The organism is Actinoplanes derwentensis, assembly GCF_900104725.1.
GTDB classification, from domain to species: domain Bacteria; phylum Actinomycetota; class Actinomycetes; order Mycobacteriales; family Micromonosporaceae; genus Actinoplanes; species Actinoplanes derwentensis.
Window position 1 is genome coordinate 2,168,293 of record NZ_LT629758.1, and the last position, 110,454, is coordinate 2,278,746.

122 protein-coding genes, 3 pseudogenes and 1 riboswitch (2 of these 126 cut by a window edge) are annotated in these 110,454 nt (G+C 69.8%); of the genes and pseudogenes, 56 read left to right on the top strand and 69 right to left on the bottom strand.

From position 1 onward, the window contains the following. Both BLU81_RS09935 and BLU81_RS09940 read left to right on the top strand, forming a co-directional pair. Positions 1 to 727 carry the 3' portion of a nucleotide disphospho-sugar-binding domain-containing protein gene (locus BLU81_RS09935; RefSeq protein ID WP_172890517.1) on the top strand. The gene continues 467 nt to the left of window position 1, outside the view, so only the last 727 of its 1,194 coding nucleotides appear in the window; its start codon lies beyond the left edge, outside the window; its stop codon occupies positions 725 to 727. Further along, complete coding sequence (locus tag BLU81_RS09940) at positions 724 to 1,908, top strand: cytochrome P450 (RefSeq protein WP_231954364.1); 1,185 nt, start codon at positions 724 to 726, stop codon at positions 1,906 to 1,908. The genes BLU81_RS09935 and BLU81_RS09940 overlap by 4 nt, the downstream gene beginning before the upstream one ends. Before the next feature lie 35 nt (positions 1,909 to 1,943). Here BLU81_RS09940 and BLU81_RS49515 read toward each other — a convergent pair whose 3' ends face one another. The 6 genes from BLU81_RS49515 to BLU81_RS09970 all read right to left on the bottom strand — a co-directional run bounded on the left by BLU81_RS49515 (position 1,944) and on the right by BLU81_RS09970 (position 7,955). Continuing rightward, positions 1,944 to 2,084 (bottom strand): hypothetical protein, encoded by a 141-nt coding sequence (locus BLU81_RS49515; RefSeq protein WP_197686166.1) that lies wholly within the window; start codon positions 2,082 to 2,084, stop codon positions 1,944 to 1,946. Between the two features lie 263 nt (positions 2,085 to 2,347). Next, positions 2,348 to 2,665, bottom strand: a complete 318-nt coding sequence (locus BLU81_RS09950; protein WP_092543667.1) for a hypothetical protein — start codon at positions 2,663 to 2,665, stop codon at positions 2,348 to 2,350. Between the two features lie 407 nt (positions 2,666 to 3,072). Next, a complete protein-coding gene (locus BLU81_RS09955) occupies positions 3,073 to 3,708 on the bottom strand; it encodes a hypothetical protein (RefSeq protein ID WP_092543669.1) in 636 nt (211 codons plus the stop codon). A gap of 86 nt (positions 3,709 to 3,794) precedes the next feature. Then, complete coding sequence (locus tag BLU81_RS09960; protein WP_092543671.1) at positions 3,795 to 4,919, bottom strand: alanine racemase; 1,125 nt, start codon at positions 4,917 to 4,919, stop codon at positions 3,795 to 3,797. Beyond that, positions 4,912 to 6,486 carry an IucA/IucC family protein gene (locus tag BLU81_RS09965; protein ID WP_092543673.1) on the bottom strand — a complete coding sequence of 525 codons (1,575 nt, stop codon included), beginning with the start codon at positions 6,484 to 6,486 and terminating at the stop codon, positions 4,912 to 4,914. The genes BLU81_RS09960 and BLU81_RS09965 overlap by 8 nt, the downstream gene beginning before the upstream one ends. Further along, complete coding sequence (locus BLU81_RS09970) at positions 6,483 to 7,955, bottom strand: IucA/IucC family protein (protein WP_092543675.1); 1,473 nt, start codon at positions 7,953 to 7,955, stop codon at positions 6,483 to 6,485. Before BLU81_RS09970 ends, BLU81_RS09965 begins: the two co-directional genes overlap by 4 nt. Positions 7,956 to 8,069: 114 nt before the next feature. Between BLU81_RS09970 and BLU81_RS09975 the strand changes: the two genes are divergently transcribed. After that, complete coding sequence (locus BLU81_RS09975) at positions 8,070 to 9,740, top strand: FAD-binding dehydrogenase (protein ID WP_092543677.1); 1,671 nt, start codon at positions 8,070 to 8,072, stop codon at positions 9,738 to 9,740. Further along, positions 9,737 to 10,300, top strand: coding sequence for a hypothetical protein (locus BLU81_RS09980; protein WP_197686167.1), 564 nt, complete (start codon positions 9,737 to 9,739; stop codon positions 10,298 to 10,300). Before BLU81_RS09975 ends, BLU81_RS09980 begins: the two co-directional genes overlap by 4 nt. On the opposite strand, the gene BLU81_RS09985 is transcribed toward BLU81_RS09980, so the two are convergent. From BLU81_RS09985 to BLU81_RS09995, 3 genes are read right to left on the bottom strand one after another with little or no spacing between them, the layout of a single operon-like run. Next, positions 10,232 to 11,248 carry an NAD-dependent epimerase/dehydratase family protein gene (locus BLU81_RS09985; protein WP_092543679.1) on the bottom strand — a complete coding sequence of 339 codons (1,017 nt, stop codon included), beginning with the start codon at positions 11,246 to 11,248 and terminating at the stop codon, positions 10,232 to 10,234. The two genes, BLU81_RS09980 and BLU81_RS09985, sit on opposite strands and share 69 nt — an antisense overlap. A gap of 40 nt (positions 11,249 to 11,288) precedes the next feature. Further along, positions 11,289 to 11,771, bottom strand: coding sequence for a heme-degrading domain-containing protein (locus BLU81_RS09990; RefSeq protein ID WP_092543681.1), 483 nt, complete (start codon positions 11,769 to 11,771; stop codon positions 11,289 to 11,291). An 8-nt stretch (positions 11,772 to 11,779) separates the two neighbouring features. After that, entirely contained in the window at positions 11,780 to 12,526 is a 747-nt protein-coding gene (locus tag BLU81_RS09995; protein WP_092556855.1) for a sulfite exporter TauE/SafE family protein, read from the bottom strand. 161 nt (positions 12,527 to 12,687) lie between these two features. Between BLU81_RS09995 and BLU81_RS10000 the strand changes: the two genes are divergently transcribed. From BLU81_RS10000 to BLU81_RS10025, 6 genes are all read left to right on the top strand, one after another. Continuing rightward, positions 12,688 to 13,461, top strand: coding sequence for an endonuclease/exonuclease/phosphatase family protein (locus BLU81_RS10000; RefSeq protein WP_092543683.1), 774 nt, complete (start codon positions 12,688 to 12,690; stop codon positions 13,459 to 13,461). Between the two features lie 29 nt (positions 13,462 to 13,490). Then, positions 13,491 to 14,375 (top strand): dihydrodipicolinate synthase family protein, encoded by an 885-nt coding sequence (locus BLU81_RS10005; protein WP_092543685.1) that lies wholly within the window; start codon positions 13,491 to 13,493, stop codon positions 14,373 to 14,375. Between the two features lie 303 nt (positions 14,376 to 14,678). Beyond that, positions 14,679 to 16,280 (top strand): ABC-F family ATP-binding cassette domain-containing protein, encoded by a 1,602-nt coding sequence (locus BLU81_RS10010; RefSeq protein WP_092543687.1) that lies wholly within the window; start codon positions 14,679 to 14,681, stop codon positions 16,278 to 16,280. Positions 16,281 to 16,293: 13 nt separating this feature from the next. Next, the gene (locus tag BLU81_RS10015) at positions 16,294 to 17,220 is read left to right on the top strand and encodes a tyrosine-type recombinase/integrase (protein WP_092543689.1); all 927 of its coding nucleotides are present in this window, start codon (positions 16,294 to 16,296) and stop codon (positions 17,218 to 17,220) included. A gap of 68 nt (positions 17,221 to 17,288) precedes the next feature. Then, the gene (locus tag BLU81_RS10020; protein WP_092543691.1) at positions 17,289 to 18,125 is read left to right on the top strand and encodes an undecaprenyl-diphosphate phosphatase; all 837 of its coding nucleotides are present in this window, start codon (positions 17,289 to 17,291) and stop codon (positions 18,123 to 18,125) included. Further along, on the top strand, positions 18,122 to 19,003 hold the full coding sequence (locus tag BLU81_RS10025; RefSeq protein WP_092543693.1) for a DUF3626 domain-containing protein: 882 nt from the start codon (positions 18,122 to 18,124) through the stop codon (positions 19,001 to 19,003). The genes BLU81_RS10020 and BLU81_RS10025 overlap by 4 nt, the downstream gene beginning before the upstream one ends. Here BLU81_RS10025 and BLU81_RS10030 read toward each other — a convergent pair. Beyond that, the gene (locus tag BLU81_RS10030) at positions 18,981 to 19,478 is read right to left on the bottom strand and encodes an RBBP9/YdeN family alpha/beta hydrolase (protein WP_157751446.1); all 498 of its coding nucleotides are present in this window, start codon (positions 19,476 to 19,478) and stop codon (positions 18,981 to 18,983) included. The two genes, BLU81_RS10025 and BLU81_RS10030, sit on opposite strands and share 23 nt — an antisense overlap. Positions 19,479 to 19,533: 55 nt before the next feature. Here BLU81_RS10030 and BLU81_RS10035 point away from each other — a divergent pair, with 55 nt between their 5' ends. Then, positions 19,534 to 20,250, top strand: coding sequence for a class I SAM-dependent methyltransferase (locus tag BLU81_RS10035; protein ID WP_092543697.1), 717 nt, complete (start codon positions 19,534 to 19,536; stop codon positions 20,248 to 20,250). 291 nt (positions 20,251 to 20,541) lie between these two features. Here the strand turns inward: BLU81_RS10035 and BLU81_RS10040 are convergent, their stop codons facing one another. Then, on the bottom strand, positions 20,542 to 21,708 hold the full coding sequence (locus tag BLU81_RS10040; RefSeq protein ID WP_157751447.1) for a right-handed parallel beta-helix repeat-containing protein: 1,167 nt from the start codon (positions 21,706 to 21,708) through the stop codon (positions 20,542 to 20,544). Between the two features lie 212 nt (positions 21,709 to 21,920). Here BLU81_RS10040 and BLU81_RS10045 point away from each other — a divergent pair, with 212 nt between their 5' ends. Genes BLU81_RS10045 through BLU81_RS10055 form a run of 3 tightly spaced genes read left to right on the top strand, consistent with a single transcriptional unit; the run spans position 21,921 to position 24,732 of the window. Then, positions 21,921 to 23,522 (top strand): hypothetical protein, encoded by a 1,602-nt coding sequence (locus BLU81_RS10045; RefSeq protein WP_092543701.1) that lies wholly within the window; start codon positions 21,921 to 21,923, stop codon positions 23,520 to 23,522. A 35-nt stretch (positions 23,523 to 23,557) separates the two neighbouring features. Beyond that, the gene (locus BLU81_RS10050) at positions 23,558 to 24,100 is read left to right on the top strand and encodes an RNA polymerase sigma factor (RefSeq protein ID WP_231954366.1); all 543 of its coding nucleotides are present in this window, start codon (positions 23,558 to 23,560) and stop codon (positions 24,098 to 24,100) included. Next, on the top strand, positions 24,097 to 24,732 hold the full coding sequence (locus BLU81_RS10055; protein WP_092543705.1) for a hypothetical protein: 636 nt from the start codon (positions 24,097 to 24,099) through the stop codon (positions 24,730 to 24,732). The genes BLU81_RS10050 and BLU81_RS10055 overlap by 4 nt, the downstream gene beginning before the upstream one ends. A gap of 36 nt (positions 24,733 to 24,768) precedes the next feature. Here BLU81_RS10055 and BLU81_RS10060 read toward each other — a convergent pair whose 3' ends face one another. From BLU81_RS10060 to BLU81_RS10080, 5 genes are all read right to left on the bottom strand, one after another. Continuing rightward, positions 24,769 to 25,593 (bottom strand): NAD(P)H-binding protein, encoded by an 825-nt coding sequence (locus tag BLU81_RS10060; RefSeq protein WP_092543707.1) that lies wholly within the window; start codon positions 25,591 to 25,593, stop codon positions 24,769 to 24,771. Positions 25,594 to 25,653: 60 nt separating this feature from the next. Beyond that, on the bottom strand, positions 25,654 to 26,169 hold the full coding sequence (locus BLU81_RS10065; protein ID WP_231954368.1) for a MarR family winged helix-turn-helix transcriptional regulator: 516 nt from the start codon (positions 26,167 to 26,169) through the stop codon (positions 25,654 to 25,656). Beyond that, a complete protein-coding gene (locus tag BLU81_RS10070) occupies positions 26,166 to 26,633 on the bottom strand; it encodes a nuclear transport factor 2 family protein (protein WP_092543709.1) in 468 nt (155 codons plus the stop codon). Before BLU81_RS10070 ends, BLU81_RS10065 begins: the two co-directional genes overlap by 4 nt. A gap of 36 nt (positions 26,634 to 26,669) precedes the next feature. Further along, entirely contained in the window at positions 26,670 to 28,547 is a 1,878-nt protein-coding gene (locus BLU81_RS10075; protein ID WP_092543710.1) for an ABC transporter ATP-binding protein, read from the bottom strand. A gap of 142 nt (positions 28,548 to 28,689) precedes the next feature. After that, on the bottom strand, positions 28,690 to 29,799 hold the full coding sequence (locus BLU81_RS10080) for an FAD-dependent monooxygenase (RefSeq protein ID WP_092543712.1): 1,110 nt from the start codon (positions 29,797 to 29,799) through the stop codon (positions 28,690 to 28,692). A 105-nt stretch (positions 29,800 to 29,904) separates the two neighbouring features. Between BLU81_RS10080 and BLU81_RS10085 the strand changes: the two genes are divergently transcribed. The 3 genes from BLU81_RS10085 (at position 29,905) to BLU81_RS10095 (ending at position 31,695) form a co-directional block, all read left to right on the top strand. Next, positions 29,905 to 30,495, top strand: a complete 591-nt coding sequence (locus tag BLU81_RS10085) for a TetR/AcrR family transcriptional regulator (RefSeq protein WP_092543714.1) — start codon at positions 29,905 to 29,907, stop codon at positions 30,493 to 30,495. 166 nt (positions 30,496 to 30,661) lie between these two features. Further along, positions 30,662 to 31,291 (top strand): TetR/AcrR family transcriptional regulator, encoded by a 630-nt coding sequence (locus BLU81_RS10090; protein WP_231954370.1) that lies wholly within the window; start codon positions 30,662 to 30,664, stop codon positions 31,289 to 31,291. Beyond that, a complete protein-coding gene (locus BLU81_RS10095) occupies positions 31,288 to 31,695 on the top strand; it encodes a TIGR03618 family F420-dependent PPOX class oxidoreductase (protein ID WP_231954372.1) in 408 nt (135 codons plus the stop codon). Before BLU81_RS10090 ends, BLU81_RS10095 begins: the two co-directional genes overlap by 4 nt. A gap of 156 nt (positions 31,696 to 31,851) precedes the next feature. Here BLU81_RS10095 and BLU81_RS10100 read toward each other — a convergent pair whose 3' ends face one another. The 9 genes from BLU81_RS10100 to BLU81_RS10140 all read right to left on the bottom strand — a co-directional run bounded on the left by BLU81_RS10100 (position 31,852) and on the right by BLU81_RS10140 (position 42,080). Further along, complete coding sequence (locus tag BLU81_RS10100; protein WP_092543718.1) at positions 31,852 to 32,415, bottom strand: TetR/AcrR family transcriptional regulator; 564 nt, start codon at positions 32,413 to 32,415, stop codon at positions 31,852 to 31,854. 17 nt (positions 32,416 to 32,432) lie between these two features. Next, positions 32,433 to 33,074, bottom strand: coding sequence for a hypothetical protein (locus BLU81_RS10105; protein ID WP_092543720.1), 642 nt, complete (start codon positions 33,072 to 33,074; stop codon positions 32,433 to 32,435). A 30-nt stretch (positions 33,075 to 33,104) separates the two neighbouring features. Then, positions 33,105 to 35,510, bottom strand: a complete 2,406-nt coding sequence (locus BLU81_RS10110) for a PEP/pyruvate-binding domain-containing protein (RefSeq protein WP_092543722.1) — start codon at positions 35,508 to 35,510, stop codon at positions 33,105 to 33,107. Between the two features lie 109 nt (positions 35,511 to 35,619). Further along, entirely contained in the window at positions 35,620 to 36,480 is an 861-nt protein-coding gene (locus BLU81_RS10115) for a hypothetical protein (protein WP_092543724.1), read from the bottom strand. A 137-nt stretch (positions 36,481 to 36,617) separates the two neighbouring features. Next, on the bottom strand, positions 36,618 to 36,977 hold the full coding sequence (locus tag BLU81_RS10120) for a GntR family transcriptional regulator (protein ID WP_092543726.1): 360 nt from the start codon (positions 36,975 to 36,977) through the stop codon (positions 36,618 to 36,620). Further along, positions 36,977 to 38,344: an MFS transporter gene (locus tag BLU81_RS10125; protein ID WP_092543728.1), complete on the bottom strand. Its 1,368-nt coding sequence runs from the start codon at positions 38,342 to 38,344 to the stop codon at positions 36,977 to 36,979. Before BLU81_RS10125 ends, BLU81_RS10120 begins: the two co-directional genes overlap by 1 nt. A 72-nt stretch (positions 38,345 to 38,416) precedes the next feature. Beyond that, the gene (locus BLU81_RS10130; RefSeq protein WP_092543730.1) at positions 38,417 to 38,848 is read right to left on the bottom strand and encodes a hypothetical protein; all 432 of its coding nucleotides are present in this window, start codon (positions 38,846 to 38,848) and stop codon (positions 38,417 to 38,419) included. Next, positions 38,845 to 40,620, bottom strand: coding sequence for a dynamin family protein (locus BLU81_RS10135; protein ID WP_092543732.1), 1,776 nt, complete (start codon positions 40,618 to 40,620; stop codon positions 38,845 to 38,847). Before BLU81_RS10135 ends, BLU81_RS10130 begins: the two co-directional genes overlap by 4 nt. Then, positions 40,608 to 42,080, bottom strand: coding sequence for a dynamin family protein (locus BLU81_RS10140; RefSeq protein WP_092543734.1), 1,473 nt, complete (start codon positions 42,078 to 42,080; stop codon positions 40,608 to 40,610). Before BLU81_RS10140 ends, BLU81_RS10135 begins: the two co-directional genes overlap by 13 nt. Before the next feature lie 170 nt (positions 42,081 to 42,250). On the opposite strand from BLU81_RS10140, the gene BLU81_RS10145 reads away from it, so the two are divergent. Beyond that, positions 42,251 to 44,734: a LuxR C-terminal-related transcriptional regulator gene (locus BLU81_RS10145; RefSeq protein WP_092543736.1), complete on the top strand. Its 2,484-nt coding sequence runs from the start codon at positions 42,251 to 42,253 to the stop codon at positions 44,732 to 44,734. After that, positions 44,731 to 45,267, top strand: coding sequence for a LuxR family transcriptional regulator (locus BLU81_RS10150; RefSeq protein ID WP_231954377.1), 537 nt, complete (start codon positions 44,731 to 44,733; stop codon positions 45,265 to 45,267). The genes BLU81_RS10145 and BLU81_RS10150 overlap by 4 nt, the downstream gene beginning before the upstream one ends. 4 nt (positions 45,268 to 45,271) lie before the next feature. Here BLU81_RS10150 and BLU81_RS10155 read toward each other — a convergent pair whose 3' ends face one another. Further along, a complete protein-coding gene (locus BLU81_RS10155; protein WP_231954378.1) occupies positions 45,272 to 46,543 on the bottom strand; it encodes an MFS transporter in 1,272 nt (423 codons plus the stop codon). Continuing rightward, the gene (locus tag BLU81_RS10160; protein ID WP_092543738.1) at positions 46,540 to 47,106 is read right to left on the bottom strand and encodes an ArsR/SmtB family transcription factor; all 567 of its coding nucleotides are present in this window, start codon (positions 47,104 to 47,106) and stop codon (positions 46,540 to 46,542) included. Before BLU81_RS10160 ends, BLU81_RS10155 begins: the two co-directional genes overlap by 4 nt. Before the next feature lie 27 nt (positions 47,107 to 47,133). Here BLU81_RS10160 and BLU81_RS10165 point away from each other — a divergent pair, with 27 nt between their 5' ends. Further along, positions 47,134 to 47,373, top strand: coding sequence for an MOSC domain-containing protein (locus BLU81_RS10165; RefSeq protein ID WP_373873341.1), 240 nt, complete (start codon positions 47,134 to 47,136; stop codon positions 47,371 to 47,373). A 12-nt stretch (positions 47,374 to 47,385) separates the two neighbouring features. Here BLU81_RS10165 and BLU81_RS10170 read toward each other — a convergent pair whose 3' ends face one another. Both BLU81_RS10170 and BLU81_RS10175 read right to left on the bottom strand, forming a co-directional pair. Continuing rightward, positions 47,386 to 48,063: a hypothetical protein gene (locus BLU81_RS10170; protein ID WP_092543742.1), complete on the bottom strand. Its 678-nt coding sequence runs from the start codon at positions 48,061 to 48,063 to the stop codon at positions 47,386 to 47,388. A gap of 140 nt (positions 48,064 to 48,203) precedes the next feature. After that, positions 48,204 to 48,746: a hypothetical protein gene (locus BLU81_RS10175; protein WP_092543744.1), complete on the bottom strand. Its 543-nt coding sequence runs from the start codon at positions 48,744 to 48,746 to the stop codon at positions 48,204 to 48,206. A gap of 115 nt (positions 48,747 to 48,861) precedes the next feature. Between BLU81_RS10175 and BLU81_RS10180 the strand changes: the two genes are divergently transcribed. Continuing rightward, positions 48,862 to 49,809, top strand: coding sequence for a bifunctional helix-turn-helix transcriptional regulator/GNAT family N-acetyltransferase (locus BLU81_RS10180; protein ID WP_197686169.1), 948 nt, complete (start codon positions 48,862 to 48,864; stop codon positions 49,807 to 49,809). On the opposite strand, the gene BLU81_RS10185 is transcribed toward BLU81_RS10180, so the two are convergent. Continuing rightward, a complete protein-coding gene (locus tag BLU81_RS10185) occupies positions 49,703 to 50,452 on the bottom strand; it encodes a lysophospholipid acyltransferase family protein (protein WP_092543746.1) in 750 nt (249 codons plus the stop codon). The genes BLU81_RS10180 and BLU81_RS10185 overlap by 107 nt on opposite strands. Before the next feature lie 148 nt (positions 50,453 to 50,600). Here BLU81_RS10185 and BLU81_RS10190 point away from each other — a divergent pair, with 148 nt between their 5' ends. Beyond that, positions 50,601 to 51,104, top strand: coding sequence for a hypothetical protein (locus tag BLU81_RS10190; protein ID WP_092543748.1), 504 nt, complete (start codon positions 50,601 to 50,603; stop codon positions 51,102 to 51,104). A 34-nt stretch (positions 51,105 to 51,138) separates the two neighbouring features. After that, positions 51,139 to 51,207, top strand: a riboswitch (guanidine-III (ykkC-III) riboswitch). 15 nt (positions 51,208 to 51,222) lie between these two features. After that, the gene (locus tag BLU81_RS10195) at positions 51,223 to 51,537 is read left to right on the top strand and encodes a DMT family transporter (protein WP_092543750.1); all 315 of its coding nucleotides are present in this window, start codon (positions 51,223 to 51,225) and stop codon (positions 51,535 to 51,537) included. A gap of 56 nt (positions 51,538 to 51,593) precedes the next feature. Here the strand turns inward: BLU81_RS10195 and BLU81_RS10200 are convergent, their stop codons facing one another. From BLU81_RS10200 to BLU81_RS10215, 4 genes are all read right to left on the bottom strand, one after another. Further along, a complete protein-coding gene (locus tag BLU81_RS10200) occupies positions 51,594 to 52,310 on the bottom strand; it encodes a hypothetical protein (RefSeq protein ID WP_092556867.1) in 717 nt (238 codons plus the stop codon). Between the two features lie 87 nt (positions 52,311 to 52,397). Beyond that, positions 52,398 to 53,096 carry a VOC family protein gene (locus BLU81_RS10205; RefSeq protein ID WP_092556871.1) on the bottom strand — a complete coding sequence of 233 codons (699 nt, stop codon included), beginning with the start codon at positions 53,094 to 53,096 and terminating at the stop codon, positions 52,398 to 52,400. Next, positions 53,096 to 53,842 (bottom strand): metallophosphoesterase family protein, encoded by a 747-nt coding sequence (locus BLU81_RS10210; protein ID WP_092556869.1) that lies wholly within the window; start codon positions 53,840 to 53,842, stop codon positions 53,096 to 53,098. The genes BLU81_RS10205 and BLU81_RS10210 overlap by 1 nt, the downstream gene beginning before the upstream one ends. Positions 53,843 to 53,966: 124 nt before the next feature. After that, positions 53,967 to 54,329, bottom strand: coding sequence for a DUF998 domain-containing protein (locus BLU81_RS10215; RefSeq protein WP_157751448.1), 363 nt, complete (start codon positions 54,327 to 54,329; stop codon positions 53,967 to 53,969). Between the two features lie 200 nt (positions 54,330 to 54,529). On the opposite strand from BLU81_RS10215, the gene BLU81_RS10220 reads away from it, so the two are divergent. After that, a complete protein-coding gene (locus BLU81_RS10220) occupies positions 54,530 to 55,339 on the top strand; it encodes an alpha/beta fold hydrolase (protein WP_231954381.1) in 810 nt (269 codons plus the stop codon). Positions 55,340 to 55,435: 96 nt separating this feature from the next. On the opposite strand, the gene BLU81_RS10225 is transcribed toward BLU81_RS10220, so the two are convergent. Continuing rightward, positions 55,436 to 55,801 carry a DUF6086 family protein gene (locus BLU81_RS10225; RefSeq protein ID WP_092543754.1) on the bottom strand — a complete coding sequence of 122 codons (366 nt, stop codon included), beginning with the start codon at positions 55,799 to 55,801 and terminating at the stop codon, positions 55,436 to 55,438. A gap of 157 nt (positions 55,802 to 55,958) precedes the next feature. Between BLU81_RS10225 and BLU81_RS10230 the strand changes: the two genes are divergently transcribed. Next, positions 55,959 to 56,507: a GNAT family N-acetyltransferase gene (locus BLU81_RS10230; RefSeq protein WP_092543756.1), complete on the top strand. Its 549-nt coding sequence runs from the start codon at positions 55,959 to 55,961 to the stop codon at positions 56,505 to 56,507. Between the two features lie 45 nt (positions 56,508 to 56,552). Beyond that, positions 56,553 to 57,014, top strand: coding sequence for a pantetheine-phosphate adenylyltransferase (gene coaD, locus BLU81_RS10235; protein WP_092556873.1), 462 nt, complete (start codon positions 56,553 to 56,555; stop codon positions 57,012 to 57,014). Positions 57,015 to 57,030: 16 nt separating this feature from the next. Here coaD and BLU81_RS10240 read toward each other — a convergent pair whose 3' ends face one another. Further along, on the bottom strand, positions 57,031 to 57,672 hold the full coding sequence (locus BLU81_RS10240) for a DinB family protein (RefSeq protein ID WP_092543758.1): 642 nt from the start codon (positions 57,670 to 57,672) through the stop codon (positions 57,031 to 57,033). A gap of 328 nt (positions 57,673 to 58,000) precedes the next feature. Between BLU81_RS10240 and BLU81_RS10245 the strand changes: the two genes are divergently transcribed. The 3 genes from BLU81_RS10245 (at position 58,001) to BLU81_RS10250 (ending at position 60,257) form a co-directional block, all read left to right on the top strand. Next, positions 58,001 to 58,948: a tyrosine-type recombinase/integrase gene (locus tag BLU81_RS10245; RefSeq protein WP_172890518.1), complete on the top strand. Its 948-nt coding sequence runs from the start codon at positions 58,001 to 58,003 to the stop codon at positions 58,946 to 58,948. A 25-nt stretch (positions 58,949 to 58,973) separates the two neighbouring features. Then, positions 58,974 to 59,120 (top strand): hypothetical protein, encoded by a 147-nt coding sequence (locus tag BLU81_RS47810; RefSeq protein ID WP_157751450.1) that lies wholly within the window; start codon positions 58,974 to 58,976, stop codon positions 59,118 to 59,120. A 159-nt stretch (positions 59,121 to 59,279) separates the two neighbouring features. Further along, positions 59,280 to 60,257, top strand: coding sequence for a hypothetical protein (locus BLU81_RS10250; RefSeq protein WP_092543762.1), 978 nt, complete (start codon positions 59,280 to 59,282; stop codon positions 60,255 to 60,257). A gap of 253 nt (positions 60,258 to 60,510) precedes the next feature. On the opposite strand, the gene BLU81_RS47820 is transcribed toward BLU81_RS10250, so the two are convergent. Further along, positions 60,511 to 60,654: a hypothetical protein gene (locus tag BLU81_RS47820; protein ID WP_157751451.1), complete on the bottom strand. Its 144-nt coding sequence runs from the start codon at positions 60,652 to 60,654 to the stop codon at positions 60,511 to 60,513. 218 nt (positions 60,655 to 60,872) lie between these two features. After that, positions 60,873 to 61,778, bottom strand: a complete 906-nt coding sequence (locus tag BLU81_RS10260; RefSeq protein WP_092543767.1) for a phosphotransferase — start codon at positions 61,776 to 61,778, stop codon at positions 60,873 to 60,875. 219 nt (positions 61,779 to 61,997) lie between these two features. Between BLU81_RS10260 and BLU81_RS10265 the strand changes: the two genes are divergently transcribed. After that, positions 61,998 to 62,480 carry a hypothetical protein gene (locus BLU81_RS10265; protein WP_092543769.1) on the top strand — a complete coding sequence of 161 codons (483 nt, stop codon included), beginning with the start codon at positions 61,998 to 62,000 and terminating at the stop codon, positions 62,478 to 62,480. Between the two features lie 636 nt (positions 62,481 to 63,116). Here BLU81_RS10265 and BLU81_RS50415 read toward each other — a convergent pair. From BLU81_RS50415 to BLU81_RS52000, 3 genes and pseudogenes are all read right to left on the bottom strand, one after another. Then, positions 63,117 to 63,407, bottom strand: a complete 291-nt coding sequence (locus tag BLU81_RS50415; RefSeq protein WP_231954920.1) for a hypothetical protein — start codon at positions 63,405 to 63,407, stop codon at positions 63,117 to 63,119. 18 nt (positions 63,408 to 63,425) lie between these two features. Next, positions 63,426 to 63,545: pseudogene (locus BLU81_RS51995) on the bottom strand (patatin-like phospholipase family protein); the annotation flags it as partial. A gap of 181 nt (positions 63,546 to 63,726) precedes the next feature. Beyond that, a pseudogene (locus BLU81_RS52000) lies at positions 63,727 to 63,957 on the bottom strand (patatin-like phospholipase family protein); the annotation flags it as partial. Between the two features lie 88 nt (positions 63,958 to 64,045). Here BLU81_RS52000 and BLU81_RS10275 point away from each other — a divergent pair. Further along, positions 64,046 to 64,909: a HEAT repeat domain-containing protein gene (locus BLU81_RS10275; protein ID WP_157751452.1), complete on the top strand. Its 864-nt coding sequence runs from the start codon at positions 64,046 to 64,048 to the stop codon at positions 64,907 to 64,909. A 101-nt stretch (positions 64,910 to 65,010) separates the two neighbouring features. On the opposite strand, the gene BLU81_RS10280 is transcribed toward BLU81_RS10275, so the two are convergent. From BLU81_RS10280 to BLU81_RS10290, 3 genes are all read right to left on the bottom strand, one after another. Beyond that, the gene (locus BLU81_RS10280; protein ID WP_092543773.1) at positions 65,011 to 65,517 is read right to left on the bottom strand and encodes a nucleoside deaminase; all 507 of its coding nucleotides are present in this window, start codon (positions 65,515 to 65,517) and stop codon (positions 65,011 to 65,013) included. A 64-nt stretch (positions 65,518 to 65,581) separates the two neighbouring features. Then, the gene (locus BLU81_RS10285; RefSeq protein ID WP_092543775.1) at positions 65,582 to 66,004 is read right to left on the bottom strand and encodes an organic hydroperoxide resistance protein; all 423 of its coding nucleotides are present in this window, start codon (positions 66,002 to 66,004) and stop codon (positions 65,582 to 65,584) included. Next, positions 66,001 to 66,450 carry a MarR family winged helix-turn-helix transcriptional regulator gene (locus BLU81_RS10290; RefSeq protein ID WP_092543777.1) on the bottom strand — a complete coding sequence of 150 codons (450 nt, stop codon included), beginning with the start codon at positions 66,448 to 66,450 and terminating at the stop codon, positions 66,001 to 66,003. Before BLU81_RS10290 ends, BLU81_RS10285 begins: the two co-directional genes overlap by 4 nt. A gap of 79 nt (positions 66,451 to 66,529) precedes the next feature. Between BLU81_RS10290 and BLU81_RS10295 the strand changes: the two genes are divergently transcribed. Then, positions 66,530 to 67,057, top strand: a complete 528-nt coding sequence (locus tag BLU81_RS10295; RefSeq protein ID WP_092543779.1) for a GNAT family N-acetyltransferase — start codon at positions 66,530 to 66,532, stop codon at positions 67,055 to 67,057. Here BLU81_RS10295 and BLU81_RS10300 read toward each other — a convergent pair. The 4 genes from BLU81_RS10300 to BLU81_RS10315 form a co-directional block, all read right to left on the bottom strand. Beyond that, positions 67,054 to 67,905, bottom strand: coding sequence for a sigma-70 family RNA polymerase sigma factor (locus BLU81_RS10300; RefSeq protein WP_092543781.1), 852 nt, complete (start codon positions 67,903 to 67,905; stop codon positions 67,054 to 67,056). The two genes, BLU81_RS10295 and BLU81_RS10300, sit on opposite strands and share 4 nt — an antisense overlap. Positions 67,906 to 68,027: 122 nt before the next feature. Further along, positions 68,028 to 68,702: a Clp protease N-terminal domain-containing protein gene (locus BLU81_RS10305; RefSeq protein WP_092543783.1), complete on the bottom strand. Its 675-nt coding sequence runs from the start codon at positions 68,700 to 68,702 to the stop codon at positions 68,028 to 68,030. A gap of 41 nt (positions 68,703 to 68,743) precedes the next feature. Beyond that, a complete protein-coding gene (locus BLU81_RS10310) occupies positions 68,744 to 69,097 on the bottom strand; it encodes a DUF6204 family protein (protein ID WP_092543785.1) in 354 nt (117 codons plus the stop codon). A gap of 16 nt (positions 69,098 to 69,113) precedes the next feature. After that, positions 69,114 to 69,941 carry a sugar nucleotide-binding protein gene (locus BLU81_RS10315; protein ID WP_092543787.1) on the bottom strand — a complete coding sequence of 276 codons (828 nt, stop codon included), beginning with the start codon at positions 69,939 to 69,941 and terminating at the stop codon, positions 69,114 to 69,116. Positions 69,942 to 70,367: 426 nt separating this feature from the next. Here BLU81_RS10315 and BLU81_RS10320 point away from each other — a divergent pair, with 426 nt between their 5' ends. Further along, on the top strand, positions 70,368 to 70,790 hold the full coding sequence (locus BLU81_RS10320) for a hypothetical protein (protein ID WP_157751453.1): 423 nt from the start codon (positions 70,368 to 70,370) through the stop codon (positions 70,788 to 70,790). Between the two features lie 171 nt (positions 70,791 to 70,961). On the opposite strand, the gene BLU81_RS10325 is transcribed toward BLU81_RS10320, so the two are convergent. Further along, positions 70,962 to 72,389, bottom strand: a complete 1,428-nt coding sequence (locus tag BLU81_RS10325; RefSeq protein ID WP_157751454.1) for a hypothetical protein — start codon at positions 72,387 to 72,389, stop codon at positions 70,962 to 70,964. A 268-nt stretch (positions 72,390 to 72,657) separates the two neighbouring features. On the opposite strand from BLU81_RS10325, the gene BLU81_RS10330 reads away from it, so the two are divergent. Further along, positions 72,658 to 73,569 (top strand): ornithine cyclodeaminase family protein, encoded by a 912-nt coding sequence (locus BLU81_RS10330; RefSeq protein ID WP_092556875.1) that lies wholly within the window; start codon positions 72,658 to 72,660, stop codon positions 73,567 to 73,569. A gap of 167 nt (positions 73,570 to 73,736) precedes the next feature. Here the strand turns inward: BLU81_RS10330 and BLU81_RS10335 are convergent, their stop codons facing one another. After that, complete coding sequence (locus BLU81_RS10335; protein ID WP_092543794.1) at positions 73,737 to 74,618, bottom strand: TIGR03560 family F420-dependent LLM class oxidoreductase; 882 nt, start codon at positions 74,616 to 74,618, stop codon at positions 73,737 to 73,739. 42 nt (positions 74,619 to 74,660) lie between these two features. Here BLU81_RS10335 and BLU81_RS10340 point away from each other — a divergent pair, with 42 nt between their 5' ends. The 5 genes from BLU81_RS10340 to BLU81_RS10360 are packed head-to-tail and all read left to right on the top strand — an operon-like array spanning position 74,661 to position 79,615. Next, positions 74,661 to 75,512 (top strand): hypothetical protein, encoded by an 852-nt coding sequence (locus BLU81_RS10340; protein ID WP_092543796.1) that lies wholly within the window; start codon positions 74,661 to 74,663, stop codon positions 75,510 to 75,512. Next, a complete protein-coding gene (locus tag BLU81_RS10345) occupies positions 75,509 to 76,069 on the top strand; it encodes a DUF4129 domain-containing protein (protein WP_231954384.1) in 561 nt (186 codons plus the stop codon). The genes BLU81_RS10340 and BLU81_RS10345 overlap by 4 nt, the downstream gene beginning before the upstream one ends. Next, positions 76,066 to 77,340 carry a DUF4350 domain-containing protein gene (locus BLU81_RS10350; protein ID WP_092543798.1) on the top strand — a complete coding sequence of 425 codons (1,275 nt, stop codon included), beginning with the start codon at positions 76,066 to 76,068 and terminating at the stop codon, positions 77,338 to 77,340. The genes BLU81_RS10345 and BLU81_RS10350 overlap by 4 nt, the downstream gene beginning before the upstream one ends. Beyond that, a complete protein-coding gene (locus BLU81_RS10355) occupies positions 77,337 to 78,299 on the top strand; it encodes an AAA family ATPase (protein WP_092543800.1) in 963 nt (320 codons plus the stop codon). The genes BLU81_RS10350 and BLU81_RS10355 overlap by 4 nt, the downstream gene beginning before the upstream one ends. After that, positions 78,299 to 79,615, top strand: coding sequence for a DUF58 domain-containing protein (locus tag BLU81_RS10360; RefSeq protein WP_092543802.1), 1,317 nt, complete (start codon positions 78,299 to 78,301; stop codon positions 79,613 to 79,615). The genes BLU81_RS10355 and BLU81_RS10360 overlap by 1 nt, the downstream gene beginning before the upstream one ends. Here BLU81_RS10360 and BLU81_RS10365 read toward each other — a convergent pair. Further along, complete coding sequence (locus tag BLU81_RS10365) at positions 79,593 to 80,537, bottom strand: stage II sporulation protein M (protein ID WP_092543804.1); 945 nt, start codon at positions 80,535 to 80,537, stop codon at positions 79,593 to 79,595. The two genes, BLU81_RS10360 and BLU81_RS10365, sit on opposite strands and share 23 nt — an antisense overlap. A gap of 23 nt (positions 80,538 to 80,560) precedes the next feature. On the opposite strand from BLU81_RS10365, the gene BLU81_RS10370 reads away from it, so the two are divergent. The 6 genes from BLU81_RS10370 to BLU81_RS10395 all read left to right on the top strand — a co-directional run bounded on the left by BLU81_RS10370 (position 80,561) and on the right by BLU81_RS10395 (position 85,532). After that, complete coding sequence (locus BLU81_RS10370) at positions 80,561 to 81,409, top strand: RDD family protein (protein ID WP_231954385.1); 849 nt, start codon at positions 80,561 to 80,563, stop codon at positions 81,407 to 81,409. A 15-nt stretch (positions 81,410 to 81,424) separates the two neighbouring features. Beyond that, positions 81,425 to 83,302, top strand: coding sequence for an MFS transporter (locus BLU81_RS10375; RefSeq protein ID WP_269461098.1), 1,878 nt, complete (start codon positions 81,425 to 81,427; stop codon positions 83,300 to 83,302). Between the two features lie 74 nt (positions 83,303 to 83,376). Next, the gene (locus tag BLU81_RS10380; RefSeq protein ID WP_092543808.1) at positions 83,377 to 83,961 is read left to right on the top strand and encodes a TetR/AcrR family transcriptional regulator; all 585 of its coding nucleotides are present in this window, start codon (positions 83,377 to 83,379) and stop codon (positions 83,959 to 83,961) included. Between the two features lie 143 nt (positions 83,962 to 84,104). Continuing rightward, a complete protein-coding gene (locus BLU81_RS10385; RefSeq protein ID WP_092543810.1) occupies positions 84,105 to 84,779 on the top strand; it encodes a dienelactone hydrolase family protein in 675 nt (224 codons plus the stop codon). A 160-nt stretch (positions 84,780 to 84,939) separates the two neighbouring features. Beyond that, entirely contained in the window at positions 84,940 to 85,119 is a 180-nt protein-coding gene (locus BLU81_RS10390; protein ID WP_092543812.1) for a hypothetical protein, read from the top strand. Next, on the top strand, positions 85,116 to 85,532 hold the full coding sequence (locus tag BLU81_RS10395) for a hypothetical protein (protein WP_092543814.1): 417 nt from the start codon (positions 85,116 to 85,118) through the stop codon (positions 85,530 to 85,532). The genes BLU81_RS10390 and BLU81_RS10395 overlap by 4 nt, the downstream gene beginning before the upstream one ends. A gap of 56 nt (positions 85,533 to 85,588) precedes the next feature. Here the strand turns inward: BLU81_RS10395 and BLU81_RS10400 are convergent, their stop codons facing one another. Further along, positions 85,589 to 86,608 carry a DUF808 domain-containing protein gene (locus BLU81_RS10400; RefSeq protein ID WP_092543816.1) on the bottom strand — a complete coding sequence of 340 codons (1,020 nt, stop codon included), beginning with the start codon at positions 86,606 to 86,608 and terminating at the stop codon, positions 85,589 to 85,591. 104 nt (positions 86,609 to 86,712) lie between these two features. Between BLU81_RS10400 and BLU81_RS10405 the strand changes: the two genes are divergently transcribed. Next, positions 86,713 to 87,468: a sulfite exporter TauE/SafE family protein gene (locus BLU81_RS10405; RefSeq protein WP_092543818.1), complete on the top strand. Its 756-nt coding sequence runs from the start codon at positions 86,713 to 86,715 to the stop codon at positions 87,466 to 87,468. Here BLU81_RS10405 and BLU81_RS10410 read toward each other — a convergent pair. Next, entirely contained in the window at positions 87,461 to 88,276 is an 816-nt protein-coding gene (locus BLU81_RS10410; RefSeq protein ID WP_092543820.1) for an SDR family NAD(P)-dependent oxidoreductase, read from the bottom strand. The two genes, BLU81_RS10405 and BLU81_RS10410, sit on opposite strands and share 8 nt — an antisense overlap. A gap of 126 nt (positions 88,277 to 88,402) precedes the next feature. Here BLU81_RS10410 and BLU81_RS10415 point away from each other — a divergent pair, with 126 nt between their 5' ends. Next, positions 88,403 to 88,936, top strand: a complete 534-nt coding sequence (locus BLU81_RS10415) for a TetR/AcrR family transcriptional regulator (protein ID WP_092543822.1) — start codon at positions 88,403 to 88,405, stop codon at positions 88,934 to 88,936. On the opposite strand, the gene BLU81_RS10420 is transcribed toward BLU81_RS10415, so the two are convergent. Beyond that, on the bottom strand, positions 88,933 to 89,403 hold the full coding sequence (locus BLU81_RS10420; protein WP_231954386.1) for a tetratricopeptide repeat protein: 471 nt from the start codon (positions 89,401 to 89,403) through the stop codon (positions 88,933 to 88,935). The genes BLU81_RS10415 and BLU81_RS10420 overlap by 4 nt on opposite strands. A gap of 61 nt (positions 89,404 to 89,464) precedes the next feature. Between BLU81_RS10420 and BLU81_RS10425 the strand changes: the two genes are divergently transcribed. Together BLU81_RS10425 and BLU81_RS10430 are read left to right on the top strand one after the other, a co-directional pair. Next, positions 89,465 to 90,451 carry a helix-turn-helix domain-containing protein gene (locus BLU81_RS10425; RefSeq protein ID WP_092543824.1) on the top strand — a complete coding sequence of 329 codons (987 nt, stop codon included), beginning with the start codon at positions 89,465 to 89,467 and terminating at the stop codon, positions 90,449 to 90,451. A 14-nt stretch (positions 90,452 to 90,465) separates the two neighbouring features. Further along, positions 90,466 to 90,927: a cupin domain-containing protein gene (locus BLU81_RS10430; RefSeq protein ID WP_092543826.1), complete on the top strand. Its 462-nt coding sequence runs from the start codon at positions 90,466 to 90,468 to the stop codon at positions 90,925 to 90,927. Positions 90,928 to 90,955: 28 nt separating this feature from the next. On the opposite strand, the gene BLU81_RS10435 is transcribed toward BLU81_RS10430, so the two are convergent. Together BLU81_RS10435 and BLU81_RS10440 are read right to left on the bottom strand one after the other, a co-directional pair. Next, complete coding sequence (locus BLU81_RS10435; RefSeq protein ID WP_092543828.1) at positions 90,956 to 91,759, bottom strand: SDR family oxidoreductase; 804 nt, start codon at positions 91,757 to 91,759, stop codon at positions 90,956 to 90,958. Continuing rightward, entirely contained in the window at positions 91,756 to 92,115 is a 360-nt protein-coding gene (locus BLU81_RS10440) for a nuclear transport factor 2 family protein (protein WP_092543830.1), read from the bottom strand. Before BLU81_RS10440 ends, BLU81_RS10435 begins: the two co-directional genes overlap by 4 nt. Positions 92,116 to 92,193: 78 nt before the next feature. Here BLU81_RS10440 and BLU81_RS10445 point away from each other — a divergent pair, with 78 nt between their 5' ends. From BLU81_RS10445 to BLU81_RS10465, 5 genes are all read left to right on the top strand, one after another. Then, positions 92,194 to 92,988, top strand: a complete 795-nt coding sequence (locus BLU81_RS10445; RefSeq protein WP_092543832.1) for a MerR family transcriptional regulator — start codon at positions 92,194 to 92,196, stop codon at positions 92,986 to 92,988. 267 nt (positions 92,989 to 93,255) lie between these two features. Then, positions 93,256 to 93,696, top strand: coding sequence for a VOC family protein (locus BLU81_RS10450; RefSeq protein WP_092556883.1), 441 nt, complete (start codon positions 93,256 to 93,258; stop codon positions 93,694 to 93,696). Between the two features lie 133 nt (positions 93,697 to 93,829). Beyond that, positions 93,830 to 94,354 (top strand): HAD domain-containing protein, encoded by a 525-nt coding sequence (locus BLU81_RS10455; protein ID WP_092543834.1) that lies wholly within the window; start codon positions 93,830 to 93,832, stop codon positions 94,352 to 94,354. A 205-nt stretch (positions 94,355 to 94,559) separates the two neighbouring features. Further along, positions 94,560 to 95,135, top strand: a complete 576-nt coding sequence (locus BLU81_RS10460) for a helix-turn-helix domain-containing protein (protein WP_092543836.1) — start codon at positions 94,560 to 94,562, stop codon at positions 95,133 to 95,135. Between the two features lie 83 nt (positions 95,136 to 95,218). Continuing rightward, the gene (locus BLU81_RS10465; RefSeq protein WP_231954754.1) at positions 95,219 to 96,385 is read left to right on the top strand and encodes an MFS transporter; all 1,167 of its coding nucleotides are present in this window, start codon (positions 95,219 to 95,221) and stop codon (positions 96,383 to 96,385) included. A gap of 115 nt (positions 96,386 to 96,500) precedes the next feature. Here the strand turns inward: BLU81_RS10465 and BLU81_RS10470 are convergent, their stop codons facing one another. From BLU81_RS10470 to BLU81_RS10485, 3 genes are all read right to left on the bottom strand, one after another. After that, complete coding sequence (locus tag BLU81_RS10470; RefSeq protein WP_092543840.1) at positions 96,501 to 97,253, bottom strand: class I SAM-dependent methyltransferase; 753 nt, start codon at positions 97,251 to 97,253, stop codon at positions 96,501 to 96,503. A gap of 145 nt (positions 97,254 to 97,398) precedes the next feature. Beyond that, complete coding sequence (locus BLU81_RS52005; protein ID WP_197686171.1) at positions 97,399 to 97,719, bottom strand: endonuclease domain-containing protein; 321 nt, start codon at positions 97,717 to 97,719, stop codon at positions 97,399 to 97,401. Between the two features lie 194 nt (positions 97,720 to 97,913). Next, positions 97,914 to 98,804: an NAD-dependent epimerase/dehydratase family protein gene (locus BLU81_RS10485; RefSeq protein ID WP_092543844.1), complete on the bottom strand. Its 891-nt coding sequence runs from the start codon at positions 98,802 to 98,804 to the stop codon at positions 97,914 to 97,916. Positions 98,805 to 98,948: 144 nt separating this feature from the next. Between BLU81_RS10485 and BLU81_RS49110 the strand changes: the two genes are divergently transcribed. After that, the gene (locus BLU81_RS49110) at positions 98,949 to 99,419 is read left to right on the top strand and encodes a recombinase family protein (RefSeq protein ID WP_269461025.1); all 471 of its coding nucleotides are present in this window, start codon (positions 98,949 to 98,951) and stop codon (positions 99,417 to 99,419) included. Between the two features lie 180 nt (positions 99,420 to 99,599). Here the strand turns inward: BLU81_RS49110 and BLU81_RS49530 are convergent, their stop codons facing one another. Continuing rightward, entirely contained in the window at positions 99,600 to 100,379 is a 780-nt protein-coding gene (locus BLU81_RS49530) for a carboxymuconolactone decarboxylase family protein (RefSeq protein ID WP_197686172.1), read from the bottom strand. A gap of 1 nt (position 100,380) precedes the next feature. Here BLU81_RS49530 and BLU81_RS10500 point away from each other — a divergent pair, with 1 nt between their 5' ends. Further along, complete coding sequence (locus BLU81_RS10500; protein WP_092543850.1) at positions 100,381 to 101,268, top strand: sigma-70 family RNA polymerase sigma factor; 888 nt, start codon at positions 100,381 to 100,383, stop codon at positions 101,266 to 101,268. 17 nt (positions 101,269 to 101,285) lie between these two features. Here the strand turns inward: BLU81_RS10500 and BLU81_RS52010 are convergent, their stop codons facing one another. The 9 genes and pseudogenes from BLU81_RS52010 to BLU81_RS10540 all read right to left on the bottom strand — a co-directional run. Continuing rightward, positions 101,286 to 101,540 (bottom strand): GNAT family N-acetyltransferase, encoded by a 255-nt coding sequence (locus BLU81_RS52010; protein WP_197686173.1) that lies wholly within the window; start codon positions 101,538 to 101,540, stop codon positions 101,286 to 101,288. Further along, positions 101,541 to 101,819, bottom strand: coding sequence for a hypothetical protein (locus tag BLU81_RS49540; RefSeq protein WP_197686174.1), 279 nt, complete (start codon positions 101,817 to 101,819; stop codon positions 101,541 to 101,543). 229 nt (positions 101,820 to 102,048) lie between these two features. Beyond that, entirely contained in the window at positions 102,049 to 102,303 is a 255-nt protein-coding gene (locus tag BLU81_RS52015) for a Tn3 family transposase (RefSeq protein ID WP_092543852.1), read from the bottom strand. Positions 102,304 to 102,503: 200 nt separating this feature from the next. Further along, complete coding sequence (locus BLU81_RS10515; protein ID WP_092543854.1) at positions 102,504 to 103,283, bottom strand: hypothetical protein; 780 nt, start codon at positions 103,281 to 103,283, stop codon at positions 102,504 to 102,506. Between the two features lie 383 nt (positions 103,284 to 103,666). Then, a complete protein-coding gene (locus tag BLU81_RS10520; protein ID WP_092543856.1) occupies positions 103,667 to 104,242 on the bottom strand; it encodes a DUF6262 family protein in 576 nt (191 codons plus the stop codon). Beyond that, complete coding sequence (locus BLU81_RS10525; RefSeq protein ID WP_197686175.1) at positions 104,239 to 106,680, bottom strand: tyrosine-type recombinase/integrase; 2,442 nt, start codon at positions 106,678 to 106,680, stop codon at positions 104,239 to 104,241. The genes BLU81_RS10520 and BLU81_RS10525 overlap by 4 nt, the downstream gene beginning before the upstream one ends. 71 nt (positions 106,681 to 106,751) lie before the next feature. Beyond that, complete coding sequence (locus BLU81_RS10530; RefSeq protein ID WP_197686176.1) at positions 106,752 to 107,564, bottom strand: tyrosine-type recombinase/integrase; 813 nt, start codon at positions 107,562 to 107,564, stop codon at positions 106,752 to 106,754. 37 nt (positions 107,565 to 107,601) lie between these two features. After that, a pseudogene (locus BLU81_RS49545) lies at positions 107,602 to 108,909 on the bottom strand (Tn3 family transposase); the annotation flags it as partial. Between the two features lie 324 nt (positions 108,910 to 109,233). Beyond that, positions 109,234 to 110,454 carry the 3' portion of a DUF4158 domain-containing protein gene (locus tag BLU81_RS10540; RefSeq protein ID WP_157751455.1) on the bottom strand. The gene runs 42 nt beyond the window's last position, so the window shows 1,221 of its 1,263 coding nt (coding positions 43–1,263); its start codon lies beyond the right edge, outside the window; its stop codon occupies positions 109,234 to 109,236.

Below are 110,454 nucleotides of genomic sequence, written 5' to 3' on the forward strand. Positions count from 1 at the left end.
CAAACTGATCGGGCCCCGCGCCCGTCGCGCCGGGGCCAGCGGCGTGCGGATCACCGGCACCCTCACCCTCGACCCGTGCCCCGCCGCCCTGCAAGTACCGGTGACCGGACCCACCCACCCGATCCGGTTCGTGCCGTACAACGGCGCCGCGATCCTGCCGGACTGGCTGCGCCACCCGCCGGACCGGCCACGGATCTGCCTGACCTGGGGCACCATGATGGCCGAACTCGGCCTCACCGACCGGATCAGCGTCACCACCATCGCCGACGCCCTCTCCGAGCTGGACGCCGAGATCGTGCTCGCCCTGGCCCCCCGCCACCGGGACACCCTCGGGCCGCTCCCGGCCAACGTCCGCGTCCCCACCGAACACCTGGCCCTGCACCTGCTGCTACCCGGCTGCGCCGCCGTCGTCCACCAAGGTGGCGCCGGAACCTTGATGACCGCGATGGCCTGCGGCGTGCCGCAAATGGTCGTACCCGCGGTCACCGACCAGCACTTCAACGGCGAACGACTGACCCGGGCCGGAGCCGGCACCGTCCTCGCCGACGGCGACGAACACCCGGCCGCGATCCGCGCCGCACTGCAGCGGCTGCTCACCGACCCCGGACCCGCCGCCGCTCTTGCTGTCGAGAACGCCGCCCGCCCCACACCCGCAGCCGTCGTGCCGGTACTCGAAGACCTCGCCGCCACGGGCCGCCGGGATTTCATTCCAGGAGGAACACCGTGACCGAACCGCTGACATATCCACTCGCGCCCGGCCCGTCGATCCACCACCCGTCACCGCAGATGACCGACCTGCGCAACCGCTGCCCCGTCGCACCGGTCACGATGCCCGGCGACACCCCCGCCTACCTCGTCACCCGATTCGCCGACGTCCGGCAGGTCCTGGTCGACCCCCGGTTCAGCCGCCGAGCCGCCGGAGAAGCCGACGCACCCGCACAAGAACTCGGCGAACTCGAGACCGACTCACTGATCGGCATGGACCCACCCGAACACAGCCGGCTACGACGACTGGTCTCGCGCGCCTTCACCCCCCGCCGCGTCGAACAACTACGCCCCCGCGTAGCCGCGCTCGTCGACGAACTGATCGACGCCATGATCGACGGGCCGCAGCCCGCCGACCTGGCCACCCTGTTCTCCACACCCCTGCCCGTGCAGGTGATCAGCGAACTGCTCGGCATCCCGGAACACGACCGGCACCGCGCCAAACAATGGTCCGACGCGATGATGAGCGACTGGCGCGTCGACCCGTCCGGCGCCCGCGCCGCACTCGACGGCTTCGCCACCCTGATCGCCGCCCGCCGCGCCGACCCCGCCGACGACCTGATCACCGCACTGATCCACGCCCAGGAACACGAAGACAAACTCACCGAACACGAACTGGTCTCGATGACCGTCGGCGTGCTGATCGGCGGCCACGAGACCACCACCAACCTGATCAACATGGCGCTGCTGACCCTGCGCCGGCACCCCGACCAGTTCGCGCTGCTCAAACAGGACCTGAGCCGGATCCCGGCCGCCGTCGAGGAACTACTGCGCTTCATCCAGCTCGGCGACACCGGCGTCATGCTGCCGCGCATCACCACGGAGGAGGTCGAGCTCAGCGGTGTCACACTGCCCGCCGGTACGCCGGTACTCGCCGCGTTCGTGACCGCCAACCGGGACCCGGCGGTGTTCCCCGACCCGGACCGCTTCGACATCGCCCGCACCCCGAACAACCACCTCGGCTTCGGCGCCGGCCCCCACCACTGCCTGGGCGCGCCGCTGGCCCGGATGGAACTGCAGGAGGCGCTGCACGGCCTGCTCACCCGCATGCCCGACATCGAAGTGGCGATCCCGGACGAGGACCTGAACTTCAAGCAGGGTCTCGCGGTCCGCTGCCTGACCGCCCTCCCGGTCACCTGGTAAGGATCCTGCGGTGGCGCGGGCTGCGGATGCTCGCGTCACCGTTCGGTGAGGTGCTCGCGGCCGGCGGGTGGCTCGTACGATTCGGGCCAGAAATCGGTGATCCGGGTGATGCGGTCGCCGGTGTCGAGCCAGACACAAGCGGTACGTCGCGCGGCGGCCAGACCGGTGTGGATCACAGGGTGGGGTCGGTGCCGCCGAAGTCGTCCGCGGTGACGGTCCCGATTTGGCATGGTGTCGGCGGCCTGCGGGGATGCTCGACGGGCGTACCGGAAGAATCGGTGATCTGTGGTGTCCGATCATCAGTCCGTCCGCCCAGATCGAGATCAAGACGATGATGCCGGAATGGGCGCCCGGTTTGGCGAGGAGACCGAAGGACGCCCTGGACATCGCACTGCTGAAGACGGCTCTCACTACTGAACGGACAGGTTGACGCGGCGGGTCAGGACAGGATTGTCGTCACCACCGGGCGTGGCAGCATGCCGTTGCCGGCGAAGTGCCATCGGGTGAGTTGAACCTCGTTGACGACGATGGTGGCGATCTGCTGGTCGCGGCGGTTGGCTACCCAGTCGATGAGCCGGTTCGGCGTCGGGACCGGCTCGGCGAAGTGAACGAGATTCAGGTACCAGAACTCCCTGGTGAACTCGTTTTCGTGCCAGCCGTCCGCATCCAACGCTTTCCCGTAAGCGTCGGCGAGTCTGTCGGCTCTGTCGTCGGCCGGGACCGCGCACGCCATCACCGAGCCGAGTGTCAGCGTCAACCCGACGACCGTGAACGTCAGCGGGCCGACACCCTTTCACGGCGGCTGTGAGGGCGACGGCATAGCGCTGAACGAGCGGGTCATCCTGTTCGATCTTCTCCCGCCAGGGCTCCAGCGAGCGCAATGTCAGGTGTGAGCTGGCGGCTGCACCGGTGACCCATTGATTTCCGCCTGCCATGTCGGCTGCCTCATGCGCCACTCGATCCAGGTCGGAAGCGGAGGACGGGTCGGGACGCAGCAGCGCGGACAGTCCCCAGCGGAAGCCGCCGTCGACCGGTGGTGACTGCAGGCGGTGTTCACCGGCCGACAGCGCCGTGCTTCCTTGAAGGAACAGGCGGTCGAACGCTTCGCGGCTCACCAGACGCGGTTCGATATCAGAACCCATGGACTCATGGTGGTGGTGGTTCTCAAGCCACCCACCACCAGCCGTCGCCCACCTCCCGTTTCGGGTATCCGAGGTCGCCCGACGCTGTCGTGACGGGTGTCGGCTCGGTGGGTGGCTCGGCGAAATACGCGAGCCCGGTTCCCGATTCGGCCCGCCAGTTCTGCCATAGCTGCACGAACAACACGGTCGGATCGGCGTACGCGAATCCGGACGGGCACAGCGAACGCATGTCGGCCGGCAGGGTCAGTTCGCCGTTCAAACGGCCGGCCCGGTAGCCCTCGGCCAGTTCGGCGAGCGCGGCCCGATGCAGCCGATACCGATGGTCAACCGGGAAGATCTGCGAGTCCTGCCGCGAGACGACGACAACAGCGGCAGCGGCCAGGCACAAGCTCACCACGGCGACTCCCCACGAACCGCGTACGCAGGCGATCAGGATCGCCGCAACCGAGACGAGCACCGCGAACACCACAGCCAACAGCGAGATCCACCAACCGGCGAACGTACCGGCGAGCAGAGGCGTCTCAGCGAGCCACCCGGCGGGAATCAGCAGCAGCCAACCGGCGCCACCCAGCGCGGCGTGCAGCAAGCCGCGCCGGCTCCACGCCACCGCCGCGGACGGCTTCGCCGGCTGATCGACTGGATCCCAGGGGAAGTCCATGGTGAGGATCTTGCACTCGCGGTCGCAACCCGCGGAAGGCCGTACACGAGATCTCCACACGGTCTTCAAAAAAGCCGGCGGAGACCTCAGAGGGTGATGAAGGTGGGTGGGTCGTGGCGGAGGAAATCGTGGTGGGAGATGTCCCAGCCGTAAGCGCCGGCTCGGGGGAACAGCAGGATGTCGCCGGTTCGTAGGCGGGGGACGTGCTGGGCTCGGGTCAGGACGTCTCGGGGAGTGCAGAGTTCGCCAACCGCGTCGACGGGAGTGTCGGTGACTTCGAGGCGGGGGTACGGGTGGGGCCACTCGTCGACGGGGAGGATCTGGAAAGGGTGGGAGTAGCCCCACGCTGCCGGTAGACGGAAGTGGTGGGTGCCGCCGCGCAGGATGGCGAAGGTCCGGCCGTGAGTGGTCTTGAGGTCGAGGACTTCGGCGGCGTACCAGCCGGCGTCGGCTGCCAGGTAGCGGCCGGGCTCCAGGATCAGCTCCACACCGTCGGGGACCCGCACCGACGACAGCGGGGCCAGGTCGATGGAGGCGTCGCTGAGGTAGTCGACTCCCAGGCCGCCGCCCGCGTTCACCACGTGCAGGTCCATCCCGTACGACCGCGCGGTGTCGATCGACCAGGTGATGGCGTCGGTGAGGAAACCGGCGTGGGCGAGGCCGTCGAGGTTGTTGGAGACGGCATGCAGATGGAACCCGATGACGCGCAGCCCGGCGGGGATGTCGGCCAGCACCGCGGGGAGCTGGGCCTCGTCGATACCGAACGGGGTCGGGGTTCCGGTCATGGTGTGGCTGCCGGTCAGGGAGTTCCCGGGGCGGTTGACCCGCAGGCAGACGTCGGCCTGCGCACCCAGAGCGGCCAGGCGGCGCAGTTCGTGCGGGCTCTCCACGTTGAGCAGGGCACCCGCGTCGAGGGCGGCGGCCAGTTCGGCGTCGGTTTTGGCGGGGCCACCGAACACGACGCGGCGCGCTCCGGCGGTGACGGCCAGGGCCAGTTCGCCACCGGAGGCCACTTCGAGACCGTCACATTCCTCAGCGAGGGTTCGTACGACTGCCGGGTGGCCGTTGGCTTTCACCGCGTACAACACAGTGGTTCGCGGGGGAACCGCGGCCCGCAACAACCTGGCGCGGGATCGCAGGACGGCAGTGTCGTAGACGTAGGCGCAGCGGGGTGCGGGCAGAGCGCGCACGGCCGCGGTCAGGTCAGCCATGCAGCGGATTGCTGACCGGGATGTGGATGTCGCCGGTGCCGGCCAGCCGCATGCGGACCAGGGCTTTGTGCGGGACCTGAGCGGCGATGAGCCAACTGTGGTCGGCCGCGGCATGCCGGTGGGTGCTCAAAGTGTCGTAGGTGTCGTCGACGACCTCGCGGATGACACGCCACGCGCGGGTCTCGTCGAGGTGATGGGACTCGGCGAGACGGATGACGAGTTCACCGAGATGAGCCTGCAGCGCGGTGTAGCCGAGTTTGGCACGCAGGATCTCGGTGTCACCGGTACCGACGACGGAGCCCGGCCACAGGTCGATGGTGTGACCGGCGTCGGCGAGACGGCCGGGATGCAGGCGCAGGCCGGCGAAGTCACGCAAAGCCAGACGGTGCGGGTGACCGCCGCGGAAGGTGGGCAGGCAGTTCTGCAGATGCGCTTCCAGGGCCACGCCGTCGGCGAGCAGCCGCAACAACGGGGGCAACAGCAGACGGGTGTAGTCGGTGAGCCAGGTCTCGGCGGTGCCGCCGGACTGGTCGACGAGACCGGCGAGCACCGTACGGCCGGTCACGGGATCATAGGCGGGCAGCGCACCGCCGGGAATGGCCAGCTCGCCGGGCTGCAGGCGGCCGGTCAGGCCGGTACGGACGATGGCCGACAGGTCACGGCCACTGCCGGCGGGGACCGCGGCACCGGCGGTCTCGGCCATCAACAGGATGCGGTCGTCGTCGACCAGGCGGTGCAGCAGTCGCGACAGAGCGGGGCCGTTGCGCGTGGAGGCGACGGAGATGCTGCGGCGGGTGGAGGTCACCTGGATGTCGAGGCTGACCTTCAGGTACTGGCCGCCGGGCAGCAGCAGGGTCCGCAGCGCCGAGGTGGGGACGGCGTCGAGGTGGCCGTCGAGACGCCGCAGAGTGCCGTCGGTGAACAGGTCGGCGTAGCGGTGCAGCACCGTGTCGTGCTGCCAGCCGTGCAGAGGCTGGGTGCGGTAGCCGGGGGGTGCGGCGGGGACACCCTCCAGAACAGCGCCGAGGTCGTCGCCGAGGTGCGCGTCGTCGCGGACGGCGATGAACTTCAGCGGCGTGTGACCGGCTTCCAGATCGTGCGCCAGGACGTCGGCGGTGTCCCAGCCGAGACGCGTGCGGCCGCACGGGTGCAGGTTGTGACCGGCGACGGCGAGGCGTTCCAGGTGGACGGCCCGCAGGTCGGGGTTCGCGCCGTCGGGGACGGCCGGGTCGAAACGGGCCAGCGCGATCGCGAGGTTGATGACGGCGTTGCGGATCTCGGCGGACATGGTGCCGGTGGGGTCGATCCCGGCCAGCAGGTCCACGGGGTCGGCGACACCGGCGTGCGGATATTCGACCCGGTGGAAAGCGTGCAGGTGGCCGCCCGCGGTGCGGGGGGTGAGGTCTTCGCGGACCAGGGCGGCGCGCAGGCGGCGGCCGACGGTGTCGGCGGCGGCGGGCAGGTGGCGGGTGAAGGCGTCGACGAGGTGGGGTGCGTGGACGGCGAGGGCGGCTTCGGTGCGGGTGGCGGCTGCGGCGAGTCGTCCGGTGGAGACGATGTGGATCATCGATGGTCCTTCATCGGGTTGTCGAGGCGGGTCCAGACGTCGTGCAGCGGGTCGGCGGCCAGGCGCATGGTGGTGGTGGCTTTGACCGGCAGAGGGTCGGTGAGCAGGGCTTCGGTGTCGGCGGTGCCGTGCAGGGACCGGGCGACCAGATGCCACAGCCGGTCGGGGTCGGCGCCGAAACGGTCCTGCAGGGCGGTGACGGTCTGCCGGGCGACGGTGGCCAGGGCGGCGGCCGACAGTTTGGTGCGCAGTTCGGTGAGGTCGTCGGTGGGCAGGTCACCGTGCAGGCCGGGGTCGCTGCCGAGACGGCCGGGATGCACGCGGACACCGCCGAGATCACGGTAGTAGGCGCGCACGGGCCGGCCGCCGACGACACGGATCAGGGTGTTCTGGCCGTGGGCTTCCAGGGCTACACCGCGTTCCAGGACCAGGGCGAGGGGCCGGAACAGGACGTCACCGAGACTTTCCATGAACGTGTACGGGTCGTGCACGGAGTCCAGGCGGCCGGGGAGCACGCCCAGGGGGATGGCGTCGGCCGGGGGTGCCTGGCGGATCAGGTGGGCCAGCCGCCGGTCGGGGCCGTGGGCGGTGATGACGGCACCGGCTTCGGTTTCGGCGAGCACGTCCAGGGGCAGGTCGGCGGTCAGCGTTTGGAGAAGGGCGGACAGGCGGGGGCCGTTGTGAACGGCGGCGGGGGAGACGGTCCGCACCGCGGAGGTCATCTGCACGTCGACGGCGGTCTTCACATGGGCTCCGCCGTCCAGGGGAGCGACCGTGCGCAACGACATCAGGGGGCGGACCGGGCCGGTGGGGCCGATGTCGGTGAGCCACGGGTATTCGCTGAGCAGCCGGGTGGCCTGCCAGGGGTGGGCCAGCAGGACCGGCGGGGCGGTGCCGAACCACTTGTCCGCTGGTACCCACAGGCGGCGCAGGTGGATGACCGGATGGTGTTCGGGGGCGTACGCCAGGACGTCGGCGACGGTCATGCCGGCGCGGGTACGGCAGCAGGGATGCAGCGGGTGGCCGTCGACCAGGGACTGTTCGATGGCACCGGGGCCGTTCTCCTCGACAGAACCGACGGCTCGGGCCAGAGCCAGGTTGGCGACACTGTTGGCGATCTCGGCGGTGAACGGGTGGCCTGACCACAGCAGCGCGGTGAGACGGGCCGGGTCGGTCACCGTTTCACCTTGGACGGTGACGGCCAGGCCGGGCAAGGGCTCGGTGAACGGTGTCGCCGCGGCGGTCGGATAGGTGACGACGGCGCGAGTGAACCGCACATGAGTACGCCCGGCATGGTGGTGCCGGCCGGCCAGGGTGGGCAATGGCTCGTGTTCCAGGGCCAGCAGCAGCCGGGCCAGGACGGCCGCACGGGCGCCGGGCAGAGCGTGGTCGTAGCCGTGAAGCAGGTCGGGGCGCAGGGTGGTGAGCTGGTGGCGGGTGCCGTCGGGATCGGCGGTGGGGTGCGGCACGCGACCATTGTCATCCGGGTCCGGGCGGAGCCGGTGGCCAGAGGGCGGCGGAGTGTGTTTCCCCACCGCCACGAATCCGATAAATTCTCGTATTCAACCGCAGAGGAGCAGGCCATGGACGTCGACGTCATCGTGGTGGGGGCCGGGCTGGCCGGGCTGGCCGCCGCTCACGAACTCACCGCCGCCGGTAAGACGGTGGCCCTGGTCGATCAGGAGAACGCCGCGAACCTCGGCGGGCAGGCCTGGTGGTCGTTCGGCGGCCTGTTCTTCGTCGACAGCCCCGAACAACGCCGCGCCCGCATCCACGACAGTGTCGAACTGGCCTGGGCCGACTGGCAGGGCAGCGCCGGCTTCGACCGGCTCCAGGACCAGGACTCGCACGCCGTGCAGTGGGCACGTGCCTACGTCGAGTTCGCGGCCGGGGAGAAACGGGCCTGGCTGTCGTCGCTGGGGCTGTCGTGGCTGCCGTTCGCCGGCTGGGCCGAACGCGGTGAACTCAAAGCCGGCGGGCACGGCAACTCGGTGCCGCGGTTCCACATCACCTGGGGCACCGGCACCGGGGTGGTCGCCCCGTTCACCGCGTCCGCGCTGCGAGCCGCCGAGGCGGGCCTGCTGACCTTCCACCATCGGCACCGGGTCGACGAGATCATCATCGAGGGCGGGACCGCGACCGGCGTACGCGGGAAACTGCTCGCCGCCGACGACGCCGGACGCGGGCAACCCTCCAACCGGGACGTCACCGGCGACTTCGAACTGCGCGCGCAGGCGGTCATCGTCACCACCGGCGGCATCGGCGCCAACCACGACCTGGTCCGCGAGTTCTGGCCGGACCGTCTCGGCACCCCACCGGCGACGATGATCACCGGCGTGCCGGCGTATGTGGACGGGCGGATGCTGCAGATCGCCGAGGACGCCGGAGCGCGCCTGGTGAACCGGGACCGGATGTGGCATTACACCGAAGGCGTGCAGAACTGGGATCCGGTCTGGCCCGGCCACGGCATCCGCATCCTGTCCGCCCCGTCGCCGCTGTGGCTGGACGCGCTGGGCCGTCGCCTGCCCGCACCGTTCTTCCCCTCCTACGACACCCTCGGCACGTTGAAGCATCTGCGGACCACTCCGGAGATCGCCGGGTTCGACCACTCGTGGTTCCTGCTCACCCAGCGGATCATCGAGAAGGAGTTCGCCCTGTCCGGCAGCGAGCAGAACCCCGACCTGACCGCCGGGGACCGGCGCGGCTTCCTCAAGGAACGCCTGTTCGGCAAGGGAGCCCCGGCACCGGTGGAGGCGTTCAAACAGCACGGCGCCGACTTCGTGGTCGCCGACACCCTGGAGGGCCTGGTCGCCGGGATGAACAAGCTCACCGACAAACCGCTGCTGGATGCCGCCCGCGTGCGCACCGAAGTACAGGCCCGGGACTCGCAGATCGCCAACAAGGTCACCAAGGACGCCCAGATCCAGGGCATCCACAACTCCCGCCGCTACCTCGGTGACCGGATCGGCCGGACCGCCGTCCCGCACCGCCTGCTGGACCCGGCGGCCGGGCCGCTGATCGGGGTGAAACTGCACATCCTGACCCGCAAGACCCTCGGCGGCATCCAGACCGACCTGAACTCGCGGGCCCTGGCCGCCGACGGCAACCCCATCTCCGGTTTGTACGCCGCCGGTGAGGTCGCCGGATTCGGCGGCGGCGGGGTGCACGGCTACAACGCGCTGGAAGGCACGTTCCTCGGTGGCTGCCTGTTCAGCGGCCGGGCCGCCGGGCGCCACGCGGCGAGCAGCCTGTGACCCTGCTGCACCGCTGTTCGGACATGTCGGCCGCGGACTGGCTCGTGCAGTCCGCGGCCGAGGCCCACCAGCTGATCACGATGGGGCCGGACGGGTTCGCCGCCTACGCCCGGCTGCGGTACGTGCCCGACCCGGTCAGCGCCGGACAGGACGAAGCCGACGTGGACGTGCCCGACGATCACCCGGACGACCTCAGCCAGGCACGCCGGGCCCTGCGCGTGCTCGCCGCGTTCACCGGCACCCCGGACGACTGCTACTTCGCCCTGTGGGACGGCTACCACGAACTCCCGCCGGGGCCGTTGCTGACCGATCTGCCGTACCGGCACTTCGCCCTGTTCCGGGGCCCGTTGCGGGCGATCGACGAATTCGGTGACAGCCTGCCGGGTGAACCCCCGGCGATCGTCTGGCCCGCCGACCAGAGCTGGTGTTTCACCAGTGATGTGGACCCGCACTGGGCCGGCATCGGCGCGGGACCCGCCGCGGTGCGGGCGCTACTGGCCGACAGCGGCCTGGACGTCGTGCCCGCCGACCCCGCCGCCGGGCAGCCCTGTTACGGCTGACTCCAGCTCCGGATCCAGCCCCAGCACCGGCCGGTCGGCGCGCTGCGGAGGCTGCGGGGGCAGCCAGTTCCAGGTGTCGGTGATCGTCTCGCGGACCGGCCGGCAGCGCAGCCCGGCGGCCAGGGCACGGGAGACGTCACCGGCGTGCAGGAAGTTGTGCAGCGGGCCCGGCGGCAGCCACACCGGCAACTGGATCCACGGCTCGATCCCGGCGGCCAGGATCGTCTCCGGATCCCGCCACCGCAGCTCGGCCCGGCCGCCGGTCACCTCCACGGCGATGTCGAGGAACTCGCCCATGGTGGTGTGGCCGGGCGGGCTGACCGTGTTGAACGGGCCGGTCCGGCCCGCGGCCGCGTTGTCGAGGACGAACGCGGCCAGATCGCGGGCGTCGATGTACTGCAACGGCAGCTCCCGGGGACCGGGGGCCAGGGTCGGGCCGCCGCGGTGCAGGCGGTGCAGCCACCACGGCAGACGGCCGATGTCCTCGTGCGGGCCCAGGATCAGCCCGGCCCGGGCCAGCAACACCGGACCGTCGAACACGGCCGTCGCGAGCTCACCCCGCAGCTTGTCACCGGCGTACCCCGGGTCGGCAGCGTCGACCAGCGGCGCGTGTTCGTCGAGGCCCGGCTGGTGGCCGTCCTCGTCGAACAGGTACACCGACCGGCTCGACACGTACGTGAAATGCCCGGCCCGGCCCTTCAGCAGTGCGGCCGCCGCCCCGACCACCTCACCGGCGGCCGACCAGGTGTCGACCACCGCGTCCCACTCACCGGTCGCCAGCGCGGCCAGACCGTCGTCGGCCAGCCGGTCACCGGTGCGGACCTCGACACCGTCGACCGGTGACCGCAGGCCCCGGTTGAACACCGTCACCGTGTCACCGCGCGCCACCGCGAGTTCGGCCATCGCCCGGCCGACGAACCCACTACCGCCCAGCACCAGAATCCGCATACGGTTCAGGCTGCCCGCTACCGCGGCGACACGCCCAGGATCATCTGCCGTCGGCAGAACCCAGGAACGCCTCGATCGCCTCCACCACCAGGGCGTGATCGTCGGCCTGCGGCAGCCCCGACACCGTCACCACCCCGACCACACCCACACCCGGCACCCGGATCGGGAACGCGCCACCGTGCGCGGCGAACAACGCCGGATCCACACCCATCGCGGCGTCCAGCGCGGCACCCTTGGCCTCCAGACGGCGCCCGACCAGGTACGACGAGGCCGCGAACCGGTACACCACCCGCACCTTGCGCTCGATCCAGGCGTCGTTGTCGGCGCTGGACCCGGCCAGCCCGGCGTGGAACAACTGCTGCTGGCCACGGCGGATGTCGACGGCCACCGGCAGGTCCCGGCCGGCCGCCAGCTCCACCAGCAACGATCCCAGCCGCCAGGCGTCGGCCTCGGTGAACCGGGCGAACACCAGGCGCTGTTCCTGCTCCTGCACGGTCGCGATCAACTTCTCCAGGTCGCTCATGACACCGATTATGAATCCTGCCAGACCAGCCAGCCGAGGCGGGCGATCAACGCGAGCACCACCGTCAGCAGGATGATCCGCACGAAACCGGCGCCCCGGCGCAGGGCCATCCGCGCGCCCAGCAGGGCACCGCCGACGTTGCAGACGGCCATCGCGGCCCCCAGCAGCCAGGCCACGTGACCGGTCGCGGCGAACACGACGAGCGCGCCCAGGTTCGTCGCGGTGTTCACGATCTTGGCCATGGCCGATCCGTGCACGAAGTCCGCCCCGATCAGCGTGGTGAACGCCAGCACCAGGAACGTGCCGGTCCCCGGCCCGATCAGCCCGTCATAGGCGGCGATCCCGGCCCCGGCGACGGCCACGGCGGTCCCACGCCGCCAGGCGGTCCGTTTGTGCGGTTGTTCGATCAACCCCATCTGCGGCCGTACGGTGACGAACACCGCCACCAGGATCAGCACCGCGATGATCACCGGCCGATAGGCGCTCGCCGGAATCGCACCCGCCAACGCCGCCCCGCACCCGGCACAGAGCAGCGCCAGACCGGCCGCCGGGCCCGCCACACCCCAGTCGATGGTCGTCTTGCGGGCGTACGCCACCGCCGCCGTCGACGTCCCACAGATCGCCGCCAGCTTGTTCGTACCCAGCGCCGTCGCCGGATGCAACTGCGGTGCCGCCACCAGCAACGCCGGCAACAACAACAGCCCGCCACCACCGACCACCGCGTCGATCCACCCGGCCGCGAACGCCGCCACCATCAGCGTGACCAGCACCTCGGGTGCCGCTTCGACGAACAGGTTCACTTCTGACGTTGTTTCTGCAACCAGATACCGAACGACGCGCCCGCGATGAACAACACCACGAGACACAACAACGCCTTGAAGAACATCGCACTTCTCCCGTTGGCTAGGGTCGGCTGGTGCGCCTGGCCACCTTCAACCTGCTCCACGGCAGATCCTTGTCCGACGGCACCGTACACGCCGACCGGATCCATGCCGCGATCACCGACCTCGACGCCGACGTCCTCGGCCTGCAGGAAGTCGACCGGGCCCAGCCCCGCAGCGGCCTGCTCGACCTCACCACCCTGGCCGCCGACGCCCTCGGCGCGCACACCCACCGGTTCGCTGCCGCCGTCGTCGGCACCCCCGGCGAGATCTGGCAACCGTGGCATGCCGCCGCCGACATCTCCCACCCGCAGTACGGGATCGCCCTGGTCAGCCGCTACCCCGTGCAACGATGGCTGATCACCCAGCTGCCCGGCGCCCCGATGCGCTCACCCGTGCTGGTCGGCGGCGGCCGGCTGATGCTGCTGCGCGACGAACCCCGGGTGCTGCTCGCCGCCGTCCTGGACACCCCGCACGGGCCGCTGTCGGTCGCCACCACCCACCTGTCGTTCGTCCCCGGCTGGAACGTGCGCCAATTACGCGCCGCCGTCCGCGCCATGCGCGCCCTGCCCGCACCACGGGTGCTGCTCGGTGACCTGAACATGCCCGCCGGTCCGGTCCGCGCCTTCACCGGCTGGCAGCCCCTGGCCCGGGCCGCGACCTTCCCCAGCCCGGTGCCGCGCACCCAGCTCGACCACGTGCTCGCCGACCCACGCGGCGCGGCAGCCCTCGGCCGGGTCGTGCAGGTGCGCACCCCGCGCGCCGGCGTCTCCGACCACCGCCCGCTGGTCGTACACCTGCACCACTGACCCATTCGCCTCTTGCTAAGGAGAAGCCCGTGTTCACCGGCCTGAGCGCCTTCCCGCTCACCCCGCTGCACGACGACCACCTCGACGAACCCGCTTTCGTACGGATCATCGAACGGCTCGCGTCCGCCGGCGTCGACAGCATCGGCACCCTGGGATCCACCGGCTCGTACGCCTACCTGGACCGCACCGAACGCGCCCGCACCGTCACCCTCGCCGTCCAGCACGCCGCCGGCGTCCCGGTGATCGCCGGCATCGGAGCGCTCCGGCAGGCCCACGTCCTGCGGTACGCCGACGACGCCCAGCAAGCCGGCGCGTCCGGCCTGCTGCTGGCCCCGGTGTCGTACCAGCCGTTGCATCCCGACGAGGTGTACCACCTGTTCGAACAGGTCACCGCACGGATCGCGGTGCCGCTGGTGGTCTACGACAATCCGCGCACCACCGGTTTCACGTTCACCGACGACCTGTACGCGGCGGTGGCGAAACTCCCGCACGTCACCTCGATCAAAGTGCCGCCGCTCCCGGTCACCGCACCGATCGCCCGCGACCGGGTCACCGCCATCCGGGCACTGCTGCCCGCCCACGTCGGCATCGGCGTCTCCGGCGACCCGGTCGCCGCGGTAGCCCTGCACGCCGGTTGCGACGCCTGGTACTCGGTCATCGGCGGCACCCTGCCCACCGCCGCCCTCGCCATCACCCGGGCCCCGGACCCCGCCGCCGCGAAAGCCGCCTCCGACCGGCTGCGGCCGCTGTGGGAACTGTTCGCCGCCCACGGCAGCCTGCGCGTGGTGGCCGCCATCGCCGAACACCTCACCCTCACTGGCCCCGACAGTCTGCCCCGCCCGATCCGGGGCCTGGACACCACCGCCCGCCGTGCCGTCATCCACGCCCTGACCGAAGCCGGCCTGGACCACTGACGGCAGACCGGCGAGCGCTTTCCCGCGTGGTGACTTGCGGTGCGATCCGCACCCCAGGTCACCACACCAGCAACGCGACCGCTGCCCGGTGAGGGCACGCTCACGCCCGGCGGTCGCGTCGGCGGCCCGGGCGGGTCGCCTGCCTTGCGGGGATGCCACGCTCAGGGGTAGCCCGGCGTGGGGCTGGCGGGGCGTACCAGCGAATGGGTCGTTGAATTGGATTTGCGGGGTGGGTGGGGGAGCGAGCAGAGTAGGAGGCCCACAGCGGCGAGGAGTTCCGGTGATCTGAGAGACACACGACCCGTGTCCCTTCACTACCTGGAGCCTGCCTTGTCCCACCTCAAAGCCACCGGCCTCGGCCACGCCCACGACGGCGACCTGCTCTTCTCCGGCCTCGACCTGACCCTGCGCCCCGGCGACCGGATCGGGATCGTCGGGCCCAACGGGGCCGGCAAGACCACCCTGCTGCGCATCCTGGCCGGCGAACTGGCGCCCACCCACGGGGTGGTGAAGACCGGCGCCCGGATCGGGTACGTGCCGCAGCGCATGCCCGACCCGGCGGGCACCGTCGGCGACTACCTGACCGGCGGCCTCGGCGAACTCGCCGACGTCGTCACCCGCATGCGTGACCTGGAGAGACGCCTGGCGGTCGAGGACGTGCTCGACGAGTACGCGGCCGTGCAGGAACGCTGGACCGCCCTGCAAGGGTGGACCGCTGAGACGCGGCTCACCGAGATCCGCCAGCGCCTGGACATCGATCACCTGCCCGACACGCTCACTCTCAGCGCCGTCAGCGGTGGTGAACAGGCCCGGCTGATGCTGGCGCGCGCCCTGCTCGACAGCCCGGCCCTGCTGCTGCTCGACGAACCCACCAACCATCTCGACGCCGACGGCGCGGCCTGGCTACGGCAGTGGCTGCGCGACTACGACGGGGGAGTCCTCGCGGTCAGCCACGACCGGGCGTTCCTCGATGAGGTCGCCGGCCGGATCATCGAACTCGACGGCATCGACGAACAACCCCAGGACTATCCCGGCGGCGGCTACACCGCGTTCCGCGAGGAGAAACAGCGCCGCTGGGAGAAACTGCTGCTCGACTACGAGGCCCAGGAGAAGGACCGGCGCCGCTGGGAAGCCGACATCGAACGCACCAAGGCCTACTCCTCCGGCGTGGAGAACAGCGTCCGGTCCGGGCTCACCGCACCCCACCTGCGGCGTGTCGCCCGGCTGGTGGCCCGTAAAGCCAAGGTCCGGGAACGGCGCCTGCGCCGCCAGATGGCCTCGGTCAAGTGGATCGCCCGGCCCCGGACCCGGCCGCCGCTGACCCTGGCGTTCCCCGCCGACAACGACGACGCGAACGACACCGTCCTGACCGTGCGCGACCTCACCGTCCGGGACCTGCTCAAAGGCATCGATCTCGACGTCACCCGCGGCGACCGGATCCTCATCACCGGCCGTAACGGCGCCGGCAAGACCACCCTGCTGCGGGCCATCGCCGACCAGCACCCGGACGTGGCAGTGCTGCCCCAGACCGACGACGGCCTGCGCGACACCACCACCGTGATGGACTTCTTCCGCGCCCGGGTGCCGGTCTACATCGACGACGCCGAGAAACTCCTGTCCGGGCACCAGTTCGACGACGACCAGTGGGACAGCCCGGTGCGGGACCTGTCCGCCGGGGAGTTACGGCGGCTGCTGCTCGCGGTGCTGGTCAACAGCCCGGCCCGGATCCTGCTGCTCGACGAACCCACCAACCACCTGGACTTCGCCGCCCTCGACGTCATCGAGGAGGCGTTACGCCGCTACCGGGGCACCCTGCTGGTGGTCTCGCACGACAGGTACTTCGCCGACGCCATCGGCCACACCCGGCACTGGCATGTCACCGGTGGACAGGTGATCGAGAACTGACAAACTGACCGGCATGTCGCTGCAGCCCCACCAATCCTGGTCACCGGCCACCCCCGAGACGGCACACCAGTTCACCGAAGCATGGCTGGCCAACCGGCGACTGTCCGAGCACACCCGCACCGCCTACCGCCGCGACGTGCGGACCTGGCTCACCTGGTGCGCCGACCGCGGCCTCGAACCGCTGCGCGCCACCTTCCTGGACGTCAACACCTACGCCCGGCAGCTCGAGACCCGCCTCGCCCCGGCCACCGTCGCCCGGAAACTGTCCGGAGTGTCCAGCTGGTACGACTTCCTGGTCAAACTTCAGGCGGTCACCACCAACCCGGTCGGTGGCGCCGACCGCCCCTACGTCGACCGCGACCACTCCGCCACCCTCGGCCTGACCCCCGAAGAGGTCGACGCACTGCTGGCCGCCGCCGCCACCGCCGGGAAGCGCACCCACGCGATGCTGACCCTGCTCGCCGACCTGGGGCTGCGCGTCAGCGAACTGGTCGGCCTCGACCTGATCGACATGAGCTACGAACGCGGCCACCGCACCGTCCGGTTCACCGGCAAAGGCGGCAAAGCCCGCCGCCGCGCCCTCACCCCGGCCACCGCCCAGGTCCTGGACGAATGGCTCACCGAACGCGGCCTGGCCGCCGGGCCCCTGTTCCGCACCTCCACCGGCGGCCGGGTCGACCGGTACGCGGTGTTCCGGCTGATCCGGCGCCTGGCCACCCAGGCCGGCATCGCCGAAGCCGGCCGGCTGTCCCCCCACTCGTTGCGGCACGCGTTCGCCACCACCGCCCGCGCCGAAGGCGTCCCCCTCGAAGACGTTCAGGACGCCATGGGCCACGCCGACCCGCGCACCACCCGCCGCTACGACCGTGACCGTCACAACCTGGATCGTGACCCCACGTACACGATCGCCGCGGCTCGTGCCCGCCGCAACAGCGCGTGAACAAGACCCCTATGCTCTGAACCCGGTCACGAAGCAACGCGGGCGGGAAATAAATTTTGGCTACCGATATGAGTATCGTCGAGGCGGTGATCCTCGGCGCCGTCGAGGGCATCACCGAATTCCTCCCGGTGTCCTCCACCGGGCACCTGACGATCCTGGAGAAACTGTTCGGCCACACCATCGACGACCCGGACATCACCGCATTCACGGTGATCATCCAGTCCGGTGCGGTGCTGGCGACCATCCTTTTCCTGCGTAAAGACATCGCCCGCGTCGTCCCGGCCTTCTTCAAAGGCCTGTTCGACAAAGCCCAGCGCGACACCCCCGACTTCCGGTTCGGCTGGGGCGCCCTGCTCGGCTCGATCCCCATCGTGATCGCCGCCCTGCTGTTCAAGGACCAGATCGAAGGCACCCTGCGCAGCCTCTGGTTCGTCGCCGGGGCACTGATCCTCTGGTCCGGGGTGATGGCGTTCGCCGACCACGCCGCCACCCAGGTCCGCCACCAGGAAGACGTCACCTGGAAAGACACCCTGATCATCGGCACCGTCCAGTGTCTGGCGCTGATCCCCGGCGTGTCCCGTTCCGGCGCCACCATGTCCGCCGGCCTGCTGCGCGACCTGGACCGGGTCACCGTCACGAAACTGTCGTTCTTCCTGTCCATCCCCGCACTGACCGGCGCGTCGATCCTGCAGGGCATCCAGGAGTTCGACCGGATCTCCACCGGCGTCGGCTGGACCAACACCATCGTCGCCACCGTCGTCAGCTTCGCCGTCGCGTACGCGTCGGTCACCTGGCTGCTGAAGTTCGTGTCGAAACACTCCTACAGCGTCTTCATCTTCTACCGGCTCGCCCTAGGCTCCCTGCTGCTGGTCCTGCTCGCGACCGGCACCATCGACCACAAATGACACCCGCGGAACGAGCGCTCGCCCACGTGCGGGCGCTCTTCCCGTCTCCGGGCCCGGTTCCGGCCGCCCCGATCACCGTCAACTTCCACCCCGACCGGCTGCTCGCCGACGGCCACACCGTCGCCGAACACCTGGCCGCCGACGGCGTCTACCGCACCCAGTACGAGACCGGCATCTCCAACGGCGGCCTCGGCGGCGACCGGCCGCGCTGGGAACAGCATCTGTTCGGCGGCGACTACAGCCGGCCCGTCTACGGCGCCCTCAACCTCGCCGGGCACCCCGACGGGGCGGCACCCCGCTTCGGCAGCTGCCACCTGATCCTGCACCCGCACACCCTGCGGCGCGCCACCTTCAGCCTCGGCGACAGCCACACCCACCCGGAACTGCTCGGCACCGCGGACACCTTCACCACGATCTGGAACGCGCTGCTCGAGCAGGTCACCCGTACCGGCAATGCGTCCGGGGTGACCGCGAGCAGCGCACCCGAGTGGGTGGCGGCACTGACCGCACCCCGCGCCGACGCCGGCCGGGTCCTGGACGACTACGTCGAAGCCCAGGTCCACGGCGGCCTCACCATCGCCACGGATATCGCCGCGATCGTCGCCGACCCGTCGTTTCGCGGCACCGGCACCGAACAACACCTGCGGCGACTCGCGGTCCCGATCCGCTGGCATCCCGGTTTCCAGCTGCCCGCCACCGCGTTCCCCGCCGACCTGCGCGGCGACGAGGTCCCGCCGCTGGCCCGTGCCATCGCCGGCCGTTATCGGCAGCCGGTCCTGGACGCCGCGCTGATCGGCCGCGCCGCCCGCGACGGCGACCATCCGCAACTGGTCAAATACCTGTGGCACATCCTGGTCATGCGGGGCCGGCCAGCCTAGCGACCAGCTTCTCCCCGTCCGGCCAGGGCCCGAACCCCGACTTCGAGTCCAGATGCCCCACCGGGCCCGCGTCGACGACCTCGGCACCCCAGTCCGCGGCCAGCGCAACCCCGTCATCGAACGCACAATGCGGATCGTTACGCGACACCACCATCACCGACCGGAACGGCAGCGGCCCCCGCGGGATACCGTCGGGCGCGGGCGAGGTCACCAGCAACGCGCCCACCACCGGGCCGGTGTGCCGCTCGGCCCAGAACGCCACCGTCAGACACCCGGCACTGTGCGCGACCAGAACCGCCGGCTCCTCGGAAGCGGCGATCACCGCCTGCAACGCCGCCACCCGATCCTCGGCGACATAGGGCGGTCCCGGCGGCTCCGGCGCCCACACGAACCCCCGGTGTGTCCGGGCCCACTGCCGCGACCAGTGATTCGGGAACGGCACCCCGCGGCCGGGCACCAGCAGAAAACGGGTCACCCGCAGGAGCGTAACGGCAAACGTGAATGTCCGTCGATCGCCTAAAGTCGGCACCGTGCCCGACCCGATCTTCGCCCACCCGCGCCTGGCCGCCGTCTACGACACGTTCGACGGCGACCGCGGCGACCTGGACGCCTACGAACAGATCGCCGCCGAACTCGGCGCCCACCACGTCCTCGACATCGGCTGCGGCACCGGCTGCCTGGCGCTGCGCCTGGCCGACGCCGGCCACACGGTCACCGGTTACGACCCGGCGGTCGCCTCCCTGGACGTGGCCCGCAAGAAACCCGGCGCCGACCGGATCACCTGGCACTCCGAGCTTCCGGACGGTGAGTTCGACCTGGTGCTGATGACCGCCAACGTCGCCCAGGTGTTCATCACCGACGAGCAGTGGCACACCGTCCTGCGCGACGCCCACACCCGGCTACGCCCCGGCGGTCACCTGGTCTTCGAAACCCGGCGCCCCGAGTACCGGGCCTGGGACGAATGGGCCACCGACACCGGCCCCGACGTGCGCGACGTCCCCGGCGTCGGCCCGGTCGAACACCGCCGCCACCTCACCGCCGTCCACCTGCCACTGGTGTCGTTCCGCCACACCTACACGTTTCCCGGCGGCGACACCCTCACCTCGGATTCCACTCTGCGCTTTCGCGACCGCAACGAACTCGGCACCGACCTGACCACCTGCGGCTTCACCATCAGCGACGTCCGCCAGGCACCGGACCGGCCGGGCCGCGAACGGGTGTTCCTCTGCGAGAAACCCCTCATCTGATACGCCTACCGACAGCCCCGTCCCTACCCCGCAAGGCAGGCGACCCGCCCGGCCACCCCCGCGACCGCCGGGCCGAATGCGACCGTCACCGTCACACCCCGCGGTCGATGTCCATCGGGTAGTCGAGTGCGGTGAGCAGGCCCCTGGGCTCGTGGAGCCGTACGGCGGCGGGCAGGCGTTCGGCTGGTCCAGGGGCCTGCCGGTGACGCGTGGGTGGTCGCCGACGAGGGCTTTCAGTCGGCCACACCACGGCGGGCGAGGCCCGCCGTGGTGTGGCCGGTAACCCAGCTGTCAGTTGTAGGTGTTGTTCGCGGTGGTCAGCCGGGTCTCGCCGGTCGGCAGAGGCGGGCAACCAGTGGCGCCGGCCCAGGTCGCACCTGCCGGGTTGAGGTACCAGGTCGGCAGGTTGGCGCTGCTCCCGGTCAGGTATATGCCGAGGTTGTTGTCAGTGAACCGGTTGTGGTACGAGGAGCATTCGCTTTCGTCCTCGTTGACTTCCTCCAGATAGTGCACGGCGGGCGGTGTCGAGGTACGGAGGAAGCTGTTGGCTCCGAACACGTTGGCATCGAAGGTGTTGAAGTTGCTCCCGTCCCGGACTTTCACTGGATCGCTGCTGACCCCGGTGACGTTGTTGCCGGTGAATCTGTTGTACGAGCTTTTGTGCGTGACGTAGACGGCGTGGATGTAGCTGCGCTCAGTGTTGCGCAGGTTCACGAAGTGGTTGTTGGCAATCCTGTTGTTCGACGATTCGGTGAGTACGACCCCGCCGTACCCGCATCGTGGCCAGTCCGTGTCGCCGCAGAGGCCACCGGTGTACTTGTTGCCGAGGGAATCGAAGACCATGCCGAAAACGGTGTTGCCGTCCAGGCCTCGCGTCGACGGCTGCCCGGGAGCGGAGGACGGGTTGTATCCGCCGCCGCAGGGCCCGGCCGATCCGTCGAGTGAGATGCCTCCGCTGGAGTAGTACTGCACCTTCAGGTAGTAGAATCGCAGGGCGGAAGTGCCGCCGGAGTTGAGCGAGCCGCCCGCGCAGGCGTAGAACCAGTATCCGGTGATGTACCGCTCGGAGCCGCTGGCTTGCGCATTCTGGAATACCGGCCGCGCAGCGATCGAGTCGGCACCCCCACCGATCTCGTAGTCGTCCGGCATGAACGAGATGGTGTGCCCGGGCCGGTACGTCTGCCAGATCGTCTGGTGGGCGGTGTAGGTACCGGAATGGATCCGTACCTCGACATCCTGGTCAGCCGGTCCTGCCGCGACGATCTGCTCGACACGCTCCAGTGTCTTCACCGCGGTCGCCGGGGAGTCACCAGCAGCCGAGTCCGATCCGGACGCATTCATGTAGATGATCTGCGTTCCCGCAGCGACGGCCGGCGAGGCTGGTAGGAATGCGATCAAGCCGAGAAGCGCGGCGGCCAGGGCCGAACGCACCGTCTTCCTCATGTTGACTAAGGACATGCCGCGGACGGTACCGGCCCAGCCGCGCCGTCACTGCCCGGGGCTTGGGGACCAGCTCCCGAAAAATCCCGTCAACCAAGATAGAAGCTCGTTGACCAGCGCGCCGGAGTCCGCGAACGCCCCGCGAGACTACGCCGCCCCACGCTCGGCGGCTTCTCGCGCCGCGGGCAGAATCTCCCCATGATCAAAAGAATCGAGTCGGCCGGTACCCGGTGAGCACGGTCGAGGTCCGGGTGGACCGGGTGCTGGGCGGCGGCCCGTTCTGCGAGATCGGCCGGCCACGCGTCACCGCGACCACACCCGATGGAACGCTCACCGCGATCGGCGGGGCGCTCACCACGCCGCAATGGCACGCACGTGACGTGTCCCGCCGGTCATCACCCGACCCGGGTTGGCATCCGACAGCGGTCTACCGCTCCACCGATCTCACCTGCCTGTTCCACCTGACGACACGATGGCCGGCCAATACGCTCGCTTTCCATCCCACCCTGCCGTTGCTGGCGATCGGCACCGGCCGATACGACGGGGGATGGGCCTACGAAGGTGAACTGCTCCTGTTGGACCTGGTGACCGGCGTGACCGTGTCGCTGCTGCAACATCCCCGCGAGGTTCGCCGGCTGACCTGGCAGGACCCGCAGACCCTCGACCTAGTGCTGGCAGTTCCCTGCGACGAGGACACGAAGAGGTTCGGCACCACGTCCCTGGCCTGCGCCATCCGCCGCGACGACTGGGACCGGGCCACCGACGGCATGCTGCGAATGCCGTACGGCGAAGAACCGTACCCGGACGAATGCCCGACAGATCCGGCTGACGCCACCGCAGTCCTCGAACAGCGACTAGGACGAGCCTGGACGCCGCGCAGAGCGGTCTGGGCAGTGCGGGGTCTCCCCGACGGCTGTGTTCTCGCCGCGCTCGACGGCATCGCGGTCGAATGCTGGACACCCACGTCGCCGGACCACGCCTGGCGAGTGCCCTCCGACGGCACCGGCTACCAGGTGACCACGCTGCCGAGCGAACGAACGGCGCTGACGTTGACGCAGACCACACACAGCTACGGCCGATGGACGACGCAGCCGAGTGCCGTGGTGGAGGTCGACCTGGACACCGGCGCCGTCCGGACGATTCACCGCGCCGCAGCGCCGTCGGTCATGGTGTCCCGGGCGGACGGCCGGTGGGCGTTGCGTGTCACTGAGGCGAAGGCGGGCCGGGTCACGATCGCCGGCCTGGCCGGTGCGCGCGGCCGCAAAGTACAGCTGGGACCCTACCGCCTGTTCAATCACTATTTCGACATCCGGTACGCCCCGGACCTACTCTTCCTCCAGGACGATGCCGACACCAGATGGGTGGTCGCCGTCGACACGCCACACCGCCGGGTACGGCGGCTGTTCCCGCTCGAATGGGATACGTCGCGCGGAGGGCACCTGTCCGGTGGCTGCGGCGCCTACCTCGACGATCGCGCCGGGCCGGCAATCGTCCACGCCGGCACGGTCCACAACGGTGCCGGGCTGCTACCCGGAAACGCTTTCGTGGTTCGCCGCGCCTATCCGACCGGCGAACCGTCCTGGGTCTTCACCGCCGACCACCAGGCCACCGCACTCGACGTGGACGGCGACTTCATCTACGTGACGTTCACGTCGGGCGAACTGGTCGTCCTGCGGGCCACCGACGGCGCGGTCCAGGGCCGCCAGCAACTTCGGGTGAACGGCCACCGCGTCGTGCCGTTCTCGCTGGCGCGCACCGGGGCGAACCTCCTGGCGATCGGCACCCAGGACGGCCGGGTACTCGACTGTTCGATCCACCGCCTCATCCACTGATGAAAGACCGGTAGCCCTGCCGGACATTCTTGAGTGTGGACCTTGTGAATGTGGACTCGCGCCGGGCGCGGTTCGAGACCCTGGCGCCGGCGGTGATCGATGCCGTGCGCCGTTATCTGGCCCGGCGCACCGATCCGGCGACCGCTGACGACGTGCTGTCGGAGACGTTGCTGATCTGCTGGCGGCGCCTGGACGAGATGCCGGAGGAGCACCTTCCCTGGGCGTACGGGGTGGCGAGGAACTGTCTGGCGAATGCCGAACGTGGGCGCCGCCGTCAGTTTCGGCTGTTCTCCCGGATCGCCCGGCTGGACCCGCCGGTGGCGGTGATCGACGGTCCCGGCCCGCCGGACGACGATCTCGGGCGGGCCATGCGGGAACTGACCGTGAAGGACGCCGAGATCCTGCGGTTGTGGGCCTGGGAGGATCTGCCGCCCGCGCAGATCGCCACGGTCATGGGGATCACCGCGAACGCCGCCTCGATCCGGCTGCACCGGGCCAGACAGAAACTTCGGGACGCCCTGGGAAAGACCGGCGACCGCGCCGGACATGAGGAGTCGACAGGAAGGAGATGGTCATGAACGACGACGATCTGCGGGAGTTACTGCGCCACGCGGACCCGGCGACATCACTGCAAACGGCCGCTCCGGATCAGGTTCGACAGCTCACGGAGGAAGCCATGTCCCGGACTCACGCCCGCCGGTGGGCGCTGCCCGCCACCGCCGCCGCTTTCGTGCTGCTCGCCGGAAGCGCGGCGTGGGCGGCGACCCGGCCGTCGGATGTTCCGGCCGTGCCCGTAGCGAAGGCCCCGGCGACGGTCGTCGAGCTCACCAGCGACGGTGGCGGCGACGCGAGGTGCGATCCGAGGCCGGATCCCGTCGGCCTGGCGGCGAACGCGGACTTCGCCTTCGAAGGCACGGTGATCAAGTTGGTGGACGGAGACGGCACTGAACAGCTCGACAATCCGGACGAGACGTCGGGTGTGGTGACACTGGCGGTGACGAAGGTGTTCAAGGGTCCGCAGGCCGGCACCGTTCAGGTCGCGCAGCAGTCCACCACGAACTATGCCGGGGTGCCCATGGTGGGCAGCGGCACGTTCGACCTGGGCAAGAGCTATCTGGTCGCTTCCACCGAGGGCAGTGTCTGGCACTGTTTCCAAAGCGGCGAGGCCGACGACCCCGGCCTCCGGGCACTCTACGAAGCGGCCTTCTGAGCCGTTTCGCAGAGGACCGGATGACCTGGGGCGGGATCAGGCGCCGAAGTCCGCGCGGTGGTCGCGCGCCCACTGCTCCAGGGTCCGGCCGTCGTTTCCGGTGAGGGCGCGCACCCCGTCACTGGTCCGGTCCGGCACGGTCACCGTCTCCGCCCAGTAGGCCAGCAGCATCGCGATGATGGGTTCGGGAATGAACCGGGCCGTCTCGGCGCGGAACTCCTCCGGGCTTATCTCCACCAGTTCGATGTCGCGGCCGATTCCGGCGCTGATCGCGGCGACCTGCTCGACACGGGTCAGCGACTGCGGGCCCGTCAGTGGGTAGACGCGGCCGAGGTGACCGTCGCGGGTGAGGGCCACGGCGGCCGCGTCGGCGATGGCCTTCTCGTGGATGGGTGGCTGCGCGGAGTGGATGTACGGGGCGCGGACCGGGGCTCCGGCTTTGATCGTCCACGCCCACGACAGCAGATTGGTCGCGAACGTGCCCGGCCGCAGAATCGTCCAGTCGTCGGTGCGTGCGGTCACGGCCCGCTCGATCGCCACATGATGGGTGTAGGTGACGGAGCTGACCTCCCGAGCCGATTCACCGGCCGCGGCCAGCGACGACAGCACCACGAACCGGCTGGCCCCGGCCGCCACCGCGGCGGTGACCAGGTCGTCCACCCCGTCTTCGAACGGGAACACGAACATCCGGTCCACCCCGTCGAACACGTCCGTCCCGAGGGTCACCACCTCGGCCTGCTCCGGTAGTCCCGCCCGCTCGGGGTTCCGGGACGTCGCCCGGACCTTCTCCCCGCCGGCCAGCAGGGTCGCCACGAGGTCACGGCCGATGGCCCCGGTGGCGCCGGTGATCAGAATCGTCATGATGAGTCTCTCTGAACGTGGGGGTGTGGGCCGCGGCGATCCGGTCCCACACCCCGCACGTTAGGAGCCCATCAGGTCAGTTTCCGACCGCAGTGTCCCGGTCGGGGGCGGCGGTAACGTGCCGTTCTCCAGCACGTTCGCGTAGATCCGTTCCAGCGACTCGGCCAGCGCGGGCAGATCGCCGCCCGGCAGATCGCCGAAGAACAGCTGTTTGACCAGTGTGGCGTGGCCCGGTGCGGCATCGGCGAGCACGGTGCGGCCGTGGTCGGTGAGCGCCACCTCGGTCACCCGCCGGTCGGTGGCCGCGGGTGACATCACCGTCAGCCCGCGGGTCGCCATCCGCTTGACGTGGTGCGACACCCGGCTGCGTTCCCAGCCCAGGTGGTTGGCGAGCGCGCTGACCGGCAACCGGCCGCCCAGCTCGTTCAACCCGGTCAGCACGTCGTAGTCGGCCATCGAAAGCGCGCTGTCCGCCTGCAACTGGCGATTGATCTCGTACGTCATCCGCAGTTGCAGACGCATCCAGGCGAGCCAGACACGTCTTTGGCCGGCGTCCAGCCACGGGCTATCGGTCACCGGTCCTTTATAGCGGCGATGGTGTCCTGCGCCGACCTACCCCATGCCACACCGTCGGCGTGGGTGTTGGCGAAGTCCGGGTCCACGTAGATGTGGACTCGCTTGATGAGTTCGCCCTCGAACTCGAACACGTTGCAGAACAGCCCGAAGGAGGAGACACCGTCCGGGAACTCCACGCCTGAACTCGTTGTTCCGTTCTCCGCGCCCTCGACGATCACATGGTCCCCGGACGTCAGCACGACGAAGTCGTCGATCTCGTGGGTGAGCGAGGAGAGTCCCCGGCCGAGAGTCTGCGCGAACGCTCCGATCTGTGCCTTTCCGCGCGCGATGCCGAACTTCGGGTAGAACATCTGGGCGTCGTCAGTGAAGACGTCGAGGACCGCGGGATCGCCCGCGTCCACCATCCGGAAATAGCTGATGGCGACCTCTTCGCGACGCTTCTGGAGATCGGTGGTGGCGTTCATTCTTCCTCCTGCTGCGATCAAGCCTTGCGTGACATGTCATGCATACCTTGAGGCCCGATCAGATGACATGTCATGCTTCTCACCATGGCGCTCCGTGCCGAGGAAACCACCGGACTGCCGCGACCACAGGTCCGCGTAGATGCCGGCGCGTTCCAGCAGCTCGGCGTGGGTTCCCTGCTCCACTATCCGGCCGGCGTCGAGAACCACGATCCGGTCCAGGTGCGCGATGGTGGACAGCCGGTGCGCGATCGCGATCACCGTACGGCCGGACATCACCTCGCCGAGCGTGTCGTGGATGACGGCCTCGGCTTCCGAGTCGAGCGCGGACGTGGCCTCATCCAAGATCAGGATCGGTGCGTCCCGGTAGAACGCGCGCGCCAGCGCGATCCGCTGCCGCTGGCCACCGGACAGGCGCACACCGCGCTCGCCGACATGGGCGTCCAGGCCCGTGCGGCCGTCCGCGTCCCGGAGCGCGGCGACGAATCCGGCGGCGGACGCCCGGCGCAGCGCCTTCTCGACCGGTGCGTCGTCGACGGGGCCCGGGCCGGCGATGTTCTCCCGGACCGAACGATGCAGCAGCGTGGACTCCTGGGCGACCATGGCGATCCGGGCGCGCAGACTCTCCTGCGTCACGTCGGTGATGTCGGTGCCGTCGATCGTGATCGTGCCGGACTCCGCGTCATGGAACCGCAGCAGCAGGCCGACCAGCGTGGACTTACCGGCTCCGGACCGGCCCACGATCCCGACACGCTCACCGGCCGCGACGTCGAGGCTCAGCCGGTCCAGCCCGCCCGTACCGCGGCCGTAGTGGTGGCTGACCTGCGCGAAACCGATGGCTCCACCTCGTACCAGCAAGGGCCCTGCCTGTGGTTTGTCGGCGACCGCGAGCGGCTGCGCGATGACCCGCAGAGCCCGCCGGAGCACACCGACGGACCCGTTCAACGACGACACCGCGTCCAGCAGCCATTCGGCCATCGCGGTGATCCGGAAACTGAGCGCCACCGCGGCCGCGACCAGACCCAACGGCGCGGATTCGGTACGCCAGAGCACGATCCCGTATCCGACGAGCCCGACCAGCAGCGCACTACTGAGCGCCGTCATCGTGCCGTTGATCGTCACCTCGACCCGCTGCAGATTCACATGCGCCCGCCTGGCCAGCCCGAACACCCGACGATCATGCTCGGTACGGGTGTCCTGACCGCCGAGCAACGCCAGCGTGTCAGCGTTGGCATACGAGTCGACCAGCAGCCCGGTCAGCTCGGACTCCGCCTCCTGCAACCGCTCCGAGGCACGCCGGTAGCGCGGCACCGTCCACCACATCAGCAGCGCGTACGCCAGGATCCAGGCGCCCAGCGGCAACAGCAGTCGCAGATCGATCGCCGACATCACCCACACCGACCCGGCGATGTACGCGACCACGAACACCAGCGTGTGAATGACCGAGTACGCGGCGGTGCTCGCGGCATCACCACCGTCACGCACCCAGGTGGCGATCCGCCCGGCCAGGTCGGAGCGGAACCAGCCGACGGACTGCCGGGACACGTACCGGTGTGCCCGCCAGCGGGCGAGCTGACGGGCGTCGACCCGGAACGCGATGTCGTCCAGCGCCTCACCGACCAGGTGGATCCCCGGCCTGACCAGCGTCACGAACACGGCCACGCCCAGCAGTTCGGCACCGTGCCCGGCCCAGAGCGTGCCCGGGTCGGCGGCGGCGAGCATGTCGACCAGCCGCCCGGCATAACCGATCAGCCAGACCTCGATCGCGGCAGCCAGGATCGTGGTGACGACCGCCGCCACGACGACCAGCCGCAGCGGCCGGAACACTTCCAGAACAAACCGTCCGGCCCGGGCGTCGGGAGTGGAGCCGTCACCGGCCGGAAAAGGATCAACAGAGTTTACGAACAGACCTGACACGAAGCGCCTTTCCGGCAGCGGAGACGAACAGGAAACCGGGAAAACCGCCGGACGTCCTCATGATCGATCTCCTCTTCACAGGTCTCTCCTGGCGAGGCTAGGCCAGACCGTGCCCCTGCCGCTCCCCATTTAGAGCGCGGGTTCAGCTACGGGCCATCGCCCGGAGCCGGTCGTTGCGTTCGTCCAGCGCCTGCTGGGTGGCGGGCATCAGGAGCTCACCGCCGGGGCCGGCGCTGTCCTGAGCGTGGGTGACGTACGGGCGCTGCTTGTCCTCGTACTCGCCGAAGGCTGCTTCGAGGTCGTGCGGGTGGTGGAGCAGAGCCTGCGCGAGCAGCCAGGTGCCGGTGAGGGCCAGGGAGGCGCCGCGCCCGGACAGGTTGGAGGCGCAGTGCGCAGCGTCGCCGACCAGCACGACACGCCCCTGGTGCCAGGTCGGCATGTGGATCTGGCTGACCGAGTCGAAGTACAGCTCCGGGTCGTGACGCACGGCATCGAGGATCTCCGGAACGCGCCATTCGTCGTGGCCGGCGAAGGCGTCGAGCAGGATGCGCTTCTGGGCGTCCAGGTCGCGGTAGTCGTAGTCGATCCAGTCGGAGCGGAAGTTGAGGACACCGAGCGCGGTGTCGTGATAGTGCGCGATGCCGATCAGGTGACCCGGCCAGTTGAGGAACGGGCTGGTACGCCCGCTGTCGTGCGGGGCGGTCAGGTTGGTGAGAGCGACGTAGAAGCCGAGGTGTTCGAGGTAGTCGCTCTCCGGCCCGAAGGTGAGCCGGCGAGTCAGCGAGTGCAGTCCGTCGGCGCCGACGACCAGATCGAACCGGTCCTGTTTGCCGGAGGTGAAGGTGATCTCGACGCCGGTGCCGTCGTCGTGGAGCTCGGCGATGGATTCCCCGAACACGAGTGACGTCGTGCGGGTCAGAGCCTCATGCAGGACGCGGGCCAGGTCCTCGCGAGGGATCTCGATGTCCTGCTCGGAGTCGCTGATCTCGCTGACGGGCAGTTCAGCGACCAGGGTGCCGGTGGCGTCGACGAACTGGGCTCGCTCGGTCATGGTGACCCGGCGGGCCTGGATCCGGTCGAGGACACCCATCGCGCGGGCGACGTCGAGGGCGTCCCCGCGTACGTCGACGGGTGAGCCGTTGACCCGCAGGTGGCCGGCGCGCTCGACGATGGTGACGTCATGGCCGGTGGCGCCGAGGTTGATACCGGCGGCGAGGCCGGCCATGCCGGCTCCGGAGACGAGGATGCGCATGGGGTGCCTTCTTTCGCGGTGAGAGGGGACGGGACGGACCCCGGTGTCGGACCGGGTAAGAAACCGGAAGTATCTTTTTGGTGGCGGCCGGACGGAGGATTCACGATGGGCACCACACCAGCGACACGCCGGCGCGGGGCAGCGCTCGAAGACGCCCTGCTCGATGCGGCCTGGGCGGAGCTGACGGATCGCGGTTACGAGTCGCTCAGCCCGGAGAGCGTCGCCGAGCGGGCCGGGACCAGCAAATCCGTGGTCTACCGTCGCTGGCCGAGCAAAGGCGAACTGGTGCGGGCGGCGTTGCTGCACATCGCCGGACGGGACCGGGACCCGGTGACCGTGCCGGACACCGGCAGTCTGCGCGGCGATGTCATCGCGTTGCTGCGCCAGGTCAACGAGCGTCGCCTCGCTCTGGCCCTGGCGTTGATCGCCCAGCTCGGTGATCTCCATCGCGCGACCGGCACGAGCATCGACGACCTGCGCGTGACGCTGTCGGCCGGCCAGCGGTCCGCGATGCAGGAGATCGTCGACCGCGCGGCCATCCGCGGCGAGATCGACCCGTCGAGACTCACCCCGCGCATCGTCCGGCTCCCGGAGGATCTCTTCCGGCACGAGCTGCTCATGACCTCACGGGCCGTGCCCGATGTGGACATCGTCGAGATCGTCGACACCATCTTTCTCCCTTTGGTCCTCAGCTGACCACGAACGACCCTGCAATAAGAAACTTTCCGTCTCTAAAGTCACGATAGCGCCCAGCCTTAAGATACGCAAAGTCTCTTACTTTGAAGCGGTCAGCCCGCCGGCCCGGAAATCGGAATAAAAATTCCACTTGGAAGATCTATTCCACTTGCGTACGATCGGGCACGTGACCGAGTCGTCCCCCGCCCTGCGCCGTGATGCCGAGCGGAACCGTCAGTTGCTGCTGCGCACGGCGTATGAGCTGATGGCCGCCGAAGGGCTGGACGTCTCCTACGAAGACATCGCCCGGGCCGCCGGTACCGGGATGGGCACGATGTACCGGCGCTTCCCGCGCCGGCAGGACCTGCTCGACGCCCTGTTCAGCGAGCACATCGAGACGGTGATCGGCTTCGCCGCCCAAGCCTCGCGGTACGACGACGCCTGGGCCGGGCTCGCCTGGTTCCTGGAGCGGCAACTCGAGATCGAGGCGCAGAGCCGGGGACTCGGAGAACTGCTGCGCAGCCGTGACCAGGCCACCACACTGGTGCAGCGGGCCCACGAGCAGATGACTCCGCTCGTCGCGGAGCTCATCGCCCGGGCTGTCCGTGCGGGCCAGCTACCCGCGGGAGCGACGCCCGCCGACTTCGCCGCCGTGCACGTGATGGTCGGCAGCGTCATGGACGCCTCCCGGACCGTCGCCCCGCAACTGTGGCGCCGTGCTCTCACCATCGCCCTGGCCGGTCTGCGGCATGCCGACCTGTCCGGCGACCCGCCGGACGAGGCGGTCATCAACCACCTGTACCACGACAAGAAATGAAGGTTCCGCCCATCATGGCCCTGCCCGACGACCTCCTCGCTGTTCTGCACACCAAGGCGATCTGCTTCGTCACCACCCTGATGCCCGACGGATCGCCGCAGATCTCCCAGACCTGGGCCGGCACCGACGGCCAACACGTCCTGATCAACACGGTGGTCACCCACCAGAAGACCCGCAACCTCACCCGTGACCCGCGCATCGCCATCGGGATCGCCGATCCGGCCGCGCCGTCGCGCTCCTGGGCGCTGCGCGGCAGTGTCGTGACCGCCACCACGGACGGCGCGCGGGAGAACATCGACGAGTTGTCCCAGAAGTACATCGGCCGGCCCTATCCCGGTTTCGGCGGCGAACAGGAAGAACGCGTCATCCTCACCGTCAAGGTCGACCGGATCCACACCCCGTGACCCGGAAACGGGGCCGGGGATCAGTTGACTTCGGCTGGGAGAACGGGGCCGGTGGTTGATCAGGTGACCCGGCGCAGCGACTTCGACCGGCTCAAGACGCCGGCTCCGGCCGCCACGGTGCAGCGGTTCAAGAACCACGTGGCGCACAGGAGGGCCCTACGGGAACAGCTTGTCGAGGTGCGCGTCGAGCACGGCTAGTGCCTGCTCGGCGGTGTACTTGCCGCTGACCAGGTAGAGGCCGAGGCCTTCCATGAGGGCGAGCAGACCGCCGGCGGCTGTGCCGGCGTCCGGGCTGGGCAGCAGGTCGGCGATGAACGACAGCAGTTCGGTGGTGTCCTCGCGGAGTCCGGCCGCTGGGCGTACCGCGGTGTAGGCGAGGAAGGCCAGTGCTACCCGGGCGTTGTCGCTGCTCTGCTCGTCGAGCGGCAGCAGGGCGGTGATGATCGTACGTATCAGCAGCCGCGGCGGGGTTGGTGCGGCGCCCAGCCGGGCGATGGACTCGGTGACCCGGGTCTGGCTGCGGCCGCGGACCACGGCCATCGCGAACGCCATCATCTCGTCCTTGGTGGCGAAGTAGTGCTGCACCATGCCCGCTGAGACGCCGGCCTCGGCGGCGACGTGGCGCAGGCTGACCGCCTCCAGCCCGCGCGCCGCGGCGACCCGCATGAGGGCGGCGGCGATCAGCGCACGTCGTTCTTGGTGATCGACTTTCTTGGGCATGGCACCGATGCTTTCAGTCAGACAGTGGCGGTGGCCCGGCGGCCGCGGGGGAATCCGTCGGCGTAGAGCCGTACCTCGTCGACGGGTTCGCTTGTTCCGGTCGGCAGGTCGAAGGTCAGCGGGCTGCGTAGCCGTACGTCGATGCTGGTCTGCTTGCCGACCGCGACGTTCAGTACGCGGTGTTCGCCGTCGTTGTCGAACTGCACGGACTTGTTGGTCGGCACCGAGCGGTAGCGTTTGGACACCGACGCGACTTCGTCCCACGGAATAGTGAGGTCGATGTTTGCGCCGTGGCGCACGCGGATGCCCCGGTCGCCGACGATGTGCGGGTGCACTGTCATGGTGGCGAGGAAGCCGAACATCCACAGCAGGCCCCAGACGCCGAGCCCGAGCACGATCCAGCGGGCTGGGCGCCACGGCACAACATGTGCGACCACGGTGTCGAAGATGGGGATCTCGATCGCGGACAGCACGATGAAGACGCCGAGGATCGGCTTGATCACGCCTACGTAGGCGAAGGGTGCGTCGCCCGGGTCCGACACGGGCGGCCGGCGTCGCAGCCACAGGTACAGGCTGCGCCAGGCGACCCGTTCCATCTCGGCTGCGCGGCGCAGCAGCGGGCCGACGGTCTTGCGAGTGGGGGTGCTGGTCTGGCTCATCGTCGTCCTTGTCGCGGGGCAGGGGGGGAGTCAGGGGCGGTCGATGGTGACGGTGCCGGTGGCGCCGTCCACGGTGATCACTTGGCCGGTGCGGATCCGGTGAGTGACGCCGGGCACGCAGATGACGGCGGGGATGCCGTACTCGCGGGCCACAGTCGGGCCGTGCGCCATGATCGCTCCGGTCTCGGTGACCAGCGCGGCGGCGGTCAGGAACAGCGGTGTCCAGCCTGGGTCGGTGGTCGCGGCGACAAGGATCTCGCCTGGTTCGATCCGGGCGGTGGCGGGGTCGTCGACGATCCGGGCGGGTCCGGTCGCCCGGCCCGCCGCCGCCCCGACGCCGATGAGGGCACCGTCGTCGGCGGCCGCGGCCGGCAGCACGGCCTCAACGTCGGTACCGTCTGACAGCAGCGCCACCGGTACCGTCTTGCGGCGTAGTTCGCGCTGGTGCACGCGGCGGCGGGCGGTGACCGTGTCGCGGTGGTCGGCGCCCTGGTGCACCGCGGTGTGCACCTCGTCGAGGGTGAGGAACACGATGTCTCCGGGCGCGGCGAGCAGGCCGCCCGCGGCCAGGTCGGCGCCGATGATCAGCAGTTGCGCACGCATCGCCCGCAGCCGGTACAGACCGGCGAACTTGCCGCTCTCGCGCAGGCCGGCCAGCGCCCGGGCGCGGCGCAGCAGGAACCCGGCGAGCCGCCCGCGTACGGGCCGCCGGTGCCGGGCGCGCGCGATCAGGCCGGGCAGGGCGGCCTCGGCTGCCGCAGCGGCTCGCGCGAACCGCCGGTCGGGCGCCTGCTCCGGGTCGTCGAGCCGCAGGTAGTTGGCGACGGCGGCGAGCACCGGGGTCGGATCCTCGGCCCAGCGCGGCACGCCGAGGTCGACCTCGGCGGCGCCGCGGTGCCCGTAGGTGTCCAGGAACTCCGCGAGCCCGATCTCCGGCAGTTCGCCATCCAGGTACCGGGCGGCCAACTCGTCCGGCGGGGTGTTCAGCAGCAGCTCCTTGTGGGTGGCCGCGTCCTGGGCGAGGCGCCACAGCGCGAGGTCCATCTCGATGGTGACGTTGTGCGGCATCCCGGCGAGCACGGTGTGGATCTCATCGGCGGTGGCCACGCCCGTCAGCAGCCGGGCCGGCAGCGCCGCGGCGAGCATGCCGGCCACGATCGGCCAGGTGAGCTCGCCGGCGACGTCGGTCGGATCGTCGTCCTGCACGAAGCACAGCCGGTCGGCGGTGGTGCGCAGGTCCGGCGGAGGAGCCGAGGCCAGCCGGAGCCGGTCGACGGCGCGCATCATCCGTGCCCGGGCCGCCTGGGGTCGGGCGAGCGCACGGCTGATGCCGGCGAGCGCCTGTCCCGCCGTCCGCAGCGACGGCGTGGCCGCGCCGGATCCGCGCTTGGTGGGGCGCCGTGGCGCGAACCGGGGGTCGAGCAGGACGTGCTCCATCGCCGCCTGCGCGCGGGGGCCGAAGTCGACCGCGAGGATCTTGACCAGTCGGCCGCGGGTGGCGGGATCGCGGGCCATGTCGGTCAGGTCGCCGTAGAGGCGCCCGCCGATGTCGACGATGTCCGCCCGGACGCCGAGCGGCGCAAGCATCCCGGCGATCAGCGTCCGGAGGGTCGACATGCCGAGCGGGGTGGCCGGCTGCAGCATCCCCTGGACGTGGCCGAACTCCAGGTAGACGCGTGGCTCGGTGCCGGTGGCCGGGGGCGCCGGGAACAGGGTGGTGATCGGGCGGGACTGCAGCAGCCACGTCGTGCCCTGCCGGTCGATCGCCCACTCCACGTCCTGCGGTACGCCGAACTGCGTCTGGACGCGCGCACCGACCGACCGCAGTTCGTCCAGGTGCGCCGCCGTCAGGCAGCCACCGGCGTCCGGCGGTGACCCGTCGAGGACGTAGTGGTCGGCCGCGCCGGCGCCGTCCACCACGGCCGAACCGGGTCCGGGGGCGGCGTCCACCAGCATCTCGGTCCGGCGCCCGGTCAGCGGGTTGGCGGTGAACAGCACACCCGCGGCCTGCGCGTCGACCATCCGCTGCACGATGACGGCCATCGCGACCGTCGGGTCGTCCATGTCGTGGGCCCGGCGGTAGGCGATGGCGCGGGCGCTGTGCAGCGACGCCCAGCAGGTCTCCACCGCGGCGAGCAGCGCGTCCGGGCCGGTCACGTCCAGGACGGTGTCCTGCTGCCCGGCGAAGCTGGCGTCCGGCAGATCCTCGGCCGTCGCGCTGGAACGCACCGCCACCGGGCCGGCGCCGAGCCGCTGGTACGCCGCGAGGATCTCGGCCCGGGGGAGCGTGCCGGAGCGGTGCGCCCGGGTGGTGACGCAGAATCCCGGCGGCACCCGTTCCCCGTTGCGGATCAGCTCGCCGAGGCCGGCTGCCTTGCCGCCCACCAGGTAGGCCAGTTCGACGGAGACCTCGGACAGGGCGACGATGAGTGACATCTGTTCCCCCGAATGCAATACGACTGTATGGCTACGAAGGTACTGCGTTGGCGATGCAACTGCAATGCGATCCCGCGCCGAGCGGTCCGGAATTCACGACCCGAGCCGGTCAGTCCAGGAAGTGGTCGATCCAGTGGTCGTGGCCGACGTCGTTGCCCCACAGCACGGCCCGGTTCTCGGCGGCGGCGATCACCGCGACGGTGCGGACGAACGACAGGCTCACCTCCAGCCAGGACGGGCCGGGCGGCGGTGCGGCGGTGCGGGCCTGGGCCGCGCGGCTCATGCTGACGTAGTGCAGGTCGCGCATCGCCTCGTAGGTGGGCTCGTAGCGGGGCAGCGGCAGAGCGGTCAGGCGGTGGGCCAGGTCGGCGGTCTCGGCTTCGGTGAGCCAGCCGTGTACGCCCTCGGTCACGCCGAATCCGTAGCCCAGCACCGCGCCCCGGTCGGCCAGGGCGGCCAGCAACCGGCGCAGCGGATCGCCGGCCGGGACCCGCCAGGCGTCCAGCAGTGGCCAGTAGTCGAGCGGATCCTGGGTGCGGCCGACGAACTGCGGCCGGTCCAGGCAGCAGGCCGTGACCAGGGCCTCGAAGAGGATGTTGACGTTTTCGGCGCCGGCCCGGTCGCCGTGCAGCAGGCAGTGGCCGCGTTCGGGGCAGGTCCGGGACGGGCACACCAGGTCGTGGCGCTGGTCGGCGCGGGGTGTGCCGAGCCAGGGTTCGGGCCGGTGCCGCAGGTCGGGGCCGAGCCAGGTGCAGTGCCGGGCCAGGTCGGTCGGCGGGGTCCGCAGGTGGGCGGCCATCCGCGGCCACCGGGCGGTGAAGTCCATCCGGTGGCTGGCGGCGGTGTCACGGAAGAACGCGATCAGGAACGGGCCGGGTTCGCCGGTACGCAACAGGTCCACCAGCGCCGGGACGACCTCGGTCCGGTAACGCTGGTAGTCGAAGACGTGGATCTCCGCGTCGGCACCCATCGGCGGGCACCCTATCGCGTTGATCATGGTGACCGTCGCCTCGGCCCGGCGGTCGCGCCGTCGGCCCGGACCCGTGCCCGCCTCGCGAGGCCGCCAGGGGAGTGGTGGTACGGCGAAGGGCTACCTGCTCGTACCGATCAATGGTCTTCCAAAGCGGCCTTGACCAGGGCCAGCGCCACGCTCGCCGGAACACCGAGAGACCGGGTCCGCTCCGCGTAGGCGATCGCGGCGCGCTGGGCCTGCCCGGACGTGCCGGCCGCCTTCGCGGTGATCACCGTGCCGTGCCGGCCGCGGGTCTCGACCAGACCGGCCGCCTCCAGCTCGCGGTAGGCGCGCGCGACGGTGTTCGCGGCCAGGCCCAGGCCGGTGGCCAGAGCGCGGACGGCGGGCAGCCGGGTGCCGGCCGCGAGTTCCCCGTCGGCGGCCAGCGCGGCGATCCGCAGCCGGACCTGCTCGTAGGGGGCGACCGGCGAGTCCGGATCGATGACGATGTCCATCAGATCAGTGTGGGCGGGGTGTTGCCGGCCGCGACGATGGCGCGCCGCAACGGCACCAGGGCCAGCAGGATGCCGCCGAGCAGGAAGAACACCACCAGTGACACGATGCCGGCCCGGTAGCTGTTGGTGATCTGGAAGATCAGGCCGAAGAACAGCGGGCCCAGCCAGCTGGTGCCCTTGTCGCTGATCTCGTAGAAGCCGTAGTACTCGCCCTCTTTGCCTTCCGGGATGAGCTGGGAGAACAGGCTGCGCGACAGGGCCTGACTGCCGCCCATCACGATGCCGATGCCGGCGCCGAGCAGCATGAATGGGATCGGTTCGCCTTCCGGCAGCCAGTACGCGGCGACCACCACGCCCAGCCACAGTGCCAGGGCCAGCAGGATGGTCTTACGGGCGCCGATCCGGGTGGCGAGGGCGCCGAGGGCGAGGGCGCCGCCGAAGGCCAGGAACTGCACGATCAGGATCGTGATGATCAGAGTGGACTGGTCGAGGCCCAGTTCCTCGCTGCCGAACTGGCTGGCCAGGGCGATCACGGTCTGGATGCCGTCGTTGTAGATCAGGTAGGCGCCGAGGAAGGCCAGCGTCAGCGGGTACGCGCGCATGCCCTTGATCGTGCGGCCGAGCTGCCGGAATCCGCTGGTGATGATGTTGCCCGGCGCGGCGGCCTCGGTGGCGGCGGCTCCGGGGTGTTCGCGCAGACACAGCAACGGCACGATGGTGAAGATCGCCCACCAGACACCGGCCGACACGATCGACCAGCGGGCCAGGTCCAGGGTGCGCTGCGGGTTGCCCTCTTCCGACAGTGACATCACCGCGACCAGGTTCAGCAGCAGCAGGACCCCGCCGCCGAGGTAGCCGATGGCCCAGCCGCGGCTGGAGATGCGGTCCCGGTCGTCGGGTCCGGCCAGCTGCGGCAGGAACGAGTTGTAGACGACGATCGCGGCCCCGAACGCGATGTTCGCGACCATGAACAGCAGGCCGCCGAGCAGGTAACGGTCACCGGTCACGAACGCCATCGCGATGGTCGCGGCGGCACCGGTGAACGCGGCCCCGGCCAGCAGCGGCTTCTTGCGCGGCGCCCGGTCGGCGATCGCGCCCATCACCGGCAGCACGAACACCGTCAGCAGCACCGACAGCGACACCAGGTAGGCGTAGTACGAGCCGGCCGCCACCGGGATACCGAACGGGTGGACCGTGCCGTCGCACGCGTCGGCGTCGATCGCGCAGCCGGCGGCCCGTTCGGTGATGCTGGTCAGGAACGGGCCGAGGAACACCGTGATGACGGTGGTGGAGAACGCCGAGTTCGCCCAGTCGTAGAAGTACCAGCCGGTGCGTTCCCGTTTACCCGCGAGGGTGGTGCTTGACATGTGACGCGCTCCTGGGATGTGGTCGGTGCGCGGTCATGATGCCACTCTCACGCTCGCAGCGGGAGACGTGGATCACCGTTCATCCGTTGTCCACCAGCGGGCCAGGGCCGCGGTGGCCGGATCGTCGGAACCGGCCAGGAACGTCCACGGGTCGGCGCCGGGCGGAATCTCGACACCGGCGTGGGCGGCGAGTTCCTCCGGGGTGACCGTCTCGGCCGGCGGGACGAAGCCCTGCAGGTCGGGCGCGCCCAGGGTGGTGGTGTCGACCCAGGGGAAACCGTCGATCGGTTCCGGCAGGTCGACGTCGAGGGACGGGGGGAACAGGTCGTCGGCGACCGTCTCCGTTACATCGGGCAGGTCCGGGATATCGATCTCCGGCAGGTCCGGAAGGTCGGGCAGATCCGGAAGGTCAAGATCGACATGCTCCAGCGACGGCAGATCAGGGGTGTGCACGTCGTCCGGCAGGTCGAAGTCGAAATCGTCGTGGTCCCAGTGGTCGGTCATCGGAGTCCTTCGTCGATGGGAGCGGGGGTCAGGGAACGGGCGCGCAACAGGGCTTCGTCGGCCTGCCGCAGCCGGGCGGCGGCGGCGTCACGGTCGGTGGTGGCGGCGGCCCGCCGTTTCGCCCGGCCGGCCGCGTCCTCGGCGGCCGCGGCGTCGATCTCGGCGATCAGGGCGTCGAGTTCGCGCAGCCGGCGTTCGATGGCGTCGTCGAGCGCGACCGCGAGGGAGTACTGCAGGTCGGTGAACCGGCCGCTGATCTCGTCGGTGAGCGCGGCCCGGGCCTCGCCGAGCACGTCACGCAGCCAGGTGTGGGCGTGCCGGCGGTCGGTGTGCACGCGGCGCCGGTAGATGACGTACCCACCGGCGGCCAGCCCGAGTCCGAGGCCGGCGAACGGGATCAGGAATCCGGCACCGGCCACCGCGGACAGCCCGATCATCGCGCCTCGCCCGGCGATCAGCGCGATCCCGCCGGCGGACAGGGCGATCAGTACGTTGTCGCCCGCACCGTCACGCGGTGGCCCGGCCGTCATGGTGTGCCGCAGAGTCGCGCTGACCAGGGCCGGGTCGAACGTGTCGGCAAGGACCTTCTCGGCCACGTCGCGGTAGGTGTCCTCCAGCGTCGCCGACATCTGCGCGGCGACCGCCTGCAGCTGGGTGTCGAGTTCGTCCGGCAGCGCGGACAGCGCTTCACTGCCGGCGGTGTCGATGCGGCGGGCGTAGTCGTGCTGGACCTCGGTGATCCGGGTCCGCAGATGCCCGACGACCGCGACCCGGGCGTGCTGGATCTCGGTGTTGAGTCTCAGCGTCCACTGCCGGGACTCGGTGCGTTTGCGGGCGGCCAGGGCGGCGCGTTCGGCGCGGGTGGCGGCCTGGGCGGCCGGGTCGGCGGCGGACGCCTTCACCCGTTGGTCGCCGGCGTCACGCAGCCGGGTCAGGTCGCGGTGCGCGGCGCGCAGCACGTTGGCCAGCCGTAGCTGGTGGCCGCGGCCGGCGAGTTCGACCAGGGCGTGCTGCAGGTCGGGCACCTTGGACTCGGCGGCCAGGGTGTCGCGGGTGGCCGGGTCGGCGGTCAGGGCGATCTCGGCGAGGCGGGCACTGACCGGGAACCAGGGCGCGGCCGCGAACCGGGGTGCGTGCGCCTGCAGCAGGGATCGGTTGTCCTCGGCGATGGTCCGCCACTGCGGGTAGGCGTCGATCTTGGTGAGGGCGAAGACGACGGCGTCGACCCGTTCGGTGGCGGCGGCCAGGAAGTCCAATTCGGGCTGCGACAGCGGGGCGGACGCGTCGGCGACGAACAGCAGCGCGGTGGCGCGGCGGACCGCGTCCAGGGCGATGGTGGCGTGCACCGGGTCCAGGCCGCCGGCGCCGGGGGTGTCCAGCAGCGTCAGGTACTGCAGCAGCGGCGCCGGATGGGTGACCTCGATCTTGCGGGTGCGCTGCTTGCCGCGGGCCCACTCGTCGAGGGAGTCGATCTCGATCTCCGCGCCGCCGGGCAGCCACGCCCGCGCCGAGAACACGCTGCCGGGCACGAAACTCAGGTAGGCGGCGGTGGTGACGGCGGCGTCGACCGGGGACAGGCCGGGCACCCCGAGCAGCGCGTTGATCAGGGAACTCTTGCCGCGTTTGGTCTCGCCGACGACGACCACACCGGGGCGGGTCAGGTGGGCGCGGCGCAACTCGACCAGGTCGGCGGCCGCGTCCGGGTCGGCGGTGCGCAGGTAGGAGACGGTGTCGCGGACGGCGTCGTCCAGCAGGGCGGTCAGGTCCTGCACTGGCGTACCTCCTGGGCGAGCAGCTGGAAACCGCGGTGGGCGACGTGCGCGAGACGGGCCTGGGCGGGTCCGGCGCCGTCGACGGCGTACGCCCGCCAGCGTCCCGCGGCCAGCACCGCGGCACTGGCCAGTTGCCCGGCGTCGGCTTCGGGTAGCCGCAGGATCCAGCGCGGGTCGTCGGAGGTGGCCAGCCGGATCAGTTCCTGCTCCCAGTCCGGTGGCAGGGTCACGGCGCCGGTGGCGGCCCGCTGGGCGGCGTCCAGCAGCCGCAGCCGGTGGTAGGCGGGGTCACGCAGGGCCTGTTCGACGGCGTCGCGGATGACCGGGCGCGACTGCGGGTCGAAGGAGGCCAGGCGTTCCAGCCGGGTCAGCGCCCAGCCGGCTTTGATGGCGTCGGAACGCCAGCGGAACGTCTGGTCGACGGTGGCGGTGAGCCGGTCCAGGCCGGACGCGGCACACAGCCGGCGTACCAGTTCGCCGGTGCCCAGGCGCGGTTCGGCGGCCAGCAGCGCGCAGGCGTAGCCGATGCCGTACAGGTCGAGCCGGATCAGCAGGCGTTCGCGCTGGTCGGGGCCCAGCGGTGCGGGGCGGGTGCGGAACAGGTCGGCCGACAGCAGCAGGATCCGCAGGTCGTCGGCGGGCAGCGCGGCCAGCGCGGCGAGGGCGTCGCGGTCGGTGCCGGTGAGCCGCCCGGCGGTGGTGGTCTCGGCGAGCAGGCCCGCGACCGGTACGACGTCGCCGACGGTGCGCAGCAGCAGCCCGGCCTGCTGGCGGGCCAGGGGTTCGGCGACCGGCCACGGGTCACCGGCCCCGCCGACCAGGGTGTCGACCTTGCCCAGCACGCCGATCGCGTTGATCGGGCTGGTCGCCAGGCGGGCCGAGGCGGTGTGGAAGGCCTCCAGGGCGCGCACGTCGTCGGCGCGCACAGCCTGGGTGAAGACGTAGACGACGGCTTCGGCGGCGGCCACCTCGTCGGCGGAGTCGTCGTCGATGCCGACGGCGGCTTCGGCGCGGGCGCTGCCGGCGGTGTCGGTGGACGCCAGACCGGGGGTGTCGACGACGGTCAGGTCCCGCAGCCGGTCGGAGGTCAGGGCCACGTCGACGTACGCGATCCGGGTGGCGGGCACGCCGAGACGGGCCGGGACCATGCCGTCGTCGTCCAGGGGAAGACTGTGGCGTTCACCGTCACGGGTGACGACGTCGATGCGGTCGGCCGGCCCGTAACGGAACCGGGTGACCACGCGCGTGCACTCGCCGGCCGCGGTGGGGGCGACACGACGGCCGATCATCGCGTTGACTAGTGTCGACTTTCCGGCTTTCAAGCGGCCCGCGATCGCCACTCGTAACGGATCGTGAAGCCGATTGCTGATCTGCCGGACCTGTTGACCAGCATCGGAGGATACCCGGGTGACGATCTCGTGACACAGCGTCGCGATCCCCGTGGTGAGCTGACCGGTCACTTCGACTCGTCAGCGCAGCACACCGTCGGCGACAATGTGCGTATCGCGGATGTCGTCGTCACGAAGGGACCTTTCGGTAGCAGTGGTTCTCGCACCACAGACTACGGACGCACCCGGACCGGCCGGGATCCCGTGTTCGTGCCAGTGACGTCGACAAGGGGGGAGCACAGGTGACGGACGAGCCCGAGACGGCCGCCCGTACCGTGTTGCGCCAGGGGCCCGCCCTCGTCGTGCTCACCGGCCCACCCGGCTGCGGACGTTCCACACTGCTGCGCCGCATCGCCGCCACGGTCCCCGGCCCCGTCCACCTCGGCGGCGGCCTGGCCATGCTGGCCGAAGTCCCGGCCCTGGCCCTGTCCCGGGCGGTCCGCGCCCGGCTGCCCGCCGACGACGTCCCGCTGCTCGCCGAAGCGGTCCGCTCCCGGGTGCGCGGCGGCCTGCTGGTGCTGGACGACCTGCAGCACGCCGACCCGGCCACCCTCGCCGCCCTGCCGCACCTGGCCCGCTCCTGCCGGGTCCTGGTCGCGCTGCGCACCCCGCACCGGCTGCCCGAACCGCTGGCCGCCGCACTGCGCGACGCCGCCACCGCCTGGCTGCCGGTGCCGCCACTGACCGCCGCCGAGGCCGCCGCCCTGGTGCGCCAGACCGCCGGTGGTCTCGGTGAACAGGCCGCCGCCACGGTCATCGCCCGGGCCGGCGGCAACCCCCTGGCGGTCATCGCGCTGGCCCGGCAGGCCGCCGCCGGTCGCGCGCCGATCGGCGAGGACATCGACCAGGTGGCGTACGCGATCGCCGCCGCCCTGGCCGACCTGCCCCGACCGGCCCGCACCGCCCTGGCCGCACTCGGGCTGCTCGGCCGGCCCGCAGCCCCGGCCCTGCTCGGCACCGGCGCCGCCGACCTGCTCGCCGCGGGCCTGGTCACCGCCGAGACCGGCGGCTCGCTGATCCCGGTGTCGGCGTACGTCGCCGAGACCGCCGCCGGCCTGCTCGACGCGCCCGCCCGCGCCGAGATGCACGCCCGTCTCGCCGACCTGACGCCGCCCGCCGAAGCCGCCCGGCATCTCGCCGCCGCCGGCGACCCGGCCGGCGCCTACCGCAAGGCTCTGGCCGCCGCCGACCACAGCGTCGGCGCGCAACGCTGTGCCCTGCTGCTGTTCGCGTGCGGCCTGGACACTCCGGTCGACCCGCGGGTGCGGCTGGCCGCCGCCGACGCGGCACTGGCCACCGGCCGGGCCCCGGACGCCGCCGACGTGCTGCGCCCGCTGGCCGCGAGCATCGTCCCCGGCCCGGCACCCGACCCGCTCGCCCTGGAAGCCGCGGTGCTGCGCGGCGAGGCCCTGCTGCAGGCCGGGGAGCCGGCCGCCGCCCGCGACGCGGTCCGCCCGGTACCGGACACCGCGACCGCCGCGGTGGTCGCCGCCCGCGACCGGGTCGTGCTGCTGGCCACCCTGACCGCCGAACCGATGAGTGCCCTCGAACTCGCCGACAAGATCGCCGTGCGGCATCCGTCGCCACCGCCGGGCATCACCGCCGCGCTGGCCGCGGTCCGGGCCACCCACCGGCTACCCGGCTGGGACACCGCCCTGGCCGAGGCCGCCCGCTTCGACGACCCGCTGATCGCCCGCTGGTCGTCGTGGCTCCTGGTGGAACACCTCGCCGCTGAAGGCCGCCTGGTCGAGGCGGCCGGCGCGGCGTTGCAGGCGGCCGAGGCCGCCGGACAGGCGCTGGCGTACGGGTGGCAGACCCGTTTCCTGGCCGCTTCCGACTGGGCCCTGGCCCTGCACGGCCCCGGTTTCCCGGCGGAACTGTCCTGGGACGGCACCGAAGGCGTGCTGCGCCGGGCCGCGAACCTCACCGACCTGGCCCTGCCCGCCCAGGCCCGGGCCTACGCCACCGCCGCGACCGCCCTGATCGAAGCCGACACCGGCCTGCTCGCCGCCGCCCGCGCCCGCCTCGACCACGCCCCGGCCCACCCGGCCGCCGACTGGGTCGCCCGCGAAGCCGCCTGGCTCGACGGCCAACCCGACCGCGCCGCCCGGATCCCGGCCGACGCCGGCCACGGCCTGCTCGCCGGACTCCACGCGATCACCGCCCGCTGGGCCGCCTACGACCTCGGCGAACCCGGCAGCCCGGCGATCCCCGTCGACCTGCCGGCCCCGGCCCGCCGCACCCTGACCGCCTGGGCCGTCGGGTCTGGACTCGACACCGCCGCCGACAGCTGGCAACCGGTGTCACTGCGCGAACAGATCCGCTGCCTGATCGCCGCCGGACTGACCGGCACCGACCGCGACACCGCAGTCGCGGCCCTGCTGCGCGCCGAAGAACTCGCCGACACCGCCGGGCTGACCGTGCTGGCCGGGCGCGCCCGCCGCGGACTGCGCCGCCACCAGATCCAGCGTGACACCCGCAGCCCCCGCTCCGACGGGCGCCTGACCCGCCGCGAACTCGACGTGCTGCGCCTGGTCGCCGCCGGGGAACCCACCCGCCGCATCGCCGGGCAACTCGGCATCTCCGCCGAGACCGTCGACACCCACATCCGGGCCAGCATGCGCAAACTCGCCGCCCGCACCCGTACCGAAGCCGCCGCACTGGCCTTCGCCGTCACCCCGGCAGCAGGGCCCGAACCCTTCGAACCCAGCGAGGATGGCCGGTGATACGACAGCCCGACGACGCTCCACGCCACGTAGTAGCCACTTCCGCCGAAGCAGACACCGTTCTGCGCCGGCTGGCCCGCGAGGGATGGACCGCCCGGGCCGGTTTCGCCCTGCCCGACCCCACCTGGGACGTCGGCGCCGCTCACCTGGTGCTGCACGGCCGCATCGGCGACGACGACACCGAATCCGCGCAACTCGCCGTCCTCGCGGCCGCCCGCGGCGCCGGAGTCGTCGCCGTCTGCGACACCGAATCAGCCGCCGGCCGGGCCCTGATCGACGACCTGTCCCGCCTCGGCCCGGTCAATCAGGGCGTCGACGGCGGCGACCCCCTGGCCAACCTGATCCCCGAACAACGCGCCCTGCTCGACCGCCTGGCCGCCGGTGACACCATCGCCGCGGCGGCCGCCGCCGAATTCCTGTCGCTGCGCACCGCCAACCGCCGCATCGCCGAGGCACGGGCCCTGTTCGGGGTGCGAACCACCCGTGAGGCGGTCCTGGCCTACCTGCGGCAGCGCCAGCGCGCCCCCGAATAGGGCCTCATGAGCCGCCGCTGCCGACCGGGGTGGACGGCAGGTCGCGGTGCTCGCGGATCGGGCCGAGCAGCAGGATGCCGGTGGCGGCCACCGTCAGGCCGGTGGTGAGCCACAGCGCCGGGCGCAGGCCCAGGGTGGTGCCCAGCACGCCGCCGAGCAGCGCGCCCACCGGGATCGTGCCGTAGTTGAGCAGTTGCATGCCGGTCAGGACCCGGCCGAGCAGGTGCCGGGGGGTGTACGCCTGCCGGAAACTGCCTTTGATCACGTTCGCGGCGACGACTCCGGCACCGATGACCACTCCGGCGGTGATCAGCAGGGCCAGCCGCGCTCCGGGGCCGGTCATCGGGATCAGCAGCGTGAACGGTGCCGCCCCGATCTGGCAGAGCAGCATGCCGTGCGCGGTACCGAAACGCCGGGCGATCCGGGTGGCCAGCAGCGCGCCGACGACCCCGCCGGTGCTCATCGCGGCGACCGTGAGGCCGACGGTGCCGGGGCTGAGTCCCACCTCGCGGATCAGGAAGACGATCAGGATCGCCTGGTAGCCGTGCATCGCCAGGTTGGCGACGGCCCCGTACAGGGCCATCACCCGCAGGTACGGGTCCCGGATCAGGAACCGTAGTCCGGCGCCGATCTCGGAGCGCAGCGCCCGCCGGGCGGCCGGTGTGGTCCGGTCCGGTTCGCGGTGCCGCATGGCCAGCAGGCAGATCCCGGAGATCAGGAACGTGACGGCGTCGGCGGCCAGCCCGGCGACCGCGCCGAAGGCCTGCGCCAGCAGACCGGCCGCGCCGGGGCCCGCGACCTGGGCGCTGGCCTCGCTGCCCTGGAGTCTCGCGTTGCCCTCGGCCAGGCGGCCGGTGTCCAGTAGCGACGGCAGGTACACCTGGTAGGCGGTCTGGAAGAACACCGACACCACACCGGCCAGCAACGCCACCGCGAGCAGCTGCCCGATCCCGAGGACCCCCAGCCAGGCCGCGACCGGCACGCTGAGCAACAGTGTCAGCCCGACGAGGTCGCACACCAGCAGGACGGGCCGGCGCGGCAGCCGGTCCACCCAGACTCCGGCGGGCAGCCCGATCAGCAGCCACGGCACCCAGGCGGCGGCCTGCAACATCGCGACCTGCATCGTGGAGGCGTGCAGGGTGCCGACCGCGACCAGCGGCAACGCCACCGAGGTGATGGAACTACCGAACCGGCTGGTGGTCTGCCCGGCCCAGAACAGCCGGAAGTCGCGATGCCACAGCAGATCGGCGCCCGGCGGCACGGCCAGGGTGGTCACGGCTGTCCCGGGACGCCGTACACGTACACGAAGACCGGCTGCCGTTGCCCACCGGCCGGCCGGTCGCGCCACCGGTCCAACAGTTCCCCCATCTCGGTGCCGAGCTGACGAAGCTCGTCGGGGGACAGGTGCAGCCATGTGTCGGTGGTGAAAGCGCTGGTGCCCCACTGTTGTTTCTCGGTCTCCGGGGCCGCCAACCAGGACCGGGCCTTCTGCGTACGGTGTTCCAGGGTCAACGATTCGGCGGCGTCCGCGATCGCCGATTCCGCCGGGTCGTCGTGGAACTGCGTGCTGGTCCAGCGCACCGACCGGTGGGCCGGTCGCCACCAGCGTTCCCGGCGGTCGCGGGCCAGCTCGGGGGCTTCCTCGACGAGCCCGCAGTCGCCGAGCACCCGCAGGTGGTGGCTGATGTTGCCGACCGCCTGCCCGGTAACGCCGGCGAGGCTGCTCGCGGTGCCGGGCCCTTGCACTTTCAGCACGTCCATCAGCCTGCGCCGCAGTGGATGGCTGAGCGCGGCCAAGACCCGGACCTCGGTTACGTGGCGTACCTCATCACTGGTCATACCCCACCCTGACATGCACAAGAGTTATTGTGCAACAGCTCTTGTGCATCGACGTTATTGTCGGTGCGGGTCGGCCCGGACGTCGTCCTGCGACCTGTCCGCCAGCTCACCCGCTGCACGATGATCGACATGGCACAGGATCGCGTCGGTCAGCGCAACGATCTCCTCAAAGCGCTCGCCGAACATCAGCACCTGACCTTCGGGGTGTTCGCGACGGTTGAGCGGCAGGGCCGAGTCACTGTCGGAGACGTGTGCTCGTGGGTATGAGCCGGGAGTAGATCACGCGATCCACCGGACGACGTCGGCCAGTAACCAGAGCACGGCGCCGCCTACCGCGGTCAGGCCGGCGCTGAGCAGCAGTTCCCGCCGGTGACTTCCCAGGTGGTAGCGGGTCGCCAGCCAGACCAGGACCAGCACCGGGACGACCAGACCGATGGCGGCGGCGGGATGAAACGACCGGTAGAACTCGTCCGCGCCCCGCACCACCAAGCCCATCAGCTCGGCCGGTGGCTCGATCAGCAGCGCGTGCACGGCCGGACAGGCCAGCAGCCCACAGGCGATCCCGGCGGCCACCGCCGCACGACGGCCGGTGTCGTGCCGGACCGTGTTACCGAGAATGCCCAGGGCGAACCCGGCCGCCACCGACACGGCGAGCCAGACGGCGGCCGTCCCCGCGACGTCGCCGGACCAGCGGCCGGTGACCAGCACGATCATCAGGAAGTAGGTGACGGTCGCGGTCACCGGCAGCATCACGGCTTGCGTGACCGCCCGCCTACGGGTGCCGGCGGTCACGGCGAGCAGGAGAGCTCCCAGCCCCCAGAGCAGGCCGCTGCTGGTGACGGCTCGCAGGATCCGCGCCACGTCCCGGCCGGGACCGAGACCCAGGTCCACAGTGTCGCCGGCACAGGACAGCAGGGCGAGCAGAATCCCGGCTGCCACCGGTCGGATCAGCGTCACCGCCGGTATTCTGCCGGGCGCCGTCAACCACGCTCCGGCCACCGCATCCGGCCCGGCGGTCGCGGGTCGGCCCGATGTGTCGCCTGTCTCGCGGGGTAGGGGACAGGGCTGTCGGTAGGCGTACCTGATGAAGGTTTTCGTCAGGGGTTCATCAAGGACCGGATCATCGCGATCAGTTGCTGGGCCCGGGGGCCGCGGGCCGCCAGGACCGATTTCAGGTGGGCCTGGGCGTTGCTGCCGGCGAACTGCATGGTGGGCGGGCCGGCGGGCAGGACGATCCCCACGTACGCAGTCCGGGGCTCGGTGGTCTCGACCAGCGTGCCGTCGGCGTCCAGCGCCCACGAATGCTGCCGCCACAAACCATCGGGGGAGAGCGCGTAGCCGGTGCCGATCGCCGGGACCGCGCCGTCGATCCACAGCCGGGCGACGTTGCCGTGACAATCGCCGTCGTCACCCGCCGCCACCCGGCGCGCGCCGGTGAACACCGTCGACGTGGACAGCAGCGCGTCGAGGTCACCGTCGGGGCTGCCGGGCGGCACGACCAGTTCCCCGCCGTGCGCGAGCAGGTCACGGCACCATTGACGCCAGCGGGCGTCATACGACGGGTCGGCGTCGGGATAGCCGCGGACCCGGGCGCGGTAGAGGGCGAGGCGGCGGTCGTACTCGTGAGCGGCGAGTGGCACCGGGGAAGGCTACAACGCCCGCGCGCTGATACCGGCATCCCGGCGGGGTCGGCCGTACGGCCCAGAGCCGCCGAAGCGTCTGACGTCGGTCACCAGCGCGATCTAGCATCTGCTCGTGGAGGTCGAGCAGATAGAGCGGGTCCGTGATTTCAACCGCTACTACACCCAGCGCCTGGGCGTGCTCACCGACCGCTACCTCGGGCAGGGACGGCCGTTCGTGCAGGCCCGGCTGCTGTTCGAGATCGGCGACGGCGGCAGCCTGGCGGACCTGCGGGCCCGCTTCGACATGGACGCCGGTTACCTGACCCGTCAGCTCAGCGAACTCGACGACCAAGGCCTGGTCACCGTCCGCGACCAGGCGGCGGAACTGACCGACGCCGGCCGCCACGAATGCGCCGAACTCGAACAACGCGCCGCCGCCGGCATCGCGGCCCTGCTCGGCGAGCTGACCGCCGGGCAACGCGAACGCCTGGTCGCCGCACAGGACGAGATCCGCCGGGTCCTGCGCGCCGCCGCCGTCACCGTGGAAGCGGTCGCCCCGGCGGCACCGGCCGCCCGGGAGTGCCTGGCCCGGTACGCCGCCGAACTCGACGCCCTGTTCCCGGAAGGGTTCGCCGCGACCACCCTGACCCGGCCCGAAGACGTCACCGGCACCCAGCTGCTCGCCCTGGAGGACGGCCGCCCGGTCGGCTGCGGCATGTGGATCCGCCTCGGGCCCGGCGTCGCCGAGATCCGCCACCTGTGGGTCGCCGACGAAACCCGCGGCCTGGGACTGGGGCGCAAACTGCTGAGCCGCCTGGAAGTCGACGCCGCCAACCACGGCATCTCCATCATCCGGCTCGGCACCCACCCCCTGCTGACCGAGGCACTCGCCCTCTACCGCAGCAGCGGGTATGCCGACATCGGAAAGTACAGCGACGTACCGTACAACCAGTTGGCCTTTGAAAAGGTCCTGGTCAGTCTCGGGGCCGCACCCGTGACGGGTCGTGCGGACGGGACGAGTCGACCACCCGTGGCATCCGCATTTCGCCGAGGCGCAGTGGAGTCAGCGTCGCGTCGATAGCCTCCATGATCAACTGGGTGGCCTGCAACGGCCGCTCATCGGACAACACCACCGGCTCGTCGGCGAACCGCACCCGCACCACCGGCCGCGTCACCAACGCCCGCAACAGCGCCCGGACGAGACCTCTCGGCGCCGCATACGGAACCACCGCGTGCGTGCCCCACTGCGCGACCGCGAGCACCGGCGAACCCGACATCTGCGCCATCCGCGCCGCACCGGTCTTGCCCCGCTCCGGCCACATCCACGGGTCCAGCCCGATCCGGCCCTCCGGATACACCAACACCGCCGAACCCTGCGCCAACGCCCTCGCCGCGGCCGGCAGCGCGTCGGCGACGTGCGTGGTGTTGCGATCCACCCGGATGTGCCCGCAATGCCGCATCAACGAACCCACCACCGGCGCCCGGAACACCCCACCGGTCGCCATGAACCGCGGCACGATGCCCGCCTTGTGACAAGCCGCCGCCACGATCACCGGATCGAACGGGCTGATGTGATTGGCGGCCAGAATCACCGGCCCACCCCGCAACTTCTCCGGCAACCCGCCGGAAACCTCCAGACGCGCCAACGGGAACACCAACAACCGCGACACGACGAGCAGCCCCCGCCACAACCGGGGCGCCCGCCAGACAGATGAACTCTCCATGAGGCCTGAAATAATGGCATGCCACCACCAGTGCTCCGCTTCAGCCGACCGGCCAGATCAAAACCATCCCCACCGCGGCGGTACGCCGACAGCGTGCCGTTCGCGCGAACACACCATGACAGCACCCACCTGAACCCACCCTGAACGCATGATCTTCTCGAACGTGTGGGCGGCAACGCTGGTCATGGCCCTGTCCCCGGCACCCGCGGCCCCACCCGCACCCGCCCTGACCGCGGCCCAGCGCACCGTGCTGACCGAAGCCACCCGACAGTTCCGCGACGTCACCAAAGCCCTCGCCGCCGGCTACCTGAAAACCGACGCGTGCGTACCCGGCATGGGCTACCACTACGCCCACCCCGCCTACTCCGCCGACACCAACATCGACCCGGCCCGGCCCGAAGTACTGCTCTACGACCGGCACGCCCGGCTCCTGGGCCTCGAATACTTCAAAGCCGACACCGACGGCGACCTCAAAACCGACCCCGACCGGCCCACCCTGTTCGGCAACCGGTTCGACGGCCCGATGACCGGCCACGAAGTACCCCACGGCCACCCGCCGATGCCCGTGCACTACGACCTGCACGTGTGGCTCTACCAGACCAACCCGGCCGGTGGACTGGCCACCACCAACCCCAAGGTCACCTGCCCGTGAGCACACCCACGCTCCAGCGGCTACCCTCGGAGACGGCGCCCGTGCCCCACGGCCGCCCCGGACGAGTTGCGCGTCGTACCCGGCCTGACAAGACGACCGCCTGCAGAGGTGCATCGTCATGGCATGGCTCGTTCTCGTCATCTCCGGAGTGCTGGAAACCGTCTGGGCCATCGCCCTAGACCGCAGCTCCGGCTTCACCCGCCCCGGCCCCACCGCCGTCTTCGGCGCCGCCCTGCTCCTCAGTATGGCCGGCCTCGGTTACGCCCTGCGCACCATCCCGGTCGGCACCGGTTACGCCGTCTGGGTCGGCATCGGCGCCATCGGCACCGCCCTGACCGGCATGATCGCCCTCAACGAACCGGCCAGCCTGCCCCGCATCCTGTGCCTGCTGCTGGTCCTGACCGGCGTCATCGGCCTCAAATACTTCCACTGACAGCACCGAGCCGGCCCGGCGGTGTATTCCGCCGGACCGGCTCAGCTCACTTCACTTCAGTTCACTTCGCCGAGCTCCGCCAACCGCGCCTCGACCTCGGCCAACTCGGCCCGTAACCGCTGCGCCTGCTGCTCCGCCTCGGCCCGCTCACCGGCCATGATCTGCTCGACCGCCTCCTGAACCCCCGGCACGTCGATCAGCGACACCATCTTCAGCGCCTCCGCCGGGCGGATCACATAGGGCCGCGCCAAAGCCTTGGCACCCTGGTTGGCACCCACCGTCCACTCGCCCTCGGCATAAGCCAGCGTCACCGTCAGACCGGGCGCGGGCTTCGCCTTCGCCGGCCGGGCGGCCGCCTTACGCGGAGCGGGCGTCTCACTGATCGGCTGGTCATTCACCGGCACGGTTTCCTCACTCTTTCGCGGCGCCGGCGCTTTCACCGGCACCGGCTTGTCGATCAGGAGTGGCGGCCCGGACAGCACCGGCACCTCCGGCTCCGGAACCGGCACCACCTTCTTCGGCAGCGGACCCTTCGGCGCGATCCGCAGGTCACCGGGGGAGAAGGGCAACTCATCACGCCCGAACTTCACCACCACCCACTCGTCGGACACCGCCGGATCCTCAAGCGCCACCACTTGCCCGATCTGCCCGGAGATCTGCCCCGCCGACTCGGTGAACTGCACGCGGGGCTTGCGCCCGGCCGCCAACGCGTCCCGGATCTGCTGCAACTCCTCCGCGGTCAGCCCACCGGCTTGAACGCCTGCCGCCGTCATCAACCATCCCATCTTCGTACGCCTGTATGAGAGCGGCTTCTTTCTACCAGCCCGCACCGACAACAACCGCGCACCACACCGAAGTGATCATGACGAGTACGGATCACGACCAGTCACGCAATACTCCCGCCCCACCGGATCCCGCAACGTCGTCCAATCACCCGGCACCCGCCGCACCACCGACGCACCCAACCCCACATGCCGCCTGACCTCGGCATCCACATCCACCGACGCCAAATCCACATGCACCCCCGCCGTATCGCCACCGGTGCGCTGCAACAACAACCGGATCCCCATCCCCGCCGGCCGCCGCAGAAACGAGAACTCCGGCAGATCCGAAGCCACCAGATCCCACCCGGTCAGCTCCGCCCAGAACGCACACTCCCGCTCGTACCAACGCGCCGGAACGTCCAGACACACCTGATCCACCACACTGCCGAACCCCGACGGCACCGGCCGCACCACCTCACCCGCCCACCCGACCAAACAGAACACGATCCCGGCGGGGGAGCGCAACACCACCAGACCATCCTCAGTACGCACCACCGACGCCCCCACCGGCAACACCGCGCCCAAGTCGTCGACATGCAGATCCAGATGCGCCCGCGCCGGCCCGTCCCCGACCACCTGCACCCGCAGACACGCATCCCCGACATCCGGCACCAACGTCGCGAACACCCCACCACCACGCCGCGGCGACAACTCCCAGCCGGTCACCGCCGTCCAGAACGGCTCAGCCATCCGCGACGGCGAATCCAGAAAACCCGTCACCCACCGCACCCGCATCACGCCACCCGCCCCGTCCGCAACGCCGCCGCCACATCCGCACGCCCGAAACCCTCAGCGAACCCGGCAGCCCGCTCCCACGGATACTCCACCTGCCGAAACGACACCTCCCACACCCCGGACACATCGTCGACAACCGCAAAACGCGCATGCGGCGAACCTGCCTCCATCCGATGCGGAAACGGCTCGTCATCGTCATAGGCAGGCCACCCCACACTGCCCGGATTCACCAGCAGCGCCCCACCCGGCAACCGCAACGCCCCCGGCAGATGCGTGTGCCCACAGAGCAACAACGAGAACCCGCCCACCACAGCGTCACCCAACCGCCGCACCACCTCGTCCAGACTCGCCTCCCGCGCCCCCGCCGCATCCACCGTGTGCATCAGATACTGCAGGTCATCAGTGGGCGAACCGTGAAACGCCAGCACCCCCGGCACCGGCGACACGGTGGCCGGCAACGACCGCAGCCACTCCAGATGCCGCTCGGTCAACAACTCCCTGGTCACCCGATCGGCCATCCCGATCCGATCCGGCCCGAACGTCAGCACCTGCCGCTCATGATTACCCGCCACCGTCGGCAGACCCAACCCGATCAACCGGTCCGCAGTCTCCGCTGGCTGAACATAACCGGACAACAGATCCCCACAGTTGACCGTCAGATCCACCCGCTCAGCCTCGATCGCCACCACCACGGCATCCAGCGCCGGCAGATTCCCATGAACATCAGAGATGACCGCGATTCGCATCGCCCCATCCTGCCCCGTCATCAGCCCCGAACCACGCGGTAGTACCGGACCGCCCAGATCCCCACCCCACACGTCCACACCAACAACGGCAACAACGCCACCCGCTCCATACCGCCCACCCCACTCAGATGCAGCACCGTCGCCACCACACCGCAACCTGCACATGCGCGTTCTCATTCACATCAGCCGGAAAAACCCCGGCAACCCCCAACCCCACCACCGCAAACACCGACATCCAGAAGCAGGTACGGTTCCCCGCCCACGTGAACCGCGTCAACAACAACGCCGCCGCCAGCAACAACAACGCCGTCACCACGAACCCGGCATTCATCACCGCATGCCACGGCGAACACACCTGCCGGCCACCCGACACCCCGCAGCTCACCTTGCCCAGATCACTGACGTTGTTGAGCGCCCAACTGAACCCCGGATCCCGCCACACCGACCCGACCACCACATTGAGAACCAGAAACAGGGGAGTAGCCACAACCCAGCACCACGCACCCACCCGAACGCGAAAGGACATGCCCCGAGTACACCCGCGCCGCCTTCAACGGGCACTACAACTGGACCCCGAAACCCGGGTATGACCAGCCCTACCAGAGACGTCCATTATCCCACGACCACAAAATTCAACTACAGCTGGTAGTCGATTCCGATCGATCCGGTGACAGCTACGGTGCCCGCATGCTCACCAGATTCGTTCACTCCGGACCGGTCCGGCTATGGACACAACACCTCGGCCACCCCACCGACCCCACCATCTTGCTGGTCATGGGCACCGCCACCCAGGGAATCGGCTGGCCCGACGAACTGATGCGGACACTCGCCGACAACGGCCGCCACGTGATCCGATTCGACCACCGCGACACCGGCCGATCCGACACCGTCGACTTCACCACCCACCCGTACACACTCGCCGACATGGCCGCCGACACCACCGCCGTACTCGACGGCCACGCCATCCCGGCCGCCCACATCGCCGGAATCTCACTGGGCGCCACCATCGGACAATGGCTCGCCGTGCACCACGCAGCCCGCGTCCACACCCTGACCACCATCGCGGCGTCGCCCATGGGCAACAACCCCGGACCGGCATGGACCCGAGCCCTCACCGGCCAGCCAGCCGCACCCGACGAACTCCCACCCCCGACCGCCCGGTTCCTCAACCACCTGACGGCCTCAGCACAGACCCCCCGCACCACCCACCAGCAGCGCATCGACGCCGACGTCCAAACCTGGCGAGTACTCAACGGCGACACCCTGCCCTTCGACGAACCAGCCGCCCGCCAGTTCGTCGAACACTCCTACACCCGAGCCACCGACCTCACCGCCGCCACCAACCACGACCGCGCCGGCCGACACTGGGACGACAACCGCCGAGCCCCTCTATCCGCCATCACCGCACCGACGCTGGTCCTGCACGGCAGCGCCGACCCACTGTTCCCCCAGCACACGGCGAAGCCCTGGCAGCACAGATCCCGGCAGCCCGACTGACGATCGTGCCCGGCATGGGCCACCACCCGTTCTTCACCCCAGGACTCACCGAACAGATCGCCGACGCGATCATCCGCCACACGACCTGACCGCCTACTACACCGGCATCCCCGCCGCCTGGGCCCGCGCCGACTCCGCCAACCGATCGTCCAGCGCCGGCAACTCGCGACCGGCACGCCACACCATCACGACCGCAGTCGCCAGCCACCCCTCCAAGAGCGACCGAAACACCGGATGCCCCGACGACCGGTACTCCCGCACCAGCGCCTCCACGAACACCACGAACACGTCCACGTCGATCACACACTCGTCGGACACCATCGCACCGACCCCCGACGGCAAGGACACCAAACCCCCCACCGCCTCCGTCGTACGCATGAACAAGCCAGCCACCCGATTCGCCGGATTCCACAGCGTCACCCCAGCAGCGTCCTCGAAGAACTGACTCACCCCACCACCCACCCCTCAGCCACCATACTCATCTGCACGTCGAACACCGGCTTCGCCGCCACCCCAGCTCCCGAAGAACCGGCCAGCCCAGGCGCTACGGCCACCGTCCACCTTCTCAGGCGGCATGGGGGAGTGGAGCAGACGCAGCAGCTCAGGCCTAGGCTCAACCATGCTCACCCTGACCAGCCCGACGACAGCCCTGCACACCCAATGGCTGGCCGCCCGCGACGACTGGGGTCGAGGCGTCCACCAGCCCGGCAGCGGCCTACGGCCCGGTGACGACATCGACTCACCGGCCGGCTTCGCCGACTGGGTGGCACGCCTGCACCGAGAAGGCGACGAGAACCTGCCACCCGCGACAGGTTTGGTGCACGCCGGCTACTGGTGGATCACCGACCAGGGCGGCGCCGTCCTCGGCACGATCTCCTTGCGGTACGCCCTCACCGACTTCCTCCTGCAGGCAGCCGGCCACATCGGCTACGGCATCCGCCCCTCAGCCCGAGGTCACGGCATAGCCGGCTGGGCACTCACCGAGACCCTGAAGATCGCCCGGCAACGAGCCCTCACCCCGATCCTGATCACTTGCGACCAGGGCAACGCCGCATCCGCACGGGTGATCGAAAAGCACGGCGGAACCCTGGAGGACGTCCGAGACACCTCCGTCGGCCTCAAACGCCGGTACTGGATCACCCTGAGCCCAGGGGAGTGGCAACCATGATCAACATTCTTCAGGAGGAAACGTGAGCCCCGGTAGCATGTGTCGATGTCTCCCGGTTCTCAAAACGCGTGGGCTGTCTATCCCGGTACGTTCGACCCCTTCACGGTTGGTCATCGAGATCTTGTCGACAGAGCGCGCCGCTTGTTCGAACACGTGACGGTTCTGGTAGCGGTCAACGGTGAGAAACAGCCCGCCAAGGCCGGTGCGGAACGCGCTCTGGACATCCGTACCAGCCTCCCAGCGCACTGGGAGAACGTGACAGTCGCAGCCTGGAACGGACTGACGGTGGCCTACTGCCAGCAACATGGAGCCGGAGTGATCATCCGCGGCGTGCGGAACGCCACCGACGCAGCGCACGAGTACCAGCTGGCGGCCATGAACGAGGCGCTCGGCGTCTCGACCCTCTTCATGCCGACCCGGCCGGAACTGGCGATGATCTCTTCCACCGTGGTCCGCGCGACTGCGGCTCAACCCGCGCGAGCGCCACGATATTTTCCAGGTCGATAATCTATATTATGTCAACTTAGCTCTGGAAGGGGTCCGGGACGCCCTCCCCGAGAAGTCCCCGCTGTCCCTTCTGGCCGGCATGGCCCGAATCTCCAGCCGCTACCTGCGCGGCCAGTTCGATCTTCGCCCGGTGGGCCTCGCGGGCCACCGGGTCGAACTCTTGCTCGTGGTCAGCCCTCAGCCCGGTCCGGCCGTCGAGCTGCTCACGCAGGATGTCAGCGTGGCCGGCATGCCGGGTAGTCTCCTGAAGGACGTGGATCATGACGCCGAACAGCGTGACGTCGGGCTGTGGCCACCACGGCACCTGGCCAGGCGCCTCGATGGGAAGCTCTCCGATCGTTGCGTCCGCATGCTTCCAGGCGCGCTGATAGAAGCCGATGATCTGTTCGTGGGTCTCGTCCGGGGCCACCCACAGGTCGCTACCGTCCGCGTCCTGCCATCGCCCCAGCGGCTCCGGGAACGGGCGACCGAAGATCTCCCCGAAATACCAGGCCTCCAAGGTCGCCATATGCTTCACCAGGCCGAGGAGATTGGTCCCCGTAGCCGTCAAGGGGCGCCGAATGTGGTATTCGGACAGAGCGTCGAGCTTCCAGACCAGCGTCTCACGGACCGCCTTGAGCCGGCCGTGCAGGAAGTCCTTCGCGACATCATCAATCATGGCGACGAGCCTGCCACGCGGCGGCAACGCAGCGAGCCCGGCGCCGCCAGCCGGACGACGCTGAAGGCACCGAAACGCGAGCCGCCGACGATGAAGAAATGGTCGGCCGGGCTCCCCGGACCCCGAAATACCCGGCAAGAAGCAGCCCCGCTTCCCCAGAACCATCGACAGGGGGTTTCGAGAGTTCCCCGATACCGCAAAGAGCCGCTCGAACCTCGCCGCTCCCGGCATCAGAAAAGCCGCGAAAGCTCGCATAAAGCATCACCATGCGCGATAGATCATGGTTCGGAACAGCGCAAACACTGATAATTGCTGCATAATATGGCTTATGCAGCATGTGTCAATCGCTGAGTTGATCGACGAGTTCCTGGCGGCTCGGGCCACCCGTAAACCCTCGGTGCACACGCTCGACGCGTACCGCCGCGATCTCCGCCTGGTGCTGGCGCAACTGGAACCCGCGCCGCTCACCGTGAGTGACCTCTCCCCTCGCGTATTGCGGTCCGCGTTTGCGCGGTTCGCCGGCCCTCGCTCCCCCGCGAGCGTGTCGCGGGCCTGGTCGTCGTGGAACGCGTTCTTCACGTTTCTCGTCACCGAACAGGTGATTCCGGGTAATCCGATGTCGGCGGTGGACAAGCCGAAGCCGACGGTGCTGATTCCGAAGCCGCTGCGGGGTGAGGACACGCCCGAGGAGCTGTTACGGGCGGTGAGCCGTGTGGACGAGACGCAGCGTGATCCCTGGCCGGAGCGGGATGTGGCGGTGCTGGCGCTGGCGTTGTGTGCGGGGTTGCGGTTGTCGGAGATGCTGGCGCTGCGGGTGGGGTCGATCAGCGGGCGGCCGGGTGAGCGGCGGGTGGAGGTGGCCGGTAAGGGTGGGCGGCCGCGGATGGTGCCGATCGAGAGCGGTCTGGATGCGGCGGTGGTGCGGTATGTGGAGTCGCGGCGGTCGCGGTTCGGGCGGGTGAGGGCGACCGCTCCCCTGCTGGTGGATCGGCAGGGTGAGGCGTTGCGGCGGGGTGGTCTGCAGTATCTGGTGAGTTCGTGTTTCCGGCGTGCGGGTGTGGGCGATCGGGTGCCGCGGGGTGCCCAGTTGCACGCTTTGCGGCATACGTTCGCGACGCGGCTGGCGGAGGACGGGGCGAACGCGTCGGAGATCATGCGGTTGCTGGGGCACGCGTCGCTGGCGACGTCGCAGTCGTACATCGAGGTGACGGCGGAGCAGCAGCGCGCGGCGGTTCAGGCTAATCGGACGAATCGGGTGCTGAGCGAGCTGGGGTGACGGCTGGTCTGGCATGCTCCGGGGCATGACTGAGGAAACCTTCAGCCGGCGGACCTTGTTCGGCCGGGTTCTGCTGGTGGCCGGTGGGGCCGCGACGTTGCTGACCTTGACGGGTTGTCCGGGCGGCGACAACGGGGACGACGACGATGATGAAGACGAAGAAGACGACTGATTTCGTACGGGGTTGACATAGCTTCTCGTCTCGACCCCGCGAGGCTTCCGTCCGGTCCGGACCGCTGCGCGGCCGCCGGGCGGAAGCGATACTTCCGGACCGCGATCGTCGACTTCGGTAGCTAGTGCTCCCCCACCCGCGCCGGGCAGGGTTACCGGCATGCGGGTACTGGCGTTGTGGCTGTTGGCGACATGGTGCGCCGAGTGTGTGTGGGGCGGGTTCACGCTCGCGGACTATCCGGTGGTGGTGCTGTTCCTGGGTCCGCTCTACGGTGGTGCCGCGGTGCTGATCCGTGAGGTGGTGCGCCGTCGTGGCGGTGGCTGGCCGTCGATGGTGCTGTTGGCGGCGGTGTTCGGTCTGGTGCAGGCGGGCCTGGTGGATCAGTCGCTGTTCGACCGTGCGGCTCTGGAGGGGACGGAGTTCGCCGCCCAGGGTGAGGTGGCCGCCGCGACTCTGGTTCCGGGGCTGGAGTTCAATGCCGGTCAGTTGTTTGAGTTCGTCGGCAATCACGTGTGGTTGAGCATCTGCGCCCCGATCGCCGTGGTGGAGGCGTGCGCACGTCCCGGCGTCCGGCACGGCCCGTGGTTGTCCACTCGCACGATCACGGTGACGTCGGTGCTGTTCGTGGCAGCCGTCTTGGTGAACTGGTCCGATTCGGGTCATGTCCTCTCCCCCGCTCAGGTCCTGTTCGTGGTGGTGACCGCGGCGGCGCTGGTGACGGCCGCGTTGTGGTGGCGTGCCTCTCCCCCGCGACAGGGCCCGTTGTCCGGCCCGGGTCCACTGGTGCTGGGCGGTGTCGTACTGGCGGCGCATCTGGGGTCTTGGTTTTATGGCACCGGCTGGCTGGCTCTGGGTTTGCGGGTGGTGACGCTGGCCGTGGTGGTGGCGGTGGTCGTGCGCTGGTCCAGGTCGGCGGCCGACGTGCTGGCCGTGTGGGGTGCGGGTCTGGTCGTGGCAGCGGCCGGCGCGTTCCTGTCTCCGCCGTACGCGGCTGCGGCCCCGTGGTTGATGCTGGTCAGCGACGTGTTCGGCGCGTTGTTCGTGGTGTCGTTGCTGGTGTTGGCGTTTTGCCGGTCGGGTGGCCGGGGCCCGGATGCGAGGCTTCTCTCGCGCCCGGCGCCGGGCGCTTCGTCATGATCGGTGTGCTTGTTCTGTTGAACGGCGTCCGGGTAAGCCTGGGCCTTCTCGTGCCGGGCGTTCGCCGGGCAGGGGCCCGGCGTGCATTTCCAGGACCAGGCCGTGCGCGCCGAGGTGGTCGGCGAACGCACCGAGAAGCGCTGCACCCGCCGTTCCATCCGCAGAAGCACGGCGGATCGGCCGTTTCTCCGCACCAGGCAGCAGCCACGCATTGTGCGCCCGCGGGACACCCGCGGCGTGGCGGTCCTGCCGGCTATCCGCGGAAGAAGACGAACTGCTGGGGGTTCAGCGGCATCACGGAAGCCTGTGCCTGCATCGTGACGAAACTGAGGCCGAGGAAGACAGCGATCGCGGCGACGATGGTGAGCAGGCGGGCGCGGGTTCGAAACGATCGCACGAGGATTCCTCGGGGTTCGGTGATGTGCTGACCGAGGTAGTACGGAAGTGCATCCACTATGGATGAACGGGCTTCCGGGAATTCTCGCGACGCCCGATCCGGTAGATCCGGTACGAACGCGATGTGCCGTCCGGTGTCCGGCCACATGCTGGTGCTGTTGTCGCACAGCGGGGTGACCAGTTGGTCGGTGTCGAAGCCGATAGGCGCTCTCACCAGGGTCAAAGGCCCTTCAGGACTCGTTCCAGTGCCGACTGGCCGGCGGGTCCCCAGTTCGGTTTGCCGCCGGGCTGGCCGCGGTCCCCGTTCTGGCCCATCAGCATCAGGAACAGGCTCTTCATCGCGGCCAGCCCGCGCGCCCGTCGGAGTGTCGTCTCGTCCGCCCGGCCGTAGCTGTCGAAGAACCGGGAAGCGCCTCCTGCGGGTAACAGCAGCCAGGCGGCCCCGAGGTCCCATGCCGGGTCGCCGGCGAAGAGGGCGCCGAAGTCGACGATGCCCGCCAGTGTGCCGTCGGCGACTACGACGTTGGCGGGATGCAGGTCACCGTGTACCCATACCCGTGGTCCCGGCCATTCGGGGGTCGCTGCCGCGTCGTTCCACACGGCCCGGATGCCGGCCTCGTCGAAGCCGAAGCCGCCGAGATCCACGGCTCCCAGCAGGCGCTCGAACCCGTCCCCGCAGTCCTTGGGGTGGGTGCCGAAGTCCGAGGCGCCCGGCGCGTCGGCGGGTGCCTCCACGTGCAGGGCGGTGAGGAACGCCGCCAGCACGTCGGCCGCGTGGTCGCCACGGGTGATCGTCGCGTGATCCAGGGGCGTGCCGCCCACCCACGTCATGACCGTCCACATCTTGGGGAAGCGCCGCGACGGCGTGCCGTCGCGTACTGGAGTGGGGATCGGAAGCGGCAGGCGTGGGGCCAGCAGTGGTAGCCAGCGGCGTTCCTTGAGCTGCAGATCGGGGCTGGTGTCCATCCGCTGCATTCGGACGGCCAGGTCGTCGCCGAGGCGCCACATCTGGTTTCCCCAGCCACCCGCCACCTCACGAATGGACCGATCGGCCAGGTCCGGATGCTGTTCCTGCAGCAGGTCGCGGACCAGATCTTCGCTGACCTCAACTTCGGACTCGATCACGGGACGTGACGGTACTCGAGCCTGACAACCACTCCAGGGTGCTGGAGACGCTGTCGGCGGCGTGCCTCGATGCGGGTCTTCGGGTTGCGGTCGGTTGTCTGAGTTGTTCCAGCGGTTCGGTGAGCGCGGAAGTGTCCTGACGCCGGCCCGAGAGCATGCGGGAGGCTGCGGCGTGGGCGCGGCCGGCGGTAGCGCAGATGCGGGGTGAATCATGACGGCGTGGCTGAGTTGACCTTGTTCGCGGATTACCACCAGATCCATGTCTTCGACGAGGGATCGGAGACGGATCTCGGCGGCGAGTGGACTGGCCGGGCGGTGGATGATCGTTTGGCAGTCGGCTGGGACGCGGTTGCTGTCGGTACCACGGTCGATGTCGACGTCGAGGTCAGCGTCGAGTTGCTGGACGGGCCGCCGCCGGACGACAGCGTCGACTTCGATCACGTCGCGGAAGTCAGTCTGTGTTGCTCGTCGGGGCGTCTGGTGGTCATGGGATGCACCGACTACGAGCCCGATGCGCGACGTTTCCCGGTGGCGGCAGGCTGGCTGCGGTTGCGCGTGTCTCAGTCCAACCTTGATCGCGCCCATCAAGCAGGCCTCGACTCGGACGGTGATCCGCAGACGACGGAGCGGCTACGCCTGCAGGTGTGGTCGGCGGCGGCAGCGCCCGTGGTGGTTTCTCGTCGTTGGCAGCCGCCGGCGTAGTAGAGGTTCCTCGGCTAGGCAGTGTCGCGTGGGTTCGGTGTCCGTGCACCCACCGGCCCGCTGATCTGCCTCGCCCTCCAGAGCAGCAACTTCTCCTCCGAACCGAAGGTAGGGTCCGGCGGGTGAGGTTGAACTTTTTGATCATGTGACGGAAGAGCTGACACGGCGAGGCCGGTCGTTCGTTTCCGCGCATGGGGTTCGAGTTGGCCTTCCCGGCGTTGAGCAATACCGCTCTGTCTGGCGGAATTGGGTATCCCGGTCGTCGAGATCGACCTTGCTGTGGCGTTCCAGCAAAGGAATGGCAGACACGTGGTGGCGGGGCCCGATTCGCTGATAGCCGTCTACTCGGGCGAGTCCACCTGTCTCGGCGCGCCCGGGTGTCCGCACCGGATTGATCTACTCAGGGCTGGATGACCGGGGTCTGCACGTAGGCGTGTAACAGCAGGTAGTGCCGCACCGCAGCGTCTCGTCGGTTGGGCTGCGGGCCGTTCGTTCGCCTGGGTCGACGATGAGATCACCGATACCGGCCGGGGGCGATCCTCGTCGGGGTCTCGTCGATGGTGATTACGCCGTTCTCCAGGTCTGGCTGCACTGGCGACGGCACGCCGACGCGTGAGGGCGGTCTGAAGGTCCTGGTCAGCGCCAGAAGGCGGTGACTGCTGTGGCGTGGGCGCGGCCGATGGTTCGGCCGGCTCGGGCGGAGGCGGCTCGGGTGGTCGGGGACAGTGGGTTGGGGCCGGAGGCGTCCAAGGAGGCCTGGTCGGCGTTGATGGTGTGGACTTCGGCGGGTTTCAGGGCTGCGATCTCTTCGGCGAGGGTGGGGCCCCAGAGGGCTGGTGTGTCGGGGCGCGCCGGCTGGATGAGCAGGATGCGGTCGATGCCGGTGGCGAGGTCGGCGTTGGTGCCGGAGCGTAGGCCGCCGTCCATGTGGTGGTGGCCGTTGTGTTCGACGGGTGGCCAGACGCCGGGGACGGCGCAGCTGGCGGCGACCGCGTCGATCAGGGGGATGCCGGAGGCGCGGTCGAAGGTGGTGCCGTGGTCGGTGTCGGTGTCGACGGCGGTCAGTAGGAGGCGTTGGTGGGGCCAGGTGTGGTTGGGGCAGGCGGGCGGCGATGGCGGTGCGGCGGGTCTGTGGGGTGACGGTGGGGGTTTGGCGGGCGAGTGTGCCGATGCGGCGGCGGCGTTCGTCGGGTGTGCCGGGGGTGGCGAGGGTGGTGGTGAGTTGTGCGATGAGGGCGGGGAAGTCGATGCCGGGTTCGAGTTCGGCTGTTTCGTCGGCGAGTCGGGCCTGGTAGAGGTCGTTGATGGGGGTGCCGCTGGTGATTTGGGCGGCGACGGCTGATCCGGCGGAGGTGCCGATGATGAGGTCGGCCTGGGTGATGCGGGTGGTGAGGGTGGGGTCGGTGTCGGCGAGGCCGCGCAGGACGCCGAGTTCCCAGGCGATGTCGGCTACGCCGCCGCCGGCGAGGACGAGCAGGCGTCGGCGGTGCCGGAGAGGATGCGGGCGCGGGTCTGCCGGCCCCGGGTGGTGCTGGCGATCTTCGCGGGCATGGGATCGAGCGTAGGTGGCGGTTGACTGGACTGGCGAGTCCAGTTGTGGTCCGGAGTGGGAGGTGTTCGTGGCGGGCAGTCTGCCGTTGGAGTTGTTGCTGAGATCGGCGCGGCGTGAGGTCGAGGACGACGACGGTGATGCGGCGATGCCGTCGTTGGTGGCGCTGCAGGGGCGGGCGACGCGGGAGGTCTTCGATCGTGCGTGTGCGCTGGTGGTCGACCCCGAGGTGGTGCTGCGGGAGCTGGGGGTGCGGATTCTGCGGGAGCTGGGTGACGAGCAGCCCGACGGGTTCCGGCCGTTTCGTGGGGAGACGGTGGCGTTGATGCGGGCGCGGCTGGCGCTGGAGCCTGATCCGGGTGTGGTGCGCTGGATCGTGTCGGCGCTCGGTTGGCACCGTGATCGGGAGGCGTTGCCGGAGGTGGTGGCGCTCGCCGGTCATCCGGATGTGCGGGTGCGGTTTCATGTGGCGGCGGCGTTACCGGGCCTGGTCGACCGGGAGCGGGTGGAACCGGCGGCCGCTGAGGCGTTGTTCCGGCTGTGTCATGACGAGGATGCCGACATCCGGTATTACGCGTTGTATGCGGTGACGCGGGAGATCGGGGGCCTGGACGTCGAGGCGGTCACCGCGCTGGTGGTGGGGCTCGCCGATGATGCCGACGAGCAGGTGCGGGCGATGGCGGTGGCGCATCGCGAGGCGATCGGTGTGGTCCGGGAGTTGCTCGATGGTGTGGTGGAGCCGGGTCGGCGTGAGCGTCTGATCGGGCCGGTTCTGGTGGAGCTCGCGTGGGCTGAGGATGACGCTGATCTGCTGGAGGATCTGATCACGGACTCGGATCTCGCGGAGCGGCTTGTCAGGTGGTGGGCCGGGCGGGACTGACCGGGGGTGTTCACTGGAAGTGGGTGGCGGTGGTGATGATGACGGTGATGTTCGCGGGTTCGTCCATGCTCGCCGTGGTGGAACGTCAACCGGGCTTGAGGTCAAGGGTGCGGTCGGGGGTCCCAGAATCCGTGGTGGACGCGGGTGGCGCCGGGCAGGTCGGCGGGGCCGTCGATCACGATGGGGCGGCCGCCGTGGGTGAAGACGTCGCGTGCCGGCAGCCGGAGCGGTGGGATGCCGTCCTCTTCGGTGACCATGGTGGCGAGGTCGGCTTCGGAGAGGGCGAACACGATGCGGCCGATGCCGGACCAGTAGATCGCGCCGGAGCACATGGCGCATGGTTCGGTGCTGGTGTAGAGGGTGGCGCTCGCGCGGGTGGCGTGGTCGAGGGGCCCGGCGAGGCGGACCAGGTTGGTTTCGGCGTGCCCGGTGGGGTCGTTGCCGGTGACGACGCTGTTGCGGGCTTCCAGGACGGTGCCGGCGGCGGTGACCAGCAGGGATCCGAACGGGTGGTCGCCGCGGTCGCGGGCTTCGCCGGCCAGGGCGATGGCGCGTTCGAGGTGGGTGACGTCGGTGGTGGTGATGGTCGTGGTGGTCACCAGGGTCATGACGGGCAGCGTAACGCCGGGCCGGCCGGGACTGGGGAGTCCTGGCCGGCCCGGCGTGCGGGGCTCAGGCGAGGTTGAGCTGGACCTCGACGTTGCCGCGGGTGGCGTTGGAGTACGGGCAGAGCTGGTGGGCGGCGTCCAGGACGGCCTTGGCGGTGGCTTCGTCGAGGCCGGGGAGTTCGGCTTCGATGGTGACGGACAGGCCGAAGCCGCCGGTGGGCAGCGGGCCGATGCCGACGTCGACGGTGATGGCGGTGTCTTCCAGGGTCACCTTCTGGGCGGAGGCGACGCGCTTGAGGGCGCTGTGGAAGCAGGCGGCGTAGCCGGCGGCGAACAGTTGCTCGGGGTTGGTGAGGGCGCCACCGGCGCCGCCCATCTCCTTGGGGATGGCGAGGTCGAAGTCGAGGACGCCGTCGCTGGAGCGGACGTGGCCGTTGCGGCCGTCGCCGGTGGCGGTGGCGGACGCGGTGTAGAGCGTGGTGCTCATGTGGGTTCCTCCGGAGGGGTGGTGTTTCCGGCACTGCGGGCGCGGTGCAGGAGGGTGTGGAGCTGAGTGAGTTCGGCTTCGGTGAGGCCGGTGGCGCAGACCAGGGCGTGACTGAGGTCGCCGATGGCGGTCTGCAGCCGCAGGCCGGTGTCGGTGGGGTGGATCCAGACGGTGCGTTCGTCGTGGGTGGCGCGTACCCGCTGGATGTGACCTTGGGTTTCGAGGCGTTTCAGCAGGGGGCTGAGGGTGCCGCTGTCGAGTTTGAGGGTGCGGCCGAGGTCACGGATCGTGGTGGGGCCGTCGTGCCAGAGGATGCGCAGGACGAGGTATTGGGGGTAGGTGAGGCCGTGGGGGTCGAGGTGCGGCCGGTAGATCGCGGTCATGGCGCGGCTGGCCGCGTAGAGCTGGAAGCAGATCATCTGGTCCAGTGCGGTGCTCTCGCGCATGACCAGAACAGTAGTACCCAATTCAATTGTGCACAACTGTTTGGTGCCGTGGGTCACCACTGTGTGTGATCATGCGGCCATGGCGAACATCCGCTTGCTCAAGCTCTCCCCCGCCGCACTCACCGCGCTCGTCGACGGCGATCTGGACGCCGCCAGCGCCGCGGCCGGGTATCCGCTCAGCTCGTTCCTGGTCGACGAGAACTGGCTGTGGCGCGTACGCATCGACGACATCCGCCGCGACCCCGAAGCCGCCGACTGGATCGCGCGCGCGGTGATCGCCGAACCCGAAGGGGTGATCGTCGGCCACGGCGGCTTCCACGGGCCGCCCGGCGACGACGGCGTGGTCGAGGTCGGCTACACGGTGGCACCGGGGTACCGGCTGCGCGGATACGCCACCGCGATCCTGGGCGAACTGCTGCGCCGCGCGGACGCCGATCCGCGGGTGACCGCGGTGCGGGCCAGCATCCGGCCGGACAACATCGGCAGCCGGAAGGTGGCCACCGGGCACGGCTTCCAGAAGATCGGCGAGCAGTGGGACCCGCAGGACGGCCTGGAGGACGTCTACCTGCGGCGAGCCGGCGGCCACGTACCAGCGCAAAGCTCTTAAGCGGCCAGCCGCTGACCCTGCACGTCGGTGGCCGACAGTCGCGACGCCATGGTGGAACGCTCGGCGATCTTCGCGGCGTAGACCGCGCGGCGCCGGGCCACACAGCCGTCCTTGGCGACCGGGGCCTGGCGCTGCTCCATGTGGGTGTTCAAACCGTCCCGCAGCAGCGCCAGGGCCTCGGTACGCAACTGGGACACCCGCGACTCGGTGACACCGAGCGCCTCGGCGACCTCCGACAGCGGCCGCTCACCCAGGAACGACGCCTCCACCACATAGCGCAGGCGCTCGGGCAGCACCGTCACCGCGTCGTGCAGGTAACCGAGACGCTCACGGTGCAACAGCATCTCCTCCGGAGTCAGGGAGGTGTCGGTGACCATGTCCTCGGCGGTACCGGCGGTGAAACCCTGCAGCGACAGCACGGCCGCGCGCTGCACGTCGTCGTCGACACTGGCGAGTTCACCGACGGCCACACCGAGCAGCTCGGCCAGTTCCTCGGCGGTCGGGGTGCGGCCCAGCCGGCGGGTCAGCTCCTCGCGGGCCACGTCGGCGCGCCGGGCGCGGGCCCGCACCGAACGTGACGCCCAGTCCATGCTGCGCAGCTCGTCCAGCAGTGCGCCTCGGACCCGGACGGCGGCGAACCGGCCGAACGGGATGCCACGTTCGGGGTCGAAGGCCTGGGCGGCGGTCACCAGGGCGGCGTACCCGGCCGAGGCCAGATCATCTCGATGCACATGCGGGGGCACTTTGAACAGCGTCTCGCGGACCATGTGACCGACCAGCGCCATGTTGTCGCGGATGAGCTCTTCCTGGACGGCGGTGACGGCGGAAGCGGTGCTGGTGGCAGTCATAACGGTTCCCCCTGTGTCGGCTGGCCGGCTGGCAGGGGGAACTTTTCGCGGCTACGGGTGCAACCGGAGGGCACTCTCGGTTGCTGCTTGGTTGCACCGTGAATTTCTTCTCAAGTGGCGGTTCACACCTCCTGCGGGCCGGCGGCCACCGTCTGCTCGACGGCCGCCTTGTCCAGGTCGAGGGTGCCGCCCTCCTCCAGGATCGCCAGCAGCACGTGCCCGGTGCCGACCGTCTCGTGGCCCAGGCGCAGCGCCTGACGGAAGGTGAGCTCCAGGGCCTTGCGGGCGCGGGCGTCGAACGGGATCAGCGGCCGGACCTCGGCGTTCCCGGCTGCCCCGGTGACCAGATCGCGGATCTCGGCGATCGTGCGGCCCTGGGCCGCAACGGCCTGCACGGCGAGACCGCTGTCCTGGTCGAGCAGCCCGAGCACCAGGTCACCGGGGCTGATCTCGTCGTGGCGCAGCCGGGCCGCGTGCGACATCGCGGCGACCACGGCGGCACGGCCCAGGCCGGAGTAGCGGTGGAAACCCTGCGACGGGTCGCCAGCTGGAACCGACCGTTTCTGGGCGGCCTGCTTGCTGACACCCATGCTGCGGCCGATCTCGGTCCAGGAGGCGCCGGAGCGGCGGGCCTGGTCGACGAAGTGGCCGATCAGGTGGTCGGCGAGTTCACCGAGCCGGTCACTGAGCCGCACCGCGTCGGACAGGGCGTCCAGAGGGCTGTCGGGGTGGCCGGTGGAGACGGCGTGGATGAGGTCGTCGAGACGAACCGGTGTCTGCGTCATAGCGTCAACCATAGGTTGACGATCCGAGAATCGTCAACCTATGGTTGACCTGATCAACCCTGAAGTTTGCGGCCACGCTTCCCGAGCGGAACCTCCGACAAGTCGACCGTCTGCGAGGTCAGGCGCTTGAACCCGTACCCCCGCCCGGTCATCCACGCCGCCGCCTTCGCCTCGGCCCGCGCCGTCACCTGCGGCACCTCCCGCTCGTCGTGCACGGTCTCGCCGAACCGGAACGTGAAGAACGGCCGGGCCGCCAGGTCATAGGTCAGATGCCCCTGCTCGGAATACTCCACGGCCAGGATGTCGGCATGCTCACCACCGGCGGCGATCAACTCCGCCTTCTGTGTTTCGGACAGATCGTCGAAAGACCCGCGAACGGTGACCCGGATCGTACGGCTCGCACTCATCGCGCCAGTATCGTGCTCAGCCCCGACCGGAGCGAACGAATTCCGTGGCACCCCGCAACCGCACCGACAACAACGCCCGGGCCCGGCCGGTCCGCAACCGCAGATCCGCCGGCCGGGCCAGCCCCAGCGCCGCCAGCGACCCCGCCGGAATCGCCGTCTCGTCCAAGCCGTCCCGGCGCGCCACCAGAACCCCCAGGTCATAACGGCTGACCGCATCCGCACCGGCCACGTTCAGCACCCCCGCATAGTCACCGGCGGCCAGTTCGAGAAGCGCGTCAGCCAGATCGTCGACGTGCACCGGCTTGCGGATCTCATCGGTGAACAACGCCCCGCGCACCCGCCCGGCGATCAGATCCCGGGTCAGGATCTCGTGCGCGCCGTTACCGTCCCCCAGGATCAGCGAGGTCCGCACGACCGCCGCCGACGGATCGACAGCCCGCACCGCGGTCTCGGCGGCGGCCTTCGCGGCCCCGTACGCATACACCGGATCCGGCACAGCGTCCTCGCCGTACTCCCCCAGCCGCCCACTGAACACCGCGTCACTGGAGACATGCACCAGCCGAACCCCGGCCGCCGCCAGCGCCACATGCGCCGCCCCGTCAGCGGTAGCCGCCCAGTCGTTACGATCACGCCCCGCCGCGGCGTGCACGATCGCATCCGGCCGCACCGCGGCCACCACCCGCCGGACCGCGTCCCGATCCCGGATGTCCAGGCGCACGGTAGCGGTCGCACACGCCGCCGACACATACGTCCCCACCGCGTCCCAGCCGGCTGCCGCCGCACGCGCCATCACCCGGCGCCCCAACGACCCGCTTCCCCCGGTGACCAGCAGAACTCGTCCCACGCGCGCACTGTAGGCGCTCCCCCGGGCCCGAACCAAAAAACCACGACCGGGGGAAGTGCGCCTACCCACAGCCCCGCCCCCACCCCGCACGGCAGGCGGCCCGCCCGGGCCGTCCCGCGCCCGCCGGGCGTGAGCGCCCCGTCACCGTCGCACCGGTGGCCGAGAAGCTGTCCCCCGCGCCAGCTCCGCGAACTCAGGCCGAACGGGCCCCACCGGACACGGGCCCGCTCGACTACGGAATGTCACTGCGGCGCAGATACGCGCACCCGGATCACGGAAAGGACGTAGCGGACCGGTAGACCTGGCACCAGCACGCACTCGGGGGCCAGCAGGATCGACGGGGGCCGGCCGGGCCGAAATGCTTGGAGGATGCGAATTGCCGAGCAGGTCCCGATCACCATACGAACAGCACGCACGATGTGGCTCGTGGCGATCGGTGCAGGGGTCTTCGAGACCGTCCTGATCGTGACGAGCGGCCGGGCGGCCGGCGGCTCCGTCATCGGCGTGACTGTCCGGGCCGTCGTGTTCATCGCGGCCGTTCTGGTCGTGGTGCGGATGTACTCGGGCCAGCGGTGGGCCCGATGGGTCCTCACCGGAGCGCTGGGTCTGCTCGGTACTTTGTCGTTGACCGCGGACCCCGTCCTCTGGCTGGCCGAAGGCAACTCGATCAACGAGGCGGTCCGGAACTCCGGAGCCGTCGACCTGCTGTTCGGCGGCAGCCGCGTGGTGCACGTCGCCGCCGTGCTCTGCGGGTGTGTCCTGATGTTCGTGCCGTCGGCCAACGCGTACTTCCGGACCCGGCCGCCCCGTCCCGCACACGGGCCGACACCGGTCGGCGACCGTCTCTAGGGCATCACCCGGCTTCGCGGCAGAAGCGGAAACATGATCGAGATGGCGTGGCGCACCGTATCGATACACAGAGTGATGTCAATCATGAAGTCTTGATCGCGAGGCGAGGCCGAATCGGACCGTCAAGCCATGATCAACCATCCCGGGAGGCCGCACCGGCGTACCGGGAGGTCATTGTCCCCCGCGGCCCAAGGTGCGCCCGGCGCCGGCCAGCACCGTCGTCGCCAGGATCCAGCCGGTGGCCAGCACCGCCAGGGCCACCGCCTTGTCCGCGCCCACCGGGTCGAACGCCTTGTCGTGGCCCAGGTCCAGCAGCGGCACCAGGATGTCCACGCTGTAGAGGAACGGATCCCACGTCGGCGCCTCATCGGCCTTCACCGCCCGCAACGGACCCGACCACGCGAACCAGCCGGTACTGCCGGCCACCACCGCCAGCAGCCACAACAGTGCCCGGCCCGGCCGGTACCCGAACCCGATCCCGGCGTCCTGCACCGCACCCCACACCGCGCCCGCCCAGCCCATCGCCCGATGACGGCGCCGTTCCCGCACCACCCGCACCCGGCGCGCCTCCTGCTCCCGGCCGTCGCGCGCCAGAGCTGCCGCCAGCTGGTCGTACGGGCCGGGCGCCGACCCGAGCACGAACCGGGCCATCCACGCCAGGCGCTGCCGCGCCGACCACTGCGCGGTGTCTTCCGTTCGGCGGCTCAACCGCTCGTAGGTCAGCCCGTCCAGTTCGATCCGGCAACCCGGCGGCCAGTTCACCGGATCGTCGACCAGCCGGCCGACCCGAGCGTCGCGCAGACTGATCGTCCCGGCCGAATCCGGCGCCGGCCGCAACGTCAGCAACCGCATCTGCGCCTCGATCAACAGCAGCGAGTGGCCGCCGTCCCGGCCGCGCAACGTGGTGTTCTGCAACGTCACCGCACCGGTGACCTGCGCCCCCACCAGGTGAATCTCGCCCCCGGCGACCAGATCGTGGCCGAACACCGCACCACCGACCACCAGCCCGCCACCGGTGATCGCCGCCCCGGAATCCGGAGCCGGACCGATCCGCGCCCGGCTCAGATCCACGTTCACCCCGATCCGGGCACCCGCCACCCGCAGCCCCCGCCCGAGCACGGCATCCCGCACATGCAGACCACCCCCGATCTCCGAGCGTTGTACGAACACCGCACCGTCCACCCGGCTGCGGTCCCACTCGACCACCCCACCCACCCGGGCCGACAGCAACCACACGTCCCCACCGATGCTCGCGTCCCGAGCCACCAGGTCACCGGCGACCCGCACCCCACCGCCCTGAACCCCGGCGAACGTGCACCCGTCCAGATCCACCGCCACCAGATCCGCCTGCTCCAGAACCAGCCGATCCTCCGACACGCAGCCCCGCAACCGCACCGGCGTCTCCACCCGCACCCCGGTCAGATCCAGCTCCCCGACGATGCGCGCACCGGCCAGATCCAGCCGCCCACCACCACCACCACGCAGCAGGTCCACCAAAAGCCGGGCCTCGACGTACGCCCCACCAAGATCCAGTGCACTGCCCGCCCGAAACGCCCGCCGCACCCGCCGCCGCGTCCCCACCGCCATCGAGATAGCCACCCCGGCACTCTATTTCTACTGTGTACCCATGATCGGACCTGGATGGACGCCGCTGCGACCGCACGAGCACGTCGTCGCACAGCTGCTCGCAGCGTCCAGGACACGTCGCGGCCCGAACTGTGCGGGGCGCCGACATCGACGCCAGTGACCTGCGCACGGCTTGCCTGGCCGCCGGCGAGAACGGGGCCCCGTCCCGGTACATGAGCCGATGCCGGCAATCGGCAAGGCACAGGCAACGAGACGCCACCTCGATACTGATGGCGTGACCATGATGCTGACCCGATCACAGATCGACGACCTCATCGACGTCGGCGACGTACTGGCGCTGCTCCGAGACGGATTCCGAGTATCCCCGGCGTCGCCGGCACCCTTGCGGATCCGCACCGACCTGCCCGGCCCCGGCACCGCGACGTGCCTGATGCCCGGGCTCCTGCCCGGCATCCCTGCATACACCGTCAAAGTCAACGCGAAATTCCCCGACGCCACACCCGCCCTACGCGGCGTCGTCTGCCTGCACGACCTGCACACCGGAGAACTACTCGCCCTGGCCGACTCCTCCAGGCTCACCGCCTGGCGCACCGGCCTGGCCGCCGCACTGGCCACCCACACCCTCGCCCACCCCGATGCCGACACCCTCGGTTTCATCGGCGCCGGCGCCCAAGCCCGCACCACCTGGACCGGGCTGCGCCACCTACGGCCATGGCGACACACCACCGCCTACGACCTCGATCCCACCCGCGCCCGCCAGCTGACCCCACACCTGAGCGACAACGCCCGCGCCGTGGCCGCCCGAGTCGACGTCGTCGTCCTGGCCACCTGGTCACGCCAACCCGTGCTGCACGCCGCCGACACCCACGCTGGACAACACCTGACCAGCCTCGGCGCCGACGAACCCGGCAAGACCGAACTGTCAGCCGACCTGCTCCGCGACGCCCGGGTCATCGTCGACGACCTCGACCTGGCCTGCGCCGCCGGCGCGCTCGGCAACGCCGGCCTCGACGCCACCGCCGCAGCCGGCACCCTCACCGACGTCCTCCGCGGTGACCTCCCCGCACACCACGGCCCGCGCGTCAGCGTCTACGCACCCGTCGGACTGCCCTGGCAAGACCTCGCACTGCTGTGGTGGCTACACCAGCACGCCACCGCCACCAGCGTCACCACCATCGACTTGCTGAGCTGAACCCCACTAACCCGAGCCGGTAGGCGACCGCCTGCACGCGATCCGCCCAGCGCCGGCGCCGGCCGCAGGTGTCCGCGCGGCGCCGTTGGCGATCGGACCGCTCACGCCCGGCGGTCGCGGGGCAGTGGTGACGGACCGCCTGCCTGGCGTGGTGGGTACGGGACTTTCTAATCCCGTACCAGAGCGAGGATTTTGTCCATGGCCTTCTGCCGGGTGGCGCCGGTGCCCAGCAGACCGTCGGGGATGATCAGCTCGTCCAGCCCGATCTTGCGGTATTCCTCGATCGTCGCCGCTACCGCGTCGGGAGAGCCGCCGTAAGCGGGAGCGCGCAAGCTGTCCGGCAGCGGGGTGTCGACGCTGACCAGGGCCTGCGCGGTCCGCAGGATCGACTTCGGGTCGCGGCCCGCCGCGGCGCAGTGATCGTCGAGGACCTTCGACTTGTGGGCGATCACGTCGGGCAGGCCCCAGGTGTTCCACTGGTCGGCATACTCGGCGACCATCCGCAGCATCCGTTTCTCACCCTTGGCCCCGACCATGATCGGGAGCGGGGTCTGCACCGGTTTGGGATCGCAGACGGCGTCGGTGAGCTGGTAGTACTCGCCCTTGAACGTGGTCGTCGGGGTGCGCAACAGGCCGACCAGCACCTGCAGGGCCTCCTCGAAACGGTCCAGGAGCTGCTTGACCGGCGGTAGTTCGATGCCGTACTGCTCGTGCTCGTTGACCTGCCAGCCCGCACCGACACCGAGGACGAAACGGCCGCCGCTGATGTGGTCGGTGGTGGCGGCCATGTTCGCCAGCACCGCCGGATGACGGTAGGTGTTGCCGTAGACCAGCGTGCCGACCGTCACCCGCGGAACCAGCGCGCCCAGCGCCGCCACCAGCGAACCGGCCTCCAGCATCGGAGTCTGCGGGCGCTCGCCGGACGGCAGGTTGGGCATGAAGTGGTCGGCGGCCCAGACACCGTCCCAACCGGTGTCGGCGGCGTGCCGGGCCACCTCCAGGACATCGGAGTACGGCTGGGCGGTACCCGGCCAGATCGAGAGTCGCATGTGCGTAAACCTTGCCACACGCTGTGACCTAGGATGCCCGCCATGCGGTCGAACGGGGAGGTCGGGATCGTCGCTCTGCGGGCGATGACCGCGGGCGAGACCCTGGACGCGGCGGTGGCCCTGCTCCGGCAGCGGGCCCTGCCGCTGATTCCGGTCGCCCTCGTGCTGGCCGCGGGCGAACAGATCCTGCTGTTCGGGCTGCGCGCCTACTCCGGGATGGAACCGCCGTTCTACTACCTGCCACCACGCCTCAGTGAACCGTCCTGGTGGCCGGTGATCGGGCTCGGCTTCGCCGTCGAGGCGTTCATCATCGCGCTGCTGGCCGCCTACGCCGGTGCCGCGGCCGGGCCGGCCCTGCTCGGCCGGGCCGTCGGGCATCTGGCCCTGTTCAAACGGATCCGGCCGGTACCGGCGGTGGCGATCGCACTGCTGGTGGCGGTGCTGTCCGGGACGGCGGCGCTGGCCGGGCTGGTGCTGTGGCCGCTGGTGTACGGCGTCACCGCCCTGGCGACCGCGGTGCTGACCGTCGACCGGCCGGCCAATCCGCTGACCGCGGTGGCCCGGGCGGCCGGACGAGCCACCCGCGGCGGCATGCGCGGCGTCGGCGTGCTGATCCTCGGCTACCTGACGTGGGCGGTGGTGCGGACGGCACTGGGCAGCGGCTGGATCGCGGTGGCCGACCTGTTCCAGAGCGTGTCCGGGGCATCCTGGCTGGTGTGGGCGGTGCCGGTGGCGTGGACCCTGGCCAACGCGGTGGCGTACGCGGCCCTGGCCTGCCTGAACGCCGTGCTGCTGCTGGAGATCCGAATCCGGACCGAAGGACTCGACATCGCCGTCAACCGGGCCCGTAGTCGTGGCACCGATCCGGCGGCGGCACTGGTGGTGAAACGGTGAGAGCGTACGAGGAGTTGCTCGGCGAACTGTTCACCGTCGTACCGCCGCCGCTGATGCTGTTGATCCTGCTCGCCGTGACCGCACTGGTGGCGGCCGGCTGGTATTTCTTCCCGGCGTGGATTCCCCGGCGCCTGCCGCGATTCACGTGGCGCCGTCAGCGGAAGCCACGAACAAAGCGCATCAAACGGGCAAAACGGAGCACCGAGAAGCAGGCTACGTCGTCACCGGAAACCGTGAAGCAGACCCGCAGCAGCCTGGCCGACCAACTCGCCGGCCAGGGCCGCTATGCCGAAGCCATCCGGGAACGCCTGCGCGACACCGTCGCCGACCTGACCCGGGCCGGCGTCATCGACCCCGAACCGGGCACCACCGCCGCCGAACTGACCACCGACGCCACCACCGGCCGCCCCGGCGTCGGGCCCGCCCTGACCGGAGCGACCGGCCTGTTCTCCGGCGTCTGGTACGGCCGGGCACCCGCCGGTCCCGGCGACGACCAGCGGATGCGCGAACTCACCACCGAGGTCCGCGACACCCTCGACGCCGGAGAGGGCCGATGAAACGCTGGACCCGGGTGGCGATCCCGTTCGCCACCCTCACCGCCCTGATCACCGGCACCCTGATCGTGCACGCGATCCAGACTCCCGACGCCGACGACCCCGCATTCCTGGCCCCCGACCGGGTCCACGACATCAGCGGCGGCACCCTCGCCGAACGACTGCGCGCCCAGGGCATCCAGGTCGACCGCGCCACCAGCACCGAAGACGCGATCACCGCAGCCGGAACCGGACCGGCCGTGACCCTGTTCCTGCCGACCCCGGACCTGGCCGACCTGACCCGGGTGCGCGGGCTACCTGCCGGAACCCGGGTGGTGGCGGTCAACCCCTCCGATGGGGCACTACGGCGCAGCAACTGGCCGGTCGAGACGGCGGGCAGCCAGTGGACCACCCGGGTGACCGTCCCGGGCTGCGCCGACCCCCTCGCCGTCGCCGCCGGGCCGGCCGCCGTCCTGCGGACCGCCTACCAGCCCCAAGAGGACGCCACCGTCTGCTACGCGGGGGCGATGGTCACCATGCGGGTCGACGACACGTACACGGTCACCGTCGTCGGGTCGCCGGATCCGTTCCGCGACGACCGGATCAGCGAACACGGCAACGCCGCCCTCGCGGTCGGCCTGCTGTCCCAACGCGACCGGGTGGTGTGGCTGGACGTCCACGAACGCGACCGGCCGGTGCCGTCCAGCCCGCCACCGACGTACGAGACACCGCCGCCACCGGCCGCCACCGGGCCCGGCGAAGGACGCCCGCAGGAAGGCGCCCCCGGCGAACCCGGCGACGGCACCCCCACTGGGACGCCGACCGGCACCAGCGGAGCCCGCGGACCCGAGAAGAATCCGCTGTTCCAGGCGTTCCCGCCGGCGTTGTGGGCCACCCTCGCCCTGCTCGCGCTGATCCTGATCGCCCTGGCCGCGGCGGCCGCCCGCCGGCTCGGCACCCCGGTCGCCGAACCGCTGCCGTCACGGGTGCCCGCCAACGAGACCATGCTCGGCCACGCCCGCCTCTACCAGCGCGCCCGCGCCCGCCAGGAATCCCTGGACATCCTGGTCGCCGCCGCCCGCCGCCGGCTGACCCGCCACCTCGGCCTGCCCCCGGACGCACCCGTCGAGGACATCGCCGCCCACGCCGGGCTGCCGGTGCGCTACGTCCGCGACATCCTCGACGGCGAACCACCACGCAGCAACGCCGACATGGTCGAATCCGCCGCCCTGCTGCAGGCCCTGGTCGACACCGTCACCGCGTCGCGTCACCACCACGAAGGAGAGCAGTCGTGAACACCGATTCCCACCAGGCCCGGGAGGCACTGGGCCGGCTGCGCGCCGAAGTCGGCAAAGCCGTCGTCGGGCAGGACGCGGTGGTCGGCGGGGTGCTGGTCGCGCTGCTGTGCGGCGGCCACGTACTGCTCGAAGGTGTCCCCGGAGTCGCCAAGACCCTGCTGATCCGGGCCCTGTCGGCAGCCCTGGACCTGGACACCAAACGCGTGCAGTTCACCCCGGACCTGATGCCCGGCGACGTCACCGGCTCCCTGATCTACGACGCGCACACCGGCGCCTTCAACTTCCGCGCCGGACCGGTCTTCACCAACCTGCTGCTCGCCGACGAGATCAACCGGACCCCGCCGAAAACCCAGGCCGCGCTGCTGGAAGCGATGGAGGAACGCCAGGTCACCGTCGACGGCACCGCCCGCCCGCTGCCGGTGCCGTTCCTGGTCGCCGCCACCCAGAACCCGATCGAGTACGAGGGCACCTACCCGCTGCCGGAAGCCCAACTCGACCGGTTCCTGCTGAAACTGTCGGTCCCGCTGCCGCAACGCGACGAGGAACTCAACATCCTGCGCGCCCACCACCGCGGCTTCGACCCCCGCGATCTGAAAGCCGCCGGGATCACCCCGGTCGCCGGTCCCGCCGACCTGATCGCCGGACGCTACGCCGTACAACGCGTCGACGTCGCCGACTCGGTGCTGGCCTACATCGTCGACCTGTGCCGGGCCACCCGGGCCGCGCCGGCGTTCGAACTGGGCGCCTCCCCCCGCGGCGCCACCGCCCTGCTCGCGGTGTCCAAGGCCAACGCGTGGCTGCACGGGCGCGAATACGTGCTGCCCGACGACGTGAAAGCGTTCACCGTGCCGACCCTGCGGCACCGGGTGCGGCTGCGCGCCGACGCCGAACTCGACGGCGCCACCGTCGAAGGTGTCCTCGCCTCGGTCCTGGCCACGGTGCCGGCACCCCGCTGATGGTCACCCACCGTTTCGCGCTGCTGCTCGCGTTCGGCCTGCCGCTGCCGGTGTTCCTGCCGCAACCGTGGCTGATCGCGGCCGCCGTCGTCGCCGTCGCGATCGCGCTCGCCCTGCTCGACATGGCGCTGGCCGGGCCACTTCCCGGCCTTCGGCTGCGCCGCGACGGCGACCGCACGGTCTGGCTGGGCGGCTCGGCGCAGGTGACCCTCACGGTCGCCAACACCGGGCCCCGGCCGGTACGGGTGAACCTGCGTGACGCCTGGGTCCCGTCCGCCGGAGCCGGGCCGCTGTTCCACACGCTCACGCTGCCGGCCGGTGACGAACAGCCCGTCACCACCACCCTCACGCCCACCCGGCACGGCGACCGGCCCGCGGTCCGGGTCACGCTCCGGTCGGCGGGCCCGCTCGGTCTGGCCTACCGGCAACGCTCGCGCCGCTGGAACACCGCCCGCACCCCGGCCTGGAACCTGCGCGTGCTGCCCCGGTTCCCGTCCCGGCGGATCCTGCCGGAGAAACTGGCCCGCCTCCGGGTCGTCGACGGCTCGATGGTCACCCGCGGCCGCGGCCACGGCACCGAATTCGACAATCTTCGCGAATACGTCATCGGCGACGACGTCCGCTCGATCGACTGGCGGGCCACCGCCCGCGCCAACGACGTGGTCGTGCGCACCTGGCGGCCCGAACGCGACCGCCGGGTGTTCTGCGTGCTCGACACCGGGCGCACCTCCTCGGTCCTGATCGGGCGGGTGCCCCGCCTGGACGCGTCCATCGACGCGGCCCTGCTGCTGAGCGTGCTGGCGGCCCGAGCCGACGACCGGGTGGACCTGATCGCCCTGGACAGCACCGTGCGCACCCGCGTCGAAGGCGGCGGGCAGCGCACCAAACTGAACCGCCTGATCGACGCGATGGCCAGCCTGGAACCGGTCCTGGCCGAAACCGACTTCACCCTGCTCGGCCGGGAGATGCTGCGCCGCGACCGCAAACGCGCCCTGCTGGTGATCTTCACAGCCCTCGACACCGCACCGATGATCGCCGGGCTGCTGCCACTGCTGCCCCGGCTCACCGCCCGGCACAAGGTGATCGTCGCCGGAGTCCGCGACCCGGACATCAGCCGCCTCGCCCAGTTACCGCCCGACCCGGGCGCCGACGACGTGCACCGGGCCGCCGCCGCTCAGCGGGTCCTCGCCGAACGCGACCGGGTCCGTGACGTGCTCGCCCACGCCGGCGCGACAGTGGTCGACGCCGACGCCGACAGCTTCGCCGGGAAGGTCGCCGACGTGTACCTGCTACTCAAGGCCTCCGGGCGGCTCTAGCGCCCCAGAGCAGGGCATAGACCAGGAACAGCAGCCACAGGCCGGCGCCGATACCGACCCGGACCAGCGGCGGCAACGGCGACGGCGTCACCCAGGCCTCCAGGATCCCGGCCACCAGCAGCACGAACACCAGCCCGACCGCCACCACCATGCCGTGCCGCGCCCAATGCACCAGCGACTCGCGGCGGGTCAGCAACGGCCCCGGCGCGATCCACGACCAGCCGATCCGCAACCCCACCCCACCACCGATGAAGATCGCGGTCAGCTCCAGGAAACCGTGCGGCGCCAGATAGGTCAGGTAGATGTCACCGGCACCCGCGTCGAACATCGCCGCACCGACCATGCCGATCGAGATCAGGTTCGCGCCGAGCAGATAGAACACCGGCAGGATGAGTACGCCCGACGCCAGGCACTGGGCGGCCAGCATCGCGTTGTTCACCCACACCCGGCCGAAGAAGGTACCCGCCCGGTACTCGCTGTAGTAGTTGACGAAGTCGTCGATCAGCGACGCCTCCTCCGGCCGGCCACCGTAGTAGTCGGTCAGCACACTCGGATGATCCAGCACGTAGGCGATCAGCCCCCACACCGCCGCCACCATGACCACCATCACGGTCAGCCACCAGCCGCGCGTCAGGTACAGGGCCGCCGGCAGGCGCACCACGAAGAAATCCGCGGCCGGCCGCCACGACATCCGGTTCCCGCGGGTGATCGCCGCCCGGCCGGCCAGCACCAGCCGCGACAGATCCGCCAGCACCACCGCGTCCGGCGTGCGGCTGCGCACGATCGACAGATGAGTGGCCGCCCGCTGATAAAGCAGCACCAGCTCGTCGGCCTCGCCCGGCTTCAGCCGCCGCCGCGACACCAGCACCTCCAGGCGCCGCCACTCGCCGCCGTGCTCGGCCACGTACGCATCCAGATCCACGCTCGCATCCTAGGCAGCCCCTGGTGTTGACTGTGCGGGTGCTCACCACCGCAGAAGCCGTCGAGATCGACGTGCGTCCGGCCCGCCTGGGTTCACGCGCGCTCGCCCTGATGGTCGACATCGCGATCCAGTTCATGGTCGGCGGCTTCCTGTACCTGCTGTACTTCGTGATCCTGCAGATGCTGCCGTTCGAGTACAGCACCCTGATCCTGCCGGAGACCGCCCGGCTGATCCTGATCGCGATCGTGGTCGTCGGCTACCCCACCGTGCTGGAGACCGCCACCAACGGCCGCAGCCTCGGCAAAGCCGTCATGGGCCTGCGCGTCATCCGCGAGGACGGCGGCCCGATCCGCGCCCGGCACGCCTTCACCCGCGCCCTGATCGGCCTGGCCGTCGAATGGCCCGGCCTGCTGATGCCGTTCATCACCTGGGCCGGCAGCCTCACCACGATGCTCGCGTCGCGGCGTGGCCGGCGTCTCGGCGACCTGGCCGCGGGCACCCTGGTCGTGCACGAGCGCCGCCCCGTCCCGTGGAACCTGGTCCCCGGGATGCCGGCCGGCCTCGCGGGCTGGGCGTCCACGGCCGACCTGTCGGCGATCGGCGATGACCTGGCCGAGTCGGTCCGGCAGTTCGCCGCCCGCTCCCACCAGTTCGCCGAACCACACCGCACGAACCTGGGCCAGAGCCTGTTCACCGAGGTCGCCGCGAAAGTCTCCCCGGAACCACCACCCGGCACCCCGCCGTGGCTGTTCCTGGTCGCGGTCCTGGCCGAACGCCGCCGCCGGGCCGCCGCCCAGCTGGCCGCCACCCGCACCGTCACCCAGCGCGTACTACCGGGCTTCGGCGAGATCCCGGCCACGAGCCGGCGCTGACCACCCCTACTGACCCTGGCCGTGGTCGACGACCTTCTCGCCATTCTGATCATCGCCGTCTTCTACACCAGTTCTCTGCACCTGCTGCCGCTACTGGCGGCGCTGGTCCCGCTCGGGTTGTTCGCGGCCCTGGTGCAACGCCGGGTCCGCTCGCCGTGGCTGCTGCTGCCCCTGGCCGCGGGCCTGGTGCACGCCTCCGGGATCCACGCCACCGTCGCCGGAGTGCTGCTGGGGTTCATGGTGCCGGTGCTGCGCCGCGACCACCAGGATGGGCCCGGGTTGGCGGAGCAGTTCGAGCACCGGCGGCGGCCGGGTTCGCGGTGCGGGTCTTCGCGTTCTTCGCCGCCGGTGGGCCTTGCGAAACTGTACCAACCAGACGGTACAGTTTCGGGCATGCCGATCACCGCCTCCCGCCGCTGGGCCGCCCTGGGTGTGCTGTCCGCCGCGGTTCTGCTGCTGTCGATCGACGGCACCGTGCTCGCCCTGGCGGTGCCGTCGCTGACCGAGAGCCTGCGCCCCACCGCCGAACAGATCCTCTGGATCGGCGACGTCTACTCCCTGGCCCTGGCCGGACTGCTCGCCCTGGCCGGCAACCTCGCCGACCGGTTCGGCCGCAAACGGGTGCTGCTGTTCGGCGCCGTCGCGTTCGGCCTGGTGTCGCTGCTCGCCGCGTTCGCCGCCAGCGCCGACCAGCTGATCGCCGCCCGCCTGCTGCTCGGCGTCGCCGGCGCCACCCTGCTGCCGTCGACACTGTCCCTGATCCGCAACATCTTCACCGACCCGGCCGAACGCACCCGCGCCATCGCCGTCTGGTCGGCCGCGTTCGGCGCCGGTTCCGCGGCCGGCCCGATGATCGGCGGGTTCCTGCTCGAACACTTCTGGTGGGGCTCGGTCTTCCTGATCAACGTGCCCGTGATGATCCTCGTGGTGGTCACCGGCATCTTCCTGCTGCCCGAGTCCCGCGACCCCAGCCCCGGCCCTTTCGACTTCCCGTCCGCCGCACTGTCGCTGCTCACCGTCGCCCCGATCGTCTACGCGATCAAACACCTGGTGCACGGCGAACTCAGCCCGATGCTGGCCGTCGGCATCGTGGCCGGCGTCCTGTTCGTGCGCCGCCAGCGCCGCCTGGCCAACCCGATGCTCGACGTCGACCTGTTTCGCAATCCGGCCTTCTCCGGCGCCGTCCTGGCCAACCTGATCTCCATCTTCGCCCTGGTCGGGCTGCTGTTCTTCTTCTCCCAATACCTGCAGTTCGCCCGCGGCTTCAGCCCTCTGCAAGCCGGCCTCGCCGAACTGCCCGCCACCATCGCCTCGATCGTCGTGGTCCTGCTCGTCGGCATCGCCATCCGGCTCGGCCGGGGCCGCGCGATCGCCGTCTCCCTCGCGGTGGCAGCCGCGGGCCTGGCCCTTGTCGCCCCGGCGGCAGACCTGGCGTCGTACGGGTGGATAGCGCTCTGCCTCATCCCCGTCGGCCTCGGCGTCGGCCTGGCCATGACCCTCGCCGGTGACGCCGTCATCTCCGCCGCCCCACCCCGCAAAGCCGGCTCCGTCTCGGCGGTCACCGAAACCGCCAACGAACTGGGCGTGGTCCTGGGCATCGCGGTCCTGGGCTCACTGCTCACCGCCACCTACCGCTCCGGACTGAACCTGCCCGCCACTCTTCCCGAAGCCGACCGGGCGGCGGCCACCGACTCACTCGGCTCCGCCCTTCAGGTCCTCGACCCGGTCCTGGCCGAGACGGCCAAACAGTCGTTCGTCGCCGCCATGCAGACGACATCACTGGTGGCGGCCGCCTTCACTGCGATCGCGGCCCTGGTGGCGTGGCGCCTGATCCCGTCCACCGAACCCGTCGCCGCCGCCGACGAGGTCCCGAGCGCGTCACCACACGCCTGACCCCAGCCGGGTTGGAGACTGGGCTCGGTGGGCGTACACAATGCTGGTCTTGATCTTTGAAAGGGGTTGTGCCGATGGGCAGGACAGCCGGGCGATCACCTGCGGACACCCGCCGGGCGCTGTTGGACGCGGCCGGCGAGGTCATCCGCAACCGGGGCGTCAACGCGTCCCTCGACGACATCGCCCGGCACGCCGGAGTGTCCAAAGGCGGGCTGCTCTACCATTTCGCCAGCAAGGACGAACTGATCCAGGAGTTGGTCCGCAGCCTGCTGGAAGCGTTCCGCGCCGACATCGACAGCCGCCTCGACCCGTCCGACGATGCCCCCGGGCGCCTCACCCGGGCCTACGTGCGCGCCCTGCTCGCCCCGTTGGACGACGAGGTGGCCGCCCGCAAATCGATCGCCCTGATCGCCCTGCTGACCACCATCCCCACGGTCGCCGCCCTGGTCACCGCCGACACCGACAAACTCAACGCCGAGTTGTACGCCGACGGCCTGCCCCGCGACGTGATGACCCTGGTGACCGCGGCCGCCGACGGCGTGTCCAGCGCACCGCTGTGGGGGGCGTCGGTACGCGGCCCGGAATTCCGCACCCTGGAACACCGGCTGATCCAGCTCACCCGCCAGCCGGACCTATGGGAGTCGATCCCCTGGTCCTGACTGTTCCGCCGGGCGTGCTACGTTTTCGGTCGCCGTGCATGGCTACTGACTGAGGAGGTGAGTTCGATCGAAACTGTGACCGACTCCCTCCCCCGCATGGCCTGAGGGAGCGCCCGCTGTAAAGCACGCGAAAGGCTCCTCTCATGCACGTCTTCTCTGTTGACGGTGTTCCGGCGGTGCTGTGGACTCCGGCTGGCGACGACCGTACCGGCGCAACGCCGTTGATCTTCATCGGGCACGGCGGTGGCCAGCACAAACAACATCCCGCCGTGCAGTACCGGGCCGAACGGTTCGTGGCGGCCGGGTTCGCCGTCGTGTCGGCTGACATTCCGAACCACGGTGACCGGGCACCCGACGAACGCCTGAACCAGCTCGCCGGCACCGTCGGGGACATCGCTCGTTTCCAGGCGCTCGCGGCTGAGCAGACCGTCCCCGAATGGCAGGCCGTCATCGACGCGGTCCATGCCCGGATCGGTGCCGGGCCGGTCGGCTACTGGGGGGTGTCGGCGGGCTGTGGGCTCGGTGTTCCGTTCGTGGCCGCCGACCCGCGGGTCCGGGCCGCGGTTCTGGGGCTCGGCGGGGCTTCGGCCAACGCCGCGGTCGCCGCGCGGATCACCGTGCCGGTCGAGTTCCTGATCCAGTGGGACGACGAGCGGGTGCCGCGGGAGCAAAGCCTGGCACTGTTCGACGCCCTCGGGTCAGTGGACAAGACACTGCACGCGAACCCGGGCGGACACAGCGATCGGCTTCCCGAACACGAACTGGACAGCCAGGTTCGCTTCTTCACCCGGCACCTGATACCGACAGAATCCCGCTGACAGCGCGACCGGTCGACGTCCACGCCTGGGGACGTCGACCGGTCCGGATCACCCGTCAGCCTGAACTACCGGAATCAATCCCCTGGTCCTGACCCGTGCCATCACCCAGACGGATTACTCGCCGCCTTTCGGGGTGCGCGATTTTCGCTAGCCTAGTCTCGTGACCGACGAAACCAACGAGCCTCATCTGCGCCCCAGCCAGAAGTTGGCGGCCCTGCTCGGCTTCCCCGAACCGGAGCCGTTCACCGAAGAGGAGCAACGGAGATACCGGGAGAAAGCCGATCGTGCGGATGCGCAGCTGCGGGCGATCATCGCCCGCAGGCACCGTGACGCCGCATGATCGGATCCACCCCGCCCCGAATTCTCGACGCGTCAGCTCTCCTCGATGTCTTCGCGGGCAATCGGGAGATCATGCAGATGCTCGACGATGTGGACGAGGACCAGCTGGCCGCTGTGGTGCCGACGCTCGCACTGGCTGAGGCACAGGCCGCTCTCGCCAGCAGCCGCTCACACTGGGAGTGGATCATGGGCCTGCGGAGCCTGCGATCGCTTCCTGTCACCGACGACGTGGCCTTCGCCATCGGTGACATCGCAGCACCTCGAATCCGATACCACCCGGTTCACACCGCACTCATCGGCCCGCTGATGATCGCCCAGGTCCTCTATGAGGCGAAACTGATGAATGCCGTGATCATGACCAGGGTGCCGGAGGCCTACGGCGGCCACGAGGTTTCGATCCACACGCTCGAATGAAAGACCGCGGCCCCGGATCCTGAATCGGATCCGGGGCCGCGGGCATGTCCGGGTCTTTACTTCTGGGGTGTCTCCGGCTCCTCGGCCACCGGTGCCGCCGGGGTCTCCTGAGCCTTCGGCGTCTCCGCCTCGGCCGCAGGCTTCTCGGTCTTGGCGTGGGACTTGCGGTGGAACGTGAACGTCATGACCAGCACGATCAGCGCTCCGACGATCAAGCCCGCGATGGCGCTGAGGATCGTGTTGACCAGCCAGCCGACCAGGCCGCCCAGCGCGCCCGTCGCGTGGTGGGCCGCCTCTTCGAGGTGATGCACCGCCCCGTACAGCGCGTGCAGACCCAGCTCGTCGGCGCCGACCAGCAGGATGTGGCCGCCGACCCACAGCATCGCCGCGGTGCCGATGACCGTCAGCACGGTCAGGACCTTCGGCATCGCCTTGACCAGGCCGCGGCCGAAACTCGCCACGCCCTTGTTGTCACCTTCGGCCAGACGCAGGCCGACGTCGTCCATCTTCACGATCAGGCCGACCGCGCCGTAGACCAGCACGGTCATCGCCACCGCCACGATCGCCAGGATGATCAGCCGGCTCAGGAACGGCTGGTCGACCACGTCGTTCAGCGAGATGACCATGATCTCGGCGGACAGGATCAGGTCGGTCCGGATCGCGCCGGAGACCAGTGTCTTCTCGTCCGGTTGTGCCTGCTTTTCTTCGTGCGCGCCGTGGCCGGAGACCTTCGCCCACACCTTCTCGGCGCCCTCGTAACACAGGTAGGCGCCACCGATCATCAGCAGCGGTGTCAGCGCCCACGGCAGGAACTGGCTGAGCAGCAGGATCACCGGCAGAATGATCAAGAACTTGTTCCGCAACGAGCCCAGGGCGATGCGCTTGACGATCGGAAGTTCACGTTCGGCCGCCAGGCCCCGCACGTACTGCGGGGTCACGGCCGCGTCGTCGATGACCACACCGGCCGCCTTCGAGCCGGCTTTGGCGGCCGCCAATCCGACGTCGTCGAGCGATGCCGCAGCGGCCCGCGCCAGAACCGCCACGTCATCCAGCAAGGCTGCGAGTCCAGCGCTCAAGGAGAGTTCCTCTCAGATTCGATGAAGCGTTTGTGCAACCTCATTCTCATCCAGCCTTACCCAATGCGCATGACCCCCCTCCACCGAAAGGGCGCGAATCACCGATGACACCCACGGAGGCCGCCCTCCTGCTCGGCGGCGGACTGATCGCCGGCACCGTCAACTCGATCGCCGGCGGCGGCTCCCTGATCACCTTTCCGCTGTTGGTCGGGATCGGTCTGCCCGGCGTCGCCGCCAACGTCAGCAACGCCCTGTCGGTGGCGCCCGGTTACGCCGCCGGGGCGGTAGGCAGCCGCCCTGACCTGGCCGGACAGGGCCGCCGACTGCTCAGCATGATCCCGGCGGCGGTCACCGGCACGCTGTGCGGCAGCAGTCTTTTGCTGTTCACGCCACGCTCGGTCTTCGACCTGGTCGTACCGTTCCTGCTTCTGCTGGCCGCCGCGATGATGGCGTTCCAGAACAGACTGCGGGCCCTGGCCGGGCACCCCAAGGACCATTCGCCGGGCAAGGCGGCGGTTCTGCTGCAGGTCGCGGTCTTCTCCTGCGGGTTGTACGGCGGGTACTTCAACGCTGCGATGGGCGTACTGCTGATCGCCGCCCTCGCTCTTGTCCTTGATGAGCCGCTGCGCCGGGTGAGCGCGCTGAAGAACGTATTCTCCGCCCTGGTCGGCGTCACCACGGTGCTGCTCTACAGCGTGTTCGGCCCGGTGAACTGGGCGGTCGTCGCGGTGCTCGCCCCGGCGACGATCATCGGTGGCTACTTCGGCGCGCGGCTGGCCCGCCGCCTGCCGTCCGAGGCCCTGCGCTGGACGATCGTGGTGTTCGCCCTGGTCGTCGCGGTGGTCCTGTTCGTCACCTGACGCCCATCGCGGTGGCCACCGTGACGGCTGTCTGCTCCGCTACCTGGTTGAGTGCCGTGACCGCGTCGAACTGGACGACCGGAGCGACGACGGTACGGCGGGGGCGCTCACCGTTCGGCGTCTCGACCAGGGTGACCACTGCGTCGACCACCTCGCGGGGGTCGCCGACGGGCTGGGTGGAGATCGCGGCCACGTAGGCGCCGAAGCTGGCGGCGTACGGGTCCGACTGGCCAAACGTGGCGTTGGCACCGATGTTGGTGGGGTAGGACGCGGCGTCCAGGATCACCGACTCCACCCCGAACGGCGCCAGCTCGTCGTGCCACGCCTCGGTCAGGGCGGCCAGTGCGGCTTTGCTCGCCGCGTACAGGCCACTGAACGGCACCGTCACCCGGCCCGCGATCGACCCGATCTGGATCAGCGCGCCACTGCCCTGGGCGCGCAGGTGTGGCAGGGCGGCCCGGTTCACCCGTACCGCGCCCAGGGCGTTGACGTTGAACTGGTCCTGCACCTGCTCGGCGGTGAACGCCTCGACCGGGCCGACGAAGATCCGGCCGGCGTTGTTGACGATCACGTCCAGCCGGCCCGCCCGGGTCAGGACCTCGGCGATCGCACGGTCGGCGGAGTCCTGGTCGGTGACGTCGAGCTCGACCACCCGTACCCCCGCCGCGGTCAGCTCCTGCGCCGCCTTCTCGTTGCGTCCTTGCACGTCACGGAAACCGGCGAAGACCTGATGTCCCCGCTCGGCCAGCGACTCCACCGTCGACCGGCCGAAGCCGGTGCTCGCCCCGGTCACCAGAACCACACTCATGACTGACCTCCACGACTAGAATCGGGGGCCTCCCCCGTTTCGGCCCGAAGGTTAACCGGAGTGGCACCCCGTTTGTCAAGCGGCTACGATCCGGCCAAGCCTTTCGACCGTGAACAGGAGACTTGGATGCGTTCGGACGCGCGCCGCAACTACGAGCGCATCCTGGTCGTGGCCTCCGCCGAAGTGGCCCTGACCGGCGCGGACGCCTCCCTGGAGAAGATCGCCCGCGACGCCGGAGTGGGCTCGGCCACCCTGCACCGCCACTTCCCGACCCGGCAGGCCCTGCTCGAAGCCGTCTTCCACGACCGTGTCGAAGTCCTCTGCGCACAGGCCCGCGACCTCACCGGCACCGCCGATCCCGGCCGGGCGCTGATCGGGTGGCTCCGCTCGGTGGCCGACTACGGCGCGACCACCCGCGGCCTGGCCGCCTCACTGCTGGCCTCCGGCGCCACGGTCACGGCGGACGGATGCGAGGCGATGCTGACCGACGCGGGCGGCACGCTACTGCGGCAGGCGCAGGCGGCCGGCGAGATCCGCCCGGACATCGCCATCATCGACCTGCTGACCATGGTCAACGCGGTGTCGCTGGCCACCCAGGACGGCACCGAAGCGGTCCGCCTGGTCAGTCTCGCCCTGGACGGCATTCACCCCACGAACTAAACCGGCAGATCATCGGCGTACGTGGTGACCGCCCGCCCGTACAACGGCAACGTCTTCGCCAGTGCCCGCAGCGCGACCTGCAACGCCTCGCCGGTCCGTCCACTGTCGTGCAGGGCCAGCGCCAGAAACGCCTGCGCGGCATCGCCGACGACCTCGTCCGGTTCCTGCTTCGCCAGCAGGTCGACGGCCTGCGCCGGTGCGCCGATGTTGCGCAGCGAACTTCCGAGCTGGACGATCGCCTGCTGCCGCCGCGGCGCACCCAGTCCCGCGTCCAGCGCCTGACGGTAGAGCGGAACCGCGTCGGCCTCCCGGCCGAGGAAGTCGTGCACCGACGCCCATTCGTAGAGAGCGTCCGCGTCCCCGCGCTCGTCGACGAGCACCCGCATCTCCTGCAGCATCGCCGCGGGCCGGGTGTCGTCCGCGGCGTCCCAGAAAGCGTCGACCCGCTGGTCCCATGACGTACTCACACGCGCCAGCGTCCCACACCGGCTCTCGCTGCCGCCTGTCGCCGTCGTTACCGTTGGCCGGATGATCGGCAACCTTGAGACGTTCCAGGACGAGCTGGCCGCCAGCGGGTTCCCGCCGCTGGTCAACAAGCTGGCCGGGGCCGGATTCCAGGGCCGGATCGCCACCCGTGACCTGGGGCCGCTGCGGCTGGTCTCCCTCGACACGCCCGAGAGCGTCTGTACCGGGCTCGCCGACGCTGCCGACGGCAGGAACCTGGCGGTCAAGGTGATGATCCGGGGCCGGACCCGGATCGAACAGGGGCGCGGCGACGCCGAACTCGGGCCGGCCGACCTGGTGCTGCTCGATCCCACGCGTGCGGTCCGGTTCGAGAGCACCGCCGCGGCGCACGTCACCGTGCTGGTTCCGCGCCGGGAGCTTCGGATCCGGCCCGCGCAGATCGACCGGCTCATCGGCAAACGCATCGACGGCAGGCACGGGCCGGGCGCTCTGGTCTCCGTGCTGGCCCGCGAATCGGCACGGTCGGCAAGCGAGTTCCGGTCGGCGACCGGGTTCCGGTCGGCCTCCGAGTTCCGTGAGGTGGAGGCGCTGCGGTCGGCGGCGGCCGTCATCGAGCTGATCGCGGTCGCACTGGAGGCCCGGCTGGGCGACGAACAACCGGCCCCGGACGAGTGGCTACGCAACCGGATCGCCGGCTACATCGAAGCCCGGCTGGCCGATCCCGATCTGTCCCCGCTGGGCATCGCAGCCGCCCATCACATCTCCGTCCGGCGGCTGCACAAGCTGTTCGAGGACCAGCCGCTCACCGTCGCGGCCCTGATCCGGCGCCGCCGCCTGGAACGCTGCCGGGCCGAGCTGACCGGAGGCGAACGTACGGTCACCGCCGTGGCCGCCCGGTGGGGGTTCTCCGATGCCACCCATTTCAGCAAGCTCTTCAAGACGACGTTCGGCTACACCGCCCGTGCACTGGTGACCAGCAACCGTGCGCTGACGACCAAGACACGCACGGCCCGCGCGGAACAGGATGGTGATGACCGAGACAGGCAATGACAAAGGGAGAAGTCGTGGCGAAGGTGAACATCGTCCGTCCTGGTGAGGGCGAGATCCTCGGCAGCGGGGCGCAGCAGATCCGGATCCTGGAGAACGGCGAGCACACCGAGCATCGGCTGGGGTTCGCCGAGGTCACCATTCCGCCGGGCACCCCGAGCCCGTTGCAGCACCGTCATGCCCAGCACGACGAGGGCTTCTACGTGCTGGCGGGAACGTTCCGGTTCACCGTCGGCGAGGACCACTACGACGCCGGGCCGGGCACCTGGGTCATCGTGCCGACCGGGGCGCCGCACACGTTCGCCAACGTCGGCGGCGTGAACGCGGTCATGCTGAACACGTTCACGCCGGACCTGTATGTGCAGTATTTCCGTGACTTCAAGGCCATGATCGATTCCGGGCAGCCGGTCAACGCCGAGACCATGAAGCCGCTGTGGAAGAACTACGCCACCGAGATCTCGAACGAATACGCCTCGTGAAGCGGACCCGGTCGTGCTTAACCGATGCTCAGACGGTCGGGACCGTTCCGCCGTCGATCACGTACTCGGCGCCCACGATGGCCGAGGCGCGGTCCGAGACCAGGAACCCGACCAGGTCGGCGATCTCCTCGGTGTTGGCGAACCGTCCCAGGGGAACGCCTCCGAGGGAGTCGTAGATGCTCTGCTTGGCTTGGTCGCGGCTGATCCCGTTGCCCTCGGCGATCCGGTCCACGAACCTCTCGTAGGCCTCCGTCTCGATCCCGCCGGGGCTGATCGCGTTGACACGGACACCGCGCGGGGCGAGCTCGTTGGCGAGCCCCTTGCTGTAGGTACGCAACGCGGCTTTCGCTGCCGCGTAGGCCAGGGACGCGTCGTACTGCGGAAGTTCACGCTGGATCGAGGTGAAGTGCAGCACGACCGCCGACCCGGACTCGATCATCGCCGGAAGGAGAGCTCGATCGAGTCGCACCGCTCCGAGGAGATTCAGGTTCAACTCGATCATCCACTGCTCGTCGGTGATGACCGCGAACCCGCCGGCCGGCGTCGAGGCACCTCCGACCACGTGCACCAGGACGTCCAGTGCACCGCCGGTCTCGGCGATCCGGTCGGCCACCACCTTCGCGCCCTCGACCGTCGAGGTGTCGGCCTCGATGAACCGGGCGGGGTGCTCGTACCCCTCGGGCATCGTCCGGGCCGTCACGTAGACGTCGGCGCCCATCTCCCGCAGTCTCTCGACGACGGCCTTGCCCGAGCCCTTCGATCCGCCCGTGACCAGCGCACGGCGTCCATCGAGGCGATCACGATCTGAAGTAGGTATTCTTTCTCTCCTCATTCGTGGTTGGCGATGACAAGTTCAGTGACGACGGACTCGCGGATCGTGAACCGGTAGTCGAGGTCGGCGCTGCCGCCCGGGAAAGTCCCCGTGAGCCGCAGGGTCACCACCCAGTGGTCGTCGTCGACGCGGGCGGCGCCGATCTGCTCGGTCGTGTACTCGAACTCGGCGCCGGCGTCCCGCAGGAACGCGTGGATCTGCTCCCGGCCGCGGAACGACTCACCCTGATCGACAGCCACCGCGTCCTCGGCGAAGAACGACGATGCCGTGTCGGCGTCGCGGACGACGTGAGCGGCGAGGAAACCGCGGACGGTGGCCGGGAGTGGATCGGACCGGAGGCCGTTGTGGTGTGTCATGAGCCCACCCTGTGGCCTCGCGGCACCGGAAGGTCAAGCGCTGGACCCTCCCCCTGGGGGAGCCTTCATACTGCGGAGGTGCTGACGATCGGGGAGTTCTCGCGCCTGACCCACCTGAGTGTGCGGACCCTGCGCCGATACCACGAAGGTGCCCTGCTGGAACCCGCCGTGGTGGACGAGACCTCCGGCTACCGCTACTACGCCGTCGAGCAGATCCCGACCGCCCAGGTCATCAACCGGCTCCGCGAACTCGACGTCCCCCGGGGCGACGTGCAGCGGATCCTGCGGTCCCCGGACCCCGGTGTCCGCGCGACCCTGGTCGCCGACCACCTGCAACGCCTGGAGGCTGAGCTCGATCGCACCCGTGCCGCGGTCGCGTCGCTGCGCCGCCTGCTCCGGCCCGACCCCGCACCGATCGCGGTGGAGCTTCGTGCCGAGCCCGCCCGCACGGTCGCGGCGGTCGCGGCTGTGGTCGACGTGGGCGAGGTCGACGCCTGGTTCGCGGGCGCCATGGCCGAGTTGGAGGTGGCCGTCGGCGACGCGGTGGCCGGTCCACCGGGTGGCACCTACGACAACTCCCTGTTCGAGCAGGGCCGCGGTCACGCTCTGGTCTATCTGCCGACGGCCGCGCCACCTCGTACCGGACGGGTGCACGCCGCGACCCTGCCCGCCGCGGAACTGGCAGTGGCCACCCACGTCGGCGAGCACGATGGCGTCGAGGTCACCTACGGCGAGCTCGGTACCTGGGTCGTCAAGAACGCGATGTCGGTGGCGGGACCCGTGCGTGAGGTCTACCTCGTCGGACCTCGCGACGCCAGCGATCCGGCCGCGTGGCGCACCGAGATCGGGTGGCCGGTGTTCCGAGTGACCTGAGCGGCCGGCCAGCGGCCTCGCCCGGTCGTCGATCCAACGCGCCAGGGCCGGCTCGGCCGCTCCGAGCGTTGGTGCCCGATGGGGCCGCGTGATTCTGACGGTCTCGCACGGCCCCATCCGGACGGGTCGACCTGGCCCCACCGGACAAGGTGCCCGCTCGAACAAAGACTCCGAAAGAAACTTGCGAAGATGTCGAGTACGGCCTGACGGCTCCGTCTTAGGGGTGGGATGCGGCCACCGTGGCCGTACAACTCTGAGGAGACCGGCATGACGATCCAGCGGATGGACAACGTCCTCATCGTGGTCGATGACCTTGACGCTGTTGTCTCGTTCTTCGTCAAACTTGGCATGGGGCTGGAGCGCAAGGGGCCGATCGAAGGACGGTGGGTGGAGCGGGTCATCGGGATCGACGACGTCCGGCAGGACATCGCCATGCTGCGGACCCCGGACGGCCACGGCCGCATCGAGCTGGCGATGTTCCACAGGCCGAAGGCGATCAGCGCCGAGCCGAAGAATGCACCGGCGAACACGCTGGGAATTCGGCGCATCATGTTCGCCGTCGACGACATCGAGGACGTCGTTGCCCGCCTGGGCACCCACGGTGCCGAACTCGTCGGTGAGCTGGCGCAGTACGAAGACAGGTATCGACTCTGCTACGTCCGCGGCCCCGAGGGCATCATCGTCGGACTGGCCGAACAGCTCAGCTGAAGCCGCCGAAGGACCCGGAACCGCAGTGGGGCCACGTGACCACGTCTCAGACCGGCGGGTGTTCGGTGTGACGGTGCGGGTGGGCCGGTTGACCCGTCGTGCTCGATGGTGGTGACACGGTAGATTGCCCGATGTGACCGCACGGCCGTTGATCTTTCTGGATGTCGACGGGCCGCTGATCCCGCTTCGTGAGCGTCAGGGTGCGCTGTCGGGGGCGCCGCCGGATCCGTCCGGGCATCCGCTGATCCACCGGCTCGATCCTGAGGTCGGCCGCCGGCTGCTGGCGCTGAACGGCACGCTCATGTGGGCGACGACCTGGATGGACGCCGCGAATGAGATCGTCGCGCCGCGGCTGGGGCTGCCGTACCTACCTGTCGTCCCGTTCCCCGACGACGAGTGGATTCCCGGTAACGGAGTCCACTGGAAGACCCTGACCCTCGCCCTGTGGGCTGACGGCCGCCCGTTCGTGTGGCTCGACGACGAACTCACCGACGCCGACGCGCGCTGGGTCGGCGACCACCATCCGGGGCCCGCCCTGTTACATCATGTCGACCCGTTCACCGGCTTGACCGGCGACGACTTCACCCACGTCGAGCGGTGGTTGTCGTACGTCGCCGACGGGCCCGCCACTCGGCGCCCGCAGGACGGCGAGGCGTAGAAGCAGGTAGGTGTCCGGTTGGCTAGCAGGGCGGCGGGCGGCTCGAACCGCCGGGTGAGCCGGTTTGCGGGCCGACTACTGCAGGAACGTCCGGACGTTGACGCTTTCTTCGGACCTTGGTTCCCCTACGGCTGCCAAGACGGGCCTCGCCGACAGATGCTAAAGATGTATTGCTAAAGATGTCTTTATAAAGCAGTCTGTTGGTATGGCTTCCGAAGAGCGCAAGACGATCGAACTGAACGACCCACTGGCCCTGCGCGCCTACGCGCACCCGCTGCGGCTGAGCCTGATCGGGATGCTGCGGCGCAACGGTCCGATGACCGCCACCCAGTGCGCCGCCGCTCTGGACGAGAACGTGCCGAACTGCTCCTTCCACCTGCGGCAGCTCGCGAAGTACGGGCTGGCCGAACGGGCACCCGCGGCCGACGGACGAGAGCGCCCGTGGCAGGCGACCGCGAGCAGCACGTCGTGGACCGACGACTCGGACGACCCGGAAACGCGAGTGGCGGCCGCCCAGCTGAGCGCCGCGATCCTGCGGCACCACGTCCGGCAGGCGGAGGCCTATCTCGCCGTCCGTGGCGAGGAGCCCGCCGAGTGGCGCGCGGCGGCCGGTTTCAGCGACGAGATGATCTACGTGACCGCCGAACAACTGGTCACGCTCTACGCGCAGGTCGAGGCGCTGCTGGCGCCGTACCGGGACAAGACCGCACGCGCCGACAAGTCCCGGCCGGTCTCCATCGTGCACATGGCGATCCCGGTGCCCGAGGACGGTGCGCCGTGACCGCCGAAGCCCAGCCGAAGCCCGCAACGGCGCTGCTTCGGGAACGGGTGTTCCGGCACTACTGGTCGGCGCACGTCGTGTCGATGGTCGGCGACCAGATCTCACTGATCGCGATCCCGCTGCTCGCCGTGCTGACGATCGGTGCCGGGGCGGCCGAGATGGGGTACCTGACCGCTGCCGCGCTACTGCCGAACCTCTTCCTCTCACTGCTCGCCGGAGCGTGGGTGGACCGGCGGGGCTACAAACGGAAGGTCATGATCGGCGCCGACCTGGGCCGGGCCGCACTACTGCTGGTGGTGCCGGTGCTGGCGTTCACCGGAGTGCTGAACCTCTGGCACCTGTGCGCACTGTCCTTCGCCATCGGCACGCTCACCGTCTTCTACGAGGTCGCCGACGGCAGCCTGTTCGCCGCGGTGGTCCGGCGGCCGGACTACATCGCCGCCAACTCGCTGACCAACGGTGCCCGGGCCATGTCGTTCGTGGCCGGGCCGAGCGTCGGCGGTGTCCTCGTGCAGGTGCTCACCGCCCCGTTCGCGCTGGTGGCCGACGTGCTGTCGTACCTGGGTTCGGCTCTGCTCCTGACCCGGATCGCCCCACCGGAGAGCCCCGGCTCCCCGTCCGGAAGCGGTGGCTGGGGAATCAGCTCCGGGCTGACGTTCATCGCCCGGTCCGCGGTGCTGCGACAGCTGCTGCTCGGCGTCACCGTGATCAACCTGTTCAACTACGTCTTCCACGCACTGCTGATCCTGTACGTCACCACCGTCCTGGGCCTCTCACCCGGGATGCTCGGCGCCGTGATCGGCATCGCCTCGATCGGCGGGCTGGTCGGCGCCGCGGTCACCGGCCCTCTCACCCGCCGTTTCGGCATCGGTCCGGTCGTGGTCCTGGGATACGTGGCGTTCCCGCTCCCGTTGATCCTGATCCCGCTCGCCGACGGCCCCCCACCGATGGTGATCGGCATGCTGCTCACCGCCGAGTTCTTCTCCGCCCTCGGCGTGATGATCCTCGACATCGGGGTCGGCTCACTGCAGACAGCAGCAACCCCGGTGTCCCGGCTCTCCCTGGTCAAGGGCGCACAGCGCACCGTCAACTACGGGGTACGACCGATCGGGGCACTGCTCGGCGGCTTCCTCGGCGAGCGGATCGGCGTGCACCCGGCCCTATGGATCGGCGCGGTCGGCGCACTGACCGGGGTGTTCTTCGTCCTGTTCTCACCGGTCCCCCGCATGCGCGAACTACCCGACGCCTGACCGGGCACCCTGTTCGACGGCGCGCATCGTGCGGATACCTCGGCCGGAGAATTCGCCGAACGACTGACCACCACATTGCGCCAGCGGACCTGCGACCTTCTCCGGCAACGCTGGATCACGCGGGCCCGCAGATGCAGAGCTGAAGCGGCGCATCCACGGCGAACGGCCGGCCGGACCAGTCACCGAAACGCTCGACGAGCCGAAGACCGCCGAGCGTGAGCAGCAGCGGCAACTCCTGCGGAAAGATGCTCCTGATCTCGAGCGGTGCGACGACGAAGTCCGGCTCGGCGTCCGTCGACAGGTGCCACGTCCCACGGGTGACTTGCGCGGGCGCATCGTAGATCTCCGCGACGTCGACGCTGACGCTTCCACGCTCAGGATCCAAGAACGACAACGACTGCCGGGTACGCCGTACGCCATCAGCCGCCGCGAGTAGCCGCACGCTCGGATTGAAGACGTCGAAGACGAACCGTGCACCGGGCGCCAGGTGCCGTCGAACCGACTGGAAGCAGCTCACCAGATCCGCGGCCTCATGCAGATGCAGTAGAGAATTGGCGGTGATGAACACGAAGTCGAACATGCGGCCCAGATCGAACGCCCGCATGTCGCCGTGCAGCCACTCCACCGCGACACCACGTTCGTCCGCCTTACGCTGAGCCTCAGCCAGCATGTCCGACGAGAAGTCCAGGCCGACACACGGATGCCCGCCGGCCGCGATGGGAATCAGCGTGCGCCCGGTGCCGCACCCGAGCTCCAGCACCCGCCCGCCTTGCTGCTCGGCCCCGGCCCGATAGAAGTCGACCGCAGCCTCGTCCCCCGGAAATATCAGGTCGTACAGCCGCGCGTGCGAGTAGAACGCTTCACTCATCGAGCACCCCTCCTGCCGGCCCGTCGCCGAAGGCTACTCGACAGGTCACGCCGAGCGTGACCGTCGTCGGGCATCGACCAGCAGACCTGCAACCTTTTCCGGCATCGCTAGGGCTTCACCTGGTGAGGGTCACCGTCTACTTGAATCAGCATTCCAGGTAGGCGGCTCCGGCTCGGAGAATCTCAGGTCGGTCTCGGGCCCGCTCGAGCATGCTGTTACAGCTCACGCACAACAGACCCCGAATCCCCTGCCGCTGGTGACAGTGATCCACCACTAACCGCACCGGCTCGGCGCTCGGCTTGCCGTCCAGCCGTTGCGGTGTCGGTGGTGTTGAAACACGACTTGATCGGCGGTACTCCGAGGAACCGGGCGAACTCCACGGCCAGCTTGCGGGGCGAGCCCTTCGACGGGGTGCGACGATCACCATCTCGGAGTGGTATTCGATGTGAGCCTCGTCGTAGGCCATCCACCCGGGCCTCGGGAGCAGCTCGAACTGGGTCGGCTCGGCATCGACGAACCGCCGCCAGCTCTGCAAGGTCGTGGGCGGATCCCGGCGGTCCCTCAACCCTGGCTCGGTCTCCGGTTCACCACACTGATTGCTTGGCGTCGTTCGATGTGTCGCCCGGTCCCGGCCGGACCTCGGTCCGTGGCAACGTCAGATCACACTAGCTGGGCAGATTCCGGCCCGTTTCCCCGTGTGCGCAGCATCTGATGAATTCCGTAGAGGGGCCGATATCCGAATGCTGTCGCGGCCGCGCTGGAGTCGTAGACCCGGTCGAGTGATTGGGGCAGCGGCCAGTGTCTGGCGTGGAACGCGGCGGCCACGTCGGGAAGCCGTTCAGCGATCACGCTCGCCGCGTCATGATGCAAGGCTGGGCAGTCCGCGCGGGTGAATGGGTATGGCCCGGCGATGTTGAAGGTGCCGGTCGTGGTGTCGCGCTCCGCGAGGCGTGTAATGGCCGCCGCGACGTCGGTCAGCCCGACAGCCCGGTGTAGCAGATGAGTGGCGAGCACGGGCGGCGGCTCCGGGAAGCAGCGGGCGATGCGCAAGACGGCCGAGGTAGCGGCAGCCGAGGCGATGAGGCGCTCGGCGGCCAGTTTCGTCTCGTCGTAGATGTCGCGGGGCCGTGGCTCCAAGCCCTCGTCGACCCATACGGCCTGGTCGGTGGGTATCAACGCGTGCCCGTAAACGCTGGTGCTGCTGATGTAGACGATGCGCCGAACGCCCACGCGCTCGGCTTCTTCGAGGAGCGCTTCGGTGGCGCCGACGTTGACGGCGTGGAATTCTCGGTCGTCGACCTGGCCGACATGCGGCGCGTGTAGTGCGGCGGCGTGGACCACGATGTGCGACTGTCGAAGTGCGGCTCGGCGTGCCTGCGGGTCTCGTAGATCGCCGATGACGCTGGTCCATCTGCCCGGGGCTCGATCGAATCCACGAACCGACCAGCCAGCTGTGGCAAGGGCCGCCGCAACCGCCGTGCCGACCAGCCCCGAGCTTCCCGTGACCGTCGCAACACCGTCCGGTGCTCTTTCGCGTCGTTGTTCGCGCACAGATCATTCTTACGGCAGGACACAGCACCCGTCGACCCGAGCCGTCATCGACCAGGACGCCGACAGCCTTCGCTGGTTCATCGTGACGGCATCGGCGCTGGGAGCCCGCCGCCAGCGAAGGTAGCCGGGCTCCCCGGTGGGGTAGTGCGGTCAGCCGGGCTCGGTGGGCGCAGGCGGCGTCATTGTTGGACTCTCCCGGGGGTCGGCGATCCGGGCGACACCCTCGTCGTGCTCGACCTGACCCGGCTGGGCCGCGACACCCGCGAGCTCCTCGCGATCGTCGAAGACGACCTGCACGCCAAGGGCCGCCACTTCCGCACCCTCGACGGCATCGTGCTCGACACCAGCGACGACATGTGCGGTGAACTGATCTTCACCGTGTTCGCCGCCATCGCCAAGTTCCAACGTCAGCAGATCGTCAAGGGCATCCGTGAGGGCCTCGACGCTGCCCGCGCTCGAGGCCGCGTCGGCGGCCGTCCTCGCGCCCTGACCTCCGAACAGATCGCCGACGCCCGCATCCTGCTCGGCGCCGGACAAACCCGAACCGCCGTCGCCGCCAAGCTGCGCGTCTCCCGATGGACACTCAGCCGCGCCCTCGACACCGCGCCCCGCTGACGCCCGCCACCGGGTGCCAACGCTTGACCGCAGCGGACAACCCCAGCCCCACGCGCGGATCGCGGCTAGAAGTGCGCAATCGATCTTGTCCCGCCGGTGTTCGTTTGTTGGCTTCTCAGTGAAGACGGATCTCAGGGTGAGGCGCGGTGCCGTGTCTCACCCTGAGATCCGTCTGGAGTGCTACTGCCTCCACTGCTGCGCCGGCGATACACCGGGCAGCGGCTTGCCGATGACGGCCAGTGGGATGAAAAAGCAGACCTGACCGATGGCCATGATCAGCGTGGTGAGGGCTTTGTCGTCGTAGTGCTGGCTCGCCCGGGCGTACAGGTCGTCACTGACGCGTTCGCAGGACGGGTTGGCAGTGAGGACGGCCTCGACCAGCGCCAGCGCGATACGTTCGCCGTCGGTGAGGCAAGCCGCCGCGCGCCAAGACGCTACCGCGGCGATGCGTTCCTCGGCTTCGCCGGCCTTGCGGAGGTTGCCGGTATGCAGGGTGGTCAGGTAGTCGTTGCCGACGATCTGACCGGCGCGGAGCTGAAGCATGCTGATGGTGGTCTGCGGCACGGAACCGTTGCCGGTGGCCCTGAACAAAGCGCCGCCGATCTCGCCCAGCTCGGGGACGAGTCGCATTGGGTTCGGCAGACGGGACTGGAGTTCCTGCATGGTGACGTTCCTTTCTGAAATCCGATGGTGTCGCACCGCTTTGACGGATCGGGCGCGGCGAAGGTGACCGCTTCGTGGCGCGTCTTCCGGCGATCCGGCTCCCGCCGCGGTGTACTCCCCGCGGACCTGGTCAAATCCCGGCGTGACACAGCCGTACACTTTCGGATGAGTCATGATCAGCAACCTCTCGCTCGGATGATCGCCGTCATGACAGATCCCGATCGGCGAAGGTGACCGGTCACCTTTCGAAAGCTGGCGCGTCAGCGATACGACGTAGTCGAGGAAGGGAACCTTCACCGTGACCGCCGACAACTTCTTGGCCGTGCAGTTTCAGGGCCATCGTCCCCATCTGAAAGCGGTCGCCCACCGCATGCTCGGCTCGCTCACCGACGCCGAAGACGCGGTACAGGAGGCATGGCTGCGCCTGGCCCGCACCGACGCTGACGACATCGACAACCTCGCCGGCTGGCTGACCACCGTGGTGAGCCGCGTGTGTCTGGACCTGCTCCGCGCACGCAAAGCCCGCCCCGAAGTGCCAATGGAAGATCGGCTACCGGATCCCGTGGTCAGCCGCGAAACCGGCACCGACCCGGAGCAGCAGGCGCTGCTGGCCGACTCGGTGGGACTCGCCCTGCTCGTGGTACTGGAGTCGCTGACCCCCGCCGAACGGCTGGCGTTCGTGCTGCACGACATGTTCGGCCTACCGTTCGAGGAGATCGCCCACATCGTCGACCGCACGCCCGTGGCAGCCAAGAAACTCGCCAGCCGCGCCCGCCAGCGGGTCCGCAGCGCGACTCCCAGCCCGGATCCTGATCTGGCCGGCCAGCGTCGCGTGGTGGACGCCTTCCTGACCGCCGCACGCGGCGGCGACTTCGACACGCTGCTGGCCATCCTCGATCCGGAAGTGGTGCTCCGCGCCGATGGCGGTGTACTCACCGACGGTATGAAGATCCTCCGTGGTGCTGCGGCCGTGGCTGGACAAGCGGCCACCTTCCAGCGCATGGCCACCGCCTCGCACACGCAACCGGCCCTCATCAACGGAATCACCGGCCTGGTCAACACCATCGACGGCCGACTGATCTCGGTGATGAGCTTCACCGTCACCGAAGGCAGGCTCGCCGCGATCGACATCCTGTCTGACCCCGATCGGCTCACCCAAATCGACCTTACTGGCCTGCAACCGTGACTCCTCGCCGTCTGTCCTTACCCTCCGCAAGATCCTTCTCCGCGCGTCGACTGCGCGGGAGCCCGTGGGGCGGTGAACGCACGGCACAACCGTCCGCCGCACCGCTCGATCGTCTTCACTGAGGCGGCGTTGTCAACGGCGCAGACTGCCAGCACCCGATCCACGCCTGTTCCACGCGCCTCGTCGAGGACCCGGCCCAACGCCCAACCGCCGAGCCCTCGCCGACGGGCGGACGGCCGAATGCCGTAACCGACGTGGCCGGCCCAGGACACTTAGTCGTCATCGCCGTCTCGCAACGCGATCCCGCCGAGCACCCGATCGCTTTCCACGATCCATCGGTACGTGCAGCGGTGTCTGCCGAGCTCGATCGTCCGGGCCGGATCCGCCTGCTCGGCCAGTCGCGCCAGCCAGGCAGCGAAGCCGGCCGGTGTGCGCACCTCGTCGGAGGAGCGCAGCCCGAACCCGTCCTCGTGCGGGCCGGGGCCCCACTCGGCATGAGCCTCCAGCCAGGCACCGCGCAGACGAACCGTAGGCACGATCAACTCAGGCACGCGACGACCATAGCCGCCGCCCATACACCGACATCCTCGGCGGGGATACGAACAGTAACGACAGCGACGGCGCGCACGAACGGCTAACTGTGCGTGCATCCGGAGCCACTGCCCCTCACCTCGGCAAACACCGAACAGCCGCCGAGATTGGAGGCCGCACCAGATAGAGATCAATCCCTTGTCGTTGCCTTTTTCGCTGGAAACTACGGCTGGGCCGAGCGCTGGGCCTTCATCCGCGCTCACTCCTCGTCGGGGTCGGCGTTGCCTGCGTCCCGCAGCGGTCGTCGCCCGATACCTTCGGCCAGCTGCAGCGGTTGGAACGAGTAGTGGCCGTGCAGTTGAGGTGGGCGTACCAGTAGGGGTGGACGCGCAGCACGTCCTCGTCGAGCACCGGGTAGCCGGATTCGCGCAGCGTGGCCAGGATGCGGTCCAGATAGACGGTGTTCCATAGAGCGACGCAGTTGACGACGAGGCTGGAGATTATCTGGAGTTGTCAAGGGTATCGGCCGGTCAATCGCTCAAATGTGTCACAGGCACGTTCGGCACGTACTCGTCTTACCTCTGCGTATCGATCCGCTGGGCCAAGAGCCTCACGCGGATGTAGCCGTCGGTGCTGAGGACGCGGGGCGAAGACGGCATCACCTGGCAACGGCTGGTTGAGCTGCTCCGCGAACTCACCTCTGGCTAGACGCTCGTGCTATACGCGACGGACGTGGCCGGGGTCGTGTCGGTGCAGCCGCTGCGCCCGCACACACATGCGTAGGGAAAGGCCGGAAGGGGCGCGCCGATATGCTGCTCGTGCGCCACGATCTGACGATGGACGACGTCGTTTTCATGGCGTCGTCGTGACGACAGTTCCCGCCCTGGCCGAAGCCGCGCGAATGGCGCCGCGGCGGTGTTGATGGCCTCGCGCACCGCTGCCACGACATCATCCCAATCGACGTCGGTCGGGACCTCGACGACGGCGCGGCCCGCATCTGAGGCCGCTGATCGAAGTCGCGCGCCGATCAGTTGGTCCCGTTCGACCAGGGCTTCTACCCGAAGGCGGGCTGCGTCGTCTCCTTCCACCAGTCGTTGGCGTCGAGCCATGCGCGTGCGCTCAGCGGTGGTGATCAGCCAGATCGCGCCGATGGGTGACCACGTCGCCGCCGCCCGCGGGTGGAGTTGCGGCCCCTCTACGAGCGTCGGCACCCTTGCGACCTGAGCAGTTCGGACGTCGTCCATCACGGTGGGCAGCCTCAGCGCCGACGTGCGTTCGAAGTCGTCCGCCGCGGCCACCGCGCCCAGGGCGAGCACGTCATCGAGTGGAGGGCCGAGGGCGCCGAGGCGCTGGAGGTGGTCGTAGGTGTAGGCGTCTATCGGGTGCAGGGCGAAGTCAAGCTCGCGAGCGAGTTGGCGGACTGTCGTCGACTTTCCAGATCCCGGTGTGCCACCGACCCAGAACATCGGCATGCTCGTCACCATTCGCGCCATGCTGCCAGACGACGATCAGGCGCTGGCCGTGCACCCTGGTCAATACGCGCTCATCGGCCATGTAAGAGTCAGCGATGGGCGACTGAGGGTCGCGGTATTCCAGCAACGACCGCGGAGCTGTGCGTCGCAGAGAGTGATTTCGGATCTCAACGGGCGGAGTCATGCCAAGCCGTCCGGTGGGGCCGATTCGAATCAGGGCCGTCCGAACCAGCCCGACCGCGTAATCAGTCTCGGCTGGACGCGCCCGGGGGTCTCCGATGTCGTCGCCGACGTGCGCGTCGGCCAAGCCTGGTTCCCGTGGTGCGCCGTCGGCGGAGATGTGCCGGAGCATACAGGCAGGCCATCAGTGGTCATGATCCGTTGTTCTGGTGGCTTCATCCCGCCGGGTCGGCGGTGTTCTTGTGGTGCATCATGCGGCGGAGCGCGGCCCGGACTCCGGTCAGGTCCTCCTCTGCCTCGGCCAGCCGCTGCCGCAGCGTGTCGTTGTCGGTTCGTAGGCGGTCGGCCTCCGCAGCCAGGCGCTGGTTGTGTTCGGCTAGTTCGTCCACGCGGTCGACCAGGCTCTGGTTGGACAGTTGGTTCAGCTGCTCGCCGAGACGGCGGCGTAGTGCGGCCTTGAGCTGATCGCGTTCGGCCCGGAGTTTGCTGTTGTCGGTGCGGGTCAGTTCCAGGTCGGTGTTCAGACTGGCGGTGCTCGGGGCCAGGCCGGTTTGCTGGTCCCGGTGCGGCTTGCGGTCTTGTTGAGTGCGGGCGGCGTCGATGTGTTCGCGGACGCCGTCGGCGTAGACGAGCCAGTGCGACACTCCGGCGCGCTTTGCCACGGCGGTGAAGCTCACCGGGTCTCCCCGGCGGAACATGTCGTCGAGGGTGGCGAGGACTTTGCCGCGCTTGGCCTGGCTGTCTCGGCGCCGGGCCTGCAGCAACACCTCGGCGGGGGTGCGGTCGCTCATCCGGTGGGCTCCTTATGGTGCCGCGTGACGGTCAGGGGCAGCAGCTTGCGGTCGCGCAGTGCCCTGCTCTTGCGCAGTACTGTGCTGGCCTCTTCGATCGCGGCCCGTTCCTCGGCGGGTAGCAGGTCCAGCTTCGTGCGCATTGTGGCGGCCACGTCCTTGAAGGCGGTGATCTGGTCGGTGAGGTTACGGACGACGAACTCGTCGGCATCCATTGCCTGGGCGGTCTCCCGGTCGGCTTTCAACGAGGTGACATGGTCGTCCACCGCGGTCAGGAAAGACGGGTCCGGCCGGTAAAATCCGCAACCGGCGCACTGGAACCGGATCGGGCAGGCGTGGCCACCGGCCTTGACGTTGGACGGCTCGATGCAGTTGCCGAACGGCACCGCCACCGACCGCGCTTCATAGGCGACGTCCGACGCCATCGGCGTCGGACGGCCGACGCGGTCCACGACGTGCAGCCGCATCGTCTTCACGGCCGCGCGTTTGCGCTTCAACGAGACCTGGAAGTACCCCGCCGTCGTACTAGCATCGCGGTGGTCCATGAGCTCTTTCAGCACGTCAATCGGCACCCCGGCGTCGGCATGCCGTTGGGCGTAGGAATGCCGGAACGCGTAAGGGAAGATCAGCGTCCGGTCGAAGGGCAGCGGTTGGCCATCCAGCCCGGACACCTCGGAGTGGAGCACCGGGATGGCATCGGCCCACGCCCGAATGGCGCGAGCGATGACTCCCGCGCTCATATGCGCGATCCCGGCGTCTTCGGTGGCCGCCGGAAACAGATACTCGCGGCTCTGCGCGGGTGAGCGCAGGCCGGGCCGTTGCTGCTGCCACGTCTGGACAGCGTGCGCGGTCTGCCGGGTGATAGGTAGTCGACGCCGGTTGCGCCGGCCCTTGCGGTTGTTCCAGATCAGGCTGAACTCGTCATCGACGTGCTCCAGGCACGCCTGTCCCAACCCGGCGACCTCGCTCGGCCGCCGCCCGGTGTCGCGCAGCACGACGTAGACGGTGCGCATCATCGCCGCGACGTCCTGCTCGGGCAGCCGTCCGTAGGGGAATCCCCGGCCGAGGAGATCCAGATGGGCGTCCAGCTGGCGGATCACTGTCTCCGGGATGGCCTTGCCGGTCTCGTCCTCGTTGGTCTCGACGCCGAGGATGCGGTGTGACCCGTGCCGGGCGAAGCCGCCCGGCACCTGCCCCATCAGCTCGGCGCGATGCCCGAAGTCCAGCATCTCGAAGAAGAACCCGAGCATGCGCCGCCGCTGAGTGACCGAGTACAGCTCACCATCATCCTTACGGGCAGTCTGAAACGCCTTGACCACGGCGTCCACGTCGACCAGCCGCAGCGTCGCCGGGTCGAGGCCGCCGCCGGGTCGCCGGCCCAGCGCCTGGGAGGCGCGCACGCACGCCTTCAACGTGATGCCCAGCAGTTTGCTGTCGGGATCGGTGCTCCGCGCCCAGGCCAACACGATGTCACGGAACCAGCGCTGCTTGATCGCGCTGAAGTCCGCGGTCCCCGGATGGCGGCGGCGTCCGGACTGGGTCGTGTCGGAGGCCACGCCCGCGACGGCGAGATCCCACACCTCTTTGTCGGTCTGTTTGATACCGCTGTACTCGTCGTAGCCGAACCGGATCCCGCGGATGATCGTCTTGACGTGCGTCTCGCTGTTGACCCCTTTGCCGGTGAGCATCGCCATGGCCGCAACCTGATCGACGCCGAGGAGCGTCGGCAGGCCGGCGAACGCGCGGACAGCGGCGAGCACCGCCGGCGGTTCGATCTTCCCGCCGCGGGCGTCACGTTGCTGCAAGGCGTAGAGGATCTCCAGGCGCAGCGTCGGACCCAGCTGCAGCAGGGAGAACTGGTTGGCACGGAGAAACGGGCTCTGCGTTCCAGCCCAACCAGCCGGGTCGCCGGTCGCCGACTGGTTCGTCTTCCACTTGCGGTGGTGGTAGCAGCACAGCCCGAAGTCCGTCTGGATGGCTTCGCCGCAGCGGCCCACCAGGCAGCCGTCGTGCGCGGCGATCCTCGGTCGGGCGACGGCCCGTGCCCACTCACTGATCGACGCGTCCGGGTGTCGCCGGGTGTAGATGCGCCACAGGCCGTAATGCGACTCGCACAGGCCCCTGCTTATCTCGGCGAAGGCGCACCTCGACTCGCCGCGGCTGACGATGCAGAACCCCGCGGCGGTCCCCGGGAACGCCGCGCGTCGCACCGGCACGTAGGTGGCGGCGAACTCGGCCGGGCCTGCGTCGCCGGCGCGCAGCGCCAGATCGCAGGGCTGGCAACGTTGCCCTCGGGCCTTCATCACCGCGTCGCAGGCGGCCGTGCTGCACCTCCACACGGCTGTGCCCGGATTGTCGGTGTCTCCCGTGAACAACCAATGCTCGGCATCCCACTCGCTGCCACGCCAGCCCGGATCGACGGCCGTGCGCAGCCACACCGTCCAAGCGGTTAGGTCGGCAGGGAGCCGAGGACACGCGGTGAGCGCCGTGACCGACGCCAGCGCCGCCGTCACGAGCGGCCGTCCCGGGCCGCCGCGACGCGTTCCACGGCCTCGCGTTTGTCCTGATCAGTGGCGTGGATGTACGGGTCCATCGAAGACGGCGAGACGTGACCCAACAGGGACTGCACGACGTCGCGGGCGACCCCGGAGCGCACCCAGCGGGTCGCCGCGGTGTGCCGCAGGACGTGGGGGCGGACCGCGAACCCGGCCCTGCGGGCCAGCCTGTCGAACATGTCCTTGGCGTTGTGGTAGCCGACGGGGCTACCCAGCGGTGCCCGGAACATGTTCACGAAGACCATGTCACAGCCGGCCGCCTCCGGGATCCGGTCCCGCTCGTGACAGTAGTCGGCGTAGAGCTCGACGAGCTCGGTGCTCACCGGAATCGAGCGGGGAAACCGCGACTTGGCCAAAGCGCCGTTGGCGTTCGCCCGACGGCGAACGTGCACGTGCGGACCGGTGACCCGGCAGCCCAGCACGGCCGAGTTCGACAACAGGTGCATGTCCTCACGCCGAAGCCCGAGCGTCTCGCCGATCCGCATGCCGGTGCAGCCGATCAACGCCACCATGAAGCGGTCGCGCGCGTTACGTGTCAACGGCAGCAGCCGCTCGAACTGCTCGGCGCTGAGCCATTCGACACCGTCCTCGGCCACCACGAACTTGATCGACTTGGCGCGGACCGTCCGGAACTGGCCGTCCTCGCCGGCGTTGTAGCCCGGCGGCAGGTGGGTCAGGAACTTCGGCTGCGACAGCCGGGCGACCACCTCAGGACCGACCCAGCCGTGCCGCGCCCCGAACCGCAGAAACTCGCACACCGTCGTCATCACCGCGTTCGCGGTCTTCTTCGACCGAAACCGCGGCTCAGCCGACGACGTTCGCCCGCGTGCTGGCAGCGGCTCCGTCACGAGCCACCGCAGGAACCGCGCGAGATCCTCCAGCCCCGGCAACGACCAATCCAGACCCCGATCGGCGGCGTACGACAGGTACAAAGCCACCCGGCCGGCGTACACGCGTTCGGTATTGGACGAACGATCCATCGCCCGCAACGCCGCGAGGAACGCGGTCGCCTCCACCTGCAGGGCGTAGTCGGCCGCTTCTATGACCACCCAGGACACCGACTCGTCGCGAGCGGACACCGCACGCTCGGCCCTGTACCTGGTGACCAACTCTGCTGCGAACGTACCTGATGTACCAGACACCTAGCGGATACCCCTCTGGGACAACGACGCTGCTCCGAAGAACGCACGTCACTGACGAACTGTCACCCCTAGAGATAACGAGCGCGCCGAGCTGGTCCTCCATCCCCGCGTGGTACTTCTCGCGTAGTTCGCCGCGACGGCCGTGGCAGATGTACTTGGCCAGCCGATGGCGCTCCTCCTGCAAGTTGCGCATCCGCTTGATGTCGCGCCGGTACTGCTCCCGGTCAACGTAGGACAGGACGTGCAGGGTTTTGAAGATCCGGCCGAAGTGGGCCAGGGCGTCGCCGAGCTGGGTTGGATTGCCGCCGCGTTGCAGGATGCGCATCACCTCCGACGCGGCTATCTCCCCGGCGTGCACAGACGCGGCGATGCGCAGGATGTCGGACCAGTGCCGTTTGATCTTCTCCAGGTCGATCAGGTTCCGTGACGCGGTGTCGAGCGGCCCGTAGTCGGCCGCGCGGACGGTGCGCCACAGCCGCTGGTCGGGCAGGCCCGCCAGTTCCGGCCGGTAGTCCACGCCCAGCAGCTTGAGCAGCCCGAACACCATGTCGGAGTACGAGCCGGTATCGGAAATGAACACCTCTGGCCGGGCCCCGCCGTCACGGCGGTACATGAGATCGATCGCGTACAGCGAGTCGCGGGGCGTTCCCGACAACACCATCCCCGCGGTCCCCACACCCTGATCGTTGATCATGTTGAGCCAGGTGACGCCCTTCTTGCGGCCGAAGTACTTCGGGTTCGGGCGCGCGTCGATGCTGCGTACCGGGACCACGAACCGGGTGCCGTCCACCGCGGCCACCAGGCCGCCGCCCCACAGCATCGCGGTGGGGATGCCGGCCTGGCCCCAGATCAGCGGCGCGTTGGCGGCGGCATGGCATTCGGGGCGCACGTAGTTCTGGTACACGTGGTTGATCCGTGAGCGGGTCAGCGCCTCCACGCCCGGGGAGACCACCGGAGCCCAGCCGACGTTGAGGGCCTGCGCGGGTCAGTACCGGCGCGAGGCTGGCGGCCATGTCTGCGGAGATCGGCACGCCGCGGGAGATGTGGGTGTAGGCGGCAATGAACTCGGGATGCCAGGACATGACTTCTTGCACGACGTCGCCGATGTCGGCCTTGGGCATCATCGTGCGAGCGGTGTTGCGCAGGTCCCTCAACGACACCGGTTCCGCGATGGCCTCCAACGCGGCGGCGTGCAGCCTGCCGGCCTTGCCCACGTTGATGTCGCCGGCCTGCGCCCGGCCCGCCATGTACTGCCAGGTGGCGCCCAACTTCTTGACCAGTGGGTACCGTTGGGTCAGCGCGGCGCGCCACTCGCCGTCCGGGTCGGCGTCCGGCGGCAGCACCAGGCCGCTAATGTTGGCCACCGACGCGCGAAGTTCCGAGCGCGACACCACGTTCTCGATCGCGTCCCACACCACGTCGAGCGTGATGTCCTCACCCCAGTCCACGGCCTCCAGCAAAACACCTCCACCGCCGCTGCCAACTTGCCCGCGTCCCGGCTCAGCCGTGGATAGCGGCGCAGCTTCTCCGTCTTGGACGCCCGCTGCGCCCGGGCCAGCAGCTCACTGGTGACGATCAGGTCGAACAGCTCCAGCGCGTCATCGGTCGCCTTCGCCTCCAGGTACACGATTGCCGACAGCAGCGTGGCCAGCTGGTACTCGTACGGACGGCGTCGGCGCAGCGCGGTCGCGTTACGCATCATGCCGTCGCGGGCCAGCTCCCGCAGCCGCCGCTGCGGGACCACGGTCACATCCACACCGCCCAGATCGGCGCCGGCAACCTCACCGACCCGCCGCAGTGCCTTGATCAACCCGGTCACCGTTTGCTCGACCGGCCGGCGCCGCAGGATCTCCAGCGCTGACTTGTTCGTCTTCGGGTCCACGTCCAGCAATCTCAGTAGGAACGTGGCCTGCCGCCCGTTGATCTGTCCGACCAGCTCATGCCGCAACCGGGCCTCGGCGGCAGAGCGGGTACCGCTGACGTCCTGCATCAGCCGGGCCAGCCCCGGGAGCTCGATCTGGCGCTGCCGCAGCCAGCCGATCGCCCCGTAGAACAACTGCGCGCTCGTCTCGCCGGTGTTCCAGCAGCGCCGGTCGAGCCACTGCGCCAGCTCAGCCGAGCCCTCTGCGTAGCCTCGCCAGCCGGCCCGCTGGCGAATCTCGCGCTGATGCTCCCACTTGGTGTTCACCCGTTGCGAGTACGCCTTCACGCACGACGGGTCGACGATACCGAGCTGGGCGGACACATCGTCGAGCACCACCGCGGGCACAACGAGTGGGTCGTCCAGGAACTTGCCCAGATACCGAAGCGTGGTCAACTGGAGCATGAAGCCCAGCCGGTTAGCGTCCCCCCGCTTGTCCGCGATCAGGTTCCGGTCCTCGTCGTCGAGTACGAAGAACTGGTCCAGCTCATCGACGGTCGGTGGGCGGGTGTAGCAGCCGTACGCGGCCAACTGCTCGTCGGAGAGGAACTCCTCAGCGTCTTCACCGGGTTCCCCGGACTCATCGGCCAACGG

Bases quoted from the DNA above. Each gene is read 5' to 3' on its own strand.
- BLU81_RS09955 (WP_092543669.1), bottom strand. From the start codon at position 3,708: ATGGACTTCCCCTGGGATCCAGTCGATCAGCCGGCGAAGCCGTCCGCG.
- BLU81_RS09960 (WP_092543671.1), bottom strand. From the start codon at position 4,919: ATGGCTGACCTGACCGCGGCCGTGCGCGCTCTGCCCGCACCCCGCTGC.
- BLU81_RS09965 (WP_092543673.1), bottom strand. From the start codon at position 6,486: ATGATCCACATCGTCTCCACCGGACGACTCGCCGCAGCCGCCACCCGC.
- BLU81_RS09975 (WP_092543677.1), top strand. From the start codon at position 8,070: ATGGACGTCGACGTCATCGTGGTGGGGGCCGGGCTGGCCGGGCTGGCC.
- BLU81_RS09985 (WP_092543679.1), bottom strand. From the start codon at position 11,248: ATGCGGATTCTGGTGCTGGGCGGTAGTGGGTTCGTCGGCCGGGCGATG.
- BLU81_RS09990 (WP_092543681.1), bottom strand. From the start codon at position 11,771: ATGAGCGACCTGGAGAAGTTGATCGCGACCGTGCAGGAGCAGGAACAG.
- BLU81_RS09995 (WP_092556855.1), bottom strand. From the start codon at position 12,526: ATGGTGGCGGCGTTCGCGGCCGGGTGGATCGACGCGGTGGTCGGTGGT.
- BLU81_RS10015 (WP_092543689.1), top strand. From the start codon at position 16,294: ATGTCGCTGCAGCCCCACCAATCCTGGTCACCGGCCACCCCCGAGACG.
- BLU81_RS10020 (WP_092543691.1), top strand. From the start codon at position 17,289: ATGAGTATCGTCGAGGCGGTGATCCTCGGCGCCGTCGAGGGCATCACC.
- BLU81_RS10025 (WP_092543693.1), top strand. From the start codon at position 18,122: ATGACACCCGCGGAACGAGCGCTCGCCCACGTGCGGGCGCTCTTCCCG.
- BLU81_RS10040 (WP_157751447.1), bottom strand. From the start codon at position 21,708: ATGTCCTTAGTCAACATGAGGAAGACGGTGCGTTCGGCCCTGGCCGCC.
- BLU81_RS10055 (WP_092543705.1), top strand. From the start codon at position 24,097: ATGAACGACGACGATCTGCGGGAGTTACTGCGCCACGCGGACCCGGCG.
- BLU81_RS10060 (WP_092543707.1), bottom strand. From the start codon at position 25,593: ATGACGATTCTGATCACCGGCGCCACCGGGGCCATCGGCCGTGACCTC.
- BLU81_RS10070 (WP_092543709.1), bottom strand. From the start codon at position 26,633: ATGAACGCCACCACCGATCTCCAGAAGCGTCGCGAAGAGGTCGCCATC.
- BLU81_RS10080 (WP_092543712.1), bottom strand. From the start codon at position 29,799: ATGCGCATCCTCGTCTCCGGAGCCGGCATGGCCGGCCTCGCCGCCGGT.
- BLU81_RS10085 (WP_092543714.1), top strand. From the start codon at position 29,905: ATGGGCACCACACCAGCGACACGCCGGCGCGGGGCAGCGCTCGAAGAC.
- BLU81_RS10095 (WP_231954372.1), top strand. From the start codon at position 31,288: ATGAAGGTTCCGCCCATCATGGCCCTGCCCGACGACCTCCTCGCTGTT.
- BLU81_RS10100 (WP_092543718.1), bottom strand. From the start codon at position 32,415: ATGCCCAAGAAAGTCGATCACCAAGAACGACGTGCGCTGATCGCCGCC.
- BLU81_RS10105 (WP_092543720.1), bottom strand. From the start codon at position 33,074: ATGAGCCAGACCAGCACCCCCACTCGCAAGACCGTCGGCCCGCTGCTG.
- BLU81_RS10110 (WP_092543722.1), bottom strand. From the start codon at position 35,510: ATGTCACTCATCGTCGCCCTGTCCGAGGTCTCCGTCGAACTGGCCTAC.
- BLU81_RS10115 (WP_092543724.1), bottom strand. From the start codon at position 36,480: ATGGGTGCCGACGCGGAGATCCACGTCTTCGACTACCAGCGTTACCGG.
- BLU81_RS10120 (WP_092543726.1), bottom strand. From the start codon at position 36,977: ATGGACATCGTCATCGATCCGGACTCGCCGGTCGCCCCCTACGAGCAG.
- BLU81_RS10125 (WP_092543728.1), bottom strand. From the start codon at position 38,344: ATGTCAAGCACCACCCTCGCGGGTAAACGGGAACGCACCGGCTGGTAC.
- BLU81_RS10130 (WP_092543730.1), bottom strand. From the start codon at position 38,848: ATGACCGACCACTGGGACCACGACGATTTCGACTTCGACCTGCCGGAC.
- BLU81_RS10160 (WP_092543738.1), bottom strand. From the start codon at position 47,106: ATGACCAGTGATGAGGTACGCCACGTAACCGAGGTCCGGGTCTTGGCC.
- BLU81_RS10185 (WP_092543746.1), bottom strand. From the start codon at position 50,452: ATGGAGAGTTCATCTGTCTGGCGGGCGCCCCGGTTGTGGCGGGGGCTG.
- BLU81_RS10190 (WP_092543748.1), top strand. From the start codon at position 50,601: ATGATCTTCTCGAACGTGTGGGCGGCAACGCTGGTCATGGCCCTGTCC.
- BLU81_RS10195 (WP_092543750.1), top strand. From the start codon at position 51,223: ATGGCATGGCTCGTTCTCGTCATCTCCGGAGTGCTGGAAACCGTCTGG.
- BLU81_RS10200 (WP_092556867.1), bottom strand. From the start codon at position 52,310: ATGACGGCGGCAGGCGTTCAAGCCGGTGGGCTGACCGCGGAGGAGTTG.
- BLU81_RS10205 (WP_092556871.1), bottom strand. From the start codon at position 53,096: ATGCGGGTGCGGTGGGTGACGGGTTTTCTGGATTCGCCGTCGCGGATG.
- BLU81_RS10210 (WP_092556869.1), bottom strand. From the start codon at position 53,842: ATGCGAATCGCGGTCATCTCTGATGTTCATGGGAATCTGCCGGCGCTG.
- BLU81_RS10220 (WP_231954381.1), top strand. From the start codon at position 54,530: ATGCTCACCAGATTCGTTCACTCCGGACCGGTCCGGCTATGGACACAA.
- BLU81_RS10230 (WP_092543756.1), top strand. From the start codon at position 55,959: ATGCTCACCCTGACCAGCCCGACGACAGCCCTGCACACCCAATGGCTG.
- coaD (WP_092556873.1), top strand. From the start codon at position 56,553: ATGTCTCCCGGTTCTCAAAACGCGTGGGCTGTCTATCCCGGTACGTTC.
- BLU81_RS10240 (WP_092543758.1), bottom strand. From the start codon at position 57,672: ATGATTGATGATGTCGCGAAGGACTTCCTGCACGGCCGGCTCAAGGCG.
- BLU81_RS10245 (WP_172890518.1), top strand. From the start codon at position 58,001: ATGCAGCATGTGTCAATCGCTGAGTTGATCGACGAGTTCCTGGCGGCT.
- BLU81_RS47810 (WP_157751450.1), top strand. From the start codon at position 58,974: ATGACTGAGGAAACCTTCAGCCGGCGGACCTTGTTCGGCCGGGTTCTG.
- BLU81_RS10250 (WP_092543762.1), top strand. From the start codon at position 59,280: ATGCGGGTACTGGCGTTGTGGCTGTTGGCGACATGGTGCGCCGAGTGT.
- BLU81_RS50415 (WP_231954920.1), bottom strand. From the start codon at position 63,407: ATGGACGGCGGCCTACGCTCCGGCACCAACGCCGACCTCGCCACCGGC.
- BLU81_RS10280 (WP_092543773.1), bottom strand. From the start codon at position 65,517: ATGACCCTGGTGACCACCACGACCATCACCACCACCGACGTCACCCAC.
- BLU81_RS10285 (WP_092543775.1), bottom strand. From the start codon at position 66,004: ATGAGCACCACGCTCTACACCGCGTCCGCCACCGCCACCGGCGACGGC.
- BLU81_RS10290 (WP_092543777.1), bottom strand. From the start codon at position 66,450: ATGCGCGAGAGCACCGCACTGGACCAGATGATCTGCTTCCAGCTCTAC.
- BLU81_RS10295 (WP_092543779.1), top strand. From the start codon at position 66,530: ATGGCGAACATCCGCTTGCTCAAGCTCTCCCCCGCCGCACTCACCGCG.
- BLU81_RS10300 (WP_092543781.1), bottom strand. From the start codon at position 67,905: ATGACTGCCACCAGCACCGCTTCCGCCGTCACCGCCGTCCAGGAAGAG.
- BLU81_RS10305 (WP_092543783.1), bottom strand. From the start codon at position 68,702: ATGGTTGACGCTATGACGCAGACACCGGTTCGTCTCGACGACCTCATC.
- BLU81_RS10310 (WP_092543785.1), bottom strand. From the start codon at position 69,097: ATGAGTGCGAGCCGTACGATCCGGGTCACCGTTCGCGGGTCTTTCGAC.
- BLU81_RS10330 (WP_092556875.1), top strand. From the start codon at position 72,658: ATGATGCTGACCCGATCACAGATCGACGACCTCATCGACGTCGGCGAC.
- BLU81_RS10335 (WP_092543794.1), bottom strand. From the start codon at position 74,618: ATGCGACTCTCGATCTGGCCGGGTACCGCCCAGCCGTACTCCGATGTC.
- BLU81_RS10340 (WP_092543796.1), top strand. From the start codon at position 74,661: ATGCGGTCGAACGGGGAGGTCGGGATCGTCGCTCTGCGGGCGATGACC.
- BLU81_RS10350 (WP_092543798.1), top strand. From the start codon at position 76,066: ATGAAACGCTGGACCCGGGTGGCGATCCCGTTCGCCACCCTCACCGCC.
- BLU81_RS10360 (WP_092543802.1), top strand. From the start codon at position 78,299: ATGGTCACCCACCGTTTCGCGCTGCTGCTCGCGTTCGGCCTGCCGCTG.
- BLU81_RS10380 (WP_092543808.1), top strand. From the start codon at position 83,377: ATGGGCAGGACAGCCGGGCGATCACCTGCGGACACCCGCCGGGCGCTG.
- BLU81_RS10385 (WP_092543810.1), top strand. From the start codon at position 84,105: ATGCACGTCTTCTCTGTTGACGGTGTTCCGGCGGTGCTGTGGACTCCG.
- BLU81_RS10395 (WP_092543814.1), top strand. From the start codon at position 85,116: ATGATCGGATCCACCCCGCCCCGAATTCTCGACGCGTCAGCTCTCCTC.
- BLU81_RS10405 (WP_092543818.1), top strand. From the start codon at position 86,713: ATGACACCCACGGAGGCCGCCCTCCTGCTCGGCGGCGGACTGATCGCC.
- BLU81_RS10410 (WP_092543820.1), bottom strand. From the start codon at position 88,276: ATGAGTGTGGTTCTGGTGACCGGGGCGAGCACCGGCTTCGGCCGGTCG.
- BLU81_RS10415 (WP_092543822.1), top strand. From the start codon at position 88,403: ATGCGTTCGGACGCGCGCCGCAACTACGAGCGCATCCTGGTCGTGGCC.
- BLU81_RS10425 (WP_092543824.1), top strand. From the start codon at position 89,465: ATGATCGGCAACCTTGAGACGTTCCAGGACGAGCTGGCCGCCAGCGGG.
- BLU81_RS10435 (WP_092543828.1), bottom strand. From the start codon at position 91,759: ATGAGGAGAGAAAGAATACCTACTTCAGATCGTGATCGCCTCGATGGA.
- BLU81_RS10440 (WP_092543830.1), bottom strand. From the start codon at position 92,115: ATGACACACCACAACGGCCTCCGGTCCGATCCACTCCCGGCCACCGTC.
- BLU81_RS10450 (WP_092556883.1), top strand. From the start codon at position 93,256: ATGACGATCCAGCGGATGGACAACGTCCTCATCGTGGTCGATGACCTT.
- BLU81_RS10460 (WP_092543836.1), top strand. From the start codon at position 94,560: ATGGCTTCCGAAGAGCGCAAGACGATCGAACTGAACGACCCACTGGCC.
- BLU81_RS10465 (WP_231954754.1), top strand. From the start codon at position 95,219: ATGGTCGGCGACCAGATCTCACTGATCGCGATCCCGCTGCTCGCCGTG.
- BLU81_RS10470 (WP_092543840.1), bottom strand. From the start codon at position 97,253: ATGAGTGAAGCGTTCTACTCGCACGCGCGGCTGTACGACCTGATATTT.
- BLU81_RS52005 (WP_197686171.1), bottom strand. From the start codon at position 97,719: ATGGCCTACGACGAGGCTCACATCGAATACCACTCCGAGATGGTGATC.
- BLU81_RS10515 (WP_092543854.1), bottom strand. From the start codon at position 103,283: ATGGTGACGAGCATGCCGATGTTCTGGGTCGGTGGCACACCGGGATCT.
- BLU81_RS10520 (WP_092543856.1), bottom strand. From the start codon at position 104,242: ATGAGCGACCGCACCCCCGCCGAGGTGTTGCTGCAGGCCCGGCGCCGA.
- BLU81_RS10530 (WP_197686176.1), bottom strand. From the start codon at position 107,564: ATGACGACGGTGTGCGAGTTTCTGCGGTTCGGGGCGCGGCACGGCTGG.